Origin of the sequence: Enterobacter cloacae complex sp. GYL001 (assembly GCF_049237125.1) — a bacterium.
Classification (GTDB): Bacteria; Pseudomonadota; Gammaproteobacteria; order Enterobacterales; family Enterobacteriaceae; genus Enterobacter; species Enterobacter hormaechei_C.
Genome location: NZ_JBMKGW010000010.1, coordinates 57,672 through 170,777, shown reverse-complemented (window position 1 = coordinate 170,777; position 113,106 = coordinate 57,672). Strand labels below are relative to the sequence as shown.

At 56.2% G+C, this 113,106-nt stretch carries 108 protein-coding genes and 3 tRNA genes (2 of these 111 running past the window's edge); 70 read left to right on the top strand and 41 right to left on the bottom strand.

Annotated elements, in window-relative coordinates:
- On the bottom strand, positions 1-942 hold the 5' portion of the coding sequence (gene epmB, locus ACOTWU_RS17575; RefSeq protein WP_126498747.1) for an EF-P beta-lysylation protein EpmB. The gene continues 87 nt to the left of window position 1, outside the view; 942 of the gene's 1,029 nt are visible here — the first part of the coding sequence; the start codon lies at positions 940-942; its stop codon lies off the left edge, out of view.
- Positions 943-982: 40 nt separating this feature from the next.
- Here epmB and efp point away from each other — a divergent pair, with 40 nt between their 5' ends.
- From efp to ecnB, 3 genes are all read left to right on the top strand, one after another.
- Positions 983-1,549: an elongation factor P gene (gene efp / locus ACOTWU_RS17570; protein ID WP_003855940.1), complete on the top strand. Its 567-nt coding sequence runs from the start codon at positions 983-985 to the stop codon at positions 1,547-1,549.
- Between the two features lie 57 nt (positions 1,550-1,606).
- A complete protein-coding gene (locus ACOTWU_RS17565; protein WP_015572451.1) occupies positions 1,607-1,738 on the top strand; it encodes an entericidin A/B family lipoprotein in 132 nt (43 codons plus the stop codon).
- A 108-nt stretch (positions 1,739-1,846) separates the two neighbouring features.
- Positions 1,847-1,993, top strand: a complete 147-nt coding sequence (gene ecnB, locus ACOTWU_RS17560; RefSeq protein ID WP_003855942.1) for a lipoprotein toxin entericidin B — start codon at positions 1,847-1,849, stop codon at positions 1,991-1,993.
- Between the two features lie 37 nt (positions 1,994-2,030).
- On the opposite strand, the gene ACOTWU_RS17555 is transcribed toward ecnB, so the two are convergent.
- Complete coding sequence (locus ACOTWU_RS17555) at positions 2,031-2,630, bottom strand: response regulator transcription factor (RefSeq protein WP_045328875.1); 600 nt, start codon at positions 2,628-2,630, stop codon at positions 2,031-2,033.
- Positions 2,631-2,892: 262 nt separating this feature from the next.
- Here ACOTWU_RS17555 and sugE point away from each other — a divergent pair, with 262 nt between their 5' ends.
- Positions 2,893-3,210, top strand: a complete 318-nt coding sequence (gene sugE / locus ACOTWU_RS17550) for a quaternary ammonium compound efflux SMR transporter SugE (protein WP_015572453.1) — start codon at positions 2,893-2,895, stop codon at positions 3,208-3,210.
- Here the strand turns inward: sugE and ACOTWU_RS17545 are convergent.
- Complete coding sequence (locus tag ACOTWU_RS17545) at positions 3,207-3,737, bottom strand: lipocalin family protein (RefSeq protein WP_023295791.1); 531 nt, start codon at positions 3,735-3,737, stop codon at positions 3,207-3,209. The two genes, sugE and ACOTWU_RS17545, sit on opposite strands and share 4 nt — an antisense overlap.
- 106 nt (positions 3,738-3,843) lie before the next feature.
- On the bottom strand, positions 3,844-4,989 hold the full coding sequence (locus tag ACOTWU_RS17540; protein WP_045328874.1) for a cephalosporin-hydrolyzing class C beta-lactamase ACT-40: 1,146 nt from the start codon (positions 4,987-4,989) through the stop codon (positions 3,844-3,846).
- Positions 4,990-5,121: 132 nt separating this feature from the next.
- Between ACOTWU_RS17540 and ampR the strand changes: the two genes are divergently transcribed.
- Positions 5,122-5,997, top strand: a complete 876-nt coding sequence (gene ampR / locus ACOTWU_RS17535) for a LysR family transcriptional regulator AmpR (protein ID WP_040117107.1) — start codon at positions 5,122-5,124, stop codon at positions 5,995-5,997.
- Between the two features lie 29 nt (positions 5,998-6,026).
- Here ampR and frdD read toward each other — a convergent pair whose 3' ends face one another.
- The 4 genes from frdD to frdA are packed head-to-tail and all read right to left on the bottom strand — an operon-like array spanning position 6,027 to position 9,320.
- The gene (frdD, locus tag ACOTWU_RS17530; protein ID WP_000609653.1) at positions 6,027-6,386 is read right to left on the bottom strand and encodes a fumarate reductase subunit FrdD; all 360 of its coding nucleotides are present in this window, start codon (positions 6,384-6,386) and stop codon (positions 6,027-6,029) included.
- Positions 6,387-6,396: 10 nt separating this feature from the next.
- Positions 6,397-6,792, bottom strand: a complete 396-nt coding sequence (gene frdC, locus ACOTWU_RS17525) for a fumarate reductase subunit FrdC (protein WP_017383964.1) — start codon at positions 6,790-6,792, stop codon at positions 6,397-6,399.
- Between the two features lie 10 nt (positions 6,793-6,802).
- Positions 6,803-7,537 (bottom strand): fumarate reductase iron-sulfur protein, encoded by a 735-nt coding sequence (gene frdB, locus ACOTWU_RS17520; protein WP_032620819.1) that lies wholly within the window; start codon positions 7,535-7,537, stop codon positions 6,803-6,805.
- The gene (frdA, locus tag ACOTWU_RS17515; RefSeq protein WP_006810402.1) at positions 7,530-9,320 is read right to left on the bottom strand and encodes a fumarate reductase (quinol) flavoprotein subunit; all 1,791 of its coding nucleotides are present in this window, start codon (positions 9,318-9,320) and stop codon (positions 7,530-7,532) included. Before frdA ends, frdB begins: the two co-directional genes overlap by 8 nt.
- Before the next feature lie 310 nt (positions 9,321-9,630).
- Here frdA and epmA point away from each other — a divergent pair, with 310 nt between their 5' ends.
- Together epmA and yjeM are read left to right on the top strand one after the other, a co-directional pair.
- Positions 9,631-10,608, top strand: coding sequence for an elongation factor P--(R)-beta-lysine ligase (epmA, locus tag ACOTWU_RS17510; RefSeq protein ID WP_045328873.1), 978 nt, complete (start codon positions 9,631-9,633; stop codon positions 10,606-10,608).
- A gap of 177 nt (positions 10,609-10,785) precedes the next feature.
- The gene (gene yjeM, locus ACOTWU_RS17505; RefSeq protein ID WP_015572460.1) at positions 10,786-12,285 is read left to right on the top strand and encodes a glutamate/gamma-aminobutyrate family transporter YjeM; all 1,500 of its coding nucleotides are present in this window, start codon (positions 10,786-10,788) and stop codon (positions 12,283-12,285) included.
- 36 nt (positions 12,286-12,321) lie between these two features.
- On the opposite strand, the gene mscM is transcribed toward yjeM, so the two are convergent.
- From mscM to rsgA, 3 genes are all read right to left on the bottom strand, one after another.
- Entirely contained in the window at positions 12,322-15,645 is a 3,324-nt protein-coding gene (gene mscM, locus ACOTWU_RS17500) for a miniconductance mechanosensitive channel MscM (protein WP_421625789.1), read from the bottom strand.
- A gap of 19 nt (positions 15,646-15,664) precedes the next feature.
- A complete protein-coding gene (gene asd / locus ACOTWU_RS17495) occupies positions 15,665-16,633 on the bottom strand; it encodes an archaetidylserine decarboxylase (protein ID WP_026080660.1) in 969 nt (322 codons plus the stop codon).
- A 97-nt stretch (positions 16,634-16,730) separates the two neighbouring features.
- A complete protein-coding gene (gene rsgA, locus ACOTWU_RS17490) occupies positions 16,731-17,783 on the bottom strand; it encodes a small ribosomal subunit biogenesis GTPase RsgA (protein WP_003855964.1) in 1,053 nt (350 codons plus the stop codon).
- A gap of 107 nt (positions 17,784-17,890) precedes the next feature.
- Here rsgA and orn point away from each other — a divergent pair, with 107 nt between their 5' ends.
- The 4 genes from orn (at position 17,891) to ACOTWU_RS17470 (ending at position 18,950) form a co-directional block, all read left to right on the top strand.
- Positions 17,891-18,436 (top strand): oligoribonuclease, encoded by a 546-nt coding sequence (orn, locus tag ACOTWU_RS17485; RefSeq protein WP_003855965.1) that lies wholly within the window; start codon positions 17,891-17,893, stop codon positions 18,434-18,436.
- Between the two features lie 196 nt (positions 18,437-18,632).
- Positions 18,633-18,708, top strand: a tRNA-Gly gene (locus tag ACOTWU_RS17480).
- A 45-nt stretch (positions 18,709-18,753) separates the two neighbouring features.
- Positions 18,754-18,829: transfer RNA gene (locus ACOTWU_RS17475), tRNA-Gly, on the top strand.
- A gap of 45 nt (positions 18,830-18,874) precedes the next feature.
- Positions 18,875-18,950: transfer RNA gene (locus ACOTWU_RS17470), tRNA-Gly, on the top strand.
- Between the two features lie 270 nt (positions 18,951-19,220).
- Here the strand turns inward: ACOTWU_RS17470 and queG are convergent.
- Positions 19,221-20,360, bottom strand: coding sequence for a tRNA epoxyqueuosine(34) reductase QueG (gene queG / locus ACOTWU_RS17465; protein WP_126498746.1), 1,140 nt, complete (start codon positions 20,358-20,360; stop codon positions 19,221-19,223).
- On the opposite strand from queG, the gene nnr reads away from it, so the two are divergent.
- The 14 genes from nnr to rlmB all read left to right on the top strand — a co-directional run bounded on the left by nnr (position 20,359) and on the right by rlmB (position 36,129).
- Positions 20,359-21,882: a bifunctional ADP-dependent NAD(P)H-hydrate dehydratase/NAD(P)H-hydrate epimerase gene (gene nnr, locus ACOTWU_RS17460; RefSeq protein WP_040117111.1), complete on the top strand. Its 1,524-nt coding sequence runs from the start codon at positions 20,359-20,361 to the stop codon at positions 21,880-21,882. The genes queG and nnr overlap by 2 nt on opposite strands.
- A complete protein-coding gene (gene tsaE / locus ACOTWU_RS17455; RefSeq protein ID WP_003855970.1) occupies positions 21,875-22,336 on the top strand; it encodes a tRNA (adenosine(37)-N6)-threonylcarbamoyltransferase complex ATPase subunit type 1 TsaE in 462 nt (153 codons plus the stop codon). The genes nnr and tsaE overlap by 8 nt, the downstream gene beginning before the upstream one ends.
- A gap of 16 nt (positions 22,337-22,352) precedes the next feature.
- Positions 22,353-23,693 carry an N-acetylmuramoyl-L-alanine amidase AmiB gene (amiB, locus tag ACOTWU_RS17450; RefSeq protein ID WP_126498745.1) on the top strand — a complete coding sequence of 447 codons (1,341 nt, stop codon included), beginning with the start codon at positions 22,353-22,355 and terminating at the stop codon, positions 23,691-23,693.
- Positions 23,694-23,702: 9 nt separating this feature from the next.
- Positions 23,703-25,547 carry a DNA mismatch repair endonuclease MutL gene (gene mutL, locus ACOTWU_RS17445; RefSeq protein WP_040117113.1) on the top strand — a complete coding sequence of 615 codons (1,845 nt, stop codon included), beginning with the start codon at positions 23,703-23,705 and terminating at the stop codon, positions 25,545-25,547.
- Positions 25,540-26,490, top strand: coding sequence for a tRNA (adenosine(37)-N6)-dimethylallyltransferase MiaA (gene miaA, locus ACOTWU_RS17440; protein WP_017383956.1), 951 nt, complete (start codon positions 25,540-25,542; stop codon positions 26,488-26,490). The genes mutL and miaA overlap by 8 nt, the downstream gene beginning before the upstream one ends.
- 85 nt (positions 26,491-26,575) lie before the next feature.
- A complete protein-coding gene (hfq, locus tag ACOTWU_RS17435; RefSeq protein WP_003855990.1) occupies positions 26,576-26,887 on the top strand; it encodes an RNA chaperone Hfq in 312 nt (103 codons plus the stop codon).
- 74 nt (positions 26,888-26,961) lie between these two features.
- The gene (gene hflX, locus ACOTWU_RS17430) at positions 26,962-28,242 is read left to right on the top strand and encodes a ribosome rescue GTPase HflX (RefSeq protein WP_003855991.1); all 1,281 of its coding nucleotides are present in this window, start codon (positions 26,962-26,964) and stop codon (positions 28,240-28,242) included.
- Positions 28,243-28,298: 56 nt separating this feature from the next.
- Positions 28,299-29,558, top strand: a complete 1,260-nt coding sequence (gene hflK, locus ACOTWU_RS17425) for an FtsH protease activity modulator HflK (RefSeq protein WP_003855992.1) — start codon at positions 28,299-28,301, stop codon at positions 29,556-29,558.
- 2 nt (positions 29,559-29,560) lie between these two features.
- Positions 29,561-30,565 carry a protease modulator HflC gene (gene hflC, locus ACOTWU_RS17420; protein ID WP_003855994.1) on the top strand — a complete coding sequence of 335 codons (1,005 nt, stop codon included), beginning with the start codon at positions 29,561-29,563 and terminating at the stop codon, positions 30,563-30,565.
- A gap of 71 nt (positions 30,566-30,636) precedes the next feature.
- A complete protein-coding gene (locus tag ACOTWU_RS17415) occupies positions 30,637-30,834 on the top strand; it encodes a DUF2065 domain-containing protein (RefSeq protein WP_126498744.1) in 198 nt (65 codons plus the stop codon).
- Between the two features lie 103 nt (positions 30,835-30,937).
- On the top strand, positions 30,938-32,236 hold the full coding sequence (locus tag ACOTWU_RS17410) for an adenylosuccinate synthase (RefSeq protein ID WP_003855997.1): 1,299 nt from the start codon (positions 30,938-30,940) through the stop codon (positions 32,234-32,236).
- Between the two features lie 192 nt (positions 32,237-32,428).
- Positions 32,429-32,854 carry a nitric oxide-sensing transcriptional repressor NsrR gene (gene nsrR, locus ACOTWU_RS17405; protein ID WP_003855998.1) on the top strand — a complete coding sequence of 142 codons (426 nt, stop codon included), beginning with the start codon at positions 32,429-32,431 and terminating at the stop codon, positions 32,852-32,854.
- Between the two features lie 38 nt (positions 32,855-32,892).
- Positions 32,893-35,334 (top strand): ribonuclease R, encoded by a 2,442-nt coding sequence (gene rnr, locus ACOTWU_RS17400; RefSeq protein WP_023295804.1) that lies wholly within the window; start codon positions 32,893-32,895, stop codon positions 35,332-35,334.
- Positions 35,335-35,397: 63 nt separating this feature from the next.
- Entirely contained in the window at positions 35,398-36,129 is a 732-nt protein-coding gene (gene rlmB, locus ACOTWU_RS17395; protein WP_015572470.1) for a 23S rRNA (guanosine(2251)-2'-O)-methyltransferase RlmB, read from the top strand.
- 91 nt (positions 36,130-36,220) lie between these two features.
- Here rlmB and ACOTWU_RS17390 read toward each other — a convergent pair whose 3' ends face one another.
- Positions 36,221-37,495 carry an MFS transporter gene (locus ACOTWU_RS17390; protein WP_015572471.1) on the bottom strand — a complete coding sequence of 425 codons (1,275 nt, stop codon included), beginning with the start codon at positions 37,493-37,495 and terminating at the stop codon, positions 36,221-36,223.
- Between the two features lie 195 nt (positions 37,496-37,690).
- Here ACOTWU_RS17390 and ACOTWU_RS17385 point away from each other — a divergent pair, with 195 nt between their 5' ends.
- Entirely contained in the window at positions 37,691-39,313 is a 1,623-nt protein-coding gene (locus ACOTWU_RS17385) for an isovaleryl-CoA dehydrogenase (RefSeq protein ID WP_040117115.1), read from the top strand.
- Here the strand turns inward: ACOTWU_RS17385 and ACOTWU_RS17380 are convergent.
- The 3 genes from ACOTWU_RS17380 to bsmA form a co-directional block, all read right to left on the bottom strand.
- Positions 39,310-41,241 carry a methyl-accepting chemotaxis protein gene (locus tag ACOTWU_RS17380; protein ID WP_126498743.1) on the bottom strand — a complete coding sequence of 644 codons (1,932 nt, stop codon included), beginning with the start codon at positions 41,239-41,241 and terminating at the stop codon, positions 39,310-39,312. The genes ACOTWU_RS17385 and ACOTWU_RS17380 overlap by 4 nt on opposite strands.
- 170 nt (positions 41,242-41,411) lie before the next feature.
- Positions 41,412-41,687 (bottom strand): DUF1471 family protease activator YjfN, encoded by a 276-nt coding sequence (gene yjfN / locus ACOTWU_RS17375; protein ID WP_003856009.1) that lies wholly within the window; start codon positions 41,685-41,687, stop codon positions 41,412-41,414.
- 148 nt (positions 41,688-41,835) lie between these two features.
- On the bottom strand, positions 41,836-42,165 hold the full coding sequence (gene bsmA, locus ACOTWU_RS17370; RefSeq protein ID WP_017383949.1) for a biofilm peroxide resistance protein BsmA: 330 nt from the start codon (positions 42,163-42,165) through the stop codon (positions 41,836-41,838).
- A gap of 137 nt (positions 42,166-42,302) precedes the next feature.
- Here bsmA and yjfP point away from each other — a divergent pair, with 137 nt between their 5' ends.
- The gene (gene yjfP / locus ACOTWU_RS17365; protein ID WP_023302960.1) at positions 42,303-43,025 is read left to right on the top strand and encodes an esterase; all 723 of its coding nucleotides are present in this window, start codon (positions 42,303-42,305) and stop codon (positions 43,023-43,025) included.
- Here yjfP and ulaR read toward each other — a convergent pair.
- Together ulaR and ulaG are read right to left on the bottom strand one after the other, a co-directional pair.
- Positions 43,022-43,777, bottom strand: coding sequence for an HTH-type transcriptional regulator UlaR (ulaR, locus tag ACOTWU_RS17360; RefSeq protein WP_003856014.1), 756 nt, complete (start codon positions 43,775-43,777; stop codon positions 43,022-43,024). The two genes, yjfP and ulaR, sit on opposite strands and share 4 nt — an antisense overlap.
- A gap of 110 nt (positions 43,778-43,887) precedes the next feature.
- The gene (gene ulaG / locus ACOTWU_RS17355) at positions 43,888-44,952 is read right to left on the bottom strand and encodes an L-ascorbate 6-phosphate lactonase (protein WP_006810379.1); all 1,065 of its coding nucleotides are present in this window, start codon (positions 44,950-44,952) and stop codon (positions 43,888-43,890) included.
- A 359-nt stretch (positions 44,953-45,311) separates the two neighbouring features.
- Between ulaG and ulaA the strand changes: the two genes are divergently transcribed.
- From ulaA to ACOTWU_RS17325, 6 genes are read left to right on the top strand one after another with little or no spacing between them, the layout of a single operon-like run.
- Positions 45,312-46,712 carry a PTS ascorbate transporter subunit IIC gene (gene ulaA / locus ACOTWU_RS17350; RefSeq protein WP_015572475.1) on the top strand — a complete coding sequence of 467 codons (1,401 nt, stop codon included), beginning with the start codon at positions 45,312-45,314 and terminating at the stop codon, positions 46,710-46,712.
- 12 nt (positions 46,713-46,724) lie between these two features.
- The gene (gene ulaB / locus ACOTWU_RS17345) at positions 46,725-47,030 is read left to right on the top strand and encodes a PTS ascorbate transporter subunit IIB (protein WP_003856022.1); all 306 of its coding nucleotides are present in this window, start codon (positions 46,725-46,727) and stop codon (positions 47,028-47,030) included.
- A gap of 9 nt (positions 47,031-47,039) precedes the next feature.
- Positions 47,040-47,507 carry a PTS ascorbate transporter subunit IIA gene (gene ulaC, locus ACOTWU_RS17340; RefSeq protein ID WP_023302961.1) on the top strand — a complete coding sequence of 156 codons (468 nt, stop codon included), beginning with the start codon at positions 47,040-47,042 and terminating at the stop codon, positions 47,505-47,507.
- 12 nt (positions 47,508-47,519) lie between these two features.
- Complete coding sequence (gene ulaD / locus ACOTWU_RS17335; protein WP_017383946.1) at positions 47,520-48,170, top strand: 3-keto-L-gulonate-6-phosphate decarboxylase UlaD; 651 nt, start codon at positions 47,520-47,522, stop codon at positions 48,168-48,170.
- Between the two features lie 9 nt (positions 48,171-48,179).
- On the top strand, positions 48,180-49,040 hold the full coding sequence (locus tag ACOTWU_RS17330) for an L-ribulose-5-phosphate 3-epimerase (RefSeq protein WP_015572478.1): 861 nt from the start codon (positions 48,180-48,182) through the stop codon (positions 49,038-49,040).
- Entirely contained in the window at positions 49,033-49,719 is a 687-nt protein-coding gene (locus ACOTWU_RS17325) for an L-ribulose-5-phosphate 4-epimerase (RefSeq protein WP_032620832.1), read from the top strand. The genes ACOTWU_RS17330 and ACOTWU_RS17325 overlap by 8 nt, the downstream gene beginning before the upstream one ends.
- 134 nt (positions 49,720-49,853) lie before the next feature.
- Here the strand turns inward: ACOTWU_RS17325 and yjfY are convergent, their stop codons facing one another.
- Positions 49,854-50,129, bottom strand: coding sequence for a DUF1471 family protein YjfY (gene yjfY / locus ACOTWU_RS17320; protein ID WP_017383944.1), 276 nt, complete (start codon positions 50,127-50,129; stop codon positions 49,854-49,856).
- Positions 50,130-50,469: 340 nt separating this feature from the next.
- On the opposite strand from yjfY, the gene rpsF reads away from it, so the two are divergent.
- The 5 genes from rpsF to ACOTWU_RS17295 all read left to right on the top strand — a co-directional run bounded on the left by rpsF (position 50,470) and on the right by ACOTWU_RS17295 (position 52,991).
- The gene (rpsF, locus tag ACOTWU_RS17315) at positions 50,470-50,865 is read left to right on the top strand and encodes a 30S ribosomal protein S6 (RefSeq protein WP_003856034.1); all 396 of its coding nucleotides are present in this window, start codon (positions 50,470-50,472) and stop codon (positions 50,863-50,865) included.
- A 6-nt stretch (positions 50,866-50,871) separates the two neighbouring features.
- On the top strand, positions 50,872-51,186 hold the full coding sequence (priB, locus tag ACOTWU_RS17310; protein ID WP_003856035.1) for a primosomal replication protein N: 315 nt from the start codon (positions 50,872-50,874) through the stop codon (positions 51,184-51,186).
- A 4-nt stretch (positions 51,187-51,190) separates the two neighbouring features.
- Positions 51,191-51,418, top strand: coding sequence for a 30S ribosomal protein S18 (gene rpsR / locus ACOTWU_RS17305; protein WP_000135199.1), 228 nt, complete (start codon positions 51,191-51,193; stop codon positions 51,416-51,418).
- A 41-nt stretch (positions 51,419-51,459) separates the two neighbouring features.
- Positions 51,460-51,909, top strand: coding sequence for a 50S ribosomal protein L9 (gene rplI, locus ACOTWU_RS17300; RefSeq protein WP_006810372.1), 450 nt, complete (start codon positions 51,460-51,462; stop codon positions 51,907-51,909).
- Positions 51,910-52,061: 152 nt separating this feature from the next.
- Positions 52,062-52,991, top strand: a complete 930-nt coding sequence (locus ACOTWU_RS17295; protein WP_017383942.1) for a DMT family transporter — start codon at positions 52,062-52,064, stop codon at positions 52,989-52,991.
- 46 nt (positions 52,992-53,037) lie between these two features.
- Here the strand turns inward: ACOTWU_RS17295 and ACOTWU_RS17290 are convergent, their stop codons facing one another.
- Positions 53,038-53,676 (bottom strand): OapA family protein, encoded by a 639-nt coding sequence (locus tag ACOTWU_RS17290; protein ID WP_017694664.1) that lies wholly within the window; start codon positions 53,674-53,676, stop codon positions 53,038-53,040.
- Positions 53,677-53,907: 231 nt separating this feature from the next.
- Between ACOTWU_RS17290 and fklB the strand changes: the two genes are divergently transcribed.
- Both fklB and cycA read left to right on the top strand, forming a co-directional pair.
- Entirely contained in the window at positions 53,908-54,528 is a 621-nt protein-coding gene (gene fklB / locus ACOTWU_RS17285; RefSeq protein ID WP_008502892.1) for an FKBP-type peptidyl-prolyl cis-trans isomerase, read from the top strand.
- A gap of 314 nt (positions 54,529-54,842) precedes the next feature.
- Positions 54,843-56,252 (top strand): D-serine/D-alanine/glycine transporter, encoded by a 1,410-nt coding sequence (cycA, locus tag ACOTWU_RS17280; RefSeq protein ID WP_015572483.1) that lies wholly within the window; start codon positions 54,843-54,845, stop codon positions 56,250-56,252.
- An 86-nt stretch (positions 56,253-56,338) separates the two neighbouring features.
- Here the strand turns inward: cycA and ytfE are convergent, their stop codons facing one another.
- On the bottom strand, positions 56,339-57,001 hold the full coding sequence (ytfE, locus tag ACOTWU_RS17275) for an iron-sulfur cluster repair protein YtfE (protein WP_126498742.1): 663 nt from the start codon (positions 56,999-57,001) through the stop codon (positions 56,339-56,341).
- 244 nt (positions 57,002-57,245) lie between these two features.
- Here ytfE and ACOTWU_RS17270 point away from each other — a divergent pair, with 244 nt between their 5' ends.
- Positions 57,246-58,895, top strand: a complete 1,650-nt coding sequence (locus tag ACOTWU_RS17270) for a methyl-accepting chemotaxis protein (RefSeq protein ID WP_126498741.1) — start codon at positions 57,246-57,248, stop codon at positions 58,893-58,895.
- 87 nt (positions 58,896-58,982) lie between these two features.
- Here ACOTWU_RS17270 and ACOTWU_RS17265 read toward each other — a convergent pair whose 3' ends face one another.
- The 3 genes from ACOTWU_RS17265 to ACOTWU_RS17255 all read right to left on the bottom strand — a co-directional run bounded on the left by ACOTWU_RS17265 (position 58,983) and on the right by ACOTWU_RS17255 (position 61,778).
- Positions 58,983-59,948: a DMT family transporter gene (locus ACOTWU_RS17265; RefSeq protein ID WP_040117119.1), complete on the bottom strand. Its 966-nt coding sequence runs from the start codon at positions 59,946-59,948 to the stop codon at positions 58,983-58,985.
- A gap of 75 nt (positions 59,949-60,023) precedes the next feature.
- The gene (locus ACOTWU_RS17260) at positions 60,024-60,848 is read right to left on the bottom strand and encodes an AraC family transcriptional regulator (protein ID WP_017694662.1); all 825 of its coding nucleotides are present in this window, start codon (positions 60,846-60,848) and stop codon (positions 60,024-60,026) included.
- An 81-nt stretch (positions 60,849-60,929) separates the two neighbouring features.
- Positions 60,930-61,778 (bottom strand): SDR family oxidoreductase, encoded by an 849-nt coding sequence (locus tag ACOTWU_RS17255; RefSeq protein WP_126498740.1) that lies wholly within the window; start codon positions 61,776-61,778, stop codon positions 60,930-60,932.
- Positions 61,779-61,862: 84 nt separating this feature from the next.
- On the opposite strand from ACOTWU_RS17255, the gene ACOTWU_RS17250 reads away from it, so the two are divergent.
- On the top strand, positions 61,863-62,249 hold the full coding sequence (locus ACOTWU_RS17250) for a winged helix-turn-helix transcriptional regulator (RefSeq protein ID WP_023302966.1): 387 nt from the start codon (positions 61,863-61,865) through the stop codon (positions 62,247-62,249).
- 93 nt (positions 62,250-62,342) lie between these two features.
- Here ACOTWU_RS17250 and ACOTWU_RS17245 read toward each other — a convergent pair whose 3' ends face one another.
- The gene (locus tag ACOTWU_RS17245) at positions 62,343-64,286 is read right to left on the bottom strand and encodes a bifunctional 2',3'-cyclic-nucleotide 2'-phosphodiesterase/3'-nucleotidase (protein WP_126498739.1); all 1,944 of its coding nucleotides are present in this window, start codon (positions 64,284-64,286) and stop codon (positions 62,343-62,345) included.
- Between the two features lie 190 nt (positions 64,287-64,476).
- Here ACOTWU_RS17245 and cysQ point away from each other — a divergent pair, with 190 nt between their 5' ends.
- Positions 64,477-65,217 carry a 3'(2'),5'-bisphosphate nucleotidase CysQ gene (cysQ, locus tag ACOTWU_RS17240; RefSeq protein WP_040117122.1) on the top strand — a complete coding sequence of 247 codons (741 nt, stop codon included), beginning with the start codon at positions 64,477-64,479 and terminating at the stop codon, positions 65,215-65,217.
- On the opposite strand, the gene ACOTWU_RS17235 is transcribed toward cysQ, so the two are convergent.
- Positions 65,211-65,768 carry a YtfJ family protein gene (locus ACOTWU_RS17235; protein ID WP_040117123.1) on the bottom strand — a complete coding sequence of 186 codons (558 nt, stop codon included), beginning with the start codon at positions 65,766-65,768 and terminating at the stop codon, positions 65,211-65,213. The genes cysQ and ACOTWU_RS17235 overlap by 7 nt on opposite strands.
- A 324-nt stretch (positions 65,769-66,092) precedes the next feature.
- Between ACOTWU_RS17235 and ACOTWU_RS17230 the strand changes: the two genes are divergently transcribed.
- The 4 genes from ACOTWU_RS17230 (at position 66,093) to ACOTWU_RS17215 (ending at position 67,853) form a co-directional block, all read left to right on the top strand.
- Positions 66,093-66,299 carry a DUF1107 domain-containing protein gene (locus tag ACOTWU_RS17230; RefSeq protein WP_000689228.1) on the top strand — a complete coding sequence of 69 codons (207 nt, stop codon included), beginning with the start codon at positions 66,093-66,095 and terminating at the stop codon, positions 66,297-66,299.
- 268 nt (positions 66,300-66,567) lie between these two features.
- On the top strand, positions 66,568-67,098 hold the full coding sequence (locus tag ACOTWU_RS17225; RefSeq protein ID WP_045336154.1) for an Hcp family type VI secretion system effector: 531 nt from the start codon (positions 66,568-66,570) through the stop codon (positions 67,096-67,098).
- 43 nt (positions 67,099-67,141) lie between these two features.
- Positions 67,142-67,471: a polymorphic toxin type 44 domain-containing protein gene (locus ACOTWU_RS17220; protein WP_232964270.1), complete on the top strand. Its 330-nt coding sequence runs from the start codon at positions 67,142-67,144 to the stop codon at positions 67,469-67,471.
- Complete coding sequence (locus tag ACOTWU_RS17215) at positions 67,449-67,853, top strand: hypothetical protein (protein WP_126498737.1); 405 nt, start codon at positions 67,449-67,451, stop codon at positions 67,851-67,853. The genes ACOTWU_RS17220 and ACOTWU_RS17215 overlap by 23 nt, the downstream gene beginning before the upstream one ends.
- A 59-nt stretch (positions 67,854-67,912) precedes the next feature.
- Here ACOTWU_RS17215 and ACOTWU_RS17210 read toward each other — a convergent pair whose 3' ends face one another.
- Positions 67,913-69,256, bottom strand: coding sequence for a hemolysin family protein (locus ACOTWU_RS17210; protein WP_040117125.1), 1,344 nt, complete (start codon positions 69,254-69,256; stop codon positions 67,913-67,915).
- Positions 69,257-69,467: 211 nt separating this feature from the next.
- Positions 69,468-70,109, bottom strand: a complete 642-nt coding sequence (msrA, locus tag ACOTWU_RS17205) for a peptide-methionine (S)-S-oxide reductase MsrA (protein WP_003856057.1) — start codon at positions 70,107-70,109, stop codon at positions 69,468-69,470.
- Positions 70,110-70,333: 224 nt separating this feature from the next.
- Between msrA and tamA the strand changes: the two genes are divergently transcribed.
- From tamA to ACOTWU_RS17190, 3 genes are read left to right on the top strand one after another with little or no spacing between them, the layout of a single operon-like run.
- Complete coding sequence (tamA, locus tag ACOTWU_RS17200; protein ID WP_017694656.1) at positions 70,334-72,067, top strand: autotransporter assembly complex protein TamA; 1,734 nt, start codon at positions 70,334-70,336, stop codon at positions 72,065-72,067.
- Positions 72,064-75,840: an autotransporter assembly complex protein TamB gene (tamB, locus tag ACOTWU_RS17195; RefSeq protein ID WP_040117126.1), complete on the top strand. Its 3,777-nt coding sequence runs from the start codon at positions 72,064-72,066 to the stop codon at positions 75,838-75,840. The genes tamA and tamB overlap by 4 nt, the downstream gene beginning before the upstream one ends.
- Before the next feature lie 2 nt (positions 75,841-75,842).
- On the top strand, positions 75,843-76,187 hold the full coding sequence (locus ACOTWU_RS17190) for a gamma-glutamylcyclotransferase family protein (RefSeq protein WP_017383925.1): 345 nt from the start codon (positions 75,843-75,845) through the stop codon (positions 76,185-76,187).
- Between the two features lie 157 nt (positions 76,188-76,344).
- Here ACOTWU_RS17190 and ppa read toward each other — a convergent pair whose 3' ends face one another.
- Complete coding sequence (ppa, locus tag ACOTWU_RS17185) at positions 76,345-76,875, bottom strand: inorganic diphosphatase (RefSeq protein WP_006810347.1); 531 nt, start codon at positions 76,873-76,875, stop codon at positions 76,345-76,347.
- Between the two features lie 309 nt (positions 76,876-77,184).
- Here ppa and ytfQ point away from each other — a divergent pair, with 309 nt between their 5' ends.
- The 5 genes from ytfQ to ACOTWU_RS17160 all read left to right on the top strand — a co-directional run bounded on the left by ytfQ (position 77,185) and on the right by ACOTWU_RS17160 (position 83,433).
- Positions 77,185-78,141, top strand: coding sequence for a galactofuranose ABC transporter substrate-binding protein YtfQ (ytfQ, locus tag ACOTWU_RS17180; protein WP_017383924.1), 957 nt, complete (start codon positions 77,185-77,187; stop codon positions 78,139-78,141).
- 103 nt (positions 78,142-78,244) lie between these two features.
- Positions 78,245-79,747, top strand: coding sequence for a galactofuranose ABC transporter, ATP-binding protein YtfR (gene ytfR / locus ACOTWU_RS17175; RefSeq protein ID WP_017383923.1), 1,503 nt, complete (start codon positions 78,245-78,247; stop codon positions 79,745-79,747).
- 10 nt (positions 79,748-79,757) lie between these two features.
- Positions 79,758-80,783 (top strand): galactofuranose ABC transporter, ATP-binding protein YtfT, encoded by a 1,026-nt coding sequence (gene ytfT / locus ACOTWU_RS17170; RefSeq protein WP_017383922.1) that lies wholly within the window; start codon positions 79,758-79,760, stop codon positions 80,781-80,783.
- Positions 80,770-81,771: a galactofuranose ABC transporter, permease protein YjfF gene (yjfF, locus tag ACOTWU_RS17165; protein WP_017383921.1), complete on the top strand. Its 1,002-nt coding sequence runs from the start codon at positions 80,770-80,772 to the stop codon at positions 81,769-81,771. Before ytfT ends, yjfF begins: the two co-directional genes overlap by 14 nt.
- A 93-nt stretch (positions 81,772-81,864) precedes the next feature.
- Entirely contained in the window at positions 81,865-83,433 is a 1,569-nt protein-coding gene (locus ACOTWU_RS17160) for a methyl-accepting chemotaxis protein (RefSeq protein ID WP_017694651.1), read from the top strand.
- A 37-nt stretch (positions 83,434-83,470) separates the two neighbouring features.
- Here the strand turns inward: ACOTWU_RS17160 and fbp are convergent, their stop codons facing one another.
- Positions 83,471-84,469: a class 1 fructose-bisphosphatase gene (fbp, locus tag ACOTWU_RS17155; RefSeq protein WP_003856070.1), complete on the bottom strand. Its 999-nt coding sequence runs from the start codon at positions 84,467-84,469 to the stop codon at positions 83,471-83,473.
- 179 nt (positions 84,470-84,648) lie between these two features.
- Between fbp and mpl the strand changes: the two genes are divergently transcribed.
- On the top strand, positions 84,649-86,022 hold the full coding sequence (gene mpl / locus ACOTWU_RS17150; RefSeq protein ID WP_126498736.1) for a UDP-N-acetylmuramate:L-alanyl-gamma-D-glutamyl-meso-diaminopimelate ligase: 1,374 nt from the start codon (positions 84,649-84,651) through the stop codon (positions 86,020-86,022).
- Positions 86,023-86,127: 105 nt separating this feature from the next.
- Here mpl and yjgA read toward each other — a convergent pair whose 3' ends face one another.
- Positions 86,128-86,679 carry a ribosome biogenesis factor YjgA gene (gene yjgA / locus ACOTWU_RS17145; protein WP_017383918.1) on the bottom strand — a complete coding sequence of 184 codons (552 nt, stop codon included), beginning with the start codon at positions 86,677-86,679 and terminating at the stop codon, positions 86,128-86,130.
- A gap of 95 nt (positions 86,680-86,774) precedes the next feature.
- On the opposite strand from yjgA, the gene pmbA reads away from it, so the two are divergent.
- A complete protein-coding gene (gene pmbA / locus ACOTWU_RS17140; RefSeq protein WP_015572506.1) occupies positions 86,775-88,127 on the top strand; it encodes a metalloprotease PmbA in 1,353 nt (450 codons plus the stop codon).
- Positions 88,128-88,170: 43 nt separating this feature from the next.
- Entirely contained in the window at positions 88,171-88,557 is a 387-nt protein-coding gene (gene cybC / locus ACOTWU_RS17135) for a cytochrome b562 (protein ID WP_032652320.1), read from the top strand.
- A gap of 70 nt (positions 88,558-88,627) precedes the next feature.
- Here the strand turns inward: cybC and ACOTWU_RS17130 are convergent, their stop codons facing one another.
- The gene (locus ACOTWU_RS17130; protein WP_017383916.1) at positions 88,628-88,783 is read right to left on the bottom strand and encodes a Hok/Gef family protein; all 156 of its coding nucleotides are present in this window, start codon (positions 88,781-88,783) and stop codon (positions 88,628-88,630) included.
- A gap of 415 nt (positions 88,784-89,198) precedes the next feature.
- Between ACOTWU_RS17130 and ACOTWU_RS17125 the strand changes: the two genes are divergently transcribed.
- The 10 genes from ACOTWU_RS17125 (at position 89,199) to ACOTWU_RS17080 (ending at position 97,863) form a co-directional block, all read left to right on the top strand.
- On the top strand, positions 89,199-89,537 hold the full coding sequence (locus tag ACOTWU_RS17125; protein ID WP_026080657.1) for a PRD domain-containing protein: 339 nt from the start codon (positions 89,199-89,201) through the stop codon (positions 89,535-89,537).
- A 10-nt stretch (positions 89,538-89,547) separates the two neighbouring features.
- Positions 89,548-89,910 carry an SFCGS family glycine-rich protein gene (locus ACOTWU_RS17120; protein ID WP_006810339.1) on the top strand — a complete coding sequence of 121 codons (363 nt, stop codon included), beginning with the start codon at positions 89,548-89,550 and terminating at the stop codon, positions 89,908-89,910.
- 2 nt (positions 89,911-89,912) lie between these two features.
- Entirely contained in the window at positions 89,913-90,212 is a 300-nt protein-coding gene (locus ACOTWU_RS17115) for a DUF4312 family protein (RefSeq protein ID WP_006810338.1), read from the top strand.
- Positions 90,213-90,234: 22 nt separating this feature from the next.
- On the top strand, positions 90,235-91,011 hold the full coding sequence (locus ACOTWU_RS17110) for a DUF4311 domain-containing protein (RefSeq protein ID WP_006810337.1): 777 nt from the start codon (positions 90,235-90,237) through the stop codon (positions 91,009-91,011).
- Positions 91,012-91,024: 13 nt separating this feature from the next.
- Complete coding sequence (locus ACOTWU_RS17105) at positions 91,025-91,666, top strand: DUF4310 family protein (protein ID WP_015572508.1); 642 nt, start codon at positions 91,025-91,027, stop codon at positions 91,664-91,666.
- A 42-nt stretch (positions 91,667-91,708) separates the two neighbouring features.
- Positions 91,709-92,842 carry an amidohydrolase/deacetylase family metallohydrolase gene (locus ACOTWU_RS17100; RefSeq protein WP_017383915.1) on the top strand — a complete coding sequence of 378 codons (1,134 nt, stop codon included), beginning with the start codon at positions 91,709-91,711 and terminating at the stop codon, positions 92,840-92,842.
- Entirely contained in the window at positions 92,826-93,944 is a 1,119-nt protein-coding gene (locus ACOTWU_RS17095) for a DgaE family pyridoxal phosphate-dependent ammonia lyase (protein ID WP_017383914.1), read from the top strand. Before ACOTWU_RS17100 ends, ACOTWU_RS17095 begins: the two co-directional genes overlap by 17 nt.
- On the top strand, positions 93,941-94,681 hold the full coding sequence (gene dagF / locus ACOTWU_RS17090) for a 2-dehydro-3-deoxy-phosphogluconate aldolase (protein WP_015572511.1): 741 nt from the start codon (positions 93,941-93,943) through the stop codon (positions 94,679-94,681). Before ACOTWU_RS17095 ends, dagF begins: the two co-directional genes overlap by 4 nt.
- A gap of 115 nt (positions 94,682-94,796) precedes the next feature.
- Positions 94,797-95,933 (top strand): lactonase family protein, encoded by a 1,137-nt coding sequence (locus tag ACOTWU_RS17085; RefSeq protein WP_086626220.1) that lies wholly within the window; start codon positions 94,797-94,799, stop codon positions 95,931-95,933.
- A 19-nt stretch (positions 95,934-95,952) separates the two neighbouring features.
- On the top strand, positions 95,953-97,863 hold the full coding sequence (locus ACOTWU_RS17080) for a BglG family transcription antiterminator (protein WP_017383912.1): 1,911 nt from the start codon (positions 95,953-95,955) through the stop codon (positions 97,861-97,863).
- A 32-nt stretch (positions 97,864-97,895) separates the two neighbouring features.
- Here the strand turns inward: ACOTWU_RS17080 and nrdG are convergent, their stop codons facing one another.
- The 5 genes from nrdG to ACOTWU_RS17055 form a co-directional block, all read right to left on the bottom strand.
- Positions 97,896-98,360: an anaerobic ribonucleoside-triphosphate reductase-activating protein gene (gene nrdG / locus ACOTWU_RS17075; protein ID WP_015572513.1), complete on the bottom strand. Its 465-nt coding sequence runs from the start codon at positions 98,358-98,360 to the stop codon at positions 97,896-97,898.
- A gap of 105 nt (positions 98,361-98,465) precedes the next feature.
- A complete protein-coding gene (nrdD, locus tag ACOTWU_RS17070) occupies positions 98,466-100,604 on the bottom strand; it encodes an anaerobic ribonucleoside-triphosphate reductase (RefSeq protein WP_015572514.1) in 2,139 nt (712 codons plus the stop codon).
- Between the two features lie 368 nt (positions 100,605-100,972).
- Positions 100,973-101,545: a PTS sugar transporter subunit IIA gene (locus ACOTWU_RS17065; protein ID WP_015572515.1), complete on the bottom strand. Its 573-nt coding sequence runs from the start codon at positions 101,543-101,545 to the stop codon at positions 100,973-100,975.
- A gap of 1 nt (position 101,546) precedes the next feature.
- Complete coding sequence (locus ACOTWU_RS17060) at positions 101,547-104,144, bottom strand: glycoside hydrolase family 38 C-terminal domain-containing protein (protein ID WP_126498735.1); 2,598 nt, start codon at positions 104,142-104,144, stop codon at positions 101,547-101,549.
- Between the two features lie 10 nt (positions 104,145-104,154).
- Positions 104,155-105,552 carry a PTS fructose transporter subunit IIC gene (locus ACOTWU_RS17055; protein WP_126498734.1) on the bottom strand — a complete coding sequence of 466 codons (1,398 nt, stop codon included), beginning with the start codon at positions 105,550-105,552 and terminating at the stop codon, positions 104,155-104,157.
- 179 nt (positions 105,553-105,731) lie between these two features.
- Here ACOTWU_RS17055 and ACOTWU_RS17050 point away from each other — a divergent pair, with 179 nt between their 5' ends.
- Positions 105,732-106,391 (top strand): MurR/RpiR family transcriptional regulator, encoded by a 660-nt coding sequence (locus ACOTWU_RS17050; protein WP_015572516.1) that lies wholly within the window; start codon positions 105,732-105,734, stop codon positions 106,389-106,391.
- A gap of 8 nt (positions 106,392-106,399) precedes the next feature.
- Here the strand turns inward: ACOTWU_RS17050 and ACOTWU_RS17045 are convergent, their stop codons facing one another.
- From ACOTWU_RS17045 to treR, 4 genes are all read right to left on the bottom strand, one after another.
- Positions 106,400-107,146 (bottom strand): oligogalacturonate-specific porin KdgM family protein, encoded by a 747-nt coding sequence (locus tag ACOTWU_RS17045; RefSeq protein ID WP_017694639.1) that lies wholly within the window; start codon positions 107,144-107,146, stop codon positions 106,400-106,402.
- Positions 107,147-107,280: 134 nt separating this feature from the next.
- A complete protein-coding gene (treC, locus tag ACOTWU_RS17040) occupies positions 107,281-108,936 on the bottom strand; it encodes an alpha,alpha-phosphotrehalase (RefSeq protein ID WP_421625788.1) in 1,656 nt (551 codons plus the stop codon).
- A gap of 51 nt (positions 108,937-108,987) precedes the next feature.
- Positions 108,988-110,406 (bottom strand): PTS trehalose transporter subunit IIBC, encoded by a 1,419-nt coding sequence (treB, locus tag ACOTWU_RS17035; protein WP_020480548.1) that lies wholly within the window; start codon positions 110,404-110,406, stop codon positions 108,988-108,990.
- A gap of 127 nt (positions 110,407-110,533) precedes the next feature.
- A complete protein-coding gene (gene treR / locus ACOTWU_RS17030; RefSeq protein ID WP_017383908.1) occupies positions 110,534-111,481 on the bottom strand; it encodes a trehalose operon repressor TreR in 948 nt (315 codons plus the stop codon).
- A 386-nt stretch (positions 111,482-111,867) separates the two neighbouring features.
- On the opposite strand from treR, the gene mgtA reads away from it, so the two are divergent.
- A protein-coding gene (gene mgtA / locus ACOTWU_RS17025; RefSeq protein WP_126498733.1) for a magnesium-translocating P-type ATPase crosses the window boundary here: on the top strand, positions 111,868-113,106 show its 5' end (the start). It continues 1,470 nt past the right edge of the window; the window shows 1,239 of its 2,709 coding nt (coding positions 1-1,239); the start codon lies at positions 111,868-111,870; its stop codon lies beyond the right edge, outside the window.

Sequence of the window (113,106 nt, the reverse complement as noted above, 5' to 3'; positions counted from 1 at the left end):
AACCAGCGTTAACAGCTCGCGCATAATCTTCCGGGCCTCTTCATCTGTCACCATGAAGTGCGCCGCGCCCTGGACGCGATCCAGAACATGCAGGTAATAGGGCATTACGCTCGCATCAAATAAGGCATTGCTGAGATCGGCCAGCACGCGGGCGCTGTCGTTCACGCCGCGCAGTAATACGCTCTGGTTGAGCAGCGTCACGCCTGCCTTTCGCATACGCGCCATCGCCGCACGAAAGTCCGCGTCAATTTCATTCGCGTGGTTGATATGGTTCACCAGCAGCACCTGCAAACGGGACTGCTCCAGGCGCGTGACCAGGGCGTCGGTGATACGCGCCGGGATGACGATCGGTAAACGGCTGTGAATGCGCAGACGCTTAATGTGCGGGATGGTCTCAAGCTGAGTCAGCAGCCAGTCCAGCTCATGATCTTTTGCCATCAGCGGGTCGCCGCCGGAAAAGATGATTTCATCCAGCTCCGGGTGCGCCGCGATGTAGTCCAGTGCCACCTGCCAGTTGCGTTTATTGCCCTGATTTTCGGCGTACGGGAAGTGGCGACGGAAGCAATAGCGGCAATTTACCGCGCAACCACCCTTAACCAGCAGCAGGGCGCGATTACGGTATTTATGCAGCAAACCCGGTACGACACTGTTTTGCTCTTCCAGCGGATCGGTGCTGTATCCGGGGGCGGTAATAAACTCATCCTGAGAGGTAAGGGTTTGTTTTAATAATGGATCATCAGGGTTACCCTTTTCCATTCGGGCAACAAACGCGCGGGGAACGCGCAGGGCGAAAAGGCGCTTCGCCTCACGACCTGCACGCAACGCTTCGTGCTGTTCGAGGTCTAAAAGACGCAGCAATTCATCAGGACTGGTGATTACATCGGCAAGTTGCGATAACCAATCTTCTCTGGACGGGGTGTTTAGGGTTACAATATGCGCCATTTTGTGGCTTAGCTACCAGTTAACAAATTTAGAGGGCCTTATGGCAACGTACTATAGCAACGATTTTCGTGCTGGTCTTAAAATCATGATGGACGGCGAACCGTACGCGGTTGAAGCCAGCGAATTCGTTAAACCAGGTAAAGGCCAGGCATTCGCACGCGTTAAGCTGCGCCGCCTGCTGACCGGTACCCGTGTTGAGAAAACCTTCAAATCTACTGACTCCGCTGAAGGCGCTGATGTTGTCGATATGAACCTGACTTACCTGTACAACGACGGTGAGTTCTGGCACTTCATGAACAACGAAACCTTCGAGCAGCTGTCTGCGGACGCGAAAGCGATTGGCGACAACGCCAAGTGGCTGCTGGATCAGGCTGAGTGCATCGTTACCCTGTGGAACGGTCAGCCTATCGCGGTTACGCCTCCGAACTTCGTTGAGCTGGAAATCGTTGAAACCGATCCAGGTCTGAAAGGTGATACCGCAGGTACTGGCGGCAAGCCTGCCACCCTGTCTACCGGCGCGGTGGTTAAAGTGCCACTGTTCGTACAGATCGGTGAAGTGATCAAAGTGGATACCCGCTCCGGCGAATATGTATCCCGCGTGAAGTAATTTACGTCATGATTAAAGGCGCAGCGCCCGCTGCGCCTGATTTTGCAGGCAGGGAAGATGAAACGTACCGTTAAAATTCTGCTTCTGTTAGCGTTCTCCAGCGCAATTCTCTCCGGTTGCAACACCGCGCGTGGCGTGGGCGAAGATATTCAGGATCTCGGCCATATCATTTCCCATGCGGCCAGCTAATTCCGTCTAATTTTCCTAAAAATTCTTCCTTTTCCGTCAAACGACAAGATCTTGTCTATTCTTAAGTTGCTATACACAAAATAACTTTGGCTATAAAAGGAAGATATTATGGTTAAGAAAACAATTGCAGCGATCTTTTCTGTTCTGGTGCTTTCTTCGGTACTGACTGCATGTAACACCACCCGTGGCGTAGGGGAAGATATCTCCGACGGTGGTAACGCGATTTCTGGCGCAGCAACTAAAGCTCAGAACTAATGAAAGCGACGGTACGGCAGCTAACTTCACCGTACCGTCAATTCTCCACTTCCTGTAGCGATAAAAACGGGGAGTAACGCGTGTCCATATGAAGCTTCATGCGGATATTGCGTTTGTACGTATACACCGTTTTTCCGTTAATGCGCAGATTGCTGGCAATTTTCTGGTTGCTCGCACCATCCATCCACAGGGTCAATACTCTCTCTTCCTGACGCGTCAGTAACGGTGCCGCCATTTCCGGAAGCTCCGCGCTTGCGCATGTCGTTAGCGCGTCGTTTATCACCGCCGCCAGCCCTTCCAGATCGGTATTTTTGGAGAGTGAAGACCATATCGGGAACTGCGCAAGATAATCTGTCATCTCCTGCTCCTGCCCCGATTGCAGCATAATAAAAGGCAATGTTTCGCTGGCAATAAGCAGGGAAGATAGCTGCTGAAAATGGTGTAAATCCTGCCGGAAGCCCGATAAATCAGCGATGACCAGCGCAGGTTTCCATTGCAGGATATGCTCTCTGGCGAGGAAAAGATTATTTACCCCGGTTACGACGAAATGACCCGAAAACAGGTCTGAATGATTGAGCCAGGCTTCAAATCCCGTGCGGGTGAAGTGACAACGGTCAATCAAAAGAATTTTGAACATATAATTTTCGCAGTCGGCTAGTGGTTTGGCTTCCTGCCATCAGAAAGCCTATCATCATAGAGAAGTCGGATGAGTCATAAATGCCTGAACTCCGTGCCTTACTGAGGCTATTTCTTGCCTTAACGTGTTCAGCAGAAAAAGTTTGAAAAAAAATTCCATGCTAACCAAAATATAAGGCGCAACCTCAGCCTTGCGGGACGACCCGTAAGCGCTTCATTCATCGGGGACGGCCCCAACTTGTCGTTAAGTTAAGGAGCCTGATATGTCCTGGATCGTTCTTGTTATTGCCGGTTTGCTCGAAGTGGTATGGGCAATTGGCCTGAAATATACCCACGGTTTTACCCGCCTGACGCCCAGCGTCATCACTATCGCCGCAATGATTGTCAGTATCGTTATGCTGTCATGGGCGATGCGAACCTTGCCAGTCGGAACGGCTTACGCTGTCTGGACTGGAATTGGCGCGGTAGGAGCTGCCATTACCGGCATTCTGCTGCTGGGGGAGTCTGCGAGTCTGGCGCGTATCGCCAGCCTCGCGTTAATCGTCGCGGGTATCATCGGGTTAAAACTCAGTACGCACTAATGCAGCTGTTTTACCCAGATTAATTTCGTCACGTCAAACCCTTGCCGGGTCGCTATGTCCAGCATCTGCTGTTTCATTTCCGTCGAGATCGTTGGCGTGCGGGAGAGGAGCCATAGATAGTTGCGATCCGGCCCACACACCAGCGCATGGCGGTACTCTCTGTCCAGCGCAATGACGTTATACCCGCCGTAGAATGGGCCGATGAAAGAGACTTTCATGGCCGCGCGGTTAGACGCGCCGGTGAAATAGGCCTGACCAACTGACTGCTGCCACATCTGGCGATCCGGGTTATAACCGCGGTTAATGACCCGGATCCCGCCGTCATCCATCGCGCTGTAGCTGACCGTGACTTTTTCTAAGCCCCGTTCGAACTGATGGTCCATTCGGGCGATTTCATACCAGGTGCCGAGGAAGCGCTGTGCGTCGAAATTACTGACTACCGTGACGCCAGGCGGAGGAGTAGGGGAACTGCAAGCAACCACTAAAAACGCGGCTGTTACTGCGGCAATAACAGGCAGAATGCGCATAGGAGTTTCCTTACTGTTTTTTGTTAAGTGTAGATGACAGCAGGGAAAATGCGGGAGATTGTGCAGGATGTTTTGCCGGGTAAGCGCAGCGCCACCCGGCAATGTTTTACTGTAGCGCCTCGAGGATATGGTATGCCGCCTCAACGCGTGCCGGGTTCGGATAGCTTGTATTCGCGAGCATCACAATACCGATCTGCTTTTCAGGAATAAAGGCCACGTAGCTGCCAAACCCGCCAGTAGAGCCCGTTTTATGGACCCAGGACGCTTTGACCGGGGGAGCCGGTGGATTCACTTCTGCCACGGGCAACGGCGCCAGTGCTACCTTACTGTCGCTGCCCTCGACCACCGTGTTGGCCTCCACGGGCCAGTTGAGCATCTCCCAGCCCAGACCCTGATACATTGACCCGATACGCCAGTAGCGCGACTGCGCCAGCGCGATGCCCTGCTTAAGTGAGGCATCAGCAACGTTCTCCGGCGCCATGTTTGCCATGACCCAGTTCGCCATATCCTGCACGTTGGTTTTCACGCCATAGGCTTGTGCATCCAGCATACCCGGCGAAACGCGCACCGCTTTACCGTCACGATAGCCCCAGGCGTAATGCGCCTCTTCCGCTTTCGGCACGTTAATCCAGGTATGGTCCAGCTTGAGCGGCTTAAGGACCCGCGTCGTCATGGCCTGCTCATAGGGCATGCCAGAAGGTTTGACCGCCAGCGCACCAAAAAGACCGATGCTGGCGTTGGCGTAAAGACGCGTTGTGCCAGGCTTCCACTGCGGCTGCCAGTTTTGATAAAAGCGCAGCAGGGAGGCGTTATCCGTGACCTCATCCGGTACCTGTAGCGGCAGGCCGCCAGCGGTGTAGGTGGCGAGATCCAGCATACGAATACCCTGCCACTGCTTGCCCGTCAGCTGTGGCCAGTATCTGGTCACCGGATCGTCCAGCGAAATTTCACCGCGAGCAATGGCATCCCCACCTAAAACGGCGGTGAAGGTTTTACTTATAGAACCCAGCTCGAACAGGGTCTGAGGCGTAACGGGTTTATTCGCCGCGATATCGGCCTTGCCAAACGTGTAATAGTGCGGTTTTCCCTGATAAATAACGGCCACCGCCATGCCTGGAACAGACTGGGCTTTCATCAGCGGGGTAACCGTATTCGCGACCACCTCCGCCAGCTGTTTTTCTGACACTGGCGTGGCGAGAGCAGAGCAAGAGATGCCGAGCAGCAGGGCGCAGCAAAGGGATTTTTTCATCATCAGTAATCTTCCGTAATAGCGAGTCAAGGGGATGTCCGGGCCCGTCAGACAGGCGTAGTCTGTTGGATTTGACAGTGCCTGACAAACGGTTAAATTTAGCATTAGCTGTTAATTTTTCTAACGGAAGCGACCATGACGCGAAGCTATCTACCCCTCAATTCGCTTCGGGCTTTTGAGGCCGCCGCAAGACATCTCAGCTTTACGCATGCGGCCATTGAACTGAACGTGACGCATTCGGCTATTAGCCAGCATGTGAAAACGCTGGAGCAGCACCTGAACTGTCAGCTGTTCGTTCGCGTGTCGCGCGGGCTGATGTTGACTACCGAGGGCGAAAATTTACTGCCGGTGCTGAATGATTCGTTCGATCGTATAGCCGGAATGCTGGATCGCTTCGCTAACCATCGTGCGCAGGAGAAGCTGAAAATCGGCGTGGTGGGTACGTTTGCCACCGGGGTCTTATTCTCGGAGCTGGAGGATTTTCGCCGTGGCTATCCACACATCGATCTTCAGCTTTCCACCCATAACAACCGCGTTGATCCGGCTGCCGAAGGGCTTGACTATACGATCCGCTACGGTGGCGGGGCGTGGCACGGTACCGAGGCTGAATTTCTTTGTCATGCGCCGCTCGCGCCGCTGTGTACGCCTGATATCGCCGCCAGTCTGCACAGTCCGGCCGACATCCTCAGGTTTACGCTGCTGCGCTCCTACCGACGCGACGAGTGGACCGCGTGGATGCAGGCGGCCGGCGAGCATCCCCCTTCGCCAACGCACCGCGTGATGGTATTTGATTCGTCCGTGACCATGCTGGAGGCCGCTCAGGCAGGGGTGGGTATTGCTATTGCGCCTGTCGATATGTTTACCCATCTGTTAGCCAGCGAGCGCATTGTGCAGCCCTTTGCGACGCAGATTGAGCTCGGCAGTTACTGGCTGACCCGATTGCAGTCCAGGGCAGAAACGCCAGCCATGCGCGAATTTTCCCGGTGGCTGGTGGAGAAGATGAAAAAGTAAAAAGCCCGCCGGATGGCGGGCCTGTTCAGTCAGATGGTGACCACGGCAATCAACGTGACGACCGTCAGAATGGTCGCCAGACCGTAGAAGACCCATTTACCGCTTGGCACATGGATTTTCAGATCGTGCATCGCATGGTGGATACGGTGCAGACCACACCACAGCGGCAGGACGATCATCAGGAAGATGAACACGCGGCCAATAAAGCTGCTCGCAAAGGCCAGTACGCGCTCATAGCTCAGCGCATCGCCCGGGAACAGCCCCAGCGGCAGCATGATCCCGACCAGCAGGATAATGACCGGGGCAATAATGGCGCTCCACATGCCGCCTGCGCCAAACAGCCCCCAGAAGACCGGCTCGTCTGAACGTTTTGGATTTGGATTGATCACAGTAGTCTCCTTACCAGAACAGTGCGACAAACAGAATGACCACAGAGACAACTGCCGTCACTGCCCAGAGCCCTTTAATGACCGGCTCTGGCCCCATTTTTTCGCCTTTTACAATGATGTTCGCTGCTTTTGGCGCCAGTTCAAACCAGGTTTTGGTATGAAGCAGCGCGGCGGCGAGCACAATCAGGTTCAGCACAACGATGATTGGGTTTTGCAGGAAGCCCACAAAACTGGCCCAGGCTTCCGGGCCGTGCTTGAGGGCATAAACCCCGTACAGCAGTTCGAGGCTGAACCAGACCGCGGGAACAGCCGTGCCTTCACGCAGCATATAGAAGCGATAAAACGGCAGTTTTTTCCACCAGGTGGACGGCATTGGCCGCACGTAGGCTTTGCGTTTAGTCGTCATCATGCACTCCTTAGCGTGGTTTCAGGGTAGCGATAAGAAAGTCTTTCGAGCTTTCCACTTTCCCCTGCTGAATAGCGGCGGCCGGGTCGACGTGCTTCGGACACACTTCGGAGCAGTAGCCCACGAATGTGCAGCTCCAGACGCCGTTCTGGCTGTTAAGCTGCGCCATACGTTCTTTTTTACCGTGGTCCCGGCTGTCTTCGTTATAGCGGTGCGCCAGGGTAATGGCGGCCGGGCCGATGAACTCAGGGTTCAGGCCAAACTGCGGACAGGCGGCATAGCACAGGCCGCAGTTGATGCAGCCGGAGAACTGATGGTATTTCGCCATCTGCGCGGGCGTCTGGGTGTTTGGCCCCTGATCCGGCGTGCGCGGGTTGCCGATGATGTACGGCTTAATCGCTTCGAGGCTTTCGATAAAGTGGGTCATGTCGACCACCAGATCGCGCTCAATCGGGAAGTTGCCCAGCGCTTCAACCTTGATACCTTTGGTGTAATCACGCAGGAAGGTTTTACACGCCAGCTTTGGCACCTTGTTGACCATCATGCCGCAGGAGCCGCAAATTGCCATGCGGCAGGACCAGCGGTAGCTCAGGTCTGGGGCCAGGTTATCTTTGATATAGCCGAGCGCATCCAGCAGGGAGGTTTGCTCGTCGTAAGGGACTTCATAGAAAGCGCTGTGCGGCGCGGCGTCCACTTCCGGATTGTAGCGCACCACTTCAATTTTCAGTTTTTGCATCTCAGCCATTCGCCTTCTCCTTCTTATCGGCGGCTTCTGCTTCTGCACCGTACACGCGTTTCGCCGGTGGCAGCGTGGTGATTTTCACGTCGCTGTAGTCCAGTCGCGTAGTGCCATCCGCATCGCGCCAGGCGAGAGTGTGTTTAAGGAAATTGACGTCGTCACGTTCGGTGCAGCCCTCATCCAGGCGCTGGTGCGCGCCGCGGGACTCTTTACGCGCCAGGGCGGAATGGGCCATACATTCTGCGACGTTCAGGCCGTGGCCCAGTTCAATGGTATAAAGCAGATCGGTATTGAAGACGCTGGAGGTGTCGGTGATGCGCACGCGTTTGAAGCGCTCCTGCAACTCGGCCAGCTTGTCGACGGTTTTCTGCATCAGCTCTGGCGTACGGTAGATCCCGCAGCCTTCTTCCATCGACAGCCCCATTTCGTCGCGGATCTTCGACCAGTTTTCGTTACCTTCCTGGTTCACCAGGTCTTTCAGGCGTTTTTCGACATCTGCAACCTGCGCATCCAGCGCCGCGCTGTTAGCTTCACCTGCCGTTGCGGCACGCTCCATCGCACGTTCGCCCGCCATGCGACCAAAGACCACCAGCTCAGCCAGCGAGTTCGAGCCCAGACGGTTTGCGCCGTGCAGACCGACGGAGGAACACTCGCCCACCGCAAACAGCCCTTTGATGCGGGTTTCGCACTGCTGGTCGGTTTCGATACCGCCCATGGTGTAGTGCGCGGTTGGACGCACCGGGATCGGCTCTTTCACCGGATCGACGCCCACATAGGCTTTCGCCAGCTCGCAGATAAACGGCAGACGCTCCAGCAGTTTCTTCTCGCCGAGATGACGCAGGTCGAGATGCACCACGTCGCCGCGCGGCGTTGAGATGGTGTTGCCTTTGCGCCACTCGTGCCAGAAAGCCTGAGAAACTTTGTCGCGTGGGCCGAGTTCCATGTATTTGTTTTTCGGCTCGCCAAGCGGGGTTTCCGGACCCATGCCGTAATCCTGCAAATAGCGATAGCCGTTTTTGTTGACCAGAATACCGCCTTCACCGCGGCAGCCTTCCGTCATCAGTATGCCGGAGCCCGGCAGGCCGGTTGGGTGATACTGGACGAACTCCATATCACGCAGCGGGACGCCGTGGCTGAGCGCCATGCCCATACCGTCACCGGTGACGATGCCGCCGTTGGTGTTGTAGCGGTATACGCGACCCGCACCGCCCGTTGCCATCACCACCGCATTCGCGCGGATCTGGACAAGCGTGCCTTCCATCATGTTCATCGCCACCAGTCCGCGCGCATGACCGTCGTCGACCAGAATGTCGAGAACGAAATGTTCGTCAAAGCGCTGGATTTGTGGGAACTGGAGGGAGGTCTGGAACAGGGTGTGCAGCATGTGGAAGCCGGTCTTATCGGCGGCAAACCAGGTGCGTTCGATCTTCATGCCACCGAAGCGGCGGACGTTGACGCTCCCGTCCGGACGGCGGCTCCACGGGCATCCCCACTGTTCCAGCTGGGTCATTTCCGTTGGGCAATGGTGCACGAAGTAATCAACGACATCCTGTTCGCAAAGCCAGTCGCCCCCTGCAACCGTGTCGTGGAAATGGTATTCGAAGCTGTCATGATCCTGCGCGACGGCGGCGGATCCTCCTTCTGCGGCTACCGTGTGGCTGCGCATCGGATAGACTTTTGAAATCAATGCGATTTTAGCGTTCGGATTGGCTTGTGCCGCAGCAATTGCAGCGCGTAATCCAGCCCCGCCAGCGCCTATTACGGCAAGATCGGCTTGAAAAGTTTGCACGACATTCCTCCAGATTTTTGTTTTCCCGCAACGAGATGAACTAAAGGACGTTCACCTGCCCGAACGGGCGATTGCGGAAGCGATTCCACTGCTCCTTTATGGGTAAAACAGTATAACCGCGTAGAAGTGAGGGAAATTTGACGTGTTCGATTTTTTTGCTGTTCTGTGCGGTGATTTATCATCGTGATTAATGAATGGCGTCACAGTATTTCTCTGTGCAATGAAAAAGGACTTTTACTGTGCAAAATTTGTCTCTGCCCCGGCTTACGAGTAGACTTCGTGCCCTTGTCTGAAAACGGAGAAATAACTCATGAGCGAAACGGCCACCTGGCAGCCGAGCGCATCCATTCCAAACCTGCTAAAGCGCGCAGCAATTATGGCGGAGATCCGCCGTTTCTTTGCCGATCGCGGCGTCCTGGAGGTGGAAACGCCGTGCATGAGTCAGGCGACGGTCACGGATATTCATCTGGTCCCGTTTGAAACCCGTTTTGTTGGCCCAGGCCACTCTCAGGGCATGAATCTGTATCTGATGACCAGCCCGGAATACCATATGAAGCGTCTGCTGGCGGCCGGGTGTGGTCCGGTCTATCAGCTGTGCCGTAGCTTCCGTAATGAAGAGATGGGCCGACACCATAATCCGGAATTCACCATGCTGGAGTGGTACCGCCCGCACTACGACATGTATCGTCTGATGAACGAAGTCGACGATCTGCTGCAACAGGTGCTGGATTGCGCGGAAGCTGAAACGCTCTCCTATCAGCAGGCCTTCCAGCGCCATCTGGAAATCGATCCGCTGTCGGCTGATAAAACACAGCTGCGTGAAGTGGCGGCAAAACTGGATCTGAGCAACGTGGCGGATACCGAAGAGGATCGCGACACGCTGCTGCAACTGCTGTTCACCTTTGGTGTTGAACCGCAGATTGGCAAAGATCGTCCGACGTTTGTCTATCACTTCCCGGCCAGCCAGGCCTCACTGGCGCAGATCAGCACCGAAGATCACCGCGTGGCGGAGCGTTTTGAGGTGTATTTCAAAGGCATCGAGCTGGCGAACGGTTTCCACGAGCTGACCGACGCGCGCGAACAGCAGCAGCGTTTCGAGCAGGATAACCGCAAGCGCAACGCGCGCGGTCTGCCGCAGCAGCCGATTGATACTCATCTGCTGGAAGCGCTTAAAGCCGGTCTGCCGGACTGCTCCGGCGTGGCGCTGGGTGTGGATCGCCTGGTCATGCTGGCGCTGGGTGCCGAGCACCTGGGCGATGTGATTGCCTTTACGGTCGATCGCGCCTGAAAAAATGCCGGGTGGCGCTGCGCTTACCCGGCCTACTCGGTCATTTAACTCTGCCACATTAAAAACTGCTCATTTCTCTCTATACGGGTCTTTTTCTTAATTTGACTCGGATAGCCACATTGTTTGTCTGGTCATCTGCTACCATCCGCGCAGTTTAATTCCGTTTCGGATGGTTATATGTCTCACTCACTCAAAAAAATGACCCTTACCGGGCTCATTCTGATGATTTTTACGTCAGTCTTTGGCTTTGCCAATAGCCCGTCCGCGTTTTATCTGATGGGCTACAGCGCGACGCCGTTTTATATCGTTTCCGCTCTGTTCTTCTTTATCCCGTTTGCGCTGATGATGGCGGAGATGGGCTCGGCGTACAGGAAAGAAGAGGGCGGCATCTATTCGTGGATGAACAACAGCGTCGGTCCGCGTTACGCGTTTATCGGTACGTTCATGTGGTTTTCATCCTACGTCGTCTGGATGGTCAGCACGGCGGCCAAGGTTTGGGTGCCGTTCTCAACGTTTCTCTTCGGTGCGGATAAAACGCAGGTCTGGTCTCTGGCGGGGCTGAGCTCCACGCAGGTGGTCGGTATTCTGGCAGTGTGCTGGATGGTGGTGGTCACCCTGGTGGCCTCGAAAGGCATCAACAAAATTGCCCGTATCACTGCCGTTGGCGGTATTTCCGTGATGTGCCTGAACCTGGTGCTGCTGCTGGTCAGCATCGCTATTCTGTGCCTGAACGGCGGGCATTTCGCACAGGAAGTCAACTTCGTTTCATCGCCTAATCCGGGTTACCAGTCCGGGCTGGCCATGCTCTCCTTTGTGGTGTTTGCCATCTTTGCTTACGGTGGAATTGAAGCCGTGGGCGGGCTGGTCGACAAAACCGAAAATCCGGAAAAGAACTTCGCCAAAGGTATTATCTTTGCCGCCATCGTCATTTCCATTGGCTACTCACTGGCGATTTTCCTCTGGGGCGTCAGCACTAACTGGCAGCAGATGTTAAGTAATAACACCACCAACCTCGGCAATATTACCTACGTGCTGATGAAAAGCCTGGGGGTGACGCTGGGCAACGCCATGGATCTCGCGCCGGAAACGTCGGCCACCCTGGGGATCTGGTTTGCGCGGATTACTGGCTTGTCGATGTTCCTCGCCTATACTGGCGCATTCTTCACGCTGATCTACTCGCCGCTGAAAGCGATTATTCAGGGGACGCCAAAGGCGCTGTGGCCCGCACGTATGACGCAGCTGAACGCTGCCGGTATGCCTGCCAACGCGATGTGGATGCAGTGCCTGCTGGTGTGCGTGTTCATTCTGCTGGTGTCCTTCGGCGGTGATACCGCGTCGGCGTTCTATAACAAGCTGACCCTGATGGCGAACGTATCGATGACGCTTCCGTATCTGTTCCTGACCCTGGCGTTCCCGTTCTTTAAGGCGAAGCGGGATCTGGAGCGGCCGTTTGTGATCTTCAAAACCCGCGCGGCGACGCTGCTGGCGACCACTGTTGTGGTGCTGGTCGTCGCGTTCGCCAACATCTTTACCGTCATTCAGCCCGTGGTTGAGGCAAATGACTGGAACAGCACGCTGTGGATGGTTGGCGGACCGATCTTCTTCTCGCTGCTGGCAATGGGGATTTATGAGCATTACCGTCGTCGCTCGACGGCCTGTGTAGCAGAAGTGGCGTAAAGGATTGACCCCCTCCCGACGGGGAGGGGGAAAGGATTACAAACTTCCCGCCGGGCGCGTACGCGCCGCTGACGTCAACGTTCTTCCCGTCTTACGTCCGTCCAGCGTTTCCAGACGCATCTGGAACGGTGGGAACGGCATATCAATTCCGTGCTCGCGGAAGCCAGCCAGAATCAACTGGTGGATCTCATGGCGCAGCGGCATACGGTGTCCCATCTCGGCGGCGTAGATACGCAGCTCGAAAATCTGGATCCCCTGCTGCAAATCAACCAGGAACACTTCCGGCGGCGGGTTGTCGATTACCAGCGAACAGCGTTCAGCAGCCGTATAGAGGATCTGCGTCACCTCTTCGCTGTTGGCATCCGACGGAGCGGGTACGGTCAGCACCACACGCGTGACGGAGTCGGACAGCGACCAGTTGATAAACTGCTCGGTGATAAACGCCTTGTTCGGGACGATGATCTCTTTACGGTCCCAGTCGCTGATGGTGGTGGCGCGGGTGTTGATCCTGGTGACGCTGCCGGTGAGATCGCGGATGGTCACCGTATCGCCAATTCGAATCGGCTTTTCAAACAGAATGATCAGACCAGAAACGAAGTTGGCAAAAATCTCCTGTAAACCAAAGCCCAGGCCTACGGTCAGGGCGGCAACCAGCCATTGCAGTTTTGACCATTCGATACCAATCATCGAGAAGCCAACCAGCCCACCAAACAGCATGATTAAATACTTGGTGATGGTGGTGATCGCATAGCCCGTGCCGGGGGTTAAATCCAGATGCTGCAACAGCGCCAGCTCCAGCAGGGCAGGGAAGTTACGGATCAGCTGCGTGGTGATGATCAGCACCAGAATCGCAATCAGCACGGCCCCTAAGGTGATGGGCTCCAGACTTTCGACCCCCTGCACCGTGGACGTCACATCCCATAAAGAGATGTTCTCCAGGAAGCCAAACGCGGAGTGGATTTCCGACCACAGGAAGATCACCGACAGCAGGGCAACCAGCATCAGAATTGAGCGTACCAGCCGCAGGGACTGGGTACTGATCGCATCCAGATCCAGTTCGACGTCATCGGCGTCTGTGGTCCCTTCGGTGCTGTTGACGTGGTTCGGCTCTTCTTCACCCCGCGCGCGCTGGGCCAGAATTTCTGCGCGACGGTGTTTGGCACGGTCAAACGCCAGACGACGACGCTGGATCAGCATGCCGCGGCGAATAACATGGTAGACCACCAGCAGCAGGAACCAGATAGCCACCGACGTTTCCAGTCGGGCGAGCAGCGCCTGCGACGTGGCGAGATAACCGACCGCTGCCGCCAGCATCGCCGCCAGCGGCGCGCTGAGCAGCAGGTTCCACAGCAGACGGTTAAACATGTTATCGCCACTGCCGGTCTTGTCGAGATAGAGCGGGATCCCGGCGCGTTTCAGGCTGAGCGTCACTACCGCTAACGCCCCGCAGATCAGCATAAAGCACAGCCGTCCCAGCGAGCCGGAGAACTCCCGGTCATTGAGATTATCGAACATGATCAACGCCATAATCAGCGGCACAATCAGCCCGATACTCATCAGGTAGTAACGCATCGCCCGCGCAACGCGATTACGCGGCCAGCCAAAGTGAGCGATGAACAGACCATTTGGCCGCGCAAACGTGGCGCAAATCATCACCACCCACAGCAGCGGAACGGTGGCGGTCACGCCATCGCCAATCGCGACGGCAAGCGGGTAGGGCCAGGCTTCACGCAGGCCGTATCCGAGCGTCATCCACAGCACCGGCAGCGGAGACGCGACCAGAATTGACCAGAACACCGTACGCAACGTCAGCCAGAAGTGATCCTGGGTTACTTTTCCCACTCGGGCGCTGGAGCGCTCAAGGAAACGGGTAAAGTGACGACGGGAATAAATACTGAAGCCCACCAGAATCAGCGCCCCCAGCAGCGGGAAGATGGTCTCCTTGCTGGTTATCATCATTACGCTGGCGAGGCCCAGCTGGCTGAAGGTGTCCAATGAAATGAGGCGGCGCAGATCCTGCACAATCTCAATCGGCCAGGCGAAGGTCATCGGCCGCACGTCGGACGTCCAGAAAAGGTAACGGTGCGTGGCTTCGTTGACCTCTTTCAGCGCATCCTCCAGCTGGCTATTCGAGACTTTCAGCTTAGTCAGCTCAAGGATCAGCGTATCGCCTCCCTGCAACAGGGAATTGAGCAGTTCGCGTTGGGTGCGCAGCTGCGCTTCCAGAATACGACTTTGCTCGCCGGTGAGCGGCTGTCCGTCAGCCTGACGGATCTGGCGGATTTGCGGCTGCTTGTTGAGGAGATCCTCATAATGAAGACGCTGAACGCGCAACTGCGCCATCTCCGTATCAAGCTGCTGCGGTTTTGGCATCTCTGGCAGACGAGCCACCTGCGCGCGTAACGCTTCGCCCAACAGGTTAGACGAGCCAAGCCACTGGGACTGTTCACGCAGCGTGTTGAGCGCCTGACGAACCTGGAGGGTTTGATTGGTGGCCTGACGCTGCTGCGAGGCCACCAAATCCATGCGCTGCGCCTGCTGATTCAGCGCGGCAGAAAGCTCGCGGTTAACCTTAAACTGGGCGACGATGCTGTCGGGCAGGTTAGCACTGTTTTCGGCCAGTAACTCGGTGCTTTCCAGCGCACGTTCAGCTTCACGCTGACGCTGGCTGTTGAGTTGATTTCTCAGCGCCTGGAGATATGCATCCAGCTGCTGGCTCTGCTTCTGCGCCAGCTCGGAACGCATCCGCGACAGCTCCTGGCGGTTGTTAGCGGAAAGCTGCGCCAGCTCCAGTTCATCAACCAGCGCTTTTAGTCTGGCGGATTCCGCCTGTAACCCAAGATTTTGCGCCTGATTCTGCGGTGTGCTGCCTGTCTGCGTCCCGATGCGACGTTCCACCTCATTTAACTGACGGCGGGCATCGGTTTGCTGCTGTGGAAGCTGGCTGAGGGAATCGGCAATTTCACGCGCCCGTTCCTGCTCCTGCTGCGCCAGACGGCTTTTTTCCAGCAGCTGGCTGCTGACTTGCAGGATCTCCTGATTCAGCGCCTCGGACGTCATCCCCGCGGGGACCTGGCGTGGTTCATCGCGCAGGTTGTTTAGCTGCGAGCGCAGGGTCTGAGAGAGTTTGGGGAAGTTGTCGATAACCTGCTGATACTGCTGCGCGCGCTCAAGGGAACCCTTTCGTTCCTCAAGCGCGTTCAGTGCAGACTGGAGTGACTCAACGGTCTCCGGCTGAGCGGGTTTCGCCGCTTTTGCCTGCTCCAGCTCCTGGGTTATCTGTTTGGCGTCGGGGGCCGTCGCTGCGTACGCCCCCATGCTGAGGCACCAGGCCATCAGTAATACGATAATCGGGGGCACGTCAGCGATCCTTCTGTTGTTAGCCTTCGTCTTTTTTGTCGTCAACCAGCGGGCTGGCGTCGTGCTCGGCTTTGATCTCTTCTTCCGGCAACGGGGCAGGCGCAACCTCTGGCGTCACAAAGACCTCCGTCGATACTGCCAGAGGCTGGCCGAGTTTGGTCACGGACAGGCTTTCCAGCTCGTCGACCAGGTTAACTTTGCCCGGTGCGAACAGGTTGATGACCGTTGAGCCCAGCTTGAAGCGGCCCATTTCCTGACCTTTCAGCAGGGCCACAGAACCTTCTTCTTCGCCGGCAGGCCAGGTCCAGCGCTTGATCACGCCTTCGCGCGGCGGCGTAATGGTGCCCGCCCAGACGGTTTCGATGCTGCCTACAATGGTAGCACCCACCAGAATCTGCGCCATTGGGCCAAATTCAGTATCAAACAGGCAGATGACGCGCTCGTTACGGGCAAACAGGTTAGGAACGTTTTGCGCCGTCAGGTGGTTTACGGAGAACAGATCCCCCGGCACGTAGATCATCTCGCGCAGAATACCATTACACGGCATATGCACGCGGTGGTAGTCGCGTGGGGAGAGATAGGTGGTCGCGAAAGTCCCGTTCCGGAACAGATCGGCCATTATGTAGTTACCGGCCAGCAGCGCTTCCAGGCTGTAGTTATGGCCTTTCGCCTGCAAAATTTTGTCGTCTTCAATTTTACCCAGCTGGCTGATCACGCCGTCCGCTGGCATCACCAGCACGTTCGGGTCGGTATTCAGCGGGCGCACTTCGTCGCGCAGCGGACGCACAAAAAATTCGTTGAAGGTGCGGTAGCTTGCCGTATCCGGCTTCTGCGCTTCTTTCATGTCGACCTTGTAGTATTTCACGAACAGGTCGATGACCAGTTTGGTCAGCCAGCCCGCTCGTTTGCTCGCGCCCCAGCCCGCCAGGCGAGTGAGCCACAGTTTCGGCAGAATGTATTGAAGCGAAAGTTTAAATGAGTTTAACAAGGTAGCCTCCAGGCCATTGTTTTGTCGTTCCTGATCCGGCATTACGCTGCCGGAACCTGAAAAAAGGGGACGATTTTAGCGACGCTTAGCTTAGTTGTCAGTTATCAGAATCAGAAAAGTTTTTACGCGTTTTTACCTGGTCCATGCTTTCGAGAATACGGTGGTAATTTTCGAAACGGGTTTCCGCAATTTCTCCGTTCTCTACCGCTTCGCGGATAGCGCAGCCCGGATCGTTGTCATGTTTACAGTCGCGGTATTTGCAAGCGCCTAAATAGTCATGGAATTCGACAAATCCGTTAAAGATTTGTTCCGGCTCGAGGTGCCAGAGACCAAATTCACGCACGCCCGGGGAGTCAATCACATCGCCACCGTGCGGGAAGTGATAGAGACGTGAGGCAGTGGTGGTGTGCTGGCCCAGGCCCGAGACGTCAGACACATCGTTGGTCAGGATCTCCTGCTGAAGGCCGAGCAGGTTGTTAAGTAGGCTCGATTTACCTACGCCGGACTGCCCCGCAAAGATGCTGATGCGGTCGGTCAGCGCATCTTCTAACGGCTTCAGGCCATCTTTGGTGCGGCTGGAAACCATCAACACGCGATAGCCAATGTTGCGGTAAATATCCATCTGCTCATTTACAAAGGCCATGGCCTCGTCATCCAGCAGATCGATTTTATTCAGCACGATGAGCGGCTCAACCTGTAGCGTTTCGCAGGCCACCAGATAACGGTCAATAATATTGAGCGAAAGCTCAGGCAAAATCGCTGAAACGATCACTATCTGGTTGATGTTGGCGGCAATGGGCTTCACGCCGTCGTAGAAATCTGGACGGGTCAAAACCGACGTGCGTTCATGCACGGCTTCAACGATACCTTTAACCGTTACCCCTTCCGCCGCCTCTTTGCCTGGACGCCAGACCACGCGGTCACCGGTCACCAGGGAACGGATGGTGCGACGGATATTGCAACGGTGGATATCCCCGTCGGCGGATTCGACATCGGCGTGCATGCCGAAGCGGCTAATCACAACGCCTTCTGTCGCTTCGCCAAACAGGTTGTCGTCGTAATCGGGCTTCTCCGTAGTGGTTTTAAGACGGCGCTGGTGATTTGCATTCACGCGGCGCTGCTGCCCTTTGGAGAGTTTATTTTTACTCAATCGCGCTGGCTCCTGGTCGCCCGTAGCGGGCAAAACCTCTATGATACACTCTAATTAATACTAGTTAACCTGCTACTGCCGGTTATGCGAGAAGGGTGGAAAATAACATGAGCGCGGACGAAAACAACCTGATTTGGATCGATCTGGAGATGACCGGCCTGGATCCCGAGCGCGATCGCATTATTGAGATCGCCACACTGGTCACCGATGCCAATCTCAATATTCTGGCGGAAGGCCCAACGATTGCCGTGCACCAGTCCGATGACCAGCTTGCGCTGATGGATGAGTGGAACGTGCGTACCCATACCGGCAGCGGGCTGGTGGAACGCGTGAAGGCCAGCACCCTGGGCGACCGCGAAGCGGAGCTGGCGACGCTTGAATTTCTGAAGCAGTGGGTGCCGGCAGGAAAATCGCCTATCTGTGGCAACAGCATCGGTCAGGATCGTCGTTTCCTGTTTAAGTACATGCCGGAGCTGGAGTCCTACTTCCACTACCGCTATCTGGATGTGAGCACCCTGAAAGAGCTGGCCCGCCGCTGGAAACCGGAAATTCTCGACGGCTTTACAAAGCAGGGGACGCACCAGGCGATGGACGACATCCGTGAGTCTGTTGCGGAGCTGGCGTACTATCGCGAAAACTTTATTAAGCTCTGATTTTGCGATCCGGCGCCTTGCGTGGCCGGGTTTTTGTCGCTAAATTGTTCAGCTTGCCGATTAAATAAGCACTTGAACTGAATTTCAAAAAAATCGCTTTGAGGGGGGTTGCAGCTAAACGGATTTCTCGTATAATGCGCCTCCCGTAACGACAGAGAATTACACGTTACGACAGCAACAAAAGCAGTACAGATTTGCGGGAATAGCTCAGTTGGTAGAGCACGACCTTGCCAAGGTCGGGGTCGCGAGTTCGAGTCTCGTTTCCCGCTCCAAAATTTGAAAAGTATCGCAAGATACGCCAGCACCAGAACACCCAAGCGGGAATAGCTCAGTTGGTAGAGCACGACCTTGCCAAGGTCGGGGTCGCGAGTTCGAGTCTCGTTTCCCGCTCCAAAATTTGAAAGTATCGCAAGATACGCATAGCACCAGAACACCCAAGCGGGAATAGCTCAGTTGGTAGAGCACGACCTTGCCAAGGTCGGGGTCGCGAGTTCGAGTCTCGTTTCCCGCTCCAAATTCTTCTTCATCTCCAGATTATCCACAGCGAAGTGCTTCGTTGGGGACGTTTTCTATTATGTCTGAAATACTCTTGTGAACAGAGTTATCCACAGAAACCGTGTTAAAACCAGTCTGTACGAAATGTTAGCAGGGTGAATAATATCTTCGTAATTCCCTGTAATTTATGAAGAAAATTTGATTTCAAAATGTTATTGAGATCACTTGACCTGTTTGCCAGAGCTGATGGCGCCTGAATTCTTATTTTTATTCACAGCCTGTGAATATATCACACATCCCGCGGCAGCCCTTTTTCAATCACCCTGACCAGGCGCTGTTTCTTCGGTAACTGCACTTCAACCACGCCGGCATTTCGCTTCTCAATTTGCTGCGCAATCGCCCATTCTATGTGCTCATCAAGAAGTGGGTGCTCACCTCTGCGGCTTTCGAGCGCCTGAAGATTTGCCTCATCCCACGGGGCATTCCCCAGCGCAACGGCCACATTACGCAGCCAGCGCAGGTGGCCGATACGACGTATGGCGGAACCTTCCGTCACCTTCAGGAACCAGGCTTCGCTCCAGGCGAACAGTTCGATCAACTGCGGGGCATGTAACGCCTTGCGCGGACTGAAGTCTTCTTCGTCCGTCAACTGTGAATAACGGTTCCACGGACAAATCAGCTGACAGTCATCACAGCCGTAGATGCGGTTGCCGATAAGCGGACGAAATTCCTCTGGAATGGCGCCTTCCAGCTCGATAGTGAGATAAGAGATACAGCGGCGCGCATCAACGGTATACGGTTCGACAATAGCACCCGTTGGGCAGATGGTCATACAGGCCACACAGCGACCACAGCCTTCTTCCACCGGACCGTCTACCGGCAGGGGTAAATCAATCAGCAGTTCACCCAGGAAAAAGAATGAGCCCGCGTCGCGGCTTAAGATAAGTGAGTGCTTACCTGTCCAGCCGAGCCCGGCTTTTTCGGCGATCGGGCGCTCAAGAATAGGCGCAGAATCGACAAAGGGTCTAAAATTCAGCGAAACACAGTGCTGCTGAATGGTTTCCCCGAGCTTTTTTAGACGGTTGCGCAGAAGTTTATGGTAGTCACGTCCCAGAGCGTATCGGCTGACGTAACCCAGCGAAGGATTTTTTAGCGTGCGCGCAAAGGCCGCGTTAGCAGGCAGATAGTTCATGCGTACGCTAATAACGCGCAGCGTACCCGGCAACAGCACGTGGGGGCGGGCACGCATCATACCGTGACGCGCCATCCACTCCATCTCGCCGTGGTATTGTTTATCCAGCCATGCCTGGAGCTTAGGCTCGCTGGCAGAGAGGTCGGTGTCAGTAATACCGACCTTCTGGAAGCCCAGTTCAGCACCCCACTGTTTTATTTTTTGCGCTAATTCATTGAGATCGAGGGGCTGTGACATGACGGACCATACTGTGAAGAAAAACCCCGCAAGTATACCACATTCCATCTGGCATGCGGATGACCTCCGTCGGGCCGAGAAAGAGGCCGCAGATAGCCTGGGCATTACCCTTTACGAACTGATGCAGCGCGCGGGCGAGGCGGCGTTTAACGTGGCGCGTACGGCTTATCCGGAGGCTTCGCACTATCTGATCCTGTGCGGACACGGCAATAACGGTGGCGATGGTTATGTGGTGGCTCGTCTTGCGGTGGCGGCGGGGCTGCGCGTCACCCTGCTGGCGCTGGAGAGCGACAAGCCGTTACCGGAAGAAGCGGGCATGGCGAGAGAGGCCTGGCTGAATGCGGGGGGCATTATTCATGCGCCTGATATCGTCTGGCCCGAGGATGTCGACGTGATTGTTGATGGTCTGCTGGGGACGGGACTGATGCGCGCGCCTCGCGATGACGTCGCCGCGCTGATTACGCGCGCTAATGCGCACCCCGCCCCGGTGGTAGCGCTGGATATTCCCTCCGGCCTGATGGCGCAAACCGGCGTGACGCCGGGCGTGTCGATTGAGGCGGCGCGCACCGTGACCTTTATCGCCCTGAAGCCGGGTTTACTGACCGGTAAAGCGCGGGATGTCGTGGGCACGTTACACCACAACGCCCTGGGGCTGGAAAACTGGCTGGCCGGACAGGATACCCACATCACCCGCTTTGATGCCTCCCTGCTTGCACAGTGGCTGCCGCCGCGCCGTCCCACGTCCCATAAGGGCGACCATGGCCGACTGCTGATTATCGGCGGCGATCGCGGCACGGCAGGTGCGATTCGTATGACCGGAGAGGCCGCGTTGCGCAGCGGCGCCGGATTAATACGCGTGCTGACCCGCAGCGAAAACATCCCGCCCATTATTACCGCGCGGCCGGAGCTGATGGTCCACGAGCTTACCCCGCAGGCGATTGAAGAGGGTCTTGAGTGGGCGGACGTGGTGGTCATTGGTCCGGGCCTGGGTCAGCAGGAGTGGGGTAAACAGGCCCTGCAAAAGGCCGAGAATTTTCGTAAACCGATGCTCTGGGATGCCGACGCGCTTAACCTTCTGGCAATAAACCCGGATAAGCGTCACAATCGCATTCTGACGCCGCACCCCGGCGAAGCCGCACGGCTGCTTAACTGTAGCGTGGCAGAAATTGAAAGCGATCGCTTACTTTCAGCCCAACGTCTGGTAAAACGTTACGGAGGTGTTGCCGTTTTGAAAGGGGCGGGGACCGTTATCGCCAGCGATGGTGCGATGGGCATCGTTGATGCCGGTAATGCAGGCATGGCGAGCGGCGGCATGGGCGATGTGCTCTCTGGCATCATTGGCGCATTGCTCGGACAGAAACTTCCCCTTTATGATGCAGCCTGTGCCGGCTGCGTGGCCCACGGTACGGCGGCTGACAGGCTGGCTGCTCGTTACGGAACGCGCGGAATGCTGGCCACCGATCTTTTTTGCACGCTGCGGCGTGTTGTTAACCCGGATGTGATTGACGTAGAAAATGACTAATCGAGCGATTCCTTTACCTGATGAACAAGCCACTTTAGATCTCGGCAAGCGCGTGGCGCAGGCCTGTCAGGGGGCGACCGTCATTTATCTGTATGGTGATTTAGGCGCGGGTAAAACAACCTTCAGCCGTGGCTTTTTGCAGGCGTTAGGCCATAACGGGAACGTAAAAAGCCCGACCTATACGCTGGTAGAACCGTACACGCTTGAAAATATCATGGTGTACCACTTTGATTTATATCGTCTTGCGGATCCTGAGGAGCTGGAATTTATGGGGATCCGCGATTACTTTGCCAACGACGCCATCTGCCTGGTGGAGTGGCCGCAACAAGGTGCGGGTGTGCTGCCTGACCCGGATGTCGAAATTCACTTAGATTACCAGGCACAAGGGCGTGAGGCGCGCATCAGTGCGGTTTCCTCATCAGGCTGTTCCTTACTGGCGCGTTTAGCCGGTTGAGCGTAGGGATAACGGGATGATTAATCGCGTTAAAGGTTGGGTGCTGGCTGCCACGGTCCTGCTGTGCGCGCAGGCCGGGGCGGCCAGCCTCTCGGATATTCAGGTGTCGAATGGCGATAGCCAGGCCCGTATTACGTTCAGCTTTATGGGCGATCCTGAATATGCTTTCTCACAAATCGACAGCCGCAGCGTGGCGCTCGATATTAAACAGACCGGGGTGATCCAGGGGCTGCCGCTCCAGTTCAGCGGCAACAATCTGGTGAAAAGCATCCGTTCGGGGACGCCGAAGGATGCACAGTCTCTGCGTCTGGTGGTCGATCTCACCGAAAAGGGCAAGACGAAGGCGGTTAAGCAGCAAAACGGCGCCAATTATACGGTGGTCTTTACCATTAATGCTGATGTTCCGCCGCCGCCACCGCCTGCACCTGTTGTAGCAAAACGCGTGGAGGCGCCGGTTTATACCCCAAGGCCGTCTGAGCCAGCCCGTAATCCGTTTAAATCACAAAATGACCGACTTACCGCCGTGACCAGCAGCAACACGGTGACGCGTCCGGCGGTCAGCGCGCGGCGTACGCCGGTCAGTGGCGACAAAGTGATTATCGCCATCGACGCCGGACACGGCGGGCAAGATCCTGGCGCGATTGGCCCGGGCGGCACGCGGGAGAAAAACGTCACTATCGCCATTGCCCGTAAGCTGCGTGCGCTTCTGAATGACGATCCGATGTTTAAAGGGGTCATGACCCGCGACGGAGATTACTTTATTTCAGTGATGGGACGCTCGGATGTGGCGCGTAAGCAAAACGCCAACTTCCTGGTGTCGATTCACGCGGATGCTGCGCCGAACCGTAACGCCACCGGCGCGTCGGTATGGGTGCTGTCGAACCGTCGCGCCAACAGTGAAATGGCGAACTGGCTTGAAGAGCACGAGAAGCAGTCTGAACTGTTAGGCGGGGCAGGCGATGTGCTGGCAAACAGCCAGGCCGATCCGTATCTCAGCCAGGCGGTGCTGGATTTACAGTTCGGTCATTCTCAGCGCGTCGGGTATGATGTCGCCACTAACGTACTGAACCAGCTGCAAAGCATTGGATCGCTGCATAAGCGTCGCCCTGAGCATGCAAGCCTCGGTGTCCTGCGTTCGCCGGATATTCCGTCGATTCTGGTAGAGACGGGCTTTATCAGTAACAACGGCGAAGAGCGCCTGTTGGGCAGCGACAGCTATCAGCAGCAAATTGCCGAAGCGATTTATAACGGTCTGCGTAAATACTTTGACGCGCATCCGCTTCAGTCTGCGCCGCAGGGCGGGGCCGCCCAGACGGCAAGCGCCGCGCTGCCGGGTGAGATGACCGCGACTAATTAAGGAGAGTTCATGCCGATTCAGGTTCTACCGCCGCAGCTCGCGAACCAAATCGCCGCCGGTGAGGTGGTGGAACGCCCTGCGTCGGTGGTGAAGGAACTGGTGGAAAACAGCCTCGATGCAGGGGCGACCCGCATTGATATTGATATCGAACGCGGGGGCGCAAAGCTTATCCGCATTCGTGATAACGGCTGTGGCATCAAAAAGGACGAGCTGGCGCTGGCGCTAGCGCGTCATGCCACCAGTAAAATTGCCTCACTTGACGATCTGGAAGCGATTATCAGCCTGGGTTTTCGCGGCGAAGCGCTGGCCAGTATCAGCTCCGTTTCCCGCTTAACGTTGACCTCCCGCACGGCCGACCAGCAGGAAGCCTGGCAGGCCTACGCCGAAGGGCGTGATATGGACGTCACGGTTAAACCTGCGGCGCACCCGGTAGGCACCACGCTTGAAGTGCTGGATCTCTTCTATAACACGCCCGCCCGGCGCAAGTTTATGCGAACCGAGAAGACCGAATTCGGACATATCGACGAGATCATCCGCCGCATCGCGCTGGCGCGCTTTGATGTCACCCTCAACCTCAGCCATAACGGTAAGGTGATGCGCCAGTACCGCGCGGTGGCGGAGGGTGGACAAAAGGAGCGTCGGTTGGGCGCCATCTGCGGCACACCGTTTCTGGAAAAAGCGCTGTCCATTGAGTGGCAGCATGGCGATCTGGCCCTGCGCGGCTGGGTTGCCGATCCGAACGCCAGCAGCGCCGCGTTCGCAGAAATTCAGTATTGCTACGTCAACGGCCGCATGATGCGCGACCGCCTGATTAACCACGCTATTCGACAGGCCTGCGAAGATAAGCTCGGCGCCGATCAACAGCCCGCCTTTGTGCTTTATCTGGAGATCGACCCGCACCAGGTTGACGTTAACGTGCACCCCGCCAAGCACGAGGTGCGTTTCCACCAGTCGCGCCTGGTGCATGATTTCATCTACCAGGGCGTTGCCGCTGTATTGCAGCAGCAGGCAGAGCCAGAGTTGCCGCTGGCAAAAGAAGAGCCCGCGCCGCGCCCACTGCCGGAAAACCGCGTGGCGGCCGGGCGTAACCATTTTGCCGAACCGGCGGTCGCGCGCGAGCCGGCTGCTCCACGTTTATCCCCGGCGGGCAACGCGCCGCGACCAACCGGTGCCAACTATCCCAACGCTCAGCCGGGCTACCACAAACAGCAGGGGGCGCTGTACCGCAAACTGCTGGATACGCCGGCGGTGGAGCATAAAGAGCACATCACGGTTTCAACCCCCTCTCTGGATGGGCATAGCCAGAGTTTTGGTCGGGTATTGACCATTATTGCTCCCGACATGGCGTTGCTTGAACGCGAAGGTAAACTGCTGTTGCTGGCGCTTTCCGTGGCGGAGCGCTGGCTCAAACAGGCGCAGTTAACCCCGGGGGTGAATGCCGCCTGCGCGCAGCCGCTGTTGATCCCCGTTCGCCTGAAAATATCCCCTGAAGAAACAGGGGTTTTGCGGCGCGTGCAGACGCAACTGGCCGAAATGGGGATTGAAATCGTACTGGACGCGCAGCATGTGACAATTCGCGCAGTGCCTTTACCCTTACGCCAACAAAATTTACAAAACTTGATTCCTGAACTGATAGGCTACCTGGCGCAGCAAACGACGTTTGATGCCGCCGATACCGCGCAGTGGATCGCCCGCCATCTGGCCAGCGAGCATGCACCGTGGAGTATGGCGCAGGCGATTACCGTTCTGGCGGAGGTGGAGCGCCTCTGTCCACAGCTGGTGAAAGCGCCTCCAGGTGGTTTGTTACAACCTGTTGATTTACAAACGGCGATGACCGCCCTGAAACATGACTGATGTAAGTAAGGCGAGCCTGCCAAAGGCGATTTTTTTAATGGGGCCAACGGCCTCCGGTAAAACGGCGTTAGCCATTGAGTTACGTAAAGTTTTGCCAGTAGAGTTGATTAGCGTTGATTCAGCCCTCATCTACCGAGGGATGGACATCGGCACGGCGAAGCCCAACGCAGACGAACTGCGTGCGGCACCGCACCGTTTACTGGATATTCTCGACCCGGCACAGGCTTACTCCGCGGCAGATTTTCGCCGCGACGCCTTAGCCGAGATGGCCGAGATTACCGCCGCGGGACGCATACCGCTGTTAGTTGGCGGCACGATGCTCTACTTTAAGGCGCTGCTGGAGGGGTTATCGCCTCTGCCATCGGCCGATCCGGAAGTGAGAGCGAAGATTGAGCGGCAGGCGGCAGAGCAGGGGTGGGACGCTTTGCACAGGCAACTGGAAGAGATTGACCCGGTTGCCGCAGCGCGGATCCACCCAAACGATCCGCAAAGGCTTTCCCGGGCACTGGAAGTTTTTTTCATTTCGGGTAAAACTTTAACGGAACTGACGCAAACGTCAGGAGACGCTCTGCCGTATCAGGTGCATCAGTTCGCCATCGCCCCGGCGAGCCGTGAACTGCTCCATCAACGAATTGAGCAGCGTTTTCATCAGATGTTGGCTTCAGATTTTGAAGCAGAAGTGCGGGCGCTTTTTGCCCGTGGAGATTTGCATACGGACATGCCTTCCATTCGTTGTGTGGGATACCGCCAGATGTGGTCGTATCTTGAAGGTGAGATTTCATACGATGAAATGGTTTATCGAGGTGTTTGCGCCACGAGACAGTTAGCGAAGCGCCAGATCACCTGGTTACGCGGTTGGGAGGGTGTTCACTGGTTAGACAGTGAAAAACCACAACAGGCGTTAAACGAAGTGATTGAGGTTATTGGTGATATCGCTGACTGAATGTGTACAATTAAGCCGTATCGTGCGCAATTTTTCAGAATCGCAAGGTTCTAAGTACAAAACAAGCATATAAGGAAAAGATAGAATGGCTAAGGGGCAATCTTTACAAGATCCGTTCCTGAACGCATTGCGTCGGGAGCGTGTTCCAGTTTCTATTTATTTGGTGAATGGTATTAAGCTGCAAGGTCAGATTGAGTCTTTCGATCAGTTCGTGATCCTGTTGAAAAACACGGTCAGCCAGATGGTCTATAAGCACGCGATTTCTACTGTTGTTCCGTCCCGTCCGGTATCTCATCACAGCAATAACGCTGGCGGCGGCACTGGCAGTAACTACCATCACGGCAGCAACGCGCAGGGTTCTTCAACACCAGCGCAGGACAGCGAAGAAACCGAATAAGGTTTTGGGCTGTTATCCACACGGGGAGCCAGGGATCCTGCGTTCCCCGCTGATCTTTTTAGAGAGGTTTACGCTTGTTTGACCGTTATGACGCCGGTGAGCAGGCGGTGCTGGTACACATCTATTTTTCGCAAGACAAAGATATGGAAGACCTCCAGGAGTTTGAATCTCTGGTCTCTTCCGCCGGTGTCGAAGCAATGCAGGTGATTACCGGTAGCCGTAAAGCGCCGCACCCGAAGTACTTTGTTGGTGAAGGTAAAGCAGTTGAAATTGCGGATGCCGTAAAAGCAACCGGCGCATCCGTTGTGCTGTTTGATCATGCGCTGTCTCCGGCTCAGGAACGTAACCTGGAAGCTCTCTGCGAATGCCGTGTAATCGATCGCACGGGGTTGATCTTAGATATTTTTGCTCAGCGTGCGCGTACCCACGAGGGTAAGTTGCAGGTTGAGCTGGCGCAGTTGCGCCATCTGGCGACGCGTCTGGTGCGTGGCTGGACACACCTTGAAAGACAAAAAGGCGGGATTGGTTTGCGCGGCCCGGGTGAAACCCAGCTCGAAACCGACCGCCGTTTGCTGCGTGGGCGTATAACCCAGATCCTTTCACGTCTGGAACGTGTAGAGAAACAGCGCGAACAGGGGCGTCGGGCGCGAACGAAAGCCGATATCCCAACGGTGTCGCTGGTGGGTTATACCAACGCCGGTAAATCCACCCTGTTTAACCAGATAACCGAGGCCCAGGTGTATGCCGCAGACCAGCTGTTTGCGACCCTGGACCCAACCCTGCGCCGTATTGACGTCGCAGACGTGGGTGAAACGGTGCTGGCGGATACCGTAGGGTTTATCCGCCATCTGCCGCACGATCTGGTCGCGGCGTTTAAAGCGACGTTGCAGGAGACGCGTCAGGCGACCCTGCTGCTGCACGTCATTGATGCGGCGGACGTACGCGTGCAGGAGAACATCGACGCGGTGAACGTGGTGCTCGAAGAGATCGACGCCCACGAAATTCCCACCCTGTTGGTGATGAACAAGATCGATATGCTGGACGATTTCGAACCGCGTATCGACCGAGACGAAGAGAACAAACCGATTCGGGTCTGGCTGTCTGCTCAGGCCGGGATTGGTGTGCCACTGCTTTTCCAGGCTTTGACAGAACGTCTTTCCGGTGAGGTAGCTCAGCACACGCTGCGACTGCCGCCACAGGAAGGCAGGCTGCGCAGCCGGTTTTATCAGCTTCAGGCGATAGAAAAAGAGTGGATGGAGGATGACGGCAGCGTGGGGATGCAGGTGCGTATGCCGATCGTTGACTGGCGTCGCCTCTGTAAACAAGAACCTGCGCTGGCGGACTATATCGTCTGATCAGAAAGGGGAAGCCTGAAAAATTCGCCCTTGCATAACAAATATGGAGCATATACATGGCGTGGAATCAGCCCGGTAATAACGGACAAGACCGCGACCCGTGGGGAAGCAGCAATAATCAAGGCGGCAACTCTGGGGGAAATGGCAACAAAGGTGGTCGCGAGCAGGGGCCGCCGGATCTGGATGATATCTTCCGCAAACTGAGCAAAAAGCTTGGTGGCCTTGGCGGAGGAAAAGGTTCTGGCTCGGGTGGCAATTCCACTCAGAGTCCGCGCCCGCCAATGGGTGGCCGCGTGGTGGGCATTGTCGCCGCTGCGGTGGTAATCATCTGGGCAGCCAGCGGGTTCTACACCATTAAAGAAGCAGAACGCGGCGTGGTCACCCGTTTCGGTAAGTTCAGCCATCTGGTTGAACCGGGCCTGAACTGGAAGCCGACCTTCATTGATGACGTGACCGCGGTTAACGTGGAGTCCGTCCGTGAACTGGCCGCCTCTGGCGTGATGTTGACCTCTGACGAGAACGTGGTGCGCGTTGAGATGAACGTACAGTACCGCGTGACCGATCCGGAACGTTATCTGTTTAGCGTGACCAGCGCCGATGACAGCCTGCGTCAGGCAACCGACAGCGCCCTGCGTGGCGTGATCGGCAAATACACCATGGACCGTATCCTGACCGAAGGTCGTACCGTTATTCGTAGCGATACCCAGCGTGAGCTGGAAGAGACCATCCGTCCGTACAACATGGGTATCACCCTGCTGGACGTCAACTTCCAGGCTGCACGTCCGCCGGAAGAGGTGAAAGCCGCGTTTGACGATGCGATTGCCGCGCGTGAAAACGAACAGCAGTACATCCGTGAAGCGGAAGCGTACACCAACGAAGTTCAGCCGCGTGCAAACGGTCAGGCGCAGCGTATTCTGGAAGAAGCGCGTGCGTATAAGACCCAGACCATCCTGGAAGCACAGGGTGAAGTGGCTCGCTTCGCGAAGATCCTGCCGGAATATAAAGCCGCGCCGGAAATTACCCGTGAGCGTCTCTATATCGAGACCATGGAAAAAGTGCTGAGCCATACGCGTAAAGTGCTGGTTAACGACAACAAAGGCGGAAACCTGATGGTCCTGCCGCTGGATCAGATGCTGAAAGGCGGTTCTGCACCGGCAGCAAAAGACAACAGCGGTGCGAACAACCTGCTGCGTCTGCCACCGGCCTCGTCTGGCAGCGCCAGCGCGAACACAACGCCTTCTTCGAACGATGGTGACATTATGGACCAACGCCGTGCTAACGCGCAGCGTAACGACTACCAGCGTCAGGGGGAATAAGGATGCGTAAGTCAGTTATTGCGATCATCATCATCGTACTGGTCGTGCTCTACACCTCCATCTTTGTGGTGAAAGAGGGCGAGCGTGGGATCAAGTTCCAGTTCAGCAGCGTCGTGCGTGATGGCGACAAGCGTCCGGTGATTTATGAGCCGGGTCTGCACTTTAAGATCCCGTTCATTCAGTCAGTGAAAACGCTCGATGCGCGTATCCAGACCATGGATAACCAGGCCGATCGTTTCGTGACTAAAGAGAAGAAAGACCTGATCGTTGATTCCTATATCAAATGGCGCATCAGCGATTTCAGCCGCTACTTCCTGGCAACCGGGGGTGGCGACGTTTCTCAGGCAGAAGTGCTGCTGAAACGTAAGTTCTCTGACCGTCTGCGTTCTGAAATTGGTCGTCTGGATGTGAAAGACATTGTGACCGACTCCCGTGGCCGTCTGACGCTGGAAGTGCGTGATGCGCTGAACTCCGGCTCTGCGGGCACCGAGGATGAAGTTGAAACCCCGGCGGCAGACGATGCGATTGCCAAAGCGGCTGAACGTGTTCAGGCTGAAACCAACGGTAAAGTGCCGGTGATCAACCCGAACAGTATGGCGGCGCTGGGCATCGAAGTGGTTGATGTGCGCATCAAGCAGATCAACCTGCCAGCGGAAGTGTCCGAGGCAATCTACAACCGTATGCGCGCCGAGCGTGAAGCGGTAGCCCGTCGTCACCGTTCACAGGGTCAGGAAGAAGCGGAAAAACTGCGCGCGGCAGCGGACTATGAAGTCACCAAGACGCTGGCGGAATCTGAGCGCCAGGGTCGTATCCTGCGCGGTGAAGGTGATGCCGAAGCGGCTAAACTGTTTGCTGATGCATTCAGCCAAGATCCAGACTTCTACGCCTTCATCCGTAGCCTTCGCGCTTACGAGAATAGCTTCAAGAGCAACCAGGATGTGATGGTGCTCAGCCCGGACAGCGATTTCTTCCGTTATATGAAGACGCCGACCAACGCAACGCGATAAACTCAGGCTCGTTTGAGTATTCAAACCACCGCTCTTCACGGAGCGGTGGTTTTCTTTTATAAGGATGAAAAATGAACTCCACGATCTGGCTCGCACTGGCCCTGGTTTTGGTGCTGGAAGGCCTCGGCCCGATGCTCTATCCGCGCGCATGGCGCCGTATGATCGCGACAATGAGCCAAGTCCCGGACAATATTTTGCGTCGTTTTGGCGGTGGTCTTGTGGTTGCCGGTATCGTTATCTACTACATGTTGAGGAAAACGATTGGCTGATCAAAAACTAAACGCAATTGGCATATTTTAGGGTCAAAAAGTGCTGTATATCTGAAAAAGCGATGGTAGAATCCATTTTTAAGCAAACGGTGATTTTGAAAAAATGGGTAACAACGTCGTCGTACTGGGCACCCAATGGGGTGACGAAGGTAAAGGGAAGATTGTTGATCTTCTGACTGAACGGGCTAAATATGTTGTACGCTACCAGGGCGGTCACAACGCAGGCCATACTCTCGTAATCAACGGTGAAAAAACCGTCCTCCATCTTATTCCATCAGGCATTCTTCGCGAAAACGTCACCAGCATCATCGGTAACGGCGTTGTGCTGTCTCCCGCTGCGCTGATGAAAGAGATGAAAGGTCTGGAAGACCGTGGTATCCCTGTTCGTGAGCGTCTGCTGCTCTCCGAAGCCTGCCCGCTGATCCTGGATTATCATGTGGCGCTGGACGTGGCGCGTGAAAAAGCGCGTGGCGCGAAAGCGATCGGCACCACCGGTCGTGGTATCGGCCCGGCTTACGAAGATAAAGTGGCTCGTCGCGGTCTGCGCGTGGGTGACCTCTTTGACAAAGCGACCTTCGCTGAAAAACTGAAAGAAGTGATGGAATATCACAACTTCCAGCTGGTGAACTTCTACAAAGCCGAAGCCGTTGACTACCAGAAAGTGCTGGATGACGTCATGGCGATTGCTGATATTCTGACCGGTATGGTTGTTGATGTGTCCGATCTGCTGGACCAGGCGCGCAAGCGTGGCGATTTCGTCATGTTTGAAGGTGCGCAGGGTACGCTGCTGGACATCGACCACGGTACCTATCCGTACGTAACGTCCTCTAACACCACCGCGGGTGGCGTGGCAACCGGCTCCGGTCTGGGCCCGCGTTATGTCGATTACGTTCTGGGCATCATTAAAGCGTACTCCACTCGCGTGGGTGCAGGTCCATTCCCGACCGAACTGTTTGATGAGACCGGCGAGTTCCTCTGCAAGCAGGGTAACGAGTTTGGCGCGACCACCGGTCGTCGTCGTCGTACCGGCTGGCTGGACGCCGTTGCCGTACGTCGCGCAGTGCAGATCAACTCCCTGTCTGGCTTCTGCCTGACCAAGCTGGACGTACTGGACGGCCTGAAAGAAGTAAAAATCTGCGTAGGCTACCGTATGCCTGATGGCCGCGAAGTGACCACCACTCCGCTGGCTGCTGACGACTGGGAAGGCATTGAGCCAATCTACGAAACTATGCCGGGCTGGTCTGAGACCACATTTGGTGTGAAAGAGCGTAGTGGCCTGCCAAAAGCCGCGCTGGACTACATCAAGCGCATTGAAGAACTGACCGAAGTGCCGATCGATATTATTTCTACCGGCCCGGATCGTACTGAAACGATGATCCTGCGCGACCCGTTCGACGCATAATCTTCGTGACTGCTGGCCTGCGGGGAAACCCGTAGGCCGGATAAGCGCAGCGCCATCCGGCGACCGCTCCTGGATCTCCGCTTTTTCGCCCCGTCTGTCAAATAAATTAGCCGCTAACTATCTGGCTGGTTTATCATCATTAATGAATATCTCTGCGGTTTGACCGCGTTTTCCCTTTTTCCTGAGGTTGATGTGCAGTTAACAAGTTTCACCGATTACGGCTTACGCGCGCTGATTTACATGGCGTCGTTACCCGATGGGAAGATGACCAGCATCTCTGAAGTCACAGAGGTGTACGGTGTGTCCCGTAATCATATGGTCAAAATAATCAATCAACTTAGTCGTGCCGGATACGTTGCTGCCGTCCGCGGGAAGAATGGAGGGATCCGTCTCGGTAAACCGGCGCAGAGTATCCGTATTGGCGATGTGGTACGTGAACTGGAGCCGCTCTCTCTGGTGAACTGTAGCAGCGCGTTCTGCCACATTACGCCCGCTTGCCGCCTGAAACAGGCGCTTTCAAAGGCCGTGCAAAGTTTTCTCAAGGAACTGGATAACTACACGCTGGCCGATTTGGTTGAAGAGAATCAACCGCTTTATAAATTATTGCTGGTGGAATGAAGAAAATTTCCACCGGAGCTGACAACGGAGGAACCGACATGTCACAAGATCCTTTCCAGGAACGCGAAGCCGAAAAATACGCGAATCCTATCCCCAGCCGCGAGTTCATCATTGAACACTTAACAAAACGCGAAAAACCCGCCAATCGTGAAGAACTTGCCGTTGAACTGAACATTGAAGGTGAAGAGCAAATTGAAGCCCTTCGCCGCCGCCTGCGCGCCATGGAACGTGACGGGCAACTTGTCTTTACTCGTCGCCAGTGCTACGCGCTGCCAGAACGCCTCGACCTGCTGAAAGGCACCGTTATTGGTCATCGCGATGGCTTCGGCTTCCTGCGCGTGGAAGGCCGTAAAGACGACCTGTACCTCTCATCCGAACAGATGAAGATGTGTATTCACGGCGACCAGATCCTGGCGCAGCCGCTGGGTGCAGACCGTAAAGGCCGCCGCGAAGCGCGCGTGGTCCGCGTGCTGGTGCCGAAAACCAGCCAGATTGTGGGCCGTTACTTTACCGATGCGGGCGTAGGCTTTGTGGTGCCGGATGACAGCCGTCTGAGCTTCGACATTCTCATCCCGCCTGAAGAGGTGATGGGCGCACGCATGGGCTTTGTGGTGGTGGTGGAACTCACCCAGCGCCCAACCCGTCGCACCAAAGCGGTGGGTAAAATCGTCGAAGTGCTGGGCGATAACATGGGCACCGGCATGGCCGTCGATATGGCGCTGCGTACCCATGAAATTCCGTATGTCTGGCCGAAAGCGGTTGAAGATCAGATTGAAAACCTGCGTGAAGAAGTGCCGGAAGAGTCCAAAGCAGGCCGCGTGGATCTGCGCGATCTGCCGCTGGTCACCATTGATGGTGAAGACGCCCGTGACTTCGATGATGCCGTATATTGCGAGAAAAAACGCGGTGGCGGCTGGCGTCTGTGGGTGGCTATCGCGGATGTGAGCTATTACGTGCGTCCGCACACGCCGCTGGATAACGAAGCGCGCAGCCGCGGTACGTCGGTCTACTTCCCGTCGCAGGTTGTACCGATGCTGCCAGAAGTGCTCTCCAACGGCCTGTGTTCCCTCAACCCGCAGGTGGACCGCCTGTGTATGGTCTGCGAAATGACCATCTCCAGCAAGGGACGTCTGACGGGCTATAAGTTCTACGAAGCGGTGATGAGTTCTCATGCGCGCCTGACCTATACCAAGGTCTGGCATATGTTGCAGGGCGATCAGGATCTTCGCGAACAGTACGCGCCGCTGGTCAAACACATCGAAGAGCTGCACAACCTCTACAAAACGCTGGATCAGGCGCGCGAAGAGCGCGGTGGGATCTCGTTTGAGAGTGAAGAGGCGAAGTTTATCTTTAACGCTGAGCGTCGTATCGAGCGTATCGAACAGACTCAGCGTAACGATGCGCACAAGCTGATTGAAGAGTGTATGATCCTGGCGAACATCTCGGCGGCACGTTTCGTTGAGAAAGCCAAAGAGCCTGCGCTGTTCCGTATTCACGACAAGCCAACCACGGAGGCCGTAACCTCGTTCCGCTCCGTGCTGGCTGAACTCGGCCTGGAGCTGCCTGGCGGTAATAAGCCTGAGCCACGCGATTACGCCGAGCTGCTGGAATCCATCAGCGATCGTCCTGACGCGGAAATGCTGCAAACCATGCTGCTGCGCTCCATGAAGCAGGCGATTTACGATCCTGAAAACCGGGGCCACTTTGGTCTGGCGTTACAGTCGTACGCGCACTTTACCTCGCCGATCCGCCGTTATCCGGATCTGTCCCTGCACCGTGCGATCAAGTATCTGCTGGCGCACGAGCAGGGTCATAAAGGCAACACGACCGAAACCGGAGGGTATCACTACTCCATGGACGAGATGTTGCAACTGGGCCAGCATTGTTCCATGACCGAGCGTCGTGCGGATGAAGCGACGCGCGACGTGGCGGACTGGCTGAAGTGTGACTTTATGCTGGATCAGGTGGGTAACGTCTTTAAAGGCGTGATTGCCAGCGTCACCGGCTTTGGCTTCTTCGTGCGTCTGGATGAGCTGTTTATCGACGGTCTGGTGCACGTTTCCAGCCTCGATAACGATTACTACCGCTTCGACCAGGTCGGACAACGTCTGATCGGCGAATCCGGCGGCCAGACCTACCGTCTGGGCGATCGGGTGGAAGTGAAGGTTGAAGCCGTGAATATGGACGACCGTAAAATCGACTTCAGCCTCATCTCCAGCGAGCGTGCTCCGCGTAACGTCGGCAAAACCGAGCGTGAGAAAGCGAAAAAAGGCGGTAACGGTAAAGCGGGCGGTAAGCGACGTCAGGCAGGTAAAAGAGTAAACTTTGAGCCAGACAGTGCTTTCCGTGGCGAGAAGAAACAGAAGCCCAAGGCGGCGAAAAAAGACGCTCGTAAAGCGAAAAAACCGTCGACCAAGACCCAAAAAATAGCGGCCGCGACCAAAGCGAAGCGCGCGGCGAAGAAACAGCAGGCGGAGTAATTTCCCCTCACCCTGACCCTCTCCCCAACGGGAGAGGGAAAATATTTATTACGAGAACCATCAATGAGTGAAATGATTTACGGCATCCACGCGGTGCAGGCCCTGCTGGAGCGCGCGCCGGAGCGTTTTCAGGAAGTTTTTATTCTGAAAGGGCGTGAAGATAAACGTCTGATGCCGCTGATCCACGCGCTGGAAGCGCAGGGCGTAGTGATCCAGCTGGCGAACCGCCAGTATCTGGATGAAAAAAGCGAAGGTGCTGTACACCAGGGTATTATCGCGCGCGTGAAGCCAGGCCGTCAGTATCAGGAGAACGATCTGCCGGATCTGATCGCCGGGCTGGAGAACCCGTTCTTCCTGATCCTCGATGGCGTAACCGACCCACATAACCTGGGCGCGTGCCTGCGTAGCGCCGATGCAGCAGGCGTGCATGCGGTGATTGTGCCAAAAGATCGCTCCGCGCAGCTTAACGCTACCGCTAAAAAAGTCGCCTGCGGCGCGGCGGAAAACGTCCCGTTAATCCGCGTGACTAACCTGGCGCGCACCATGCGTCTGTTGCAGGAAGAAAATATCTGGATCGTAGGAACAGCCGGTGAAGCGGATCACACCCTGTACCAGAGCAAAATGACCGGCCGTATGGCGCTGGTGATGGGAGCGGAAGGCGAAGGTATGCGTCGTCTGACGCGCGAGCACTGCGATGAGCTGATCAGCATCCCAATGGCGGGCAGCGTATCGTCCCTGAACGTTTCCGTTGCGACGGGTATCTGCCTGTTTGAAGCGGTGCGTCAGCGCGGGTAGCCTGTTGTGCCGGGTGGCGGCTTCGCCTTACCCGGCCTACAAAAGCATGGTACCGTAGGCCCGGTAAGCGTAGCGCCACCGGGCAACAATCTCACTCCTCTAACGACCGTAAATGGTCATCCTTTCTCAGCGTCATCAGCGCGAAAATACTCACCACCGCCGTTGCCATCACGTAGTACGCCGGAATATCCAGATTGCCCGTCTCTTTAATCAGCCCGGTAATGATCAGCCCCGCACAGCCCGAGAAGATCGCATTCGACAGAGAATAGGCCAGCCCCAGCCCGGTATAACGCACGCGCGTCGGGAACATCTCAGACAGCATTGCCGGCCCCGGCCCTGCCAGCATCCCAACCAGACCCCCCGCAATCAGCACCACAATCGCTTTGACTGCCAGCGTACTGGATTCCGCCTGCAAAATTTTCAGCAGCGGCAGGGCGAGGATCAGCAGGAGCACGGTGGCGATAATCATCACCGTGCGCCGCCCGATCCTGTCGCTCAGCATGCCCGACGGAATGATCGTGAGCGCAAACCCAATGTTAGAAATCACCGCAATCAGTAACGCCTGGTTAAAACCGGTGTGCAGCGCAGATTGCAGATAGGTCGGCATAATCACCAGATAGGTATAACCCGCCGCAGACCAGACCATCACGCGGCCAATGCCCATCAGGATGGTTTTGAACGTGGCGGCGGTGCTGGCCTGAGTAACAACCGGTTTTTCCCGTTGCTGCACAAAGCTCGGCGTCTCTTCCATGCTCACCCGCAGCCATAGCGCGACCGCACCCATCGGCAGCGCCAGGAAGAACGGAATGCGCCAGCCCCAGTCGTGCAAGGCTTCAGGGGAGAGCAGGGCAGAGAGCAACGCGACAATGCCTGCGCCCGCTAACAGCCCGAGCGCCACGGTAAAGGACTGCCATGCCCCGTAAAGACCGCGCTTGCCGCGCGGGGCGAACTCCGTCATCAATGAGACCGCACCGCCATACTCACCGCCCGCGAACAGTCCTTGCAGAATACGCAGGAGCGTAACGATCAGCGGCGCGGCAATCCCGATACTGGCGTAGACCGGCACAATACCGATGGCAGCGGTGGCGAGCGTCATCAATACCAGCACTATAATCAGCGTCGGTTTGCGGCCAATCCTGTCGCCAATGCGGCCAAAGACCACCGCACCCAGCGGACGGAAGAAGAAAGCGATGGCGAACGAGGCCCAGGTGAGGATCAGGCTGGTGAGCTCCGCTTCCCCCTCAAGCTGGAAGAAGTTTCTGGCAATCACCGTTGCCAGAAAACCGTAGACCGCAAATTCATACCACTCGATGAAATTACCGATGGAGCCTGCAATTAATGCACGCTTGTGCGCATCCTGTTGCATAACGATCCTCACAAAAACGGGGTAAGAATAAATTATTCAGCATTAGTGAAGTAATGAAATAGTTTATTCTTATGTTCTGTGAGCTATTTCACGATTGATATCAACACGATCGTCATCGTGTGACCCCCCTCCCATGCAGCGTGCATGCCCTCTGTCCATACTTACCTTTATTGCCAATGAAAGGAGGGAGACAGCATGCACTGGCAGACACATACCGTTTTTAATCAACCTGCACCGCTATCGAACAGCAACCTTTTTCTCTCTGATTGCGCCCTGCGCGATGCGGTAGCGCGCGAAGGGGCTGAGTGGGATGTGGATCTTCTTGCCAGCATCGGACAGCAGTTGGGTACGGCGGAGTCGCTGGAGCTGGGCAGGCTGGCGAACGTTAATCCGCCGGAGCTGCTGCGTTATGACGCCACGGGAGCGAGGCTGGATGACGTCCGCTTTCATCCGGCATGGCATCTTCTGATGCAGGGGCTTTGCGCCAACCGGGTGCACAACCTGGCGTGGGAGGAGGAGGCGCGGAAAGGATCGTTCGTCGCCCGGGCCGCGCGTTTTGTGCTGCATGCTCAGGTGGAGGCGGGAACGCTATGCCCGGTGACCATGACCTTCGCCGCCACGCCGCTGTTGCTACAGTCGCTGCCCAAACCGTTTGACAACTGGTTAACGCCGCTGATGAGCGATCGCTACGATCCCCATCTCGCGCCGGGGGCGCAAAAGCGCGGCCTGCTGATCGGTATGGGGATGACGGAAAAGCAGGGCGGTTCGGACGTACTCAGTAATACCACCAAAGCAGAGAAATGCAGTGATGGCAGTTACCGGCTGGTGGGGCACAAATGGTTTTTCTCCGTGCCGCAGAGCGATGCGCATCTGGTGCTGGCGCAGGCGAAGGGCGGGCTTTCCTGCTTTTTTGTTCCGCGTTTTTTACCCGACGGGCAACGTAATGCCGTGCGCCTTGAGCGTCTGAAGGACAAGCTCGGTAACCGTTCAAATGCCAGCAGTGAGGCTGAGTTCCTTGATGCTTACGGCTGGCTGCTGGGCGAAGAGGGTGAAGGTGTCCGGCAAATTCTGAAGATGGGCGGGCTGACGCGCTTTGACTGTGCGCTTGGCAGCCACGGATTGATGCGCCGTGCGCTCTCGGTGGCGCTTTATCATGCCCATCAGCGGCAGACCTTCGGCAAAAATCTGATCGACCAGCCGTTAATGCGCGACGTGCTAAGCCGTATGGCGCTGGTGCTGGAGGGACACACGGCACTGCTGTTCCGACTCGCCCGGGCGTGGGACAACCGCACCGACCCGCAGGAGGCCGCATGGGCGCGGCTTTTCACTCCGGCGGCAAAATACAGCGTCTGCAAAGCGGGCATACCGTTTGTGGCAGAGGCAATGGAGGTGCTGGGCGGTGCAGGCTATTGCGAAGAGAGTGAACTTCCGCGGTTGTACCGTGAAATGCCCGTCAACAGCATCTGGGAAGGCTCTGGCAATATTATGTGCCTGGATGTACTGCGCGTGCTGGCGAAGCAGTCGGGCATTCTCGACCTGCTCGCCGATGATTTCGCGCAGGTCAAAGGTCAGGACAGGCACTTCGATCGCAGCTGGCGGCAGCTACAGCAGAAGCTGCGTAAACCGCAGGAAGCGCAGGGCAGGGAGATCGCGCGGCAGCTCTTTTTACTCGGGGCCGGAAGCCAGATGCTGCGGCACGCATCGCCGCCCGTGGCGCAGGCGTGGTGCCGCATGATGCTGGATACCCGAGGCGGCACGCTGATGAGCGAACAGGTGCAAACCGACCTGCTGCTGCGCGCCACGGGCCGGGTCGGTTAAGCCTTCAGCTGGAACAGGCTCACCAGCCGGGTGAGATGTGAACCCTTCTCGCGCAGCGTCTGTGCCGTCTGCTCGCTGCGTGAGATGCGATCGGCATTGATGTGCGATGCCTCACCGATGTGCGTCATCGCCAGATTCACCTGACCAATCCCCGCAGACTGCTCGCGGGAGGCGTGGTTGATCTCGGTGACAAGCTGGCTGATGTTATCGATATGAACAATGATGGCATCCATCGCCAGACGCGTCTGCTCAGACAGCGCATGGCCTTCGCTCACCTTGTTCAGCGTGTCGCCAATCAGCTGTTCAATCTCTTTTACCGCGTTGGCGCTGCGTGCAGCCAGGGCGCGCACCTCTTGCGCCACCACTGCGAAACCTTTCCCGTGTTCGCCCGCCCGCGCCGCCTCAACCGCCGCATTGAGCGCCAGGATATTGGTCTGGAAAGCGATGGACTCAATCACGCGGGCAATGTCTTCAATGCGTTTCGATGCATCACGAATATCATCCATGGTGGAAACTGCGTGGGTCACCGTCTCTCCACCCTGATGCACCGCGCGTGAGGTTTCCCCCACCAGCTGCTGAGTTTGCTCCATGTTGGCGGCATTTTGCTGCACGGTGGCGGCTAATTGCTCCATGCTGGCGGAGGTCTCCTCAACGCTGCTGGCCTGTTTGTTGATCTGTTCAGAGATCTCGCCGGTGTCTGAAGCCAGCGCGTTAGTCCCCAGATGGATTTCGCTTGCGGCCTCGCGGACCTGCAACACAATTTTTTGCAGGCCGCCCCCGATCCCGTTGATGGCATCAATCAGCTGGCCGACCTCATCCTGGCGGGTTACCGGCAGGCTGGCGCGCAGATCGCCTGCGGCATACTGCCGGGCAAGCGCGATCACTGCGCGTAGTGGGCGGGTTAGCATCCGGCGAATGAGGATAACGAACAGGCCCGCGAAGAGCGCGGATAGCACCACGCCCGCCATCAGGAAGCGATCGCGCAGCGTGGTGACGCTTGAAAGCAGTACGGCTTTATCCACTTCACCCACGATGGTCCAGTTCCAGCCCGGCAGCGGCGTGTAGGCAACTTTGAGCGTACGGCCATCTGCGCTCACGCGCTCCAGCGTGCCGGCTTTATCACTCAGAAGCTGCTGCTGTGTCGCCGTGTCCCAGTTGGGCAGTTTGCCCTCATCGCTGGCATGGAACAGATACTGTCCGCGCGTTTTGCCGCTGCTGCGATCCAGTACAAAGAAGTGGCCGCTCTCGCCCAGACGACGGTTAAGGATTTTCTCGCGCATGACGTTCCACGAATGGGTGATGTCCACACCGACAAAGATAATCCCGATAACCTGGCCTTCCGCATTTTTAACAGGCTGGTACTGCGTGATATAGCGCTTGCCGAACAGCAGCGCGAGGCCACGATAGACCTTCCCTTTGGTGACAGCCGCAAATGCCGGGCTGGTGGTATCAAGAACGGTTCCGATGGCGCGGTCGCCATTCTCTTTGCGCAGCGACGTGGCCACGCGGATAAAATCGTTACCGCTGCGGACAAACAGCGTCGAGATGGCGCCCGTTCGGCTCAGGAAGTCATCAGAAAGCGTATTGTTTTCATGCAACTCCGTTTCGCCGCCTTTCAGCAGAGGAACGGTAAGCCCGTTTATGGTCCGGCTCTGGCTGCTGTCGCTGTTCAGCGGCTGTGGCAAAAAGGTGGTGAACAGACGGGTATAGCTTTCAACCTCTTCGCTCAGGCTGGTGTTGAACATCTCTACCATATCCACCATGCCGGTGGACTGGTTATGCAGGTCTTCAACCGCAAGATCTTCAAGCTGCTGGCTGGCGTTGTGGCTCAACAGAAAAGTGAACAGCAAAAAAAGCGTGGCGACACTTGCACCTGTTAGCAGCGATAGCTTCGTGCCCAGACCTGCCCGGCGGAAAAAGGTGATCATAAATTGCTCATTATTGAAAAGTGATGGCTGTTCAACGGCAGAGCGAAGAGAACGTTTATCTGTTTAATGTAACTGAATGTTACATATTTGTTTTTATTAAGTTTCGGGAGAGGTAAAAAATTTGCAAAAGTGAAAAGCCACTAAAATTAAGTGGCTTTTATCGGAAGGGATTATGCATAAAGAATGGCCTGCACGCGCCAGTGATTAACATGGTGATCTTCCTGCATCTGGACGATGCGATACCAGGATGCGCCCTGTTCATCGGCCTTCAGGGCGACGACACGTTCAACGTCTTGCGGACTCCCCGTGATATTATTGACGGAGATCTGACCAATCTCGTTCAGGCCCGTGACGCAATCCGCGCTGGCAAATTCGGCCGACTGCGCCGTGGTGCTCAGTAGGCCCGCTGAAAGCAATAGCGTCGTTAAAGCAAGGGTTCGTTTCATCGTCAGCTCCTTTTCACGTGTCTCCGGTATCCGCCGGGCAATCCTTCGCGAATAAACTCATTTCCATTGTTGCTGGCATGGAGTTTATTGTGGGCAGGAAAATGTCTACGGACGCAAAGCAGTGTAAAAGTCGTTCAAATGATGATGCTTACTTACGGTACAAAATTCCCTGGGCGTACCACTGTCCCGTAATAATGGTTTCATCAATCATCGTGATGACGTAATAATCTGCTTTTGCGGCAACTGCCTGTGCTTCAATTGCGTCTTCTGCATCATCCGGGGAACCACGAACCATCGCGGATACGGTACCCAGGCGTTGTAATCCTTCCGTCTGATTACGACGAATTTCCTGAGGATGATCGGTAACCGGCGGCGCCGGTTCTGGCGTACCCTGCAATATGGAACATCCGCTGAGCAGTGAGACCAGCAATAAAGCCGTAAGCCTGCGCATAAACCTGTCTCTTTTCCTGATAGCCATAGTGTAGTTGTCTGCGAATTTAGTTTTGGGGGAATGTTCCCGAAGTGTTATCTGGGACGTAGATTTCGAATGAAAATATCGTGAAACCGTAATCCAGCTCTCAACATTATGAATCATTCATCAGCACAGGATCGACAATGATTGAAATTGAAACTCGCCAGCTGAGTGGGCATGAAATCATCCATGCTTTTTCGGCTGGTAAAGGTGAACAGCCGCTGCCGACGGTAGTTTTCTATCATGGCTTTCTCTCCTCGAAGCTGGTCTACAGCTATTTTGCCGTCGCGCTGGCGCAGGCCGGTTTCCGGGTGGTCATGCCTGATGCGCCGAATCATGGGGCACGCTTTACGGGCGATGAGCAGGCGCGGCTGGGGCTGTTCTGGCAAACGCTGCACGGCAATCTGACCGAGTTCGCCGGGCTGCGTGACGCGCTCTTGCAGGCCGGGCTGGTGGAGGGGAAACGGCTGGCGGTCGCAGGCGCATCAATGGGCGGAATGACGGCGCTGGGGATCATGGCCAGGCATCCGGAGGTGACGTCCGTCGCTTGCCTGATGGGATCGGGCTACTTTACATCACTGGCAAAGACGCTGTTCCCGCCGCAGGCCCCTCAGGAGATTGAGGCCCTGTTGTCTGAATGGGACGTCAGCCATGCGCTTTCGCAGCTGGCCGATCGTCCGCTGCTTCTGTGGCATGGGGACGCCGATGACGTCGTACCGCCCGGTGAAACGTTCCGCCTGCAACAGGCGCTACAGCGCGAAGGGCTGGACAGCAATCTGACCTGCCTGTGGGGAGCAGGTGTCCGGCACCGTATTACCCCGGCCGCGCTGGAGTCAACCGTGGAATTCTTCCGTCAGCACCTTTAAACGCGCAGCACTGTGACACCCTGATCCTCCAGCTTGCTGAGGATCTCGGGGTTGGCGTTTTTGCCGGTGATCACCATGCTGATTTGCTCGGCGCGGCTGAAAAGCATGCCGGCGCGTTCACCGACCTTGCTGCTGTCGACCAGCACCACCAGTTTGCCCACTACGTTAAGCATGTTCTGTTCTGCCATTGCGGTGAGCATATCGGTTTTATACAGGCCATCCGCCGTCAGACCTTTGCCGCTGGTAAACATCCAGTGCCCGGCGTAGAGGCTGTTTTCACTGTCCTGCGGGCTAAGGGTGATGGACTGGCTCTTGTTATACTGGCCGCCCATGATCACCACGCTTTCATGTTCCTGGTCAATGAGATAGTTGGCCAGCGGCAAATAGTTGGTGATGATTTGCACCGGCTTGCCGCACATCTCACGGCCCAGCAGAAACGCCGTCGAACCGCAGTTGATCACCACGCTTTCTCCAGGATTTACCAGCTGTGATGCCGCTCTGGCAATCCGCACCTTTTCATCGTGATTCTGCGCCTGGTGGATGTTCATCGGCGTCCAGCGTGGACGCTGCTGGCTGATGGCCTCTGCACCGTTGCGGACTTTTTTCAGCTTGCCGCTCTCATCCAGCTTGTTAATGTCCCGCCGCGCGGTAGCGGGGGAGATCCCTAAACGTTCGATCACTTTCTCGACGGTGATAAACCCTGTTTGCGCCAGGAGTTCCAGTAAAATTTGATGCCGTTGCGCTTCCGTCATGAGCTATTCCGATAAGAATTGATTTGAAAAGATGATATTTGAAATAGCGTGAAATTACTAAGATAAATATGACATCGCCAGACGCAAGGTCTGGCGATTGGGCCTCAGAATCAGAGGAAGGATTTGAACGGCAGATCGGGTTCAATCGTAAAGCAATCATCGAAACCACGCGGGTAGTGGTACTCAAGATTGTCTTTATCCAGCGGCCAGGTGAACTTGCCGCCAACCTGCCAGATGAACGGCTTGAAGCCATACTTGAGGCGGTCTTTTTTCATCTCCCACAGGACGCGGATCTCTTGCGGATCGGCCTGGAAGTTTGACCAGATATCGTGGTGGAACGGGATCACCACTTTGGTGTTCAGCGCTTCGGCCATACGCAGCATGTCTGCGCTGGTCATTTTGTCGGTGATCCCGCGCGGGTTTTCACCGTAAGAGCCAAGCGCCACGTCAATCTGATGCTCGTTACCGTGCTTCGCGTAATAGTTGGAGTAGTGGGAGTCACCGCTGTGATACAGGGAACCGCCGGGCGTTTTGAACAGGTAGTTCACCGCGCGCTCATCCATCCCGTCTGGCAGTACGCCTGCGGCTTTCTGGTCGGCAGGCAGGGTGATCAGCGCGGTACGGTCAAAGGCATCCAGCGCGTGAATTTCAATGTCTTTGATTTTCACTACGTCGCCCGGCTTCATCACGATGCAGCGCTCTTTTGGCACGCCCCAGCCAATCCACAAATCCACGCAGGTCTGCGGCCCAATAAACGGTACGTCGTCCGCGCAGTTTTGCATTACCGCTGCCGCCACGTTCACGTCGATATGATCGTTGTGATCGTGGGTAGAGAGTACGGCGTCGATCTGACGAATGGCAAAAGGATCCAGCACGAAAGGCGTGGTGCGCAGGTTCGGCTGGAGCTTTTCAACGCCGGCCATACGCTGCATCTGGTGGCCTTTTTTCATCAGTGGATTGCCGTGGCTCTGTTTGCCGGTGCCGCACCAGAAATCAACACAAATGTTGGCGCCGCCTTCTGATTTCAGCCAGATCCCGGTGCAGCCCAGCCACCACATCGCAAATGTGCCAGGAGCAACCTGTTCCTGCTCGATCTCTTCGTTCAGCCAGCTACCCCACTCCGGAAAGGTACTCAGAATCCATGATTCACGGGTGATGGTTTTCACTTTACTCATCGTTTGACTCCTGGTTTTAATCAAAAGTAATCACTATATGACTTGTTGTGATTAATGCTGGCACTGTTTTAATCGATTTGCAATGGCTGATTTGCGGAAAATTCCCCTCGCCACCTCACAGAAAAAACTTCATGACGTTGTTAAGATAACCATTATAAATGATTAATGTATTGAAATTTAAGAATTTATTTATTTGTTTGGATTGGTAGTGAAAATCATTACTAATACCATGGAAATAAATTGCGTGATCCGTCACAAATAATCAAATGCAATCTTGTGATGATTATTTGTGATTAATAGAGTGATGACACCAACCACACAGGGATTGCCCCTCGTGTTCTCATTTTCTGGAGAGAGTTATGGAGATCCTCTACAACGTCTTTACCGTGTTCTTTAATCAGGTAATGACCAACGCCCCGCTGTTGCTGGGTATCGTGACGTGCCTGGGGTACATCCTGCTGCGCAAAAGCGTCAGCGTGATTATCAAAGGCACCATCAAAACCATCATTGGTTTTATGCTGTTGCAGGCGGGGTCTGGCATTCTGACCAGCACGTTTAAGCCGGTTGTTGCCAAAATGTCAGAGGTGTACGGCATTAACGGCGCCATCTCTGACACTTACGCGTCCATGATGGCCACCATCGATCGTATGGGGGATGCGTACAGCTGGGTTGGGTATGCGGTACTGCTCGCGCTGGCGCTGAACATCATTTACGTGCTCCTGCGCCGCATCACCGGTATTCGCACCATCATGCTCACCGGGCACATCATGTTCCAGCAGGCGGGGCTGATTGCGGTTTCTCTCTATATCTTCGGCTACCCAATGTGGACCACCGTCATCTGCACGGCAATACTGGTCTCGCTTTACTGGGGCATCACCTCCAACATGATGTATAAGCCAACGCAGGACGTTACGGACGGCTGCGGCTTCTCCATCGGTCACCAGCAGCAGTTCGCCTCCTGGATTGCTTACAAAGTTGCGCCGTACCTGGGCAAAAAAGAGGAGAGTGTTGAAGACCTCAAATTGCCTGGCTGGCTGAATATCTTCCACGACAACATCGTCTCCACGGCAATTGTGATGACCATCTTCTTCGGTGCCATCCTGCTCTCCTTTGGCATTGACGTGGTGCAGGCGATGGCGGGTAAAACCCACTGGACGGTCTATATCCTGCAAACCGGTTTCTCCTTCGCGGTGGCCATTTTCATCATCACCCAGGGCGTGCGTATGTTCGTCGCCGAACTGTCGGAAGCGTTTAACGGCATCTCCCAGCGCCTGATCCCTGGCGCGGTGCTGGCGATTGACTGTGCGGCTATCTATAGCTTTGCGCCAAACGCCGTCGTCTGGGGCTTTATGTGGGGCACCATCGGCCAGCTGATTGCGGTCGGCATCCTGGTGGGCTGTGGCTCCTCAATCCTGATTATTCCTGGCTTTATCCCGATGTTCTTCTCCAACGCCACTATCGGCGTGTTTGCTAACCACTTCGGCGGATGGCGCGCAGCGCTCAAGATCTGCCTGGTGATGGGCATGGTTGAAATCTTCGGGTGCGTGTGGGCGGTCAAGCTCACTGGCATGAGCGCCTGGATGGGCATGGCGGACTGGTCAATTCTGGCGCCGCCGATGATGCAGGGCTTTGCGTCCGTCGGGCTGGTCTTTATGGCCGTCATCATCCTGATTGCCCTGGCTTATATGTTCTTCGCTGGCCGTTCGCTGCGGGCTGAAGAAGATGCAGAAAAACAAACAGCAGAAGTGTCTGCTCATTAAGGAGTTTCGATTATGACCGTACGTATCCTGGCTGTGTGTGGCAATGGGCAAGGTAGCTCCATGATCATGAAGATGAAAGTGGACCAGTTTTTAACCCAGTCAAACATTGACCACACGGTGAACAGCTGCGCAGTGGGTGAATACAAAAGTGAACTGAACGGCGCGGACATCATCATCGCCTCAACGCACATTGCCGGCGAGATTAGCGTGTCGGGCAACAAATACGTGGTAGGCGTACGCAACATGCTGTCGCCTGCGGATTTCGGGCCAAAGCTGCTGGAAGTGATCAAAGAACACTTCCCACAAGACGTGAAGTAAGGATGCCACATGAAACTACGTGATTCGCTGGCAGAGAATAACTCCATCCTTTTACAGGCCGAAGCCAGCACCTGGCAGGAAGCGGTGAAGCTGGGCGTGGACCTGCTGGTTAAGGCGGACGTTGTCGAGCCGCGTTATTACCAGGCCATTCTGGATGGCGTGGCGCAGTTTGGACCCTATTTTGTGATTGCCCCGGGGCTGGCAATGCCGCATGGCCGTCCCGAAGAGGGCGTCAAGAAAACCGGTTTTGCGCTGGTGACGTTGAAAAAACCACTGGTGTTCAACCACGAAGATAACGACCCGGTCGACATTCTGATCACCATGGCGGCTGTCGATGCCAACACCCACCAGGAGGTGGGGATCATGCAGATCGTCAATCTGTTTGATGATGAAGCTAATTTTGACCGTTTACGCGCCTGTCGTACCGCGCAGGACGTGCTGGATTTAATTGATAACGCCACTGCGGCGGCCGTTTAAGAGGAATTGAAAATGTCATTACCAATGTTGCAGGTCGCGCTGGATAACCAGACTCTGTCTCACGCTTACGAAACCACCCGTCTGATTGCGGAAGAAGTGGACATCATCGAAGTCGGCACCATTCTGTGCGTGGGCGAAGGCGTTCGTGCGGTTAGTGACCTGAAGGCGCTCTATCCGCATAAAATCGTGCTGGCGGATGCCAAAATCGCCGACGCGGGCAAAATCCTCTCTCGCATGTGCTTTGAAGCCAACGCCGACTGGGTCACCGTGATCTGCTGTGCGGATATCAACACCGCGAAAGGCGCGCTGGACGTGGCGAAAGAGTTCAACGGCGACGTGCAGATTGAACTGACTGGTTTCTGGACCTGGGAGCAGGCGCAGGAGTGGCGCGAAGCGGGTATCCAGCAGGTGGTTTATCACCGTAGCCGTGATGCGCAGGCCGCAGGCGTGGCGTGGGGCGAAGCCGATATCAGCGCGATCAAACGTCTGGCCGATATGGGCTTCAAAGTGACCGTCACCGGTGGCCTGGCGCTGGAGGATCTGCCGCTGTTCCAGGGTATCCCGATTCACGTCTTTATTGCCGGTCGTAGCATTCGTGATGCTGCGTCTCCGGTGGAAGCGGCGCGTCAGTTCAAACGCTCAATCGCTCAGCTTTGGGGTTAAGGAGCGGGTATGTTGTCAAAACAGGTCCCGCTTGGCATCTATGAAAAGGCACTCCCTGCGGGGGAGTGCTGGCTGGAGCGGTTGCAGCTGGCGAAGCAGCTGGGTTTCGATTTTGTCGAAATGTCGGTGGATGAGACGGACGAGCGTCTTTCTCGCCTGGACTGGCGTCGCGACCAGCGTCTGGCGCTGGTGAGCGCCATTGCCGAAACCGGCGTGCGCGTGCCATCCATGTGCCTGAGCGCTCATCGTCGTTTTCCGCTTGGCAGCGAAGATGATGCTGTACGCGCCGAAGGGCTGGAGATCATGCGTAAAGCCATTCGCTTTGCACAGGATGTCGGCATCCGCGTGATCCAACTGGCGGGTTACGATGTTTACTATCAGGAAGCCAACGATGAAACGCGCCGTCGTTTCCGGGAGGGCCTGAAAGAGAGCGTTGAGATGGCAAGCCGTGCGCAGGTGACGCTGGCGATGGAGATCATGGATTATCCGTTGATGAACTCCATCAGCAAGGCGCTGGGCTATGCGCACTATCTGAACAACCCATGGTTCCAGCTTTATCCGGATATCGGAAACCTGTCGGCATGGGATAACGACGTACAGATGGAGCTTCAGGCGGGCATCGGGCATATCGTGGCGGTGCACGTTAAAGATACCCGTCCTGGCGTGTTTAAAAACGTACCGTTCGGCACCGGGGTGGTGGATTTCGAACGGTGCTTCCAGACGCTCAAACAGACAGGTTATTGCGGGCCTTACCTGATTGAGATGTGGAGCGAAACCGCGGACGACCCGGCGGCAGAAGTGGCGAAAGCCCGGGACTGGGTGCGCGAGCGCATGGCGCGGGCAGGGCTGATGGAGGCGGAACATGCTTAAGCTGAAACAGCAGGTCTATGAAGCCAATATGGATCTCCCGCGCTGTGGACTGGTGACGTTTACCTGGGGCAACGTAAGCGCCATCGATCGCGAGCAGGGGCTGGTGGTGATTAAGCCGAGCGGCGTGGCCTATGACGCCATGAAAGCGGACGATATGGTGGTGGTTGACCTGGAAGGACACGTCGTTGAAGGCAAATGGCGCCCTTCTTCTGATACGGCAACCCACCTGGCGCTGTATCAGCGTTACCCGTCTCTGGGGGGCGTTGTGCATACCCATTCCACGCACGCCACCGCCTGGGCACAGGCCGGGCTGGCGATCCCTGCTTTGGGTACGACGCACGCAGATTACTTCTTCGGCGATATTCCCTGCACGCGAGCGTTAACGCAGGCTGAGGTCGAAGGCGAGTACGAACTTAACACCGGCAGGGTCATTATCGAAACGCTGGGTGAGACGGAACCACTGCATACGCCGGGTATTGTGGTGTACCAGCATGGTCCGTTCTCCTGGGGTAAAGATGCGCATGACGCCGTGCATAACGCGGTGGTGATGGAAGAGGTGGCCAGAATGGCGTGGATTGCGCGCGGCATTAACCCACAGCTTCAGGGCATTGATGATTACCTGATGAACAAGCATTTCATGCGTAAGCATGGCCCGAATGCTTATTACGGGCAGAAGTGAATAAGTGCTCTGGAATACCGAAACAGTTGTAACCGGTGGTATTCCGGAGCCATTCATAAAAAAGCCCCCGGGCAGGGGGCAAATTATATATGGTTTTGATTTTCGTTGGCTTTCCTGGTGCTAGCGATAAAGCGTTACTGGTAAATATCTGCACTGGCGTGCATATTACCGTTGCTGCCGGGCTCACGTGTCAGCATGACGTGATAGTATTTTGCGCCCTGCGCATCGGTTTCTTCATTAAGCGCCTGATCTGCTTCACTTTCAGTGGCGAAGTTATGATTGATGTAAATAACGCCTAAGCTCTGCACATCATCCATGTTTCTGGCCTGTTGGCTGTCTATTCTGATGGCTGCCATCGCGTTTGCACTGAGCAAAAGCGCAGCCAAAATGGCGATTGCGATTCTTTTCATGATATGCGCTCCACGACTGCGTGCTGTGATACGGGGTAATGTTCTCCTTCTCTGTTCCGTGTCTCTGATTAAAGTGTAATCGCTACCCGGATTGCGATGGGTGACCATTTCTGATGGTGTTGTTCAAAAAAACAGCGCTTCTGATGAGTGCGATTTTAAATCACCCACTTAGAACAGCTTTACCCTTTGTGCGAATTATTTGTGCAATCAGCTTGAGTTTCCTGGGGGGCGCAAGTATTATGACGCGTCAATTTTTCAGCCGACCTTTAACACGTTCCTTGCCTCCCCGGGCCTCGGCTGACCCAGACAGGAGGCTGAATAATCCGTAAGGAGCAATTCGATGCGTCATTACGAAATCGTTTTTATGGTCCACCCTGACCAGAGCGAACAGGTTCCGGGCATGATCGAGCGTTACTCTGCTGCCATCACTGGTGCAGAAGGCACGATCCACCGTCTGGAAGACTGGGGCCGCCGTCAGCTGGCTTACCCGATCAACAAACTGCACAAAGCACACTACGTTCTGATGAACGTTGAAGCTCCGCAGGAAGTGATCGATGAGCTGGAAACTACCTTCCGCTTCAACGATGCCGTTATCCGCAGCATGGTTATGCGTACCAAACACGCAGTGACCGAAGCATCTCCGATGGTTAAAGCGAAAGACGAGCGCCGTGAGCGTCGCGATGATTTCGCAAACGAAACCGCAGATGATTCTGATGCTGGGGATTCTGAAGAGTAATTTCTGATGACCAACCGTCTGGTGTTGTCCGGCACCGTGTGCAGGACCCCCCTTCGAAAGGTCAGCCCATCAGGAATTCCGCATTGCCAGTTCGTGCTTGAGCATCGTTCTGTGCAAGAGGAAGCCGGGTTTCACCGGCAGGCGTGGTGCCAAATGCCCGTAATTATTAGCGGACACGAAAACCAGGCCATTACTCACAGTTTAACGGTCGGTAGCGCAGTAATCGTTCAGGGGTTCATTTCTTGCCACAAGGCAAAGAACGGCCTGAGCAAAATGGTTCTGCATGCCGAGCAGATTGATTTGATAGATTCTGGAGACTAGCCATATGGCACGTTATTTCCGTCGTCGCAAGTTCTGCCGTTTCACCGCGGAAGGCGTTCAAGAGATCGACTATAAAGATATCGCAACGCTGAAAAACTACATCACCGAAAGCGGTAAGATTGTCCCAAGCCGTATCACCGGTACTCGTGCAAAATATCAGCGTCAGCTGGCTCGCGCTATCAAACGCGCTCGCTACCTGTCTCTGCTGCCGTACACTGATCGTCATCAGTAATCGGGCACGGTCCATTAATACGACTTTAAGAGGATAAGGTAATGCAAGTTATTCTGCTTGATAAAGTAGCAAACCTGGGCAGCCTGGGTGATCAGGTAAACGTTAAAGCGGGTTACGCTCGTAACTTCCTGGTTCCACAGGGTAAAGCTGTTCCAGCTACTAAGAAAAACGTAGAGTTTTTCGAAGCACGTCGTGCTGAACTGGAAGCCAAACTGGCTGACGTTCTGGCGGCTGCTAACGCTCGCGCTGAAGCAATCAACGCACTGGGCACCGTTACTATCGCGTCTAAAGCTGGCGACGAAGGTAAACTGTTCGGTTCCATCGGCACCCGCGATATCGCTGATGCAGTTACTGCGGCAGGCGTTAAAGTGGCTAAGAGCGAAGTTCGTATGCCGAACGGCGTTCTGCGTACCACTGGTGAGCACGAAGTTGACTTCCAGGTTCACAGCGAAGTGTTCGCTAAACTGGTTGTTAACGTAGTAGCTGAGTAATTTTTTACTCTGCTCGCGTCGAAGCGCCGGCCTTGTGCCGGCGTTTTGCTTTTTAGCGTGACCCTGCGTCATCTTTTGCTCTTGTAAGGTCGCTATTCCTGACGCATTCTCTGATAATAAATTGAAACGCAATTTTATTTATGAGATTTGTCATGGATACTGCTCTGCCCACGCCCGTCTTTGCCCGTCGCAATGTGGCCTATGCCTGCGCCACGCTCTGCTGTCTGCTTTGGGGAAGCTCGTACCCGGCCATTAAAAGTGGCTACGAACTCTTTCAGATCGCGACCGATGATATCCCCTCCAAAGTCGTCTTTGCCGGATACCGTTTTCTGTTTGCCGGCGCGTTGCTGCTGCTTTTTGCCCTGGCCCAGCGAAAGCCGATTGGCAGGCTCACGCCCACGCAGTTTGGCCAGCTCACGATCCTCGGACTGACGCAGACCTCCCTCCAGTACACCTTCTTTTATATCGGCCTGGCCTACACGACCGGGGTGAACGGCTCCATCATGAATGCCACCGGGACCTTCTTCAGCGTGCTGCTGGCGCACTTTATCTACCACAACGACAAACTCAGCTATAACAAAACGCTGGGATGTGTTCTGGGCTTTGCCGGGGTTATGCTGGTGAACTTCCACAGCGGGTTAAGTGAGTTCCAGTTTGTCTGGAAAGGTGACGGATTTGTGGTGCTGGCCGCCTTTATTCTCTCTGCGGCCACGCTTTACGGGAAGCGCATTTCCCAGACCGTTGACCCGACGGTGATGACTGGCTGGCAGCTGGGGATAGGCGGGGCGGCACTGGTTGCGGGAGGCTATGCCACGGGCGGGACGCTGGAGGTGCACAGCATGAAAGCCGTCGCCGTGCTGGGGTATCTGACGCTGCTCTCATCCGTGGCGTTCGCCCTGTGGAGCGCGCTGCTGAAAGTAAACCGCGTGAGTATGATTGCCCCGTTCAACTTTGTCATACCTGTAGCAGGGACGGTGCTCTCGGCCATCTTCCTCGGCGAAAACATTCTGGACATCAAATACGCGATTGCGCTGGTGCTGGTCTGCTCGGGGATCTGGTGGGTGAATAAACGGCGTGCCTGAGAACACAAGTGCCGGGCGGCGGCTTCGCCTTACCCGGCCTGGGTCATTAACGTGCTCTGATGAAACTGCCGTCCGGCTGGCGGGTAAACAGTACCTGCTGCCCGTTTCCGGTATCGATCGTTAGCCCGGTCACCACCCCGCTGGCATTCTGGCGGATCTGCACCATCTGACCATTTTGCAGGTTGCTGAGCGGTTTGCCTGCCCCCTCGACTTGCGCCATGGCATACACATCCGTTGCTGGCAGATTGTGGTCGCGGAACAGCTGGGCAAGAGTTTTCCCAGGCTCTACGCGATACGAACGCCACTGCTGCTCAATGCCGGTGGGCTGTTGCGCCTGTGGCTCTGAAGGGGCGGCGGCCTGCTCCTGATCTTCCTGAACCGGTTCAGGTTCAACCGGCGCAACCTGGCCCGGATCGTTAGACGGTGTGACCAGCTGCGTCTGCATCGGCTGTGAATCAGGCTGCGGCTGGCTTTGCGACTGGATATCCAGCACAGCATTCCGGCTGACCGGCGCGGTATCAACGTTGTCACTGCCGGAAGGAAGCAGGAAGCCGATGACGATCAGCAACGCGCCGATAATAATGCCTCTGCGGTGCAAAGGCGGCAGCGGGTCCATGATGCGAAAGTTATCCGGCGCATGCCAGATTTTCGCCAGGGTAGGTTTCAGTTCAAATCGCCCGGGCATGGCTCTCCTCCTGCTCCGCGTCTTTTTATCCTGTCCTGAGAAGTGTAGTTTGCTAACTGCCTGATGGGCGTAACAAAGCCAGCTTTCGTGACATATATTAGGGAAAATCCTGACGGCTACTATTGTTTCCGTTTCGTCGCAGTTTGTCACCTTTACTTAAGACAAAGTTTTACCCATAAGGGCATGGCTGATATGCTGCCCGCTACTTTAAATGTGATGGAAGGAAAACCCATGACCACCCCGACTTTTGACACTATCGAAGCGCAGGCAAGCTACGGCATCGGCTTGCAGGTAGGACAGCAGCTGAGCGAATCCGGCCTGGAAGGTCTGTTACCGGAAGCGCTGGTGGCGGGTATCGCTGACGCGCTGGAAGGCAAGCAGCCCGCTGTGCCGGTTGACGTTGTGCACCGTGCGCTGCGTGAAATCCACGAACGTGCTGACGCCGTACGTCGCGCGCGTTTCGAAGAGATGGCGGCAGAAGGCGTGAAATATCTGGAAGAGAACCGTGAGCGTGAAGGCGTGAACAGCACCGAGTCCGGCTTGCAGTTCCGCGTAATCAATCAGGGTGATGGCGCAATCCCGGCGCGTACCGACCACGTTCGCGTACACTACACCGGTAAGCTGATCGACGGTACCGTGTTCGACAGCTCCGTCGCGCGTGGCGAACCGGCTGAATTCCCGGTCAACGGCGTTATCGCAGGCTGGATCGAAGCCCTGACCCTGATGCCAGTAGGTTCCAAATGGGAACTCACTATCCCGCACAACCTGGCTTACGGCGAGCGTGGCGCTGGCGCGTCCATTCCGCCATTCAGCACCCTGGTGTTTGAAGTCGAGCTGCTGGAAATCCTGTAATCGGTTTTTCTTATTTTCCTCTCTCCGATCGGGGAGAGGAAAATAGCGATAAAACCCGGAGTTACGACGAAATCAACATTTTGTATTGCAAACGAAACTGTTACGTGTATTTTTGTGAGCTGTTTCGCGCTGTATGAGTGATATGACACTCACTTTCAACATATTATTAACATAATATTCAAATCATAGTATTCATCCCGCCGATTCTTACCTACTATCGATTAGTCCTTACACAGGGTCCGTCATTTATTTGGCGTATATAAAGGCCAGAAGAGCCTTAACAACACAGACAGGCATAAACAGGAAAATATCACATGGTAGATCAGGTCAAAGTCGCCGCCGCAGAAGAGGCGACGTCTGAACAGTCGCTACGGCGAAATCTCACGAACCGTCACATTCAGCTTATTGCCATTGGTGGAGCCATCGGCACCGGGCTGTTTATGGGCTCGGGCAAAACCATCAGTCTTGCCGGCCCGTCGATCATCTTCGTTTATATGATCATCGGTTTTATGCTCTTTTTCGTGATGCGTGCAATGGGTGAATTGCTGCTGTCGAATCTCGAATACAAATCTTTCAGCGACTTCGCGTCAGACCTGCTCGGCCCGTGGGCGGGCTATTTTACCGGCTGGACCTACTGGTTCTGCTGGGTGGTTACCGGCATGGCGGATGTTGTCGCTATTACGGCCTACGCCCAATTCTGGTTCCCCGGCCTGTCGGACTGGGTGGCTTCGCTGGCGGTGATTGTTCTGCTGCTGAGCCTGAACCTCGCCACCGTTAAAATGTTCGGTGAGATGGAGTTCTGGTTCGCGATGATCAAAATCGTCGCCATCATCGCGCTGATTGTCGTCGGGCTGGTGATGGTGCTGACGCACTTCCAGTCGCCAACCGGCGTACAGGCCTCGTTTGCCCATCTGTGGAATGACGGCGGCTGGTTCCCGAAAGGTATCAGCGGCTTCTTTGCCGGCTTCCAGATTGCGGTGTTTGCGTTTGTCGGGATTGAGCTGGTCGGTACCACGGCGGCGGAAACCAAAGATCCGGAGAAATCCCTGCCGCGTGCGATCAACTCCATTCCGCTGCGTATCATCATGTTCTACGTGTTCGCGCTGATCGTCATTATGTCCGTGACGCCATGGAGCTCGGTGGTGCCAACCAAGAGCCCGTTCGTCGAGCTGTTCGTGCTGGTGGGGCTGCCTGCTGCCGCGAGCCTGATTAACTTCGTGGTGCTGACTTCTGCGGCCTCTTCCGCGAACAGCGGCGTCTTCTCCACCAGCCGTATGCTGTTCGGCCTGGCGCAGGAGGGCGTTGCTCCGAGCGCGTTTGCCAAACTGTCTAAACGCGCGGTACCAGCGAAAGGGCTGACCTTCTCCTGCATCTGTCTGCTGGGCGGTGTGGTGATGCTCTACGTCAACCCGAGCGTAATCGGCGCGTTCACCATGATCACCACGGTGTCGGCGATCCTGTTTATGTTCGTCTGGACCATCATCCTCTGCTCGTACCTGGTGTACCGCAAGCAGCGTCCACACCTGCACGAGAAGTCGATCTACAAGATGCCGCTGGGCAAGCTGATGTGCTGGGTGTGCATGGCGTTCTTCGTCTTCGTGCTGGTGCTGCTGACGCTGGAAGAAGATACCCGACAGGCGCTGATGGTCACGCCGCTGTGGTTTATCGCGCTGGGGCTGGGCTGGCTGTTTATCGGTAAGAAACGTATGGCGGGCATGCGCTAAGCATGTTGCCGGGTGGCGCTGACGCTTACCCGGCCTAGGTTCGCGGATGTTGTAGGCCCGGTAAGCGCTAGCGCCACCGGGCTTTTTTATTTACCCGATAATGCACGCGGGAACAGAACGTTATTCTCAAGACTAATGTGTTCCATCAGATCGTCGATCATCTCGTTAATGCCGTTGTACATGGCTTTCCAGGTGGTGCACGCTTCTGGCGGCGGTGTGACGTTGTTGGTGGTGTGTTTGATCACTTCCAGCAGTTCGCCGGCGTCATCATGTTCGCTTTCCATCACGCTGATGGGCCCCATAGCCTGGCTGCCCATGCCCTGTTTGATCATCGGGAAGAGGATCTGCTCCTCTTTCATCATGTGGCTGGAAAGTTCTTCGTGCAGCATGGTCAGGTATTTCGCCAGGCCGCGCGGTACGGAAGGTTTATCGGCATTAACGCGTTCAACTTTGGTCGCCTGTAAAATCAGCTCCGGCAGCTGCTCGCGGTGACGGTCGTGGTAACGCACAATGATGTGGTCGATGATTTCAGCCAGCGGCGCGGTGCGCCAGTCTTTGTCGACAGGCTGTTCAGCCAGTTGAGCCAGCTCCGCTTCGATAGCCTCCACATCCAGCTCTTTACGCGACGCTGCGCGCGCCAGCGTTTGCTTACCACCGCAGCAGTAATCCATATCGTATTTACGGAACAGCGCAGAAGCGCGAGGGATGGAGAGCGCCAGCTCGCCTAAGGGTTGGTCGCGGAAGGCCATAGCAGTTACCTCATCATCAGAAATATAAGATGCATTTTAAATGCATCTTTAGGTGGATACTATAACCCTTTAGAGGCAAGGGTGAAATGAGAAGGGGATCACAAAAAAAGCGTGCTTTTAACTTGCTGATTGAATGCAGAAAAGGGCTTTCGAAAGTTTTTAAAGGTGGAGAAACAGTAAACAACCTGCCGCACGTGCCGATAGATACAGGTCAGACAATACCTGTATATAAAAAAGGCAACGCATGTTTAAACGTATAAAAGTCATTACTCTTTTGATTTCGGTGCTGCTTGTGCTCGGCATCATGCAGCTGATCTCCGCTGGCATTTTCATTAACGCACTCAATAACGATAAAGAGAACTTCACCGTTTCTCAGCTTTCCAGCCAGAACGTCGCGGAGTTTACCGACGCCTGGATCAGCCTGAACCAGGCGCGCGTCACTCTCAACCGCGGCATGTTGCGCCTGCAAAGCAGCATGGCGTCGCAGATTAATGGCGGACAGCTGAACGAGCTGGTCAATACCGCGAAAAACCTGCTGGCCGATGCCCAGACCCATTACGATAAATACTACGCGCTGCCGGAAACGCCGGGTATGGACGAGCACCTGGCCGATCGCCTGGAAGAGCAGTACCGCGTCTACTCCGCCACGCTGACGCAAATGAACGTTCTGCTGGGGCAGGGCAATCTGGAAGATATGTTCAAACAAAATGCCGAACAGAAGCAGACCGCGATGCAAAAGGTTTATCGCGAGTGGCGTGAGGCGCAGGCCGTGCTGGCCGCCAAAGGTATCCAGGACAATGAAAGCGACTACAAACGCATTCTGTGGATCCTTTCTGCGGTGATGCTGCTGGTGATCACGGTGATTATTTCCAGCTGGATTGCGATGCGCCGTGTGCTGCTGCTGCCGCTGGAAGAGGTGATCAACCATATCCGCGCCATTGCCGCAGGGGATTTAACCCAGCCGATTCAAGCTGAGGGTAAAAATGAAATGGCGATCCTGGCGCGCAACGTTCAGGAGATGCAGACTGCGCTGGCCAACACGGTGGGCGTGGTGCGTGAAGGCGCAGATACCATCTACACCGGCGCGGGTGAAATCTCGGCGGGCAGCAACGATCTCTCCTCTCGTACCGAGCAACAGGCCGCTTCTCTGGAAGAGACGGCAGCCAGCATGGAACAGTTAACCGCCACCGTGAAGCAAAACGCCGATAACGCGCGTCAGGCGTCGCGTCTGGCGCTGGACGCCTCCTCCACCGCGAAGAAGGGCGGTAACGTGGTCGAGGGCGTTGTGCGCACCATGGACGAAATCGCCACCAGTTCCAGCAAAATCGCGCAAATTACTAACGTGATCGACGGCATTGCTTTCCAGACCAATATTCTGGCGCTGAACGCGGCGGTAGAAGCGGCGCGCGCGGGCGAGCAGGGACGTGGCTTCGCGGTTGTCGCGGGCGAGGTGCGTACCCTTGCCCAGCGCAGCGCACAGGCGGCGAAAGAGATCAAAGCGCTGATCGATGATTCCGGCGAACGCGTCAACGCGGGTTCTCAGCTGGTAAATGAAGCGGGCGCGACGATGGCGGAGATCGTCGATGCGGTTACGCGCGTGACGGACATCATGGGTGAGATTGCGTCGGCCTCCGACGAACAGAGCCGCGGTATCGACCAGGTGGGTCAGGCGGTGGCGGAGATGGATCGCGTCACCCAGCAGAACGCCTCGCTGGTGGAAGAGTCTGCGGCGGCAGCGGCGGCGCTGGAGGATCAGGCTGCACGCCTGAACGACGCGGTGGCGGTGTTTAAGATCACCCGTAACCAGGCGGTGAAAGCCGCGCCGGTAAAGACCTATGCACCTAAAGCGCAGCCCGTCGCGGCGGCGTCTGAAGCGAACTGGGAAACGTTTTAAAGGCTTGCCCGGTGGCGGCTACGCCTTACCGGGCCTACGAGGCGTTATTTTGTAGGCCGGGTAAGCGTCAGCGCCACCCGGCAAAAATCACCCCTTCGACGCCGGAACGACCATCGGTTTTTCCGGCTTCGCTCTCACCGCAATCACCACCCCAACGACCAGCAGCGCGATCCCGCAGGCCGTTAGCAGCGGCGGCACGCTCTGACGCATCAGGAAGGTATAGAGCAGCCCGGCCAGCGTCTCAAAGACAATCAGCGGCCCTAATATCACCGTCGGCAGCTTCTGGCTGGCAATGTTCCAGCACAGCGCGCCCACCCACGAACAGAGCACGGCAATGGCGACCATTAACCCGACGAATATCCACGGGCGCGGTCCGAAGGGCAGGGTAAATGCCGGTTGCTGGCTACCCAGCCAGACACACGCGCCCACATAACCCAGCAACGAGACAGGGAGGGTGACCAGCGCCTGCGCCGTCGCCCACATCATCGGATGTTTATCCGGGTTTTCCCGCAGCCAGCGTGCGTTGCGCAGGGCATACCAGGCCCAACAGACAACCGAAATAAACGCCAGAAAGATCCCTGAACCGTAACGCCACAAGCTGAAGTTTTCGAGGCCGTGGCGAAGCTCGGCAATATTCACGCATACCAGCCCCACGGCGATGCAGACCAGCGCCGGCGCCATTTTTGACCACGCCAGTTTGCCGTCACGCTGGCTGTAAAGCAGGTTCGCGAAAACCGGGATGACCACCGGCAGCGTGCCGATAATCATGGTCGACACCGGCGCACCGGTGCGCTGAATGGCACTCGCCAGACAGACGTAGTAGATCAGATTACCCATCATGGTCAGCGCTAGCGCGGTGAGCCAGTCCTGGCGGCCCAGCTGACGCAGACGCGCGCGCCCCAGCCACGCCAGCGGCACGGCAATCAGCCCCAGCGCCAGGTAACGTCCGGTCGACTGCAATATCGCCGGGTACTCCGGCACAATCAGCGGGCCGACAAAAATCAGCCCCCACATCAAACCCGCAAGCAGGGCATACAACACGCCGCTAATCATTTTTCCATCCATCTTGATTCACTTTGCGATCAGTGTAGGAGGGCAAAACGCGCGCGTATTGTATGAGGTTGCGCATTAGCGCGGCATAACCTGTTTCTGGTAGCGCACGGGCGTGATGCCGTAGCGACGGGTGAAGGCGCGGGTTAAATGCGACTGATCGGTCAGCCCGGTCGCGGCGGCCACCTCGGCGGCAGGCATGCCGTGGGTGAGGAATGCTTTTGCGCGCCACAGCCGGATGGCCATCAGCATCTGGTGGGGCGTAACGTGGAAATGGGCTTTGAACTGGCGCTGAAAATGGTACGGGCTGAGCGAGACAACGTTAGCCAGCTCGTCCAGGGTCAGCGAGCGCATATAGTTGTCGTGCAGATAGTCGCGAACGCGTTCGAAGCGGTGCGCGGCCTCCTGCACCACCGGCGCATGATGGGCCAGTGGCTGAAAAGTCTGAATCAAATCCAGTAGCAGCCCCTTCTGCGCCAGCGGATCGTTGGTGTGCCACAGGCCGTAAATTAACCGGCCAATCTGCTGCGAGCGCAAAGGGTCGTGGCGCGTGACGTCATTAAACCACCAGTGACGCAGGCCGGTGACCTCTTCCAGCAGGTCGGGTTCGATGTAGACCATTCGGTAGCGCCAGCCGCCTTCGGTGGCGGATTCCCCTGTGTGGATCTCGTCCGGGTTCATGGTCACGACGGATTTTTCCGCGGCAAGATGCTGGGTACCGCGATAGCGGAAGCGTTCGGCACCGGTTTCGATGGTGCCGATACCGAAGGCTTCATGAGTGTGAGGCTCAAAGGCGTAGTCAGAGATATGGGCGTGATAAAGCTCCAGGCCCGGCAGCTGCGCCAGATGGCGAAAGCGCGCGCTGTCTCTCTCATCAGTGAACTGTTCCGGTACGCCTTGCACGGTGAGCCTCCTTGTGGGTCATCGCTTCATTATCAGAGATGACCCGAGGGGATGCCACAAAAAATAACCAATTTTTAACAACTACAGGATGGCTTTGACGCTTTCCGCCAGTGATGTGGTTGGGCGGCCGATCAGTTTGCTCAGGGTACGGCTGTCGTCGAACAGGCCGCCTTTGGACGCGCCGGTGTCGGAGTCCGCCAGCATCTCCGCCAGCCCGGCAGGCAGACCAACGCCTTTCAGCGCAGCGGCGAAATCGGCTTCGCTGAGGTTCTGATACGTTACCGGCTTACCGCTCTGCTTGCTCAGTTCCGCAGCCAGTTCGCTCAGCGTCCAGGCATTATCACCCGCCAGTTCATACACCTTGCCGGCATGACCCTCTTCAGAAATCACTTTCGCTGCCGCCGCCGCGTAATCCGCACGGGTCGCAGAGGCAATTTTGCCTTCGCCTGCGGCACCCATAAATACGCCGTGTTCCAGCGCTGGCGGCGCGCTTGCCAGGTAGTTTTCGGTGTACCAGCCGTTGCGCAGCAGAGCGTAAGGCACGCCGGAGGCCGCCAGGGCATTTTCGGTTTCGACGTGCTCAACGTGCAGACCCAGCGGAGATTTGTCAGCATGCAGCAGGCTGGTATAGGCGATGAATTTCACCCCGGCGGCTTTGGCGGCGTTTATCACGTTCTGGTGCTGTACGGCACGCTGGCCCACTTCGCTGGAGGAGATGAGCAGCAGTTTATCCACGCCGTTCAGCGCGGTGGTAAATGCGGCTTCATCGGTGTAATCCGCCTGACGCACAACGACCCCTTGCTGACGCAACGCTTCGGCTTTCGACGGGTTACGCACAATAGCCACGATCTGGCTGGCCGGAACGGTTTTCAGCAGTTCTTCAATAACGTGTTGGCCAAGCTGGCCGGTTGCGCCGGTAATCGCGATCATGATTAATCTCCTTCGTGTTTGTCTGGTGTTGTGGCACACTATCACCATAACTAACTTTTAGTAAGTACGTACAAAAAGGTAAGTATGAAAACAACAATACCAACGCTCAGCGAGCAAATGCGCGATGGCAACCTCTTTGCGGAACAGTGCCCGTCACGGGAGGTGCTCAAACACGTAACCAGCCGCTGGGGCGTGCTGATCCTGGTGGCGTTACGTCAGGGGACGCATCGCTTCAGCGATCTGCGCCGCAAGATGGGCGGCGTCAGCGAGAAGATGCTGGCTCAGTCTTTACAGGCGCTGGAGCATGACGGGTTTGTCGATCGCGTGTCGTATCCGGTCGTGCCGCCGCATGTGGAGTATAGCCTGACGCCGATGGGGCAGGAGGTAAGCGAGAAGGTGGCCGCGCTGGCCGACTGGATTGAGGTCAATACGCCGCAGGTGATGGCGAATAGGGACGAGCGTGCGGCGTGAAATGCCGGGTGGCGCTTGCGCTTACCCGGCCTACGGGATCGAGGATTGCGGGTAGGCCGGGTAAGGCGAAGCCGCCACCCGGCACAATCATCGCTACCTGCTCAAATCCACCTGATAAATCGCGAACCCAATATCATCCGTCGCGACCTTTTGCATCGGATACTGCGCCTTATCCTTGATAAACGCGGCTGCTTTATCGGACGGAGATGTCTCAAAGCGAATATCCAGCTTAGTGTCGCTGTGGATCGGCGCAAGTCGCCAGTTGTTATCCACCGCCGGATGAATTTCACCCGTCTTTTTCGACTCCGCGCTGATCCACGCCGCCAGCACCGAACGGTTCTCATCCGGCGAGGCAAAGGCGATGTGGCTGTCACCCGTACCGGCAAACTTACCGCCATAGGCGCGGTAGTTGTTAGTCACCACCAGGAAAGTGGCATTCGGATCAATCGCTTTGCCGTTGAAGGTCAGGTTTTTGATGCGTTCTGCCTGCGGATTAATGGCCTGACATTCGCCGTCATATTTCGCGGGCTGGGTAACGTCAATCTGATATTCCACGCCGTCGATCACGTCGAAGTTGTAGGTGCGGAAACCGTCCCAGTTAATCAGCGACTGCGGTTTGCTGCTGTGCGGATCGATCTGGTTGAACTGCCCGGCAGAGCACTCCAGCCACTCCTTCACCTCTTTCCCGGTGGCTTTCACCACCACGAGGGTGTTGGGATAGAGGTAGAGATCGGCGGCATTACGGAAGGTCAGCTGGCCTTTCTCCACCTCAACGTAGCTGGCCGGATCGTTCTTCCGCCCGCCCACTTTGAATGGCGCCGCGGCAGACAGTACCGGCAGATTTGCCAGATCCGGATCGCCCTGAATATAGTGCTCCGCATAGGCTTTCTGCGCCATGTTGACGACCTGCACGGTCGGGTCATCCTGTACCAGCGCGAGGAAGCTGTACATGTTATCAGCGGATTTACCGAGCGGCTTGCTGACAAATTCACGCGTCGCGTCGTGGTCATGCTTCAGGACGTCGACCAGCTTTTTATCTTCCCCTGCCAGAGATTTTTTGGCCGCTGCGTCGTAGATCGGACGCGCTTCCGCTTTCGACTGCGTGACTTTCCAGCTTCCGCTGTCGTTATTCAGCACCAGATCCACCACGCCAAGGTGGTCGCCCCACATGCCCGGCATCACCGATGGCACACCGTTGAGCGTCCCTTTTTCGATGTCCGCGCCTTTGATATCAGCGAAATCTTTGCCCGGGAAGACGGCGTGGGCGTGACCAAACAGGATCGCATCCACGCCCGGCACCTGGCTGAGATAGTACACGGAGTTCTCAGCCATCACCTGATACGGGTCGGCCGAGAGGCCAGAGTGCGCCACGACGACGACCACATCCGCCCCTTTCGCCCGCATCTCCGGCACGTATTTGCGCGCGGTTTCGGTAATGTCGTTGACGGTCACTTTCCCGTCGAGGTTGGCTTTATCCCACGTCATGATCTGCGGCGGCACAAAACCGATATAGCCGATTTTCAGCGTCTGTTTTTTACCGTCCTGGTCGACAACCTCGGTCTCTTTAATCAGATAAGGGGTGAAGAGCGGCTTCTTCGTCTTAACGTCGATGATATTGGCGTTAACGTACGGGAATTTTGCACCTGCCAGCGCGTCGTGCAGGTATTTCAGGCCGTAGTTAAATTCGTGGTTGCCCAGGTTGCCGACGGTATAGTCCAGCGTATTCATTGCCTTATAAACAGGATGGATCTCGCCTTTTTTCAGCCCCTTCGCCGCCATGTAGTCTCCGAGCGGGCTGCCCTGAATTAAGTCCCCGTTATCGACCAGCACGCTGTTTTTCACTTCACCGCGGGCGGCGTTGATCAAACTTGCCGTGCGCACCAGTCCGAATTTTTCCGTAGGGGTATCTTTGTAGTAATCGAAGTCCATCATATTGCTGTGCAGATCGGTGGTTTCCAGAATACGGAGATCCACCGTCGCTGCCTGAACGCTTGCCGCAATCAGCGTTGCCAGGAGCGTTGCGCTAAACTTAATCATCTGAGGAGTCCTTTTTTCGATCCAAGCCACAAAGGAATATGTATGTAGTATTTGTTGCTTACAGAAGTGTGAATGCTGCCAGAAAAAAGGGCGCTGAAACCAGAATTGCTTCACAGATAGCGGAATTGTTCACATTACGATATAACTAAAACAATAAGTTATGCCCACTGCGTTAACGAAGAGGTGGAGAATGTTAGATAAAATTTGTCAGCTCGCACGGGATGCGGGTGATGCCATTATGCAGGTGTACGACGGTGCGAAACCGATGGATGTTGCCAGCAAAGCGGACGACTCCCCGGTGACGGCGGCGGATATCGCGGCGCATGCGGTGATCCTGAAAGGGTTGCAGGCCCTGACGCCGGATATTCCGGTCCTTTCTGAAGAAGCCCCCCAGAGCTGGGATGAACGTCAGCACTGGCAGCGTTACTGGCTTGTCGACCCGCTGGACGGCACGAAAGAGTTTATCAAGCGTAACGGTGAATTCACCGTTAACATCGCCCTGATTGAAAAAGGGAAAGCGGTGCTGGGCGTGGTTTATGCCCCGGTGATGAAGGTGATGTACAGCGCGGCGGAAGGTAAAGCCTGGAAGGAAGAGTGCGGCGTGCGTAAGCAGATCCAGGTGCGTGATGCCCGTCCTCCGCTGGTGGTGATCAGCCGCTCGCACAGTGACAGCGAGCTGGAGGAGTATCTGCAACAGTTGGGGGAACACCAGACGACGTCGATTGGCTCGTCGCTGAAGTTCTGTCTGGTGGCGGAAGGGCAGGCGCAGCTGTACCCCCGTTTCGGGCCGACGAACGTCTGGGATACGGCGGCAGGGCATGCGGTGGCGGCGGCGGCTGGCGCGCATGTGCATGACTGGCAGGGTAAGCCACTGGACTACACCCCGCGCGAGTCATTCCTGAATCCGGGCTTCCGGGTATCACTTTACTGAGTCAGTAGCTTATGCAGCAGGGCAACCACCTGCTGCACCTCATCCTGCGTCAGCGCGCCGTCTTTAACCCACTGTACGCGACCGTTTTTGTCCAGCACGACAATCGCTGAACTCTCTTCTTCCAGCTGCCACGCCTTACGCGTCACGCCGTTGCTGTCGACAATAAACTGCGACCAGGGATAGAGCTTCTTATTGCTCTCAAGGCTTGAGCGCACAAACATCCCGGAGCCGGGAATCGCGTCGTCGGTGTTCACGATGGTGGTGGTCTGGTAGCGATCGTGCGGGAGTTTTGCGGCTTTGATCGCTTCCACGAGGGTGGCATTTTTCTCTTTAGCGGATGTACGTCCGGCAATATGTTGTACAACTCTCACTTTGCCCGCAAGCTGCGCGCTATTCCAGGTTTTATAGCTAAACTTATCATTGTCGAGAATCAATTCTCCCCGGTCAGCAATCCCGACCGGCGGGACACGTTGTCTTTTTTCAATGTTGTGTGCGGAAGCCATCAGCGGCAGCAACAGGCAAGCTGCTGCCAGGAGGTTACGTAGGGTCATGGTGTTTCCTTATTGTTAGCAGGTGATCCGACCACTTGGTCATGCGCTTTTAATCATAAGTGCGATCAATAGGCTTTTCCCGCAATCCCGATGCCAGTTTGCGGGCGAACGCACATATCCATGCAAAAACGACGGCATATACTGCGCTGTATCACGCTTTGCAAAGATTATTCTGAATAATTGTAATCAAACGGTAAATAAACTTATGCACACTGGGTAAGTACGAGGTTCTGGTCTATAGTCATTGGGCATCAAAATTTGCGCTCAGGACAGTCGGGCCGATTGTGGCACCGCAAGAGCGTATGATTCGCAGGAGATACAAGAATGAAAATTTTCCAACGCTACAACCCGCTTCAGGTGGCGAAGTACGTGAAGATCCTGTTCCGTGGACGGTTGTACATCAAGGATGTTGGCGCTTTTGAGTTCGATAAGGGCAAAATCCTTATCCCAAAAGTGAAGGACAAACTGCACTTGTCTGTGATGTCCGAAGTCAACCGTCAGGTTATGCGTCTGCAAACTGAGATGGCTTAACCAACGTGCTATGCAGTAGTAGTTAAAAAGACGGCTCCCGATGGGAGCCGTTGATGTTTGTAGCCGTAGTTTCAAATATATTCATTTACTGGATATTTCACGTAATCATTCTGTGATGCGGATAGATTTCACACTTTTATTAAGTGAATCTAAATTTACTTTTTAGTGTGTAACTGTTGATACAGGACAATAAAGGATTAACTGTATATTGGTCTTTTCTCGTTACGCAGGAACAATGGTTATCTCACTTTGAAAAAGGAGTTTAATGATGGCTATTCCTGCTTATTTATGGCTGAAGGATGATGGTGGTGCGTTAATTAAGGGGGCTGTAGATGTTAAAGGAAGAGAGTCGAGTATAGAGGTTAATGGTTTTTCACATAACGTATCAATTCCTACTGATCCATTGACAGGAAAAATTACAGGAACAAGGAAACATTCAAGCATCATTTTTTTGAAAGAGTTTGATTCCTCGTCTCCCTATCTATTTAAGGCCGTTTGTACAGGCCAAAAATTAATAAGCGCAGAGTTTAAATGGTATCGTATTAATGATGCCGGGCAAGAAGTTGAATATAACAATATGCTTTTGGAGAACGTTACTATTGTTGGGGTTTCACCAATAATGCATGATACTAAAGATGTATTAAAGGAGAAGCATAACCATCTTGAATGTGTAGAAGTACGTTATGAAAAAATCACTTGGAAACATTGTGACGGAAACCTGCTTTTTTCAGATAGCTGGAATGAAAGGGTAAACAATGAGATATCCGGTAAGTGCAGTGAATCCTCATCTTCCCTATGATATATCTTCCTTCTCCCCCGTAGGAGTATCAGTTGTAAGCAACATGATGATAGCTCGTTTTCACCGTGGTCCATCAGCGTTAACATATCTTTGGTTTTACAAGCAGGTTCGAGGGCATGGCCCCTGGGATTATAAAAATCAATTAGGCAGGCAATACGAAAATTTCGGCAACTTTCATTATGGAGCGGTGGGTATTGCTGCTGGTATAAAACCTGAGATATTGCTACGAGGTGCAGGTATCGCTCAAATTCTGGCGGGAACGAGTTCTCCTGATTTTGAGAACTATCAAGGACCAGATCCTCATGGCGATGATCCTACAGATCAAACATGGATTAGAGCGGGGATAGACTATGCTCAGCGTGCTGGTTTCTAGGAAGAAAATATATATATTACTCACAATCCTGATCTCTTCCTATGGCATATGGCGTGCTGTTGATGAGTTTCTCTATATCGAGCAAGACATTATTCTTAAAGAAAATATCGGGAAGGTTTCTGTACTGTATATTACAGAAAGCAATGCGGGAGCTACGACTTCGAATGTATACAAATATTATCTGGCGTCGTCAAAAAAATCGGAAGAAGCTTTTTTAGGCGATGTCAGGAACGGGTATGCTCCATTTCTGATAACTACGGATCCTGAAGCAAAAGTAGAGAGTAAAGAAAACGCTTTATATATCACAGTCAGTGGAAAAATTTATCAATTTAGCAATATATCTTACGCGACGTTTATCTATTTGAATTCATCACCTTTTTAAAAGTTAGGGTGAATCTCGGAGGGTAAAAGAAAGGGCAGCTCACCGCTGCCCTTCATAAATTACGCCGACACCTTCACCTTCTCTTCGGCATCCGGCAGTTTCGGCACCAGCACGGTCGGTTTGCTATCAATACGCGTTACCAGCAGCTGGTCGATGCGGTAGTTATCAATATCCACCACTTCAAACTTGAAGCCGGAGAACTTCACCGAGTCGGTACGTTTCGGGATTTTACGCAGCATAAACATCATAAAGCCGCCGATGGTCTCGTAGTTGCCGGACTGCGGGAACTCGTCAATGTCGAGTACGCGCATGACGTCTTCAATCGGCGTACCGCCATCGATGAGCCATGAATTTTCGTCACGCTGAACAATCTGCTCTTCCAGCCCCTGGCCGACCAGGTCGCCCATCAGGGTCGTCATAACGTCGTTTAGGGTGATAATGCCCACCACCAGCGCGTATTCGTTCATGATCACCGCGAAGTCTTCCCCGGCGGTTTTGAAACTTTCCAGCGCTTCGGAGAGCGTCAGGGTGTCCGGCACTATCAGGGTGTTGCGGATCTGCACGCCGCTGTTCAGCGCCAGGCTCTGGTTTGCCAGCACGCGGTTCAGCAGGTCTTTGGAGTCCACATAGCCGATGATATGGTCGATATCTTCGTTACAGACCAGGAACTTGGAGTGCGGGTGCTGCGCCACTTTGGTCTTCAGGCTCTGCTCGTCTTCATGCAGATCGAACCAGATGATGTTTTCACGGCCGGTCATGGAGGACGGCACGGTACGGGATTCCAGTTCGAAAACGTTCTCAATCAGCTCGTGCTCCTGCTTACGCAGCACGCCTGCCAGCGCCCCGGCTTCCACCACCGCATAAATATCGTCGGAGGTGATGTCGTCTTTACGCACCATCGGCAGCTTGAAGATGCGGAAAATGACGTTCGCCAGGCCGTTAAAGAACCACACCAGCGGACGGAAGACATACAGGCAGAAGCGCATCGGGTTGATGATACGCAAAGCCACAGCTTCTGGCGCAATCATACCGATGCGTTTCGGGGTCAGGTCCGCGAATAAAATGAACAAGCCGGTGACCAGGGAGAAGGAGAGGATGAAGCTCAACTGCTCGGCCAGCTCTACGGACATGTACTTAACAAAGAGGCTATAAAACGCCGGAGAAAACGCTGCATCGCCCACGATACCGCCAAGGATGGCGACCGCGTTCAGGCCAATCTGCACCACGGTAAAGAACATGCCGGGGTTTTCCTGCATTTTCAGAATGCGTGATGCGTTGATGTTGCCCTCGTCGGCAAGCAGCTTCAGTTTGATTTTACGGGAGGCAGCCAGCGAGATCTCCGATATCGAGAAAAATGCACTGACGGCAATAAGACAAAGTATTACTAAAATACTGTTTAACATAGTTTATCCGGCTTCTCGCCAGATCCTCAGAAGGGGAGTTGATACCATTCGTGTGAAGACACATTGAACTCAGCTCGTAGCGTTGAGCCGATTATTTCAGCGGTAGTATAGCGTAAAGACGTGTAAACCTGCCAGAGGTCACGTTTTCGGCAAAAAGTGGCCGGAGGGAGAGGCTGCGCGCCACGCGGTTCGCGTGGCGCTGATGCCATAATCAGTCCTGCTGGGGAGGCAGGCAAACGCCAATGCCGCCGATACCGCAGTAGCCGTACGGATTTTTATGCAGGTACTGCTGGTGGTCGTCTTCGGCATAGTAGAACGGTTTCGCGGTAGCGATTTCCGTCGTGACCTGACGTTTATCACCGGCCGCCTGCATCGCTTCCTGGAAACGCGTCAGGCTGGCGTGGGCGGCGGCCTCCTGCTCTGGGGTGAGCGGGTAGATGGCCGAACGGTATTGGGTGCCGTGATCGTTACCCTGACGCATGCCCTGCGCCGGGTCATGGTTTTCCCAGAACACCTGGAGCAGCTGTTCATAGCTAATGACGCTCGGGTCATACACCACACGCACCGCTTCAGCATGACCGGTTTCACCGGAACAGACTTCGCGGTAGGTTGGGTTAGGCGTATATCCTCCGGTGTAGCCCGCAGCGGTGCTGTACACGCCCGGCAGTTGCCAGAACAGGCGTTCTACGCCCCAGAAGCAACCCATGGCAAACAGGGCGATCTCCATTCCATCAGGAACGTTTGTCATTGAATGGTTGTTTACGGCGTGTAATGTTGCCACTGGCATAGGGGTGTTGCGTCCCGGTAACGCATCGGCTTGTGATACCAGATGCTTTTTATCGAATAAACTCACGGTGGGGCCTCCCGGGTAGCGTTGTTTCGGTTAAGGTTGTCACGAAGCGTTTAATTGAACACAATAAATGCGATGAATGAGTCTAGATTTAATCATAAGAAATATTTGGGTGTTACACCCTTTTTCAACCCGTAATTTGGGTTTTTGGCTTTCAGGCCGTATTTTGCCGCGGAGCGGCACTGCATTTGCTTCCAGGGTGGAAACAGGGATATTCAGGAGAAAACGTGACAAAGATCCGCCAGTTATGTTTAGTCAGTTTAATGCTGACCAGCGGGATTGCCAGCGCGGCGAATGTCCGTTTGCAGGTTGAGGGGTTATCCGGGGCGCTGGAAAAAAACGTGCGTGCGCAGCTTTCTACCATCCAGAGCGATGAGGTCACGCCGGATCGGCGTTTTCGCGCGCGCGTGGATGACGCCATCCGCGAAGGCTTAAAGGCGTTGGGGTACTACGAACCCACCATCGATTTCGATTTACGCCCGCCGCCGGCGAAAGGACGCCAGGTGTTGATTGCCCGCGTCTCGCCGGGCGAACCCGTCCTGATTGGCGGCACGAACGTGGTGTTGCGCGGCGGTGCGCGCACCGATCGGGACTACCTGGATCTGCTCAGCACCCGTCCGAAAGTGGGCACCGTGCTCAATCACGGGGATTACGATCGTTTTAAAAAATCCTTAACCAGCGTTTCGCTGCGCAAAGGCTACTTCGACAGCCGGTTCAACAAAAGCCAGCTGGGCGTTGCGCTTGAGCGACGTCAGGCATTCTGGGATATCGATTACGACAGCGGCGAGCGCTACCGGTTTGGCGATGTGACCTTCGAAGGATCGCAAATCCGTGACGAGTATCTGCAAAATCTGGTGCCGTTTAAAAAGGGCGACTACTACCAGTCCAGCGATCTGGGCGAGCTGAACCGTCGTTTGTCCGCGACGGGCTGGTTTAACTCCGTGGTGGTAGCGCCGGAATTTGATAAATCCCGTAAAACGAAAGTGTTACCGCTGCATGGCGTGGTCTCTCCGCGCACCGAGAACACCATTGAGACCGGTGTTGGCTACTCCACGGACGTCGGCCCGCGCGTGAAAGCCTCATGGAAAAAACCGTGGATGAACTCCTACGGCCACAGCCTGACCACCAGCGTCAGCCTGTCTGCGCCTGAACAGCAGCTGGACTTCAGCTATAAAATGCCGCTGCTGAAAAATCCGCTTGAGCAATACTACCTCGTGCAGGGCGGCTTTAAGCGTACCGATTTGAACGATACCGAGCAGGACTCGACGACGCTTGCGGTATCACGCTTCTGGGATCTCTCCAGCGGCTGGCAGCGCGCCATTAACCTGCGCTGGAGCCTCGACCACTTTACCCAGGCAAACGTCACCAACACCACCATGCTGCTTTATCCGGGCGTGATGATCAGCCGTACCCGCTCGCGCGGTGGCCTGATGCCGACCTGGGGCGATTCTCAGCGCTACTCCATCGATTACTCCAACACCGCCTGGGGCTCCGACGTAGACTTCTCCGTCTTTCAGGCGCAAAACGTCTGGATCCGCACGCTGTACGACAAACACCGCTTTGTGATGCGCGGTAATCTCGGCTGGATCGAAACCGGTGATTTCGAACGCGTCCCGCCGGATCTGCGCTTCTTCGCCGGGGGCGACCGCAGCATTCGCGGGTATAAGTACAAATCGATCTCACCTGAAAACGACAAAGGCCAGTTGACCGGAGCGTCAAAACTGGCGACTGGCTCGCTGGAGTACCAGTACAACGTCAGCGGCAAGTGGTGGGGAGCGATGTTCGTTGACGGCGGTGAAGCGGTGAACGATATCCGCCGCAGCGATTTCAAAACCGGCGCGGGCGTAGGCGTGCGCTGGCAGTCACCGGTCGGGCCCATCAAGCTCGATTTCGCCGTTCCGGTGGGCGACAAAGACGAACACGGTTTACAGTTTTACATCGGTCTGGGGCCTGAATTATGAGTTTATGGAAGAAGATAAGCCTCGGGGTGCTGATTTTTATCGTATTACTGCTCGGTACGGTGGCGTTTCTGGTGGGCACCACCACGGGCCTGCATTTGCTGTTTAACGCCGCGAACCGCTGGGTGCCGGGGCTGGAAATCGGCCAGGTAACGGGCGGCTGGCGCGATCTGCGCCTGAAAAATATCCGTTATGAACAGCCCGGCGTGGCGGTGAACGCGGGCGAGTTTCATCTGGCGGTCAAGCTCGGCTGCCTGCGGGACAGCCAGCTGTGCGTAAACGATCTGTCGCTAAAAGACGTTAACGTGGCGATAGATTCCAAAAAAATGCCGAAGTCCGAGCCTGTCGAAGAAGAGGACAGCGGCCCGCTGAACCTCTCCACGCCGTACCCGATTGCGCTTTACCGGGTCGCACTGGATAACGTGAATATCAAAATCGACGACACGACGGTATCCGTGATGGATTTCACCTCCGGCCTGCGCTGGCAGGAGAAAAACCTCACCCTGACCCCAACCTCCCTGCAAGGGCTGCTGATTGCGCTGCCGAAGGTGGCCGACGTGGCGCAGGAAGAGATCGTCGAGCCGAAGATCCAGAACCCGCAGCCGGAAGAAAAACCGCTGGGCGAAACGCTGAAAGATCTCTTCTCGAAACCAGTTCTGCCGGAGATGACCGACGTGCATCTGCCGCTGAACCTCAATATCGAAGAGTTTAAGGGCGAGCAGTTGCGTCTGACCGGCGATACCGATCTGACGGTCTTCAACATGCTGCTTAAAGTCAGCAGTATCGACGGCAACATGAAGCTCGACGCGCTGGATATTGATACTAACCAGGGGTCGGTCAACGCCTCAGGCAATGCGCTGCTGCGCGACAACTGGCCGGTAGATATTACGCTGAACAGCGCCCTGAACATCGATCCGCTGAAAGGCGAAAAGGTGAAGGTGAAAGTCGGCGGCGCGCTGCGCGAGAAGCTGGAGTTCGGCGTGAACCTCTCCGGACCGGTGGATATGGTGCTGCGCGGGCAAACCCAGCTGGCAGAGGCCGGTTTACCGCTCAACCTTGAGGTGGTCAGCAAGCAGCTTTACTGGCCGTTCACCGGCGAAAAACAGTTCCAGGCTGACGATCTGAAGCTGAAGCTGAGTGGCAAAATGACCGACTACACGCTGTCGTTCCGCACGGCAGTGAAGGGGCAGGGGGTACCGCCCGCCGATATCACCCTGGATGCGAAGGGTAACGAGTTGCAGGTTAACCTCGACAAGCTGACCGTGGCGGCGCTGGAAGGAAAAACCGAGCTGACCGCGCTGCTCGACTGGCAGCAGGCGATCAGCTGGCGCGGCGAGCTGAAGCTGACCGGGATCAACACCGCTAAAGAGGTCCCGGACTGGCCGTCAAAACTGGATGGCCTGATCAAAACCCGCGGTAGCCTGTACGGTGGCACCTGGCAGATGGATGTGCCGGAACTCAAGCTCACCGGCAACGTGAAGCAGAACAAAGTCAACGTAGAGGGCTCGCTTAAGGGCAACAGCTATCTCCAGTGGGTGATCCCGGGCCTGCACGTGGCGCTGGGTCGCAACACGGCGGATATCAAAGGCGAGCTGGGCGTGAAAGACCTCAATCTGGATGCCACCATCGACGCGCCAAATCTCGATAACGCCCTGCCGGGTCTTGGCGGCACGGCGAAGGGGTTAGTGAAGGTTCGCGGTACGGTGGAGGCGCCGCAGCTGCTGGCGGACATCACCGCCAATAACCTGCGCTGGCAGGAACTTTCTATTGCCCGCGTACGTGTCGAGGGAGACGTGAAATCCACCGATCAGATCGGCGGAAACCTGAATCTGCGCGTGGAGCGTATCTCTCAGCCGGACGTGAACATCAGTCTGGTCACGCTGGCGGCAAAAGGTAACGAAAAGCAGCACGATCTCCAGCTACGCGTGCAGGGCGAGCCGGTCTCCGGGCAGCTGCACCTGACGGGCAGTTTTGACCGCCAGGCGACGCGCTGGAAAGGCGTGCTGGATAACACCCGCTTCAGCACGCCGGTCGGCCCGCTGGTGCTGTCGCGGTCTGTCGCGCTGGATTACCGCAACGCGGAGCAAAAGATCAGCATTGGGCCACACTGCTGGACCAACCCGAATGCTGAGCTGTGCGTGCCGCAGACCATTGATGCGGGCGCGGAAGGACGCGCGCAGATCAACCTCAACCGTTTCGACCTGGCGATGCTGAAACCGTTTATGCCGGAAACCACCCAGGCCAGCGGGGTCTTCAGCGGTAAAGCGGACGTCGCGTGGGACACCACCAAAGAGGGACTGCCGCAGGGCAGCGTTACCCTCTCCGGGCGTAACGTGAAGGTGACGCAGGAGGTCAATGACGCGCCGCTGCCGGTGGCGTTCGACACCCTGAATGTGAACGCTGACCTGCGTAACAATCGTGCGGAACTGGGATGGCTGATCCGCCTGACCAACAACGGTCAGTTTGACGGACAGGTGCAAATTACCGATCCGCAAGGGCGGCGCAATCTCGGCGGCAACGTCAATATTCGTAACTTCAACCTGGCGATGGTGAATCCGATCTTCTCGCGGGGAGAAAAGGCGGCGGGGATGCTCAGCGCCAACCTGCGTCTGGCGGGGGATGCGCAAAGCCCGCAGCTGTTTGGCCAGATGCGGTTAAACGGTGTGGACATTGACGGTAACTTTATGCCGTTCGATATGCAGCCAAGCCAGCTGGCGATGAACTTTAACGGCCAAAGCTCAACCCTCAGTGGCTCAGTGCTGACGCAGCAGGGACAAATCAACCTGAGCGGTGACGCAGACTGGAGCCAGCTCGACAACTGGCGCGCCCGTATTGCGGCCAAGGGCAGCAGGGTGCGTATCACGGTACCGCCGATGGTGCGCCTGGACGTGTCGCCAGACGTGGTCTTTGAGGCAACGCCGAGTCTCTTCACCCTGGACGGCCGTGTTGACGTACCGTGGGCGCGCATCGTGGTTCACGAGGTGCCGGAAAGCGCGGTTGGCGTCTCCAGTGACGAAGTTATGCTCAATGAAAATCTGAAACCTGTTGAACAGAAGAGCGCTGGCATACCGATCAATAGTAATCTTATCGTGCACGTGGGGAATAACGTGCGTTTGGACGCGTTTGGGCTGAAGGCGAGACTCACGGGTGACCTGAAAGTGGCGCAGGATCAACAGGGGCTTGGCCTCAATGGACAAATCAATATTCCTGAAGGGCGCTTCCATGCCTACGGGCAGGATTTGATTGTGCGTAAAGGCGAGCTGCTGTTCTCCGGTCCACCGGATCAGCCGGTACTCAATATCGAAGCGATCCGTAACCCGGAAGCCACCGAAGATGATGTGATTGCAGGCGTGCGCGTGACGGGCTCCGCCGATGAACCTAAGGCAGAGATCTTCTCTGACCCGGCCATGTCGCAACAGGAAGCGCTCTCTTACCTCCTTCGCGGCCAGGGTCTGGATAGCCAACAGGGCGATGGTGCGGCAATGACATCAATGTTAGTCGGTCTGGGGGTTGCACAAAGTGGTCAGGTTGTGGGTAAAATCGGCGAGACGTTTGGCGTAAGCAATCTGGCGCTGGACACTCAGGGCGTGGGTGACTCTTCGCAGGTAGTGGTCAGCGGCTATGTACTGCCGGGTCTACAGGTAAAATATGGCGTGGGGATCTTTGACTCACTGGCTACACTCACGTTACGTTATCGCCTGATGCCTAAGCTATATCTGGAAGCAGTGTCCGGCGTAGACCAGGCACTTGATCTGCTCTATCAGTTTGAGTTTTAGCAATGCGAATATTTGTTTACGGCAGTTTACGAACCAGGCAAGGCAACAGCCACTGGATGACCAACGCCCAGTTGCTGGGAAATTACACAATCGAAAACTACCAGTTGTACAGTCTGGGCCACTATCCAGGCGCGGTTCCGGGGAACGGAACGGTACAGGGTGAGGTTTATCGTATTGATAATGCCACGCTGGCCGAACTTGATGCCTTGCGCACCAGGGGCGGTGAATACGCTCGCCAGTTGATCCAGACGCCTTACGGCAGTGCATGGATGTACGTGTACCAACGTTCGGTCGACGGGTTAACGTTGATTGAAAGCGGTAACTGGTTAGACAGAGACCAGTTCTGAAAAACGACAATGCCACCGTAAGGTGGCGTTGTCGTTTTGCGCCGTAGGCCCGTGCAAGCGTAGCGCCGCCGGGCGATACTCCCCAATCGCACGGGTTACCTGGAGCGACAGGCACAAAAAAGCCCCGACGCGCGGGGCTTAGTCTCAGCAGTAAGAATTACTTCTTAGCAGCACGTTCGAAAGAGGCGATGATTTCTGCTTTCGCCGCTTCTGCGTTATCCCAGCCTTCAACTTTAACCCATTTGCCTTTTTCGAGATCTTTGTAGTGCTCGAAGAAGTGGGCGATCTGCGCTTTCAGCAGCTCTGGCAGGTCGTTCACATCTTTAATGTGATCGTACTCTTTGCTCAGCTTGGTGTGCGGTACGGCAACCAGTTTCGCATCTTCACCCGCTTCGTCAGTCATTTTCAGCACGCCAACAGGACGGCAGCGAATGACGGAACCTGGCTGCAATGGATATGGCGTTGGGACCAGTACGTCAACCGGGTCACCGTCCAGAGACAGAGTGTGGTTGATGTAGCCGTAGTTGCACGGATAGAACATGGCGGTAGACATGAAACGGTCAACGAACAGCGCACCGGTGTCTTTGTCGATTTCGTATTTGATTGGATCTGCGTTGGCCGGGATTTCGATCACAACGTAGATGTCTTCTGGCAGTTCTTTACCCGCAGGGACGTTGAGTAAGCTCATGTCGGTGTCCTTTAAAATGGATGGTAAACAAGTGGCAGGTATTATAGCCAACTGGCGCTGAAAGTCTCCGCCTGTTTTCGTCTTCTCTCCCTCGCGCCTTCACTTTTCAGACCGTTTCCATGACAGGATAATCCATAAACTCAGCCGCATTTTAAATGTTGAAATGAAAGCGATTACAAACTTGTGATTAACGTTTTATTCACTTTTCTGAAGTGTGATGTAACGCAATCCGTAACATATTCCATTAGCTATAGTTCATCCGCGGAACATCTTTTAACCAACAATAACCTACCCTACGAGGACGTTCATATGTGGAAGCGCTTACTTCTTGTTACAGCAGTTTCGGCAGCCATGTCGTCTATGGCGATGGCCGCACCCTTAACCGTTGGATTTTCGCAGGTCGGATCTGAATCTGGCTGGCGCGCCGCTGAAACGAATGTGGCGAAAAGTGAGGCCGAAAAGCGCGGTATTACGCTGAAAATCGCCGATGGTCAGCAAAAGCAAGAGAACCAGATTAAAGCGGTGCGCTCGTTTATCGCTCAGGGCGTGGATGCCATCTTTATTGCCCCGGTTGTCGCCACGGGCTGGGAGCCGGTGCTGAAGGAAGCCAAAGATGCTGAAATTCCGGTCTTCCTGCTCGACCGTTCCATCGACGTAAAAGACAAATCTCTCTATATGACCACCGTCACCGCCGATAACGTGCTGGAAGGCAAACTGATTGGTGACTGGCTGGTGAAGCAGGTGGATGGCAAGCCGTGTAACGTGGTTGAGTTGCAGGGCACCGTCGGGGCGAGCGTGGCTATCGACCGTAAGAAAGGTTTCGCGGAGGCCATCGCCAAAGCACCAAACATCAAAATCATCCGTTCTCAGTCCGGCGACTTCACCCGTAGCAAGGGTAAAGAGGTCATGGAAAGCTTCATCAAGGCAGAAAATAACGGCAAAAATATCTGCATGGTTTATGCCCACAACGACGACATGGTGATCGGCGCCATCCAGGCCATCAAAGAAGCGGGCCTGAAGCCGGGCAAAGATATCCTCACCGGCTCGATCGACGGCGTACCGGACATCTACAAAGCGATGATTGACGGCGAAGCGAACGCCAGCGTGGAGCTGACGCCAAATATGGCGGGCCCGGCATTCGATGCGCTGGAGAAATTCAAGAAGGACGGCACCCAGCCTGAGAAGTTGACCATCACCAAATCCACGCTCTACCTGCCGGACACGGCGAAAGAAGAGTTAGAGAAGAAGAAAAATATGGGCTACTGATCCAGTGAAATTGCCGGGTGGCGCTGCGCTTACCCGGCCTACGATACGCTCTTTTGTAGGCCGGATAAGCGTAGCGTCATCCGGCCTGATGCAGGGGGAAACCATGACCACCGAACAACACCAGGAAATCCTCCGCACAGAGGGCCTGAGTAAATTTTTCCCTGGCGTTAAGGCGCTGGATAACGTTGATTTCAGCCTGCGGCGTGGGGAGATCATGGCGTTGCTCGGCGAAAACGGGGCGGGGAAGTCGACGCTGATTAAAACCCTGACCGGGGTCTATCACGCCGATCGCGGCGCTATCTGGCTGGAAGGTAACGCCATTTCGCCCAAAAACACCGCGCATGCCCAGCAACTGGGGATCGGCACGGTCTACCAGGAAGTGAACCTGCTGCCAAACATGTCGGTAGCGGATAACCTGTTTATTGGCCGCGAACCCAGACGTTTTGGCCTGCTGCGCCGCAAAGAGATGGAAGCGCGCGCCGCGAAGCTGATGGAATCGTATGGCTTCTCTCTCGACGTGCGCGAACCGCTGAACCGTTTTTCCGTAGCGATGCAGCAAATCGTCGCGATCTGTCGCGCTATCGATCTCTCGGCGAAAGTGCTGATCCTCGATGAACCCACCGCCAGCCTCGATACCCAGGAAGTGGAGATGCTTTTTACCCTGATGCGCCAGCTGCGTAATCAGGGCGTCAGCCTGATTTTCGTGACGCATTTCCTCGATCAGGTTTACGAGGTGAGCGACCGTATAACGGTGCTGCGCAACGGCAGCTTTGTCGGCTGCCGGGAAACCCGCGAGCTGCCGCAGATAGAGCTGGTCAAAATGATGCTGGGCCGCGAGCTCGAGACCAACGCGCTTCAGCGCGCGGGCCGTACGCTGCTGAGCGAAAAACCGATCGCCGCGTTTCACGATTACGGCAGAAAAGGGACCATCGCGCCGTTTAACCTCGAGGTACGCCCCGGTGAAATTGTGGGTCTGGCGGGGCTGTTAGGCTCCGGGCGCACCGAAACCGCCGAAGTCATCTTCGGGATCAAACCTGCCGACAGCGGAACGGCGCTGATCAAAGGCAAACCACAAACGCTACGTTCACCGCATCAGGCGTCGTGCCTCGGGGTGGGCTTCTGTCCGGAGGACAGGAAAACGGACGGGATTATTGCCGCCGCCTCGGTGCGGGAAAACATCATTCTGGCGCTACAGGCCCAGCGCGGCTGGCTGCGTCCGATCCCTAAGCGCGAGCAGAACGCGATTGCCGAGCGCTTCATCCGCCAGCTCGGTATACGTACCCCGAGCGCGGAACAGCCCATCGAGTTCCTCTCGGGCGGTAACCAGCAGAAGGTTCTCCTCTCGCGCTGGCTGCTCACCAAGCCGCAATTCCTGATCCTCGACGAGCCCACGCGCGGTATCGACGTGGGCGCGCACGCCGAAATCATCCGGCTTATCGAAACGCTCTGCGCCGACGGTCTGGCGCTGCTGGTGATCTCGTCCGAGCTGGAGGAGCTGGTCGGCTATGCCGATCGCGTCATCATCATGCGCGATCGCAGGCAGGTGGCAGAGATCCCGCTGGATAAACTGTCGGTACCGGCGATCATGAATGCCATCGCGGCGTAAGGAGTCAAATGTGATGTCCCGTTCTCTTTCGCAAACTGGCGAAGCGAAGCGCCGCTTCACCTGGCCGACCGGCACGCCGCAAATCGTGGCGCTGCTGCTGGTGCTGCTGGTGGATAGCCTGGTGGCTCCGCATTTTTTCCAGATCGTCGTGCAGGATGGCCGCCTGTTTGGTAGCCCGATCGACATTTTAAACCGTGCCGCGCCCGTGGCGCTGCTGGCGATTGGTATGACGCTGGTCATTGCCACCGGCGGGATCGACCTCTCCGTCGGTGCGGTAATGGCGATTGCGGGCGCCACCGCCGCCTCGATGACCGTCGCCGGGCACAGCCTGCCGGTGGTTCTGCTGGCCGCGCTGGGCTCCGGTGTATTAGCCGGGCTATGGAACGGCATTCTGGTCGCAGTGCTCAAGATCCAGCCGTTTGTCGCGACGTTGATTTTGATGGTGGCCGGGCGCGGTGTAGCGCAGCTTATCACCTCCGGTCAAATCGTCACCTTTAACTCCCCGAGCCTGGCGTGGATCGGCAGCGGTAATTTTCTGTTCTTCCCGACGCCGGTGATCGTCGCGCTGGTGACGCTGGTGGTGTTCTGGCTTTTCACCCGCAAAACGGCGCTCGGGATGTTCATCGAAGCGGTGGGGATTAACATTCGGGCCGCGAAAAACGCCGGGGTAAATACGCGGCTGATGGTGATGCTGACTTACGTGCTGAGCGGCGTCTGTGCTGCGATTGCCGGGGTGATCGTGGCCGCCGATATTCGCGGAGCGGATGCCAATAACGCCGGACTCTGGCTCGAGCTGGATGCGATCCTCGCGGTGGTTATCGGCGGTGGATCGCTGATGGGCGGACGTTTTAATCTGCTGCTCTCGGTGGTGGGGGCGTTGATTATTCAGGGTATGAATACCGGTATTTTGCTCTCCGGGTTCCAGCCGGAGCTGAATCAGGTCGTCAAAGCGGTCGTGGTGCTTATCGTACTTATCGTGCAGTCGCCGCGCTTTATCACTCTCATTAAGGGGAACCGCGGTCATGATAAAACGTAATTTGCCGTTAATGATCACGCTGGGCGTGTTCGTGCTGGGGTACCTCTATTGCCTGACCCAGTTCCCGGGCTTCGCCTCCACGCGGGTGATTTGCAACATCCTGACCGACAATGCCTTTTTAGGCATTATCGCCGTCGGCATGACGTTTGTGATCCTCTCCGGCGGGATCGACCTCTCCGTTGGGTCGGTGATCGCCTTTACCGGCGTGTTCCTTGCCAAGGCGATTGGCTTTTGGGGGATTTCGCCGCTGCTGGCTTTTCCGCTGGTGCTGGTCATGGGCTGCGCGTTCGGCGCCTTTATGGGGCTTTTGATCGATGCGCTGAAAATCCCGGCCTTTATCATCACCCTCGCCGGGATGTTCTTCCTGCGCGGCGTGAGCTATCTGGTGTCGGAGGAGTCAATTCCAATTAACCATCCGATCTACGACACGCTCTCCAGTCTGGCGTGGAAAATTCCCGGCGGGGGGCGCCTGAGCGCAATGGGGCTGCTGATGCTGGGCGTGGTGGTGATCGGGATCTTCCTCGCCCACCGTACCCGATTTGGTAACCAGGTTTATGCCATTGGCGGCAGCGCCACGTCCGCGAACCTGATGGGAATTTCCACGCGCAGCACGACTATTCGCATCTACATGCTTTCGACCGGGCTGGCCACCCTCGCGGGGATTGTATTCTCGGTTTATACCCAGGCAGGCTATGCCCTGGCGGGGGTGGGCGTTGAGCTGGACGCCATTGCCTCGGTAGTGATTGGCGGTACGCTGCTCAGCGGCGGAGTGGGGACAGTCCTCGGCACGCTGTTTGGCGTGGCGATCCAGGGGCTGATTCAGACCTATATCAACTTCGACGGCACGCTCAGCTCCTGGTGGACCAAAATCGCCATCGGCATTCTGCTGTTTATTTTTATCGCGCTCCAGCGCGGCCTGACGGTGCTGTGGGAGAACCGCCAGAGCTCGCCTGTTACCCGGGTGAATACATCTTTAACAGAGCGATAACATGCTGAAATTGCTTAAACTCTAAACATTTTCCGGTAGCGGCCGATATTCTTTTTTTATGCCCAGAAATATCTCGCTACCGGAAATAACATCATGCTTAAAACGCTATCGATTCGTACCGGCTTGCTCTCTTTACTGGCCGTTATGACCCTTCTGCTGCTGATTGTCAGCGGCATCGGCATTTATGCCCTTACACAAAGTTCCGCTTCTCTCCAGCGCATCAATCATCTTCAGGGTGAACAGATGGTGCAGCTGAATGCCGGCTATACGCTGATCCTGCGCGCGCGTAACGAAGCGGGGCAGGCCGTCCGCATGATGGAGGTCGGCCTGCTGGACGATGCGGCCAGGGCGGTCAAAACCATTAACCAGGAAGTGGCGCTGGCACAGAAAACGCTGAAGGACGTGATCGGCAGCGGCGTGGCGGATGAGCAGGGGCAAAAGCTGCTGGATAACGTCGCCGCGAGCCTGGCGGTGTACAACCAGCAGGGTATCAGCCCGATGCTGAAAGCCCTGAACGAGCAAAGCGCGGACAGCTATTACGATCTGCTGGAAAACAAGCTGGTCCCGGTGGCGAAGCAGTTTGATAACGATATGCAGGCGTTCCAGGCATGGAGCGAGGCGCGCGGTAAAGCGGAGGTGAGCGCCGTGCAGGCGAGTAAAACCCGCGTGCTGATCCTGATTATCGTCGCGGCGCTGCTGACGGCTGGCATTATCGTGCTGGCCTGGCTGGTGCTGCGCCATATGCTGCTCAAGCCGCTTTCAGCCTCGATTGCCCAGCTGGAACATGTGGCGGCCGGAGATTTAACCCATACCCTGAACGCGCCCGCGAGCCAGGAATTTAATCGCCTTAACGCGGCGATCGAAGGGATGCGCCAGTCGCTGATGGACTCGGTTCTGCGGGTGCGTGACGCCAGCTCGCAGATTGATACCGGCAGCCGCGAGCTGACGGCCGGGAATATGAACCTGGCCCAGCGCACGGAATCCACCGCCACCTCGCTGGAGCAGACGGCCGCCAGCATGGAAGAGATCACCGCCACGGTGAAACTTAACGCCGATAACGCCGAGCAGGCGCACCAGCTGGCGAAGTCGGTCTCCGATACCGCCGATCACGGCAGTGAAATGGTCTGCTATGTCATTGAGAAGATGCGCGACATCTCCGGCAGTTCGGCGCGCATCGCCGATATCCTGAGCGTCATCGACGGCATTGCCTTCCAGACCAATATTCTGGCGCTGAACGCCTCCGTTGAAGCGGCGCGTGCGGGTGAGCAGGGGCGAGGTTTTGCGGTCGTGGCGGGTGAGGTGCGTAATCTCGCCAGCCGCAGTGCTGATGCGGCGAAAGAGATCCGCTCGCTTATCAGCGATTCGCAAACCCACGTGAACGAGGGCAGCGAGCTGGCGCAGCAGGCCGGTGAGACGATGGACGAGATCGCCACCGAAGTACTGCGTATGACCAAACTGATGCGTGAAATTGCGACGGCGTCCCAGGAGCAGAGCCGCGGTATTGAGCAGGTGAATATCGCCGTCAATCAGATGGATGAAACGGCGCAGCAAAATGCGGCGCTGGTCCAGCAATCATCTGCGGCAACACGTTCCCTGGAGGAACAGTCGCGCGAACTGATGGAAGCGATGGCCTCCTTCAAGCTGACGACGCAAACGGCCTGAAAAAAAGGGGAGCCTGTCTGGCTCCCCTTTCTACGCGTTACGCGTCCGGGAATTCGCGGATCATGCGTTCAACGTCATCCACCATATGGCGGTTGCCGACGAAGAACGAACGGCGCTGGTGCAGGCTTTCCGGCACGATATCCAGAATACGCTCTTTACCGTCGCTCGCCTTGCCGCCTGCCTGTTCGGCCAGGAATGCCATCGGGTTGCACTCGTACAACAGACGCAGTTTTCCGTCCGGGTGGCTGGCGGTGCTTGGGTAGAGGTAAATACCGCCCTTCAGCAGGTTACGGTGGAAATCTGCCACCAGCGAGCCGATGTAGCGCGAGGTGTACGGGCGCTGGGTGGCTTTATCCTCTTCCTGGCAGAATTTGATGTACTTCTTCACGCCGTTCGGGAATTTGATGTAGTTGCCTTCGTTGATGGAGTAGGTGTTGCCCTTCTCCGGGAAGCGCATACGCTCCTGGCACAGGCAGAACACGCCCAGGGACGGATCGTAGGTAAAGGCGTGTACGCCGCAGCCGGTGGTGTACACCAGCATGGTGGACGAGCCATACACCACATAACCGGCAGCAACCTGTTTACTGCCCGGTTGCAGGAAGTCTTCTTCCGTCACCGGTGTGCCAACCGGCGTGACGCGACGGTAGATGGAGAAAATGGTACCGACAGAAACGTTAACGTCGATGTTGGAGGAGCCGTCCAGCGGATCCATCAGAACAACGTATTTCGCGTGTTCACACCCTTCGAATACGACGATCTCATCTTCTTCTTCAGAGGCGATACCCGCAACGATGTCGCGCGCGCGCAGTGCAGCTTTCAGTTTTTCATTGGCGAACAGGTCGAGTTTCTGCTGAACCTCACCCTGAACGTTCTCGGCACCGCTGGCACCCAGGATATCGACCAGACCGGCCTTGTTGATATCGCGGTGGATGATCTTAGCGCCCAGCTTTATTGCCGACAGCAAAGCAGTGAGCTCACCCGTAGCATGAGAGAACTCGTGCTGCTTTTCGACAATAAATTCACCTAACGTTTTCATAACACTTTCCCTGCATCTTATGTTGAGTAAAGCGGTTGATGTCCAACAATCTTAACAAACATTCAAATATTAGCGCAGAGGTGAATCGCGCCAGCAAAATACGGATTTACCTGAAATGCGTTTCACAGCCGCTGACATGTGAGTAAAATGTGCGCCACATTGAAGAAGGATAGTGACGTATGCGCATTCATATATTGGGGATTTGTGGCACTTTCATGGGCGGACTGGCAATGCTGGCGCGCTCGCTGGGCCATGAAGTGACAGGTTCGGACGCCAATGTGTATCCGCCGATGAGCACGCTGCTCGAGAAGCAGGGAATTTCTCTGATTCAGGGATATGACGCCAGCCAGCTGGAGCCGCAGCCGGATCTGGTGATCGTGGGTAACGCCATGACCCGTGGGAATCCATGCGTTGAAGCGGTGCTGGAACGCAATATCCCGTACATGTCTGGCTCGCAGTGGCTGCATGATTTTGTCCTGCGCGACCGCTGGGTTGTCGCCGTTGCCGGGACGCACGGCAAAACCACCACCGCCGGTATGGCGACCTGGATCCTCGAAGCCTGCGGCTACAAGCCGGGCTTCGTGATCGGCGGCGTACCGGGGAATTTCGACGTCTCCGCGCGTCTGGGCGACAGCCCGTTCTTTGTGATTGAAGCGGATGAATACGACTGCGCGTTCTTCGACAAGCGCTCCAAGTTCGTGCATTACTGCCCACGCACGCTGATCCTCAACAACCTTGAGTTCGATCACGCGGATATCTTTGACGACCTGAAAGCGATTCAGAAACAGTTCCACCATCTGGTGCGCATTGTTCCGGGTCAGGGCCGCATTATCCTGCCGGAGAACGACATCAACCTGAAGCAGACTATGGCGATGGGGTGCTGGAGCGAGCAGGAGCTGGTTGGCGAGCAGGGGCACTGGCAGGCGAAAAAGCTCAACGCGGATGCCTCCGAATGGGAAGTGCTGCTCGACGGTGAGAAAGTGGGAGAGGTGAAGTGGGGCCTGGTGGGCGAGCACAACATGCACAACGGCCTGATGGCGATCGCCGCGGCGCGTCACGTGGGCGTACTGCCTGCGGATGCCGCCAATGCGCTGGGCTCGTTTATCAACGCCCGTCGCCGTCTGGAGCTGCGCGGTGAAGCCCACGGCGTTACCGTGTATGACGATTTCGCGCACCACCCAACGGCCATTCTGGCGACGCTTGCCGCATTGCGTGGCAAAGTTGGCGGCACCGCGCGCATTCTGGCCGTGCTGGAACCGCGTTCGAACACCATGAAAATGGGCATCTGCAAAGACGATCTCGCGCCGTCCTTAGGGCGTGCCGACGAAGTCTTCCTGCTGCAACCGCAGCATATTCCGTGGCAGGTGGCGGAAGTGGCAGACGCCTGCATTCAGCCGGCGCACTGGAGTGCGGACGTGGATGTCTTAGCGGATATGGTGGTGAAAGCCGCACAGCCTGGCGATCACATTCTGGTGATGAGCAACGGTGGGTTTGGTGGGATCCATCAGAAGCTGCTGGACGGTCTGGCGAAGAAAGCCGCGGCCGCAGAGTAAAAAAAAGCCCGGTGGCGCTAGCGCTTACCGGGCCTACATTTTTTCGCACGACCTTGTAGGCCGGATAAGGCGTTTACGCCGCCATCCGGCGCAAACCCGCACAGATTACTCTTCGTTCTCAGACAGCTCGCGCAGATACTGGAAAATCAGGCGCGCAGACTTCGGCGGCTTATTCCCTTCTTTCTCTTTCTTCGCGTTGCGGATAAGCGATCGCAGCTGCTGGCGGTCGGCATTCGGCCACAGGTTCAGCACTTCAGGTACCGCGTCATCACCTTGGTCGATCAAACGATCGCGGATCTGCTCCAGCTTATGGAACAGCGCAACCTGCTGATTGTGGCGGTTTTTCAGTTTGTCCAGCGCCTGACGGATCGGCTCCACGTCGCGCTGACGCAGCAGTTTACCGATAAGCTGAAGCTGGCGGCGACGCCCTTCTTTCTTGATTTTCTGTGCCAGTTCAATGGCATCACGCAGATCCTGGTCGAGCGGGATCTTATCCAGCGCGTTTTTACCCAGTTCTACCATTTCTGCGCCAAGCTGTTTTAACTCTTCGGCGTCACGTTTAATTTCACTTTTACTGACCCAGATGATCTCATCATCTTCGTCTTCGATGTCATCACCGGGAACGTCGTCGAGCCAGTCTTCGGGCTGCTTAGTCATGTCAGGCTCCTTAAAAAAAGAGGCTAATGTTACCAGTTAAGACGCGCACTGAAAAACGGTTCTCTGTTAGACTTCACTTAACTCTCTCTTACAGTATGGCATTTGCGATGAAAGTAACCTCACAAGTTGAAGCGCAGCGTAAGATCCTGGAAGAAGCCGTCTCCACCGCGCTGACGCTCGCTTCAGGTAAATCAGATGGCGCCGAAGTGGCGGTCAGCAAAACCACCGGCATTAGCGTGAGCACCCGCTATGGCGAAGTGGAGAATGTAGAATTTAACAGCGATGGCGCGCTGGGGATCACGGTGTATCACCAGAATCGTAAAGGCAGCGCGTCGTCTACCGATCTGAGCCCGGATGCCATCGCCCGTACGGTGCAGGCGGCGCTGGATATCGCGCGTTACACCTCCCCGGACCCTTACGCTGGCGTGGCCGATAAAGAGCTGCTGGCGTTTGACGCGCCGGATCTCGATCTGTTCCATCCCGCGGAAGTGACGCCGGATGAAGCCATTGAGCTGGCCGCGCGAGCCGAGCAGGCCTCTTTGCAGGCTGACAAACGCATCACCAATACCGAAGGCGGCAGCTTTAACAGCCACTACGGCATTAAAGTGTTTGGTAACTCCCATGGCATGTTGCAGGGGTACTGCTCAACCCGCCACTCGCTTTCCAGCTGCGTCATCGCCGAAGAAAACGGCGATATGGAGCGTGATTACGCGTATACCATTGGCCGCGCGCTGGGAGATTTGCAGTCTCCGGAGTGGGTGGGAAAAGCGTGCGCCGAACGCACGCTGTCACGCCTTTCGCCGCGTAAACTCTCCACCATGAAAGCGCCGGTAATTTTTGCCAACGAAGTGGCAACCGGCCTGTTTGGTCATCTGGTGGGAGCGATTGCGGGCGGTTCGGTGTACCGTAAATCGACCTTCCTGCTCGACTCGCTGGGCAAGCAGATCCTGCCGGAATGGCTGACCATCGAAGAGCACCCACACCTGCTGAAAGGGCTGGCCTCTACGCCGTTCGACAGCGAAGGCGTGCGCACGGAACGTCGTGATATCGTGAAAGACGGCATTCTGACCCAGTGGCTGCTGACCAACTACTCCGCGCGTAAGCTGGGGCTGAAAAGCACCGGGCACGCGGGCGGCATTCATAACTGGCGCATTGCCGGACAGGGCCTGAATTTTGAACAGATGCTGAAAGAGATGGGCACCGGCCTGGTGGTCACCGAGCTGATGGGGCAGGGCGTGAGCGGTATTACCGGCGACTACTCTCGCGGTGCAGCGGGCTTCTGGGTCGAAAACGGTGAAATTCAGTATCCGGTGAGCGAAATCACCATCGCCGGCAACCTGAAGGACATGTGGCGCAATATTGTTACGGTCGGTAACGATATTGAAACACGCAGCAATATTCAGTGTGGTTCTGTATTACTGCCGGAGATGAAAATCGCCGGGCAATAATCCCCGTAAAAGCGTGATTAATAATAAAAAAAGGAAGTGAGCAATGCGTAAACACCTGTTAGCGATCGTCGCGGCTTCAACGCTGGTTCTTGGCTCGTCTGCGTTTGCTGCCGATCTCGAAGACAACATGGACATCCTCAGTGAAAACCTGAAGGTGGTGCAGAAAACGGACAATGCGGCGGACATGAAAGACGCATTGACTAAAATGCGTGAAGCCGCGCTGGATGCGCAAAAAGCGACGCCGCCGAAGCTGGAAAGCAAAGCGGCAGACAGCGCCGAGATGAAAGACTACCGCCACGGTTTTGACGTGCTGCTCGGCCAGATTGACGGCGCGTTGAAGCTGGCGAACGAAGGCAAAGTGAAGGAAGCCCAGGCGGCAGCCGATCAGTTTGTCGCGACCCGCAACACGTACCACAAAAAGTATCGTTAATTGGGTGCCTGAGCTGTACGTCCTCTCCCCGTATGCGGAGGCGCATGATGCGCCCCCGCATCGTTGCTCCCTACTTGCCGGAGCGACAATCCATCCGCGCTGTCACTTCAAGCGAGCCGTTACGAAAACGGATCTCGCACAGTGTTTTCCTCGTCACCAGCGTTAAGATGATTATTGTCAAAGAAATAATCATCAAAACCCCGATACTTGGGTTTCTGCGTTTCATGGATGCCTCCTTGCTTTAAAGCGGGCGAGGTAGCGAACTCCACGGTGTGACGTGTCGTTTCGAGCCCCCGCCCTGATTTTTTATCAGGCGGGGCTTTCCACTTTTGTCCCATGCCTGAGACGGTCAGTCTCAAGCACCCGCCGCCACTCTAGCGGATCCCCATAAGAAAACCTTATCCACGTCACATTTCTACGAGCCTGCTCGTAATCTTTTCCACTCCGCTTACCAGTCTAATGCCGCGTAATAGCGTGATATTCATCACGTAAATCCAGCGATTTATACAGATTCACCGCATTTATGTGGCACAGATCACTGCCGCTGCTCGCCTTTCCACTTCGAAGTGGAAAACAACTCGCTACAAACAATTCCCCCTCGACGTTAGTTTTATTCCAGAGCCATTAACGGGGTAAGACGAGTGATTAACGGAGCGGTAATGAACGACGTTGGGGAACAGGCGGTGCAAACAGAACAGCTCGCGAACACCATGCTTCAGCAGGTCTACGCCCTGCTGGCCCGGCACAACATCATTCCCAACGCGGTACAGGAGCAGATGCTGACCTCCCACGTTCGCGCAATGGCGCACCGGTCCGTGACCGGCGAGCCGCTGCCAGAGGTTGAAGCAGAGCTGTTTGACGAAATTTCACCAGATTCAATGCAACTCGCCCGTGAAGTGGTAGCGCAGTTCGGCAACCTTCCTGATGAAGAGGCCTGGCTGCTCTCCGTTCACTTCGAAGTCGCGAAAGACAACCTTTAAGGAGCAACACATGGAACAGATTACAGTCGTGATTGGCGATCGCCTGGGTAAAGGTCAGAAAGTGGCTGCGGGTGTGGAAAAAGCCGGCGGACGCGCGGTTGTCGTACCGGGCATGGCAGCGGATATGAAGCTCGGTGACGTGATGAAAGCAGAAAACGCCACCTTCGGGATCTCCTTCTGCGGCAGCGGCGGCGCGGGCGCCATCACCGCTCAGACCAAATATGGCTACAAGGCCAAATACGGCATGCGCTCCGTGGATGAGGGGGTGACCGCCATCAACGAAGGCTGCAACGTGCTGGGCTTTGGCTTTATGGATAAAGAAGAGCTGGGCGAGCGTCTGGTACAGGCGTGGCAGAAGAAATACGGCGCGTAAGCATGAAAGAACAGTTCACAACCACGGTGAGAGTGAAGGGGAAGGGCGACGCCAAAGCGCGCGCCTTTGCCGACGCCCTCAACCACGTTCAGGCTGCGGTGATGAAAGCCTCACCGCATATCTTACTGCGTATTGAGCCACAGGATGTGCAGGTTGTTCAGGCGCAAGAAGCGGTGCGAAAAGAAGCGTTTCTGTTCTTCTTTTTGCGCCGGGAAAGACGCACCTACAGCGTGGAGCTGGATGTGACCGTCAACGTGACCGCCATCAATCTCGACCAGGTGGATTTCGTCACGCAACGCTGATTATTCATAAAAGGGCAGACTGATGTTCTTAATTATATTAATAAAATCGCTCATCATTGGCGGCCTGGTTGGCGTCGGTGTTGGCGCCGGGGCTGCACGCATGTTTCATGCGCCTACCACTCAGGGTATGGGCGCGTTTCGTACGTTGGGGGAACTGAACTCCTGCGAAGGGGATCCGGCGTCCCACTTCTCCTTTGGGTTAGGTTTCTTCTTTAACGCCTGGGCCTCTTCCGTGGCCGCAGGTGCCTTCACACAGGACGTTGACCACCGCATCATCCCGAACTGGGGTGCTGCTGCACTGATGATTAAAAACCGTAACGTCGGTGAAACGCTGCATGACCCGCGCAAAATGGCGATTGCCTGCGGCATCATCGGCATGATTGTCGTGACCTTCCTTAACCTGACCGCCTCCTCCGTTCCGGCAGCGCTTCAGGTGACCGCCGTGAAGGTGCTGGTACCGGCGGCGAACCTGCTGGTCAACACCGTGATGCCGGTGATCTTCTGGCTGGCGGCCATCGACGCGGGTAAAAAATCGGGCTTCTGGGCCACCATCTTTGGCGGCGCGGCACAGCTGATCATGGGTAACGCCGTACCGGGTCTGGTACTGGGTATTCTGATTGGTAAAGGTGTTGAAGAGAGTGGCTGGAACCACGTCACCAAAGTGATGATGGCGGCGATCGTCCTGCTCTTCGTGCTGAGCGGCTTCTTCCGCGGTTTCGACATGAAGATGATCGAATCCTTCCATCTGACCGTGCCGAACTGGCTCGACATGATCCACAACTCGCTCAGCGGTAAATAACAGGAGCCTCTAAATGGAACAGAATAAAGGTTTTTGGTATGCCGACTGGTCGTTCCCGATCTTCGTTGGCCTGCTCTCCTCCGGCGTCTTCGCCGGGACGCACATGTACTACCTCTACGGCATCGGCGCGTTTAACGAAGTGGCCTTCGTGGCGATGCTGAAAGCGGGAATCGATACCGGCGTCTACGGCGCGGTGGCGGCGTTCGGTGCTAGCTTCCTGTTCGCCCGTATTATCGAAGGCTCGCTGGTGGGTATTCTCGATATCGGCGGTGCGATCCAGACCGGCGTGGGCCTCGGCGTTCCGGCGCTGCTGCTGGGCGCGGGGATCATGTTCCCGGTGACCAACTTCATTGCCGCGCTGATTACCGGCCTGGTGATTGGCCTGGCGATTGGCTACGTCATCATCCTGGCGCGTAAGTTCACCATCAATCAGAGCAACTCCACCTACGGTGCAGACGTGATGATGGGCGCGGGTAACGCCTCCGGCCGCTTCCTCGGGCCGTTGATTATCCTCAGCGCCATGACCGCCTCCATTCCAATCGGCGTCGGTTCCCTGGTAGGCGCGCTGCTGTTCTACATCTGGCAGAAGCCGATTACCGGTGGCGCCATCCTCGGCGCAATGATTTTGGGCTGGCTGTTCCCGGTCGCCCTTTAATACCCGCGGGCGCTTCGGTGCCCGCTTTATCAGGAGATCCTCATGTTTGATTTACTCCTGCGCCGTGCGCGCCTCGCCGACGATACCCTGACCGATATCGCCATCCAGGACGGGAAGATTGCCGCGACAGGCGACATTGACGCTCCCGCCCGCAAAACGGTTGAGCTGAACGGCGACGTGTTCGTCAGCGCGGGCTGGATTGACTCCCACGTCCACTGCTACCCGAACTCCCCGATTTACCACGACGAGCCGGACAGCGTGGGCATTGCCACCGGCGTCACCACCGTGGTGGACGCGGGCAGCACTGGCGCCGACGACGTGGACGATTTTTACGCCATCACCCGCAAGGCTTCCACCGAGGTGTTTGCCCTGCTGAACATCTCCCGTGTGGGGCTGATTGCCCAGAACGAGCTGGCCAATATGGCGAATATTGACGCCGATGCGGTGAAGCAGGCGGTGACGCGCCACCCGGATTTTATCGTTGGCCTGAAGGCGCGCATGAGCAGCAGCGTGGTCGGTGAAAACGGCATCACCCCGCTGGAGCGCGCGAAAGCGATTCAGAAAGAGAACGGCGACCTGCCGCTGATGGTGCACATCGGCAACAACCCGCCTAACCTCGATGAGATTGCCGAGCTGCTGAGCTCCGGCGACATCATCACCCACTGCTACAACGGCAAGCCTAACCGCATTCTGACGCCCTCCGGCGAGCTACGCGCCTCCATTACGTCTGCGCTGAAGCGCGGCGTGCGCCTGGACGTCGGTCACGGCACGGCGAGCTTCAGCTTTGAAGTGGCGAAGCGCGCCATTGCGATGGGCATTCTGCCGCATACCATCAGCTCGGATATTTACTGCCGCAACCGCATCAACGGCCCGGTCGGCTCGCTGGCGAGCGTGATGTCGAAATTCCTCGCCATCGGCATGTCATTGCCGCAGGTGATTGACTGTGTCACGGCCAACGCCGCCGACGGCCTGCGCCTGACGCGCAAAGGCCGCATTCAGCCTGGCCTCGACGCCGATCTGACGCTGTTTACGCTCAAGCGCCAGCCGACGGTGCTGACGGATGCCGAAAACGACAGCCTACAGGCTGAACACATTCTGATGCCGCTTGCCGCGATCCGCGCGGGCAAGGGCTACATGACCGAACAAGGGAGCACGGAACATGCCTTCGATTTATGAGAAGTACAACTTAAAGCAGGTTATCAACACCTCTGGCCGCATGACGGCGCTGGGTGTCTCCACGCCGCGCCCGGAAGTGGTGCAGGCGGCGATGGACGGCATGAATCACTATTTCGAGATGAAGGATCTGGTCAATAAAACCGGGGAATACATCGCGAAGCTGCTGGAGGTGGAAGGGGCGACGGTGGTCTCCTGCGCGTCGGCGGGCATTGCCCAGTCCGTGGCGGCGGTGCTGGTGAAAGACAGCGACTGGCTGCTGGAAAACCTGCACGTCACACCGATTGAAAACAACGAAATCGTCCTGCCGAAAGGCCACAACGTGAACTTTGGCGCGCCGGTGGGCACCATGGTGGCGCTGGGCGGCGGCAAGCTGGTGGAGGCGGGCTACGCCAACGAATGCTCTGCCGATCAGCTGGCGGCGGCGATCACTCCGCGCACGGCGGCGATCCTCTACATCAAATCGCACCACTGCGTGCAGAAAAGCATGCTCAGCGTCGAGCAGGCGGCGGTCGTGGCGCGCAAGCACGATCTCCCGCTGATCGTCGATGCGGCGGCGGAAGAAGATCTGCACGCCTACTACCGCTCCGGTGCCGATCTGGTGATCTACAGCGGCGCGAAGGCGATCGAAGGGCCAACCAGCGGGCTGGTGATCGGCAAAACCCAGTACGTTGAGTGGGTGAAGCGCCAGACGGCGGGCATTGGTCGCGCGATGAAAGTGGGCAAAGAGGGTATCCTGGGCCTGACCTGCGCCATCGAACACTACCTGACGGCGACCAAAGAGAGCGGGGCCGAGATGGTGGCGAAGATGACGCCGTTTATCGACGCGTTGAACACCCTGAACGGCGTGACCGCGCGCGTGGTCTGGGACAGCGCCGGTCGCGATATCGCCCGTACCGAGATTAAGTTCGACGAAGCCGCTACGGGCGTCGGCACGGGCGATCTGGTGGCGAAGCTGAAACAGGGCGAATACGCCATTTACTTCCGTGGTTATAAGGCCAACGAAGGGATTATCGAGGCGGACGTGCGCAGCGTGAATGCTGACCAGCTGAACATCGTGTACCGCCGCATTAGCGAAGTATTAGGACAGGAGAAAAAAGCATGAAACTGACCCCCAACTTTTACCGTGACCGCGTCTGCCTGAACGTGCTGGCAGGCTCAAAGGCCAACGCCAGCGCCATTTACGAGGCGGCGGAAGGTCACGTGCTGGTGGGCGTGCTCTCCAAAAATTACCCGGACGTGGCGAGCGCGGTTGCGGACATGCGCGAATACGCCGCGCTGATTGATAATGCGCTCTCCGTGGGGCTGGGCGCGGGCGACCCGAACCAGTCGGCGATGGTGAGTGAAATCTCCCGCCAGGTGCAGCCGCAGCACGTTAACCAGGTCTTTACCGGCGTGGCCACCAGCCGCGCGCTGCTGGGGCAGAATGAGTCGGTGGTCAACGGTCTGGTCTCCCCGACCGGCACCGTCGGCATGGTGAAAATCTCCACCGGCCCGCTGAGCAGCGCAGCTATGGACGGCATAGTGCCGGTTGAAACCGCTATCGCCCTGCTGAAAGATTTCGGCGGCAGCTCCATCAAGTACTTCCCGATGGGCGGCCTGAAATGCCGTGACGAATACCAGGCGGTGGCGGAAGCCTGCGCCCGTCACGACTTCTGGCTGGAGCCGACCGGGGGAATCGATCTGGAGAACTTCGAGGCGATCTTGCAGATCGCCCTGGATGCGGGCGTGAGCAAAATCATCCCGCATATCTACAGCTCGATTATCGATAAAGCCAGCGGTGATACGCGTCCGGAAGATGTGCGTACGCTGCTGGCGATGACGAAGAAGCTGGTTAAGTAGAACCTGCCCCTCACCCTAACCCTCTCCCACCGGGAGAGGGAACCTTTACCCCCTCTCCCTTTGGGAGAGGGCTGGGGCGAGGGGAAACAAACCGCACACACCCGAAGGAGCCACCATGCACACCCGTACCCTGCTTGTCGCTTCACTCTCTTTACTTGCTACCTCTGCAATCGCTCAAACCCAGTACGCCTGGGTGGGCACCTATAATCCGAACGGTGAAGGGCTGTACCGCTTTACCGTCGATCCGCAAACCGGTGCGCTGAACGATAAAACACTGGTGAGCAAACTGCCGAACGCCGCGCAGTTAACCGTCTCACACGACGGCAAAACGCTGTATCTGGCAAGCGAAGTGGAGCAGGGCGTGGTGCAGGCGCTGCGCATCGGTGATAACGGCGCGCTGAGCGAGCTGAATCAGGTGTCCTCCGGCGGCGCGGGGCCGGTGTATCTTTCCCTGACGCCGAACGGCAAACATCTGCTGGTGGCAAACTACGTCAGCGGAACTGTCGCGGTGCTGCCCGTTAACGCAGACGGCAGCCTGGGCGATGCTACGGACACCCATCAGGACAAAGGCGAACCGGGCGCGGCGAAGCCGGAAGCTGCCGTCGAAGGCAGTTTCGCCATCAGCGATCATAACGGCCCACATGCGCACATGATCGCCGCCGATCCGGGCGGGAAATACGTTTTTTCCACCGATCTGGGGCTGGATCGCATCTATCAGTACCGTTTTGACGATCAAACCGGGAAGCTGACTCCGAACGATCCGCCATTTATCAGCGCCTCCTCAAAAGGGGCCGGGCCGCGCCACTTCGTCTTTACGCCGAAAGGCGATGCCCTGTGGCTGATTAACGAAGAGGCGTCTACGCTCACCCATTATGCGCTGGACAGTAATGGCAGGCTGAAAGAGGGTAAAACGGTTTCAGCCTTGCCGGACGGTTATAAAGGCACCAGTTTTGCTGCCGGGCTGGCGCTAAGCGCCGACGGGAAACAGCTGTATGTCGCTAACCGTTTGCATAACAGCATCGGGCACTTTACCGTAACGGCAGAGGGTACGCTGACGCATCAGAATGATGTCTGGACGCGCGGCGACTATCCGCGCACCCTGACGCTGGATAAGCAGGGTCGCTGGCTGTACGTCATGAACCAGCGCAGCGACAACATTACCCGTTTCCGCGTGGCGCCGGACGGCAAGCTGAGCGCCGAGCCAGACTATACCCCGGTCGGCAGCCCATCCCAGATGGTCATTTCACCCTGAGCAGTAAGAGGACAACGACGTGCGATTTCCGAACCAACGTTTAGCGCAACTTTTCGATCTGTTGCAAAACGAGACGCTGCCGCAGGACGAGCTGGCGCAGCGGCTGTCGGTCTCCACGCGAACCGTCCGGGCGGATATCACCGCCCTGAACGCGCTGCTGGCCAGCCACGGCGCGCAGTTCATTTTGAGCCGGGGCAACGGCTATCAGCTCAAAATTAATGATGTGGTGCGCTATCAACAATTGCAGGCGTCCCACCCGCGCGCGCTGCGTATTCCGCGAACCGGACCGGAGCGCGTGCACTATCTGGTGGTGCGTTTTCTGACGTCAGCCTTTTCCCTCAAGCTGGAGGATCTGGCCGATGAGTGGTTCGTCAGCCGGGCCACGTTGCAGAGCGACATGGTGGAAGTGCGTGAGTGGTTTCACCGTTACAACCTGACGCTGGAAACCCGCCCGCGCCACGGGATGAAGCTGTTTGGCAGCGAGATGGCGATCCGCGCCTGCCTGACCGACCTTCTGTGGGAGCTGGCGCAGCAGGACAGCCTGAACCCGCTGGTGACCGACGTGGCGTTGAACGCGGGGGTGGCGGAAAAGATGGTGCCGGTGCTGCACGATGCGCTGACGCGCCATCACATTCGCCTGACCGATGAAGGCGAGCTGTTCCTGCGCCTGTACTGCGCGGTGTCGGTGCGGCGCATCAGCGAGGGGTATCCGCTGCCGGAATTCCACGCGGAGGACGTGGAAGAGAACGTGCGTGAGGCGGCGAAAGATATCGCGGTGGCTATCCAGGAGCTGGCGGGCAAAGCGCTTTCGCCGTCAGAAGAGAGCTGGCTGTGCGTGCACATTGCGGCGCGGCAGATCCAGGAGATCGCCCCCAGCGCGATTAACGCCGACGACGATGAAGCGCTGGTCAACTACATTCTGCGCTACATCAACACCCACTATAACTACAACCTGCTGAGCGATGAGCAACTGCATGCAGATCTGCTCACGCACATCAAAACCATGATCACCCGCGTGCGGTATCAAATCATGATCCCCAATCCGCTGCTGGATAACATCAAGCAGCACTACCCGATGGCGTGGGATATGACCCTCGCGGCGGTGTCGAGCTGGGGCAAATACACCCCGTATGTGATCAGCGAAAACGAAATTGGTTTTCTGGTGCTGCATATCGGCGTCGGGCTGGAGCGCCATTACAATATCGGCTACCAGCGCCAGCCGCGGGTGCTGCTGGTATGCGATGCCGGTAACGCGATGGTGCGCATGATCGAGGCGGTACTTCAGCGTAAATATCCGCAGATTGAGGTGACGCGCACGCTCACCCTTCGTGAGTACGAGCTTGCCGATGCCATTGGCGAAGACTTCGTGATCTCCACCGCCCGCGTGAGCGAAAAATCCAAACCGGTGGTGATGATCGCCCCGTTCCCGACCGATTATCAGTTAGAGCAGATCGGCAAGCTGGTGCTGGTGGATCGCACCCGCCCGTGGATGCTGGAAAAATACTTCGACGCGGCCCATTTCCGCATTCTCGACAAGCCTGTCGACCAGCAAACGCTGTTCCGCGAACTGTGCGGGCAGCTTGAAGGGGAAGGTTTTGTCGGCGCGGAGTTTCTGGAATCGGTTATCGAGCGTGAAGCCATTGTCAGCACCATGCTCGGCGACGGCATCGCGCTGCCGCACTCCCTCGGGCTGCTGGCGCAAAAAACGGTGGTCTACACCGTGCTGGCGCCGCAGGGCATTCAGTGGGGAGATGAAACCGCCCATGTCATCTTCCTGCTCGCCATCAGCAAAAGCGAGTACGAAGAGGCAATGGCGATTTACGACATCTTTGTCACCTTCCTGCGTGAACGCGCGATGGCGCGCCTGTGCCAGTGCGAGAATTTTGCGGCGTTTAAGGCTGAGGCGATGGAGAGTTTGAGTCGGTTTTGACGTTCAGGCGGACAGAGGATATCCGCCTTCATTCAACGCAGATGATGCACAACCTGGTTGCTGCTGCCGCGCCAGATAAGCATAGGATCTTTTAGATCCTGCACGAACTTGCCGTCGACCAGAACGTTAATCAGATCCACCACTTCCATCTGCTGCGCATTCAGTTCATCCAGCTTATAGCCCGTCCAGACCCAGACGTCTTTTCCCGCGCACTCGCGGCGGATGCGTTTTACCAGCTTCAGGATCGCCGGCACGTTTTGCGGATGGAGCGGGTCGCCGCCGGAGAGCGAGATCCCCTGGCGTTTGATGCGCGTGTCGTTCAGGTCGTTGATGATGCGGTCTTCCATCTCAGCGGTAAACGGCATACCCGAGTTCAGGCGCCAGGTGCTTTTGTTGTAGCAGCCGGGGCACTCGTGAACGCAGCCTGATACAAACAGGGTGCAGCGGGTGCCGGGGCCGTTGACGATGTCGACGGGGTAGTACTGGTGATAGTTCATCGCGAATAACCACGCCGGGTGGCGCTGCGCTTACCCGGCCTACAAAAGAGAGCGGTCCGTAGGCCCGGTAAGCGCAGCGCCACCGGGCATTAACGTGGCAGCGGATTACCCGATCTGCCCATTCCCCAGATGTTTCACCCTGCGCTTCACCTCTTCCTGCTTACCGGCGTTAAACGGACGGGCATCCGGGCTGCCGAGGTAGCCGCACACGCGGCGGGTCACGGAGACGCGGGCTGCGTCGTGGTTACCGCATTTCGGGCAGGTGAAGCCTTTGCTGGTGCATTCGAACTCACCGGTAAAGCCGCACTCGTAGCACTCGTCAATTGGCGTGTTGGTTCCGTAGTACGGCACGTGCTGATAGCTGTAATCCCACACGTCTTCCAGCGCCTTCAGGTTGTGCTGAATGTTCGGGTACTCGCCGTAGCAGATAAAACCGCCGTTCGCGATGGGCGGATAGGCCGCTTCAAAGTCGATCTTGTCGTACGGGTTCACCTTCTTCTCCACATCGAGGTGGAAGCTGTTGGTGTAGTAACCTTTGTCGGTCACGCCTTCCACGATGCCGAACTCGGCGGTGTCCAGACGGCAGAAGCGATCGCAGAGGTTTTCGCTCGGCGTGCTGTACAGGCTGAAACCGTAGCCAGTTTCCTCTTTCCACTGGTCTACCGCATCGCGCAGGCGCTGCACAATCGCGATACCTTTCTCACGCAGGGCGTCGTTGTCATAGATGTGCTTGTCGCCAAACAGCGCGTTAATCGTTTCGTGAATGCCGATATAGCCAAGAGAGATCGATGCGCGACCGTTTTTGAAGATCTCCGACACATCATCGTCCGCCTTCAGGCGCACGCCGCAGGCTCCTTCCATATAGAGAATTGGCGCGACGCGGGCTTTCACCCCTTCAAGACGGGCGATGCGGGTCATAAGCGCCTTACGTGCCAGCTGTAAACGTTCATCCAGCAGCGTCCAGAAGGCCGCTTCATTCCCTTTAGCTTCCAGCGCGATGCGCGGCAGGTTCAGGCTGATGACGCCCAGGTTGTTGCGCCCGTCGTGGATCTGCTCGCCGTTCTCATCTTCGTACACGCCGAGGAAGCTGCGGCAGCCCATTGGCGTTTTAAACGAACCGGTGACTTTCACAACCTGATCGTAGTTGAGGATGTCCGGGTACATACGCTTGCTCGCGCACTCCAGCGCCAGCTGCTTGATGTCATAGTTCGGATCGCCAAACTTGTGGTTCAGGCCGTCGCGAATGGCGAACACCAGTTTCGGGAACACCGCCGTTTTACGGTTTTTACCGAGGCCGGAGATGCGGTTGCGCAGAATAGACTGCTGGATCAGGCGTGATTCCCAGCTGGTGCCGAGGCCAAACCCGAAGGTCACAAACGGCGTCTGGCCGTTGGCGGTGTGCAGCGTGTTTACCTCATATTCCAGCGACTGGAACGCGTCGTAGCACTCTTTCTCGGTGCGGGAACGGGCGTAACCGTCGGCATCCGGGATCTGCCACTCTTCCGCCGTTTTACGGTGTTTGTTGAAGCTCTCGGCCACGAACGGGGCCAGCACTTCATCGATGCGGTTAATGGTGGTGCCGCCATAGATGTGGCTCGCCACCTGGGCGATGATCTGCGCCGTTACCGCCGTCGCGGTGGAGATGGATTTCGGCGGCTCAATCTCGGCGTTACCCATTTTAAAACCGTGGGTCAGCATGCCTTTCAGGTCGATCAGCATGCAGTTAAACATCGGGAAGAACGGCGAGTAGTCGAGATCGTGATAGTGGATCTCACCGCGCTCGTGCGCAGACACCACGTCGCGCGGCAGCAGGTGCTGGCGGGCATAGTGCTTGGCGACGATACCGGCCAGCAGGTCGCGCTGGGTTGGGATCACTTTGCTGTCTTTGTTGGCATTTTCATTGAGCAGCGACGAGTTGGTTTGCTCTACCAGGCCGCGGATCTCCTGGTTCAGGCGACCGCGTTTCTCACGCTGGACGTCACGGTCGTGACGATACTCAATGTAGGCGCGCGCCAGCTGCTTGTACGGACCAGACATCAGCTGGTTTTCAACCGCGGTCTGGATCTCGTTGATATCCACCTGGCTGCGTTCATGCATCTGGCTGCTAACGACTTCTGCGACGGTGGCGCAGTAATCTGCGTCATCGACTCCCGCTGCTTTAGCTGCACGCAGAATGGCTTCTTTGATGCGCTCTGATTTAAACGGCACTTTACAGCCATCACGTTTCATCACATGCGGTGTCATGATCACTCCATTTTAAAAACAGGTTATCCACAAAGGTGGAGAAGTATTCACCGGACGTATTCCTCGCCGCGGCAAAGACTTCCCGCGTGCCCAGCTCGTGTTATCCACAATTCCGGCCAGCGTTCGCGCCGTCTTGTTGTTGGAATAGTAGACGATAAATACAAGATGTTGGGTCGGCGTGCATTTTAAGTGCTACATATAGTGATTTGCATCAAACAAGTTTGCGATTTTTTTGATGCAGAACAAAGTAAAAAGACGAGAGTACATACGGCGGGCGCTGGGGCAATTGTAAAGACTCGAAGGAAAAATCTGATTAATTATTCAACAAAAACAAGCGCTCAGCAGAGCCTGTGCTGAGCGCTGCTCGATTAACTCACCCCGCAGGCCCAGCTCAACCCTGCCTGCAAAAAGGCTACGGTAACGATGCAGCCCAGTACCAACGGGATGAGAAGAGAGCTTTCGGGGGCATCGTCCTGTTTTTGAGAACCTTCATTACTCAGCGCAGACATCGCCTCTTCCCGCGTACGCGCCGCCAGCAATTGCTCACGCACCCGCTCATCCGTGAGTCTGCTGGTCAGCGTCGTCAGCAGGTGCATATGCGTACTGCCTGCTTCCGCTGGCGGAATGGCGAGCAGGAAAACCATCCTCACCTCTTCATCACCCTCCAGCCCCGGCCAGCATATCGGATCGTCAAAGAGCGCCAGACAAAATGCCGCCTGTTGCACCGCCTCGGTTTTACCGTGCGGGACGGCGAGCGCTTCACCCAGCGCGGTAGGGCCTTCACTTTCACGTTGTAAAACGCTTTCGATAAATGCCTCTCGATCGTTGATGACCTTCCGCCTGGCGAGCGGCTCGGTGAGCCAACGGATCACTGCTTCCGGCGTACGTTGGGGCGGGTTGATAAACACCAGATCGGGATGCGTCAATGCCAGCAAGTTCATATTAAGCCTCAATCAAAAAATCGCAGGTTGCGGAGGGGAGGATCGCCGTTACCGGTTGCATCGGCTCTTCCAGATAGTTGATCTGCCGTAACACTGCCAGACTTTCCGGGACGGGAGCCGGTTGTGTCCCGGCGTTAAATACGCGTAAGACGGTGCCATGCAGCAGCTGCGCATGGGGCAGAGCGGAAAGGATGAGCGGCTCCGGCACGGTCAGTAGCGAGAACTCTGCCGGAAGCCTGCGCTCGGGCAGACGCAACGAAAAGCGCTCAAGACGGTGATCGAGCGTGTGTAGCGTTTGCCGTTGGTAGGTGAAGGGCTGTCCAGCCGCCTGATTTTCCAGCTGGCGCAGCGTGAGGTGGTCGGCGTTGTCGGCCAGCGCGACGGTGAATGAAAAGCGCAACGGTTTCAGCAACTGGGCATCAGGAGTCTCAACCACCGTATTATTGATGCCGGAGGCCCGACCCGGTCGCCATTCGAGATCGCTGCGTCCGAGCACGCCCGTCGATTTAAACATCGTCAGGGCAATAGCAGCGGGTTCGCTGCCGATAATCTGAAATTCTTTCATGCCACGGCTAGTCACAACCAGCGCTTTACCCGGTTCCGTGACAGCGATAATGCCCTCGCTGGTTTCGATATCCACGGGCTTCTCGCGATAGCGTTCTTGCCAGTGTTCACCGTCATATCCCGTTTCGCGCTGGATGATTGCGAAGGGCTGTGAGGCGATAGCGTGACGGGTGTGAACATCGCTGCCGATCAGTAAACGTAGCCGGTGATCGCAGTGGCTGTTTTCCAGCGAAGCCTCGACATACAGATTCGGATCGTCGTGGCGTAATTCGCAGACCAGACGAATGGATAACGGCGTTCGGGCCGTATCCTGACGGCTGGCGAGATCCTGCGGAAGACGCATTGTGGCCTCGACGGTCAGCTTTTCGACAAGCGGCGTTTTTACGCCGTCGACGAGCGTAAAATGCGAACAGCGCGTCGGCGCGTCGCCCGCAAGCGGTGAGAAATCGTAGCTGTCGCCCGCGTCCGCGCAGTCTTCAAAGGTAAAGAAAGAGGGGATACGTCTGCCGCTGCGTTTGTCATGCAGGGTAAGCGTTCCGGCATCCAGCGACAGTCGATAATGCGCATTCTCAATCTCGCTGCCCTTTATCTTTTCAGACGCCAGGAAAGGCGCAGGGTCTTCTTCAACGTTAACGGTGAAATAGCCGATCGGCGGCAGAACCGGTGTCTTTACCGCAACGTGCCAGCGGTAATAAGGGAGAAGGGGCGTCTCGCACTCGCCCTCGGCGGTAAGGGAGATCGCCGTTCCGCCGGGCAGAATGTCTCTTTCCAGGACGTCGAAAGGGATGGGCTGCCCCTGATGCGTCAGGGCGATATTATCCGCCCGGCTATACAGTGTGGCTATCACCACGCGCTGCGTTGGGGTAGCCAGCGAGTTAAAAATCAGCAGGTCGCCATCCTGAACGCAGGCGGCGGCCAGGGTTTTCACCACCAGATTCCACAGGCTATGGCACAGCTGTTCGGTTTGTTCCATACGATGCAGAATGTCGCGGTTGGTGGCATCGCTATTACAGCCGCCAATGGAATCGTGGGCATGGTTTCGCAACAGCTTTTTCCAGAGGGTGTCGACTACCGCGAGGTTGACCGGAATCCCCTGGTGACGCGCCATTGCGATTGTCGGCTCCAGCTGTCGCAGGATGAATTGTTCAACCTCATCGTTTTTCTTTTTGATGTCGTAGCGCACGGAGCCGATCGTTTTATGGATGCGGGTGTAGCGCGGCGATTTCAGCTCTCCTTCCAGGAGCTCAAACTGTTCACGCTGCGCGCGAAGGGTTTCTACATAACGCTCCAGAGAGCTGATGAAGTAACGGTCCTGATCCGGGGACTGTGCGCTGGCGACCTCCAGGATTTTCGGCAGCGCCGGGTCGATGCTGACCTGATCGCCGCCGCAGGGCAGGAGCAGGTCGTTTAGACCGGCCCGTGAACGCAAAAGTGTGGTCATCGGGTAGATTTTTCCCCGGAGATGGGAGGCTTCCGAACGCATGTTTTTAGCCGCGCCATAACCGAGCGCCATCGCACAGGCGATGACGGTCGCACCTGAGGGTGCGCGCCAGAGGAACTGGCTGCTTTTGGCGTGCCTGTCGTGATCGATACCGCGCCAGAAGACGATATTGTCGATATTGCAGCCCTGCAAGATCGTGGGCATTTGCGCATTGTGGCCAAAGGTATCCGGAAGATACCCAACCTGCATCGCATGCCCCAGCGTCCGGGCAGAAAAAATGCCGTACTTCAGGTTGCGGATAATCGATTCGCCATGCACGTTGTAGGTGTCCGTCTGGGTATACCATGGCCCTACGAAGATCCTTTTTTCTCTGACCAGCTTTTCCAGCCTGGCGCGATAATCAGGATTGATGGCGAGAAAGTCCTCCACTACCGCCATCTGTCCGTCAAGGTGATAGCAGGTGTAAGCGGAGTCCTGCTCCAGCGTGTTGATGACGTCCGCAAAATTATATGACGCCAGCACCATGCTGTCCTGACGGGTGAAATACCACTCCTGATCCCAGTGCGTATGGGCAATGACGTGGATCTGATTCATGACGTTCCCCTTATCTGGCGTTCTTTGGGCTGACATAGAGCACGCCCAGGGCGCAAATCAGTGCGCCAATAAAGACGCTCGCCAGGTAGCCCGCCACGTTGGTTGCCAGCGGCCAGCCCCAGACGGCTGGCAGAGGCAGCGTCTGCTTCACGCCAAGGGTAATGGCGACCAGCGCGCCGGCGACGGCACCGGTCATGAACACCGGGATCAGACGTGGGTTTTTCAGGATGAACGGGATCGCGCCTTCGGAGATCCCAATCACGCCCAGCAACAACGAGGTGCTACCGACGGTTTTCTCTTCCTGGCTAAAGACATCCGGTAATCCAAAGCGGCCGTTGAGGAACGCAGCAAAGCCGACGCCAATGGAGGGGATCACGATGGAGAGTTCGCGGGCGGTTAAATCAAACGTCTCGCTCATGCCATTCAGGCCGAGCGCGACCGAGCCTGCCGCCTTGTTGACCGGACCGCCCAGGTCGAACGCGGTGCCCGCGGCGATCATCGCGGAATAGAACCCGCGCCCGGTGTCACCTGCCGAGGTAAAAAAGACCACCATCAGCTGGTTAAGCGAGCCAAAAATCGGGTTAATCAAATATTCCATGACCATCACCAGCGTAATGCCGGTGATCAGCGGGACGAGCAGCATGGTTTTAATGGTGGTGAGCTGCTGGCGGACGTGAATCGAATCATTGAGCCAGCGCACCAGATAGCCCACAAAAAAGCCGATACCAATGGCGCCGAAAAAGCCGGATGGCATAAAGCCTTCGATATCAAAGAAGCGCTTATAGACTTCGTCTGACATGATGCCGCCAATAAGACCGGGGATGAGTGCCGGTTTACCGGCAATGGAAAACGCCAGATACATCGCAAAAACGGGATACATGAACTTAATGGTCATAAAGCCCACTTTATCCAGCACGCTGAACGGCGAATGTTCGATGTTAATAAACTGCCCGGTTATTTTGGCCGTCGCCATCATCAGCCCGCCCATCACCACCACCGGCAGCATATAGCTGATGGCCGCCATAATATGGCCAATAAAAATCTGGTAAGCCGAACGCTGAAGATCGTCTTCTTGTGCGACAGTGGTGACGTTTTTTTCCTTTGCCAGCGCCTGACGCAGATAGCGATCGGTATGTTTGATCAGCTCTTGTGTGCGGGTTTGAAGGTGAGGAATGTTTTCAAAACGCTCGGCATCCTGAATGGGAACGTCGGTTGCCAGAATAATGGCCGTGGCGGAGGCGATATCCTGTTTTGTTAAGCGGTTTTTAACGCCGTCGCTGCCCTGCGTTTCGACCTTTACCTCGATATTGTGCTCGTTAGCCCATGCAATAATTTTATTCGCCGCTATAAAGGTGTGTGCGATACCTGTCGGGCAGGCCGTTACCGCGACAACTTTTTGTTTCGTCATTGTCATAATTCCCTGGATGTGAAAACAGGGGAAGTATAAAGAGAACCTAAAACAGTTTTTAATGTTTGCTAATACTAATTACGTATCGTGATACGCGTAAATGCAATGTGTGAAGCGCCTTCCAGAGACTATTTCTCTGTTGTGTTAATATCATCTCGGGATTAAACGGGGCGTAATAGATGAATTCATTCCAGGGAAGTGAACGTTTGATATTTGAATACATTCAGCATCATGCGTGTAATATTTCTAATATATCGGCAAAAGAGATTGCCCGTGATACCTTTACCACGACAACATCCGTTAATCGTGTATGTAAAAAAATGGGCTATAAAAGCTATACCGAGCTTCGGTACCGTTTTTTACGCGACCATTTTACACCTGCACCTGCTACACCCGACGTGGGGCCGCAGCCGGATGATATTGTGACAGACGTGTCCAGGTTGCTTACGCATTCCAGCCATATCTATCTTTACGCACGGGGAGCCTCGCTCACCAGCCTCAACTACCTGTCGCGCTTTTTGTCGCTGGCGAGCCTGCCGCACCTTATTTTGAATGACATGCACCAGTTGACACGCGTATCGAAGGGGACGCTGGTGTTGATCAGTAAATCCGGGGAGACGCAGTCGCTGATTGAAATGGCGCGTAACGCGCTGCGCAAAGGGTTGAAGATTATTGCGATTACCCGTCAGGGGTCGACACTGGCGTCGATCTCAACGCTATGCTGGCCGTTACCAATCGACATTAATGCGGTTTCGCTGTATCAGCGGGAAGGGCAGCTTGAACTGTTAAGCGCCGTGGACCGTATCGGCTGTAGGCTGCTACAGCACGATACGGTGTAGTCAGGCCGTCAGAGCTGCTTCACTATTCCCAGACGTACGGCATAATCATTTTCATGGTTGCCGTCATTATTGATGTACGTTTTATCCAGTGAAACCAGTTCGACGTATGGCGTCCAGCCATCGTCGAGCTTGTAGTTGAACGCGACGGTATGCTCCCAGTAGGTGTCATCCCCGGTTCCCTGATCGACGTTATCCTGCCAGCGAAAGCGCGGGTTATAGGACATACCGAATTTGCCGATGTTATACGCGAACCAAATGTCGAACTGGTGTGACTGGCGGCGAGTATAACCGCTGCCGTCGAGTTCTTTATCGCTGTGCGCGTCATTGACGGTGTTATAGCGGTAACGGGCGGAGAGATTCAGACCGTTATCGAAGGCTTTCCAGCCCTGAATGAAGGGGCGGTAATGCGTATTGCTGGCGGTGAAAACCGTCACCATGCCAGGCGCAACGGCGAAACCATTTCCCAGATCAAAACGCCAGCGCGTTTCGATTTCCTGTGCCGCTTCCGTTAACCCCTTGTCGTCGGGATTATATCTGTCGGTATCACCAAAAAACGTATCATTATGGTTTTGTGCGGCTTCAACGGAGAAGTAAAAACCGTTATTCGCCTGATGCATGACCTTAATGCGTGAATCATTTACGTCTGAGCGCGTATTATGACCAAAGCGAAGGTCGACGGACGTATTCCCGCACCATCCCTGTGTGCTCAATAATAATGCGCTAATACACGTTGCTTTAATAATTATCTTTTTCATAATATCCTGCCGAGGTTATTTAATTGGCAGGCTATTTTTATTTTGAGTGCGCCATATTGTAAAAGTTATCGTCGTACATTTAGCGTATCGCTAAACATAAAAAAAGAGATACAGCATGCTGTATCTCCTGAGGTTTATTCCTGCACCCACCAGATAGCTTCAAACGGGCGCAATAGCAACGTATCGGGTCGGAAGGGAACCTCTTCATAGTTGCTGAGTGCCACCCGCCATGCTCCCTCTACGGGGGCGGGCTGCCACTGCTGGCGCGCGTGGCTCAGGTTCGCCACCACCATCAGCGTTTGTCCTTGCCACTGGCGGCGGTAGCACCACAGGGAAGGGTGATCCGGAAGCAAATCTTCATAGTCTCCCCACGTCAGTACCGACAAGGTTTTGCGCAGGCGAATCAGCGTCTGATAGGTGTAAAACACCGAATCGGGGTCGTCCAGCGCCGCGCGGGCGTTCACGGTTTCGTAGTTGTCGCAGACGCCAATCCACGGCTCGGCCTCGGTAAAGCCCGCATTATGCGAGGCGTCCCACTGCATCGGCGTGCGGCCATTATCGCGTGACTTACTCGCCAGAATCGCCAGTAGTTCATCCGTATCGCGACCGTTAGCCCGCTGTTCGGCGAACATGTTCAGGCTTTCCACGTCGCGGTAGTCGGTGATACGGCTGAAATGCGGTTTGGTCATACCCAGTTCTTCACCCTGGTAGATATACGGCGTGCCCTGCATCCCGTGCAGCACCATGCCGAGCATTTTCGCCGCCGCCACGCGGTGTTCCCCTTCGTCACCAAAGCGCGACACGATGCGCGGCTGGTCATGGTTACACCAGAACAGCGCGTTCCAGGCTTTGTTGTGCATCCCCTGCTGCCAGTGGCGGAAAAGGGTTTTTAGCGCCACGAAGTCCGGCTTCGCCTTCGTCCATTTTTCGCCGCCGGGGTAGTCTACCTTGAGGTGGTGGAAGTTAAAGGTCATCGACAGCTCGCGGCCGTCAAGAGACGCGTACTGTTGGCAGTTCTCCAGCGAGGTGGAGGACATCTCGCCCACCGTCATCAGATTACGCGGCGTAAAGACGTCGCGGCTCATCTCCTGGAGATATTCGTGGATGCGCGGCCCGTCAGTGTAGAAGCGGCGACCGTCGCCGAGGGTATCGTCCGGGAAATCCTGATCTTTTGAAATCAGGTTAATCACGTCCAGACGCAAGCCGTCCACGCCGCGATCGGCCCAGAACTCGCACACTTTTTTCAGCTCGGCGCGCACCGCCGGGTTTTCCCAGTTGAGATCCGCCTGCTCCGGTGCGAACAGGTGCAGATAATACTGCTCGCTTTCGGCGTGCCAGCGCCAGGCGTTGCCGCCAAATTTGGAGCGCCAGTTGTTGGGAAGCGTATCCGGCGTACCGTCGCGCCAGATATAGAACTGGCGGTACGGACTCGCTTTATCCAGCGACTCACGGAACCAGGCGTGCTGCGTGGACGTGTGGTTAAAGACCATATCCAGCACGATGCGGATGCCGCGTTCATGCGCCCGGGCAACCAGCTCGTCAAAGTCGTCCAGCGTGCCGTAGGTCGGATCGATGGCAGTGTAGTTCGCCACGTCGTAACCGTTATCCACCTGCGGGGAGATATAAAACGGCGTCAGCCAGATGGCGTCAATGCCGAGGGTTTTCAGGTAGTCCAGGCGCTGCGTCACGCCGCGCAGATCGCCCGTGCCGCTGCCGGTGGTGTCCTGGAAACTCTTTGGGTAAATCTGATAGATGACGCCGTTCTGCCACCAGTGAGGAAGGGTATTCATAGTACGTTCCTGCAAATGCGAAGGGGCGCAACTGCGCCCCGAAAGAGAGAATTAAACAATCTGCAACGTGCCCTGACGGAACTTACGCTGGTAAACCACAGTAGTCAGCGCCATTGGGATGATAATCGCCACCGCCATCGCCAGCGCAAATACCTGCCAGAACGCGGGCTGAATGGAGAGGATACCCGGCAGGCCGCCGACGCCAATCCCGTTCGCCATCACGCTGTTCAGGCCGCACAGCAAGCCCGCCAGACCGGAGCCGATCATCGCGCAGAGCATCGGGAAGCGGTATTTCAGGTTGATACCGTACATCGCCGGTTCAGTGACGCCGAGGTAAGCGGAGATGGCAGCCGGAACGGAGATCTCTCGCTCGTTGTGCTTACGGCTGACGATGATGATGCCGGTTACCGCCGAGGCCTGCGCAATGTTAGACAGGGCGATGATCGGCCAGACAGGCGTACCGCCGAGGCTCTGGATCATCTGCATATCAATCGCCAGCGTGGTCTGGTGCACGCCGGTGATCACCAGCGGAGCGTAGAGGAAGCCAAACAGCGCGGCACCGATTGGCGCGAAGCTGCCGGTCATCAGGTGACGGACCGCGAAGGCCACGCCGTCGCCAATCATGCGGCCAAACGGACCGATAAAGGCGTGCGCCAGGAACACCGCCAGGATCAGCGAGCAGACCGGGACCACAACCAGATAGAGGTAATCCGGCACGATGCGCTTCAGGCGCGTCTCAATAAAGCCCAGCGCCAGGCCCGCCAGCAATGCCGGGATCACCTGCGCCTGATAGCCCACTTTGGCGATGGTAAACAGGCCAAAGTTCCACACCTCTGGCGTTTGCTGACCAAGTAAGTAAGCGTTCATTAACTGCGGAGAGACCAGCGTCACGCCGAGCACGATACCGAGAATTGGCGTTCCGCCCATTTTGCGCACCGCGGACCAGCAGATCCCGACCGGCAGATAGAAGAAGATCGCTTCGCCAATCAGCCACAGGAAGTCATAGATGCTTTGCAGCGCCGGGTACATCTGCGCCAGGGTTTTGCCGTCGCTCATTGGCACATCGCCGATGACGTTACGGAAGCCCAGAATTAAGCCCCCGCTGATCAGCGCTGGCAGCAGCGGGAAGAAGATCTCCGCAAAATGGGAAATCAGCTGCTCATGCCATTTCATATTCTGGCGCGCGGCCTTCTTCGCCTGCTCTTTATCGGCGGAAGAGTGCCCGGTAGTCGCCAGCAGAGCCTGATAGTAATCGCCCACTTCGGTACCAATCACCACCTGAAACTGCCCGGCGTTGGTGAAGCAGCCTTTAACCATAGAAAGCTCTTCAATGGCCTTCGGGTTGGCTTTGGCCGGATCGTTAAGCACGAAGCGCAGGCGGGTAATGCAATGGCTGACGGTGGCGATGTTATCGCGTCCGCCGACCAGGACGATCAGCTGATCGATATCTGTTTGTTTGACTTTACTCATCATGAAACCTCATGACAGATGGTGATAGGGGTTATGACCTGTGCGCAAGCCTACTCCTTCAACGTGACGGCGAAAATGGGAACGTTCCCGAAATCGGGCGAAGATCACAATAATCTATTCAAAAGAATTATGAGAGATGGGCTGGGATAACGATCTGACGGGGCTCGGTTCGCCCGGTAATCTGCTCGATCAGCTGCGCGGCAGCCTGCCGGCCAGACTCGGCGTAACCCGGATCAACGCTGATAATCTCCGGGTGTAAGAACTTCATCAGTGGCGTGCTTCCCACGCTCGCTAATTGCAGTTCCCCGATGCGCTGCTCCTGCAAATATTTGCTCGCACCCAATGCAAGGGTATCCGTGGCGCATACCAGGGCGGTGGTTTGTGACGTCAGCACGCTGGCGACCTGTTCATATCCCTGTTTCATACCCAGACCAGGCAGCGCGGCCACGGCGGGGAGATTGTGTTTTTTACAAAACGCCAGGTACGCTTCGTGGCGACGCTTGCCGGTGGTGATGTCAGCATGCGGCACGCCGAGATAGCTAATATGCCGATGGCCCTGTTCATACAGGCGCTGCATCAGGATCACGATCGCCCCTTCGTCATCGTAACAGACAGAGGCAAACCCGCTGGCGTCGCGCGCCAGCAGCACCAGTGACGGCTGCCAGGGTTTAAGCACGTCCTCTTTTAGGCCGGTAAATCCGAACAGCACCACCCCATCAATATTACGGCGCTGAAGCATGCCGAGATGCTCCTCCACCATTTGCGCGGAGAACTTGCTCTCCATCATGATCGGATCGTAGCCCTGCTCGTAGAACGCGGGCAGCATCGTCTGTACGGCGAGGTTTTCGGAGAGGGAATCCAGACGCGAGACAATAATGGCGACCACTTTATCGCTCTGCCCGCGCATGGCGCGCGCGGAGCGGGAAGGGGAAAAACCGTGCTGATTCATCACCGCCTCGACGCGCTCGCGTGTGCGCTCGCTGACACCGCTTTCGTTGTTCAGCACGCGTGAGACAGTCGATTTCCCCACGCCGCTTAAACGCGCGATATCTTTAATCGTAAGGCGGTTCTGCATGCTGTATTCCCTGTAACAACGATAAAATAATCAATTGAGCCTAATGCTATCCTGCGAATTCGCTATGGGCAAAGTCTGGTTTACGTTCGGTTTATTTGCAGGGCGTTATAATACCGCCCGATTAGTCACAAACGGTATGGATAAATCACTATACTGCGTGCCGATACCCAACTTTTTACTTACCGGAGGCCACATGGATCCCGATCCCACACCTCTCCTGACCAGGAGAAAACCTTCTTTCCGGTAAGCCAGCCTTTTGCTGTCTCACCGGCGTGAGGCAGCAACGTTCATACGTTCCTGCTTGATAAATTAAGTGCCTGACAGGTACGGCTTTGCCACGCCTGCGGGAAAACTGCGTCCGCCTTTGCGGATGCGGGGGAATGACTATGCTGAAAAATATCACCCGGCAGCTGCAAGCGCTGCTGAGCCGTCACCTGCCACATCGCCTGATTGCGCGCGATCCGCTGCCAAATGCCAACACCATGGCGGGAGCGGCAATCCCCGCTTCCCTGACCGAGCGCTGCCTGAACGTGGCGGCGATGGATGAAAACGAAGTCTGGCGCGCCTTTGGCGGCCACCCGGAAGGGCTTAACGCGCAAGAAGTGTCAAAAATCCGCGCGGAACATGGCGATAACCAGATCCCGGCGCAGAAACCCTCTCCCTGGTGGGTCCACCTGTGGCTCTGCTACCGCAACCCGTTCAACCTGCTGCTGACGGTGCTCGGGATCATCTCTTACGCCACTGAAGATCTGTTTGCCGCAGGCGTGATTGCCCTGATGGTGGGGATCTCCACGCTGCTGAACTTTATTCAGGAAGCGCGCTCCACCAAAGCGGCGGACGCCCTGAAAGCGATGGTCAGCAACACCGCCACCGTGTCGCGCGTGATTAACGACCTCGGCGAAAACGCCTGGATTGAGCTTCCCATTGACCAGCTGGTGCCGGGCGATCTGGTGAAGCTGGCGGCGGGGGACATGATCCCGGCGGATTTACGCGTCATCCAGGCGCGGGATCTGTTCGTCGCGCAGGCGTCACTCACCGGTGAGTCCCTGCCCGTAGAGAAGGTAGCGCGGACCCGCGATCCGCAGCAGATGAACCCGCTGGAGTGCGACACCCTGTGCTTTATGGGCACCACGGTGGTCAGCGGCACCGCGCAGGCGATTGTCACCGCCACCGGCGGCAATACCTGGTTTGGACAGCTTGCCGGACGCGTCAGCGAGCAGGAGAGCGAGCCGAATGCGTTCCAGAAAGGCATTGGCCGCGTCAGCATGCTGCTGATCCGCTTTATGATGGTCATGACGCCGATTGTCCTGCTGATCAACGGCTACACCAAAGGCGACTGGTGGGAAGCGGCGCTGTTCGCGCTCTCCGTGGCCGTTGGCTTAACGCCGGAAATGCTGCCGATGATTGTCACGTCCACGCTGGCGCGCGGGGCGGTCAAACTCTCTAAACAAAAGGTGATCGTTAAACACCTCGACGCCATCCAGAACTTTGGCGCGATGGACATCCTTTGCACCGATAAAACCGGCACCCTGACGCAGGACAAAATCGTGCTGGAGAACCACACCGACATCGCCGGAAAAACCAGCGAGCGCGTGCTCCACAGCGCCTGGCTGAACAGCCACTAT

Coding starts and splice junctions, on each gene's coding strand:
- efp (WP_003855940.1), top strand. CDS start 983: ATGGCAACGTACTATAGCAACGATTTTCGTGCTGGTCTTAAAATCATG.
- ACOTWU_RS17565 (WP_015572451.1), top strand. CDS start 1,607: ATGAAACGTACCGTTAAAATTCTGCTTCTGTTAGCGTTCTCCAGCGCA.
- ecnB (WP_003855942.1), top strand. CDS start 1,847: ATGGTTAAGAAAACAATTGCAGCGATCTTTTCTGTTCTGGTGCTTTCT.
- ACOTWU_RS17555 (WP_045328875.1), bottom strand. CDS start 2,630: ATGTTCAAAATTCTTTTGATTGACCGTTGTCACTTCACCCGCACGGGA.
- sugE (WP_015572453.1), top strand. CDS start 2,893: ATGTCCTGGATCGTTCTTGTTATTGCCGGTTTGCTCGAAGTGGTATGG.
- ACOTWU_RS17545 (WP_023295791.1), bottom strand. CDS start 3,737: ATGCGCATTCTGCCTGTTATTGCCGCAGTAACAGCCGCGTTTTTAGTG.
- ACOTWU_RS17540 (WP_045328874.1), bottom strand. CDS start 4,989: ATGATGAAAAAATCCCTTTGCTGCGCCCTGCTGCTCGGCATCTCTTGC.
- ampR (WP_040117107.1), top strand. CDS start 5,122: ATGACGCGAAGCTATCTACCCCTCAATTCGCTTCGGGCTTTTGAGGCC.
- frdC (WP_017383964.1), bottom strand. CDS start 6,792: ATGACGACTAAACGCAAAGCCTACGTGCGGCCAATGCCGTCCACCTGG.
- frdB (WP_032620819.1), bottom strand. CDS start 7,537: ATGGCTGAGATGCAAAAACTGAAAATTGAAGTGGTGCGCTACAATCCG.
- epmA (WP_045328873.1), top strand. CDS start 9,631: ATGAGCGAAACGGCCACCTGGCAGCCGAGCGCATCCATTCCAAACCTG.
- yjeM (WP_015572460.1), top strand. CDS start 10,786: ATGTCTCACTCACTCAAAAAAATGACCCTTACCGGGCTCATTCTGATG.
- orn (WP_003855965.1), top strand. CDS start 17,891: ATGAGCGCGGACGAAAACAACCTGATTTGGATCGATCTGGAGATGACC.
- nnr (WP_040117111.1), top strand. CDS start 20,359: ATGACGGACCATACTGTGAAGAAAAACCCCGCAAGTATACCACATTCC.
- queG (WP_126498746.1), bottom strand. CDS start 20,360: ATGTCACAGCCCCTCGATCTCAATGAATTAGCGCAAAAAATAAAACAG.
- tsaE (WP_003855970.1), top strand. CDS start 21,875: ATGACTAATCGAGCGATTCCTTTACCTGATGAACAAGCCACTTTAGAT.
- amiB (WP_126498745.1), top strand. CDS start 22,353: ATGATTAATCGCGTTAAAGGTTGGGTGCTGGCTGCCACGGTCCTGCTG.
- mutL (WP_040117113.1), top strand. CDS start 23,703: ATGCCGATTCAGGTTCTACCGCCGCAGCTCGCGAACCAAATCGCCGCC.
- miaA (WP_017383956.1), top strand. CDS start 25,540: ATGACTGATGTAAGTAAGGCGAGCCTGCCAAAGGCGATTTTTTTAATG.
- hfq (WP_003855990.1), top strand. CDS start 26,576: ATGGCTAAGGGGCAATCTTTACAAGATCCGTTCCTGAACGCATTGCGT.
- hflK (WP_003855992.1), top strand. CDS start 28,299: ATGGCGTGGAATCAGCCCGGTAATAACGGACAAGACCGCGACCCGTGG.
- hflC (WP_003855994.1), top strand. CDS start 29,561: ATGCGTAAGTCAGTTATTGCGATCATCATCATCGTACTGGTCGTGCTC.
- ACOTWU_RS17415 (WP_126498744.1), top strand. CDS start 30,637: ATGAACTCCACGATCTGGCTCGCACTGGCCCTGGTTTTGGTGCTGGAA.
- ACOTWU_RS17410 (WP_003855997.1), top strand. CDS start 30,938: ATGGGTAACAACGTCGTCGTACTGGGCACCCAATGGGGTGACGAAGGT.
- rnr (WP_023295804.1), top strand. CDS start 32,893: ATGTCACAAGATCCTTTCCAGGAACGCGAAGCCGAAAAATACGCGAAT.
- rlmB (WP_015572470.1), top strand. CDS start 35,398: ATGAGTGAAATGATTTACGGCATCCACGCGGTGCAGGCCCTGCTGGAG.
- ACOTWU_RS17390 (WP_015572471.1), bottom strand. CDS start 37,495: ATGCAACAGGATGCGCACAAGCGTGCATTAATTGCAGGCTCCATCGGT.
- ACOTWU_RS17385 (WP_040117115.1), top strand. CDS start 37,691: ATGCACTGGCAGACACATACCGTTTTTAATCAACCTGCACCGCTATCG.
- ACOTWU_RS17380 (WP_126498743.1), bottom strand. CDS start 41,241: ATGATCACCTTTTTCCGCCGGGCAGGTCTGGGCACGAAGCTATCGCTG.
- yjfN (WP_003856009.1), bottom strand. CDS start 41,687: ATGAAACGAACCCTTGCTTTAACGACGCTATTGCTTTCAGCGGGCCTA.
- bsmA (WP_017383949.1), bottom strand. CDS start 42,165: ATGGCTATCAGGAAAAGAGACAGGTTTATGCGCAGGCTTACGGCTTTA.
- yjfP (WP_023302960.1), top strand. CDS start 42,303: ATGATTGAAATTGAAACTCGCCAGCTGAGTGGGCATGAAATCATCCAT.
- ulaR (WP_003856014.1), bottom strand. CDS start 43,777: ATGACGGAAGCGCAACGGCATCAAATTTTACTGGAACTCCTGGCGCAA.
- ulaG (WP_006810379.1), bottom strand. CDS start 44,952: ATGAGTAAAGTGAAAACCATCACCCGTGAATCATGGATTCTGAGTACC.
- ulaA (WP_015572475.1), top strand. CDS start 45,312: ATGGAGATCCTCTACAACGTCTTTACCGTGTTCTTTAATCAGGTAATG.
- ulaB (WP_003856022.1), top strand. CDS start 46,725: ATGACCGTACGTATCCTGGCTGTGTGTGGCAATGGGCAAGGTAGCTCC.
- ulaC (WP_023302961.1), top strand. CDS start 47,040: ATGAAACTACGTGATTCGCTGGCAGAGAATAACTCCATCCTTTTACAG.
- ulaD (WP_017383946.1), top strand. CDS start 47,520: ATGTCATTACCAATGTTGCAGGTCGCGCTGGATAACCAGACTCTGTCT.
- ACOTWU_RS17330 (WP_015572478.1), top strand. CDS start 48,180: ATGTTGTCAAAACAGGTCCCGCTTGGCATCTATGAAAAGGCACTCCCT.
- ACOTWU_RS17325 (WP_032620832.1), top strand. CDS start 49,033: ATGCTTAAGCTGAAACAGCAGGTCTATGAAGCCAATATGGATCTCCCG.
- yjfY (WP_017383944.1), bottom strand. CDS start 50,129: ATGAAAAGAATCGCAATCGCCATTTTGGCTGCGCTTTTGCTCAGTGCA.
- rpsF (WP_003856034.1), top strand. CDS start 50,470: ATGCGTCATTACGAAATCGTTTTTATGGTCCACCCTGACCAGAGCGAA.
- priB (WP_003856035.1), top strand. CDS start 50,872: ATGACCAACCGTCTGGTGTTGTCCGGCACCGTGTGCAGGACCCCCCTT.
- rpsR (WP_000135199.1), top strand. CDS start 51,191: ATGGCACGTTATTTCCGTCGTCGCAAGTTCTGCCGTTTCACCGCGGAA.
- rplI (WP_006810372.1), top strand. CDS start 51,460: ATGCAAGTTATTCTGCTTGATAAAGTAGCAAACCTGGGCAGCCTGGGT.
- ACOTWU_RS17295 (WP_017383942.1), top strand. CDS start 52,062: ATGGATACTGCTCTGCCCACGCCCGTCTTTGCCCGTCGCAATGTGGCC.
- ACOTWU_RS17290 (WP_017694664.1), bottom strand. CDS start 53,676: ATGCCCGGGCGATTTGAACTGAAACCTACCCTGGCGAAAATCTGGCAT.
- fklB (WP_008502892.1), top strand. CDS start 53,908: ATGACCACCCCGACTTTTGACACTATCGAAGCGCAGGCAAGCTACGGC.
- cycA (WP_015572483.1), top strand. CDS start 54,843: ATGGTAGATCAGGTCAAAGTCGCCGCCGCAGAAGAGGCGACGTCTGAA.
- ytfE (WP_126498742.1), bottom strand. CDS start 57,001: ATGGCCTTCCGCGACCAACCCTTAGGCGAGCTGGCGCTCTCCATCCCT.
- ACOTWU_RS17270 (WP_126498741.1), top strand. CDS start 57,246: ATGTTTAAACGTATAAAAGTCATTACTCTTTTGATTTCGGTGCTGCTT.
- ACOTWU_RS17265 (WP_040117119.1), bottom strand. CDS start 59,948: ATGATTAGCGGCGTGTTGTATGCCCTGCTTGCGGGTTTGATGTGGGGG.
- ACOTWU_RS17255 (WP_126498740.1), bottom strand. CDS start 61,778: ATGATCGCGATTACCGGCGCAACCGGCCAGCTTGGCCAACACGTTATT.
- ACOTWU_RS17250 (WP_023302966.1), top strand. CDS start 61,863: ATGAAAACAACAATACCAACGCTCAGCGAGCAAATGCGCGATGGCAAC.
- ACOTWU_RS17245 (WP_126498739.1), bottom strand. CDS start 64,286: ATGATTAAGTTTAGCGCAACGCTCCTGGCAACGCTGATTGCGGCAAGC.
- cysQ (WP_040117122.1), top strand. CDS start 64,477: ATGTTAGATAAAATTTGTCAGCTCGCACGGGATGCGGGTGATGCCATT.
- ACOTWU_RS17235 (WP_040117123.1), bottom strand. CDS start 65,768: ATGACCCTACGTAACCTCCTGGCAGCAGCTTGCCTGTTGCTGCCGCTG.
- ACOTWU_RS17230 (WP_000689228.1), top strand. CDS start 66,093: ATGAAAATTTTCCAACGCTACAACCCGCTTCAGGTGGCGAAGTACGTG.
- ACOTWU_RS17225 (WP_045336154.1), top strand. CDS start 66,568: ATGGCTATTCCTGCTTATTTATGGCTGAAGGATGATGGTGGTGCGTTA.
- ACOTWU_RS17220 (WP_232964270.1), top strand. CDS start 67,142: ATGATGATAGCTCGTTTTCACCGTGGTCCATCAGCGTTAACATATCTT.
- ACOTWU_RS17215 (WP_126498737.1), top strand. CDS start 67,449: ATGCTCAGCGTGCTGGTTTCTAGGAAGAAAATATATATATTACTCACA.
- ACOTWU_RS17210 (WP_040117125.1), bottom strand. CDS start 69,256: ATGTTAAACAGTATTTTAGTAATACTTTGTCTTATTGCCGTCAGTGCA.
- tamB (WP_040117126.1), top strand. CDS start 72,064: ATGAGTTTATGGAAGAAGATAAGCCTCGGGGTGCTGATTTTTATCGTA.
- ACOTWU_RS17190 (WP_017383925.1), top strand. CDS start 75,843: ATGCGAATATTTGTTTACGGCAGTTTACGAACCAGGCAAGGCAACAGC.
- ppa (WP_006810347.1), bottom strand. CDS start 76,875: ATGAGCTTACTCAACGTCCCTGCGGGTAAAGAACTGCCAGAAGACATC.
- ytfQ (WP_017383924.1), top strand. CDS start 77,185: ATGTGGAAGCGCTTACTTCTTGTTACAGCAGTTTCGGCAGCCATGTCG.
- ytfR (WP_017383923.1), top strand. CDS start 78,245: ATGACCACCGAACAACACCAGGAAATCCTCCGCACAGAGGGCCTGAGT.
- yjfF (WP_017383921.1), top strand. CDS start 80,770: ATGATAAAACGTAATTTGCCGTTAATGATCACGCTGGGCGTGTTCGTG.
- ACOTWU_RS17160 (WP_017694651.1), top strand. CDS start 81,865: ATGCTTAAAACGCTATCGATTCGTACCGGCTTGCTCTCTTTACTGGCC.
- fbp (WP_003856070.1), bottom strand. CDS start 84,469: ATGAAAACGTTAGGTGAATTTATTGTCGAAAAGCAGCACGAGTTCTCT.
- mpl (WP_126498736.1), top strand. CDS start 84,649: ATGCGCATTCATATATTGGGGATTTGTGGCACTTTCATGGGCGGACTG.
- yjgA (WP_017383918.1), bottom strand. CDS start 86,679: ATGACTAAGCAGCCCGAAGACTGGCTCGACGACGTTCCCGGTGATGAC.
- pmbA (WP_015572506.1), top strand. CDS start 86,775: ATGGCATTTGCGATGAAAGTAACCTCACAAGTTGAAGCGCAGCGTAAG.
- cybC (WP_032652320.1), top strand. CDS start 88,171: ATGCGTAAACACCTGTTAGCGATCGTCGCGGCTTCAACGCTGGTTCTT.
- ACOTWU_RS17130 (WP_017383916.1), bottom strand. CDS start 88,783: ATGAAACGCAGAAACCCAAGTATCGGGGTTTTGATGATTATTTCTTTG.
- ACOTWU_RS17120 (WP_006810339.1), top strand. CDS start 89,548: ATGGAACAGATTACAGTCGTGATTGGCGATCGCCTGGGTAAAGGTCAG.
- ACOTWU_RS17115 (WP_006810338.1), top strand. CDS start 89,913: ATGAAAGAACAGTTCACAACCACGGTGAGAGTGAAGGGGAAGGGCGAC.
- ACOTWU_RS17110 (WP_006810337.1), top strand. CDS start 90,235: ATGTTCTTAATTATATTAATAAAATCGCTCATCATTGGCGGCCTGGTT.
- ACOTWU_RS17105 (WP_015572508.1), top strand. CDS start 91,025: ATGGAACAGAATAAAGGTTTTTGGTATGCCGACTGGTCGTTCCCGATC.
- ACOTWU_RS17100 (WP_017383915.1), top strand. CDS start 91,709: ATGTTTGATTTACTCCTGCGCCGTGCGCGCCTCGCCGACGATACCCTG.
- ACOTWU_RS17095 (WP_017383914.1), top strand. CDS start 92,826: ATGCCTTCGATTTATGAGAAGTACAACTTAAAGCAGGTTATCAACACC.
- dagF (WP_015572511.1), top strand. CDS start 93,941: ATGAAACTGACCCCCAACTTTTACCGTGACCGCGTCTGCCTGAACGTG.
- ACOTWU_RS17085 (WP_086626220.1), top strand. CDS start 94,797: ATGCACACCCGTACCCTGCTTGTCGCTTCACTCTCTTTACTTGCTACC.
- nrdG (WP_015572513.1), bottom strand. CDS start 98,360: ATGAACTATCACCAGTACTACCCCGTCGACATCGTCAACGGCCCCGGC.
- nrdD (WP_015572514.1), bottom strand. CDS start 100,604: ATGACACCGCATGTGATGAAACGTGATGGCTGTAAAGTGCCGTTTAAA.
- ACOTWU_RS17065 (WP_015572515.1), bottom strand. CDS start 101,545: ATGAACTTGCTGGCATTGACGCATCCCGATCTGGTGTTTATCAACCCG.
- ACOTWU_RS17060 (WP_126498735.1), bottom strand. CDS start 104,144: ATGAATCAGATCCACGTCATTGCCCATACGCACTGGGATCAGGAGTGG.
- ACOTWU_RS17055 (WP_126498734.1), bottom strand. CDS start 105,552: ATGACGAAACAAAAAGTTGTCGCGGTAACGGCCTGCCCGACAGGTATC.
- ACOTWU_RS17050 (WP_015572516.1), top strand. CDS start 105,732: ATGAATTCATTCCAGGGAAGTGAACGTTTGATATTTGAATACATTCAG.
- ACOTWU_RS17045 (WP_017694639.1), bottom strand. CDS start 107,146: ATGAAAAAGATAATTATTAAAGCAACGTGTATTAGCGCATTATTATTG.
- treC (WP_421625788.1), bottom strand. CDS start 108,936: ATGAATACCCTTCCTCACTGGTGGCAGAACGGCGTCATCTATCAGATT.
- treB (WP_020480548.1), bottom strand. CDS start 110,406: ATGAGTAAAGTCAAACAAACAGATATCGATCAGCTGATCGTCCTGGTC.
- treR (WP_017383908.1), bottom strand. CDS start 111,481: ATGCAGAACCGCCTTACGATTAAAGATATCGCGCGTTTAAGCGGCGTG.